Origin of the sequence: Flintibacter faecis, from assembly GCF_014287875.1 — a bacterium.
Lineage (GTDB): Bacteria > Bacillota > Clostridia > Oscillospirales > Oscillospiraceae > Lawsonibacter > Lawsonibacter faecis_A.
In genome coordinates, this window is sequence record NZ_JACOPN010000008.1 from 57,672 (window position 1) to 173,014 (window position 115,343).

The following is a 115,343-nucleotide window of genomic DNA, read 5'->3' on the forward strand; positions in this document are numbered from 1 at the left end:
TCTATTGATACACGACGATATCCAGCTTTTCCGTCCCATACACATACATGAGTTAAGGGCATGTATGATCACCTCAATCCTGCCATCATTCTTTCATATCTATAGCTGTGGAATTACTCTCTTTGATAGAGTCCATTATGTCACCAGCATTATAGTTCATTCTCTGCAATATGCAGTAAACCAGGCAGGTTTACTGTCTGGTTTTTGCCTAACTTTATGAAGGTGGCAGAAGAAAGCTCTGCTTTCTTCCTTAATTCAGCACGGCTTATTTCTTATTCGGCGCACAGTACCCACATCCTTTTATAGATATTTTTTCTGAATATTTCCCCACAGAAATGTGGTACTTACATTATAACCCTTTTTTCAACATTCTCAAGAATGATTTTGCAATTGCGACAGAAGTGCAAGGCGTTAATCGGCTTTTTTTGTGTAAATGAGCAGAACAGAAATTGCTTTTTTAAAATGGATTTTGCTTTATGTTGTACTGTTCTATGATCCAGAGTTGCTACCATCGGCCCGACAATTGCCGCTGGATGGGTCGATGAAGACGATGCCGTGGTGTAATCACGCGCGAAAAAGTCAGTGTTGCATCTGCTCTCTTGCTAAATCATTGCCAGTAGCGACTTGCCGGAAGAGGTTAGCGAGTAGTTATCCATATTGCTGCCATCAGCGTTGCTGCTGAATTCAAATCAGCAGTTGCGCTCCTTCGACCCCACATTGATCTTATCGTTGTCACTGTTGAATTTCTCCATCAGGCTCCAGCTTGTTTTTCCGGCGAGGATCGCGTTTTGACCCACGCCGTGACCCACGAACAGAAAAACCGGGGCGAAAACAACGGAACAAAGCGTATCTGCGGGGGATGAAACCTTGCGGCAAACCCGCTTTATTCTCTCAAAATTCGGCAGAAGGCATCCCTATCGAATCTTCACACGCATGAGGCCACTGGTTCGAGTCCAGTAGTCTCCACCAAAAATCACCGGAATCACTTGATTCCGGTGATTTTCTTTCGTAATCCGCAACTTTTTGCGGCACTTAATTTTTGGCGTTTCTTCAAGACTCACACGCTGACCCACACGGGGAAAGGCGCGGAAAGTACCGGACAGGGCCAGACAGAATTTTTCCTGTCTGGCCCTGTTTTTTTCAGCGCATCTGCTGGCTAATGACCCCACCGATGGCATCGGCAGCGTCCTGTTTCATCTGGGCCGTGGCGTGGGTGTAGGTGTTCAGGGTGAACCCCGCCGAATAGTGGCCCAGCGCGCCGGACAGCGTCTTTACGTCTACCCCGCTTTTCAGCGACAGCGTGGCGAAGGTGTGTCTGAGATCATGGAACCGAATGTGCTCCGCACCGATGGCTTTCAAAATTTTGTCATGGGTTCTCCGGAAGGCATCCGGGTCATACATGGTTCCGGTTTTGGGCGATGGGAACAGATACGGATTGCGAGGGTGCTTTTGATGTTCGGCGATCAGCAGGTCGACTGCCTGCTGAGGGAGAGCCAGCGTTCGCACGGAGTTGCGAGTTTTCGGCGGACTGACCACCAGTTCCCCGTTGATTCGATTTACCTGCTTTGTGATAGAAAGCGTTTTGCTCTCCACATCCAAGTCCGTCCATTGGAGGGCCAGCAGCTCCCCTCTCCGCAGGCCGGTGGTCAGCTCCAAGTAGAAAGCTGCGAGAAGGCCTCGGCGCTCCGCTTCCGCAAGGTACATCCCGATTTTCTCCTGCGGCAGAATTCTCATTTCACGTTTCTCAAGCTGCGGCAGCTTGCAGCCCTGGGCGGGATTGCTGAGGATGAGCCGCTCCGCCACCGCCTGCTCCAGGCAGTTGTGCAGTAGTGTGTGGACGCCGCGAACCACTCTGGGGCTGAGACTTTTGTCCTTGAGTTCAGGAAAATTTTTGCGCTGGACTCGTCCGCTCTTTTGGAGGTTGTTGTAAAACCGCTGGATCTGGATGGTGGTCAGCTTGTCCAGCGGGACGTCCCCAATTCCGGGGATGATGTGGTTCTCGATGTAGTTGGTGTAGTAGGATTTTGTGTTGGGCCGGATGCGGGGTTCGGCGTAGACCTCGTACCACGTCCGCACCCATGACGCAACAGTATAGTTGCCAGCTTTGGATACGTCCAGCCGCTGACTTTCACTGATCGCGGTCTTGAGTTTCTCCTTGACTTCGGCCTGCGTTTTACCCAGCACTCGGAGCGTTCCTCACGTTTCGGAAACCCTGCGTGGCCAGGGGGTAGAACGGCAAACTTTGCCGCTTTTGGGCCTTGGTCGGGGGTGCTCCCGAAGGCGTCTCGGCCCCGCTGGGCTGCGCAACTCTACTTGTTTATACGGTTGCAAAAGACAGCGGAACTATCAAGCTAATATCAATATTACCCCTGCTGACAAAATTGACACTGCTGAAGGAGTGTACAAAACCCGTCCCTTTTCACAGTACCGCCAACTGAGAGTTATTATCAATTTATGTAGAGGGGGAATAATGTATCGAGAATTTATCCTGTAGATCAATCACATAAACTATGATCACGCTGCCCACCGTGCTGCGTTGTCCGCCGGCGGGTATGGGGGTTCAACAGATGAATTTCTGAAAACTATAGCGCATGATCGGCCGGGGGCAAAAAAGCACACCGAGTTATATATATTACGACTAAAGTTGTCTTTTGTGGGATTTTCATTCTATGGATAAAATGTATAATAAGAGCATGGGAATCTAAAAAAGGTTTAGGAGGTTTAACCATGAAAAGGATTCTTGCTCTTGCAACTGCCAGCGCTCTGGCACTTACCCTGCTTGTGGGCTGCGATAAGAAGGGAGAAGGAGGTACGTCCTCCAAGTCGAACAGCCCCTCCAACAACGACACTCTGGTGGTCTACACCGCCCGGAGTGAGAGCCTCAACAATGCGGTGATCGAGAACTTTGAAGCGGACACCGGCATCCATGTGGATGTGGTGACCGGCGGCACCGGCGAGGTCCTCAAGCGCGTCAAGTCTGAGTCTGCCAATCCCCAGGGCGATATCTGCTGGGCGGCGGACGAGTCCATGCTGAAGGACTATGCCGAGTACTTCGAGCCCTACGTCTCCCCCGAGGACGAGAAGATGCTGGACAACTACAAGAACAAGAGCGGCGTGTCCGCTCCTGCCTTCTGTGACCCCACCGTGTTCATCGTCAACACCGATCTGGCCGGGGATATTGAGATCAACGGCTTTGAAGATTTGCTGAATCCCGCTCTGAAGGGCAAGATCGCCGCCGGTGATCCTGTGAACTCTAGCTCTGCCTTCCAGTGCCTCATTGCCGGTCTGTACGGTATGGGACACGGCGACCCCATGTCTGAGGACGCCTGGAAGTGGGCCGAGGGCTTCATCGCCAACCTGGACGGCGTCAGCCTGAGCAGCTCCTCTCAGGTCTACAAGGGCGTTGCCGAGGGCGAGTACTATGTGGGCCTCACCTGGGAAGATCCCGCTGCCGCCTACGTCCGTGACGGTGTTTCCGTTAAGGTCGTGTTCCCCGAGGAGGGCGCCATCATGTCCGGTCAGTGCGTCTCCATCATCAAGGGTGCGCCCCACATGGACAATGCCAAGAAGTTTGTGGACTATATGCTGGGTGAGAAGTGCCAGAGCTACGTGGGTAAGAACCTTACCGTCCGGCCTCTGCGCGCCGATGCCGAGCTGAACGACAGCCTGACCCCCTGGGACAACATCGTTCCTCTGGACAGCTACGATGGTGAGTGGGTTGCCGCCAACAAGGCCTCTATCACCGAGAAATACAGCGAATATCTGGAGAATTTCGGCGGCTGATCTGCACAACAGCAACAACGACAGGCCTGCGGTTGATATCGCAGGCCTGCTTGATTAAATGGAGACCGTTGAAGAGAAGGAGAGATTTCTATGGGTGCAACTATCACCATTGAGCACGCGGTCAAGCGGTATGGAAAGGATACCATTATCAATGACCTGTCGCTGGAGGTCCGGCCGGGGGAATTTTTCACCCTGCTCGGCCCGTCCGGCTGCGGAAAGACCACCCTCCTGCGGATGATTATTGGATTCAACTCCGTGGAGGGAGGCACGTTCAAGATTGATGACCAGGTCATCAATAACATTCCCACCAACAAGCGGAACATCGGCATGGTGTTTCAGAATTACGCGGTTTTTCCCCATATGTCCGTGTTTGACAACGTGGCATTTGGTCTGAAGAACCGGAAAGTCCCGAAAGAGGAGATCCAGCGGCGGGTGGATGAGATCTTGAAGGTGGTCAAGATCGACCATCTGAAAGACCGGATGCCGGCCAAGCTGTCCGGCGGCCAGCAGCAGCGCGTGGCCCTGGCAAGAGCAATCGTGATCGAGCCCGCCATCCTGCTGATGGATGAGCCCCTCTCCAATCTGGACGCCAAGCTGCGCGTGGAGATGCGCAACGCCATCAAGCGCATCCAGCAGCAGATCGGCATTACCACCGTCTACGTCACCCACGACCAGGAGGAGGCCCTGGCGGTCTCCGACCGGATCGCCGTGATGAACGGGGGCATCATTCAGCAGATCGACACCCCCGCCCGGGTATATCAGCGGCCTGCAAACCAGTTTGTGGCCAACTTCATCGGCCTTTCCAACTTCCTGCCCGCCTCTGTGAGCCGGAAGGGGGAGGAGCTGTCCATCCTGTTCCCCGAGGGGGGCTACCGGGTTGGGATGACCAATCTGCGCCCCGATCTGGAGGACGGAACGCAGGTGCTGGTGGCAGTCCGCCCGGAGGAGTTTGAGATGCGCAGTACCGAGCTGGAAGGAATCCCGGCGGTGGTGCGGAGCAGCATTTTCCTGGGAAATACCACCCACTACTTCCTGGAGCTGGGGGACGGCAGTGAGGTCGAGGCCATTCAGGATTCGGATGTGTGGGAGATCATCCCCAACGGAACTGCGGTCAGACTGGGCGTGAAAGAGAAGAAAATCAACGTATTTTCCCGGGATGGCAGTACTCCGCTGGTGGTTCGGGAGGAATTGCTATGAGATATGCCGGAGAAAAACGCTTTAATGTTTGGACCGCTCTCACCCTGATCCTGTTGGCGCTCTTCCTGCTGTTCGTGATTTATCCCATCGGGATGCTGATCGTCAAGAGCCTCTTTGTGGGCGGCAAGGTGGACCTGAGCTACTTTGTGAAGTTTTTTTCCAAAAAGTACTACTGGGTGACCTTAGTGAACAGCTTCAAGGTCACAGTGCTCTCCACCCTGTTGGCCTGCCTCATCGGAGTGCCCATGGCCTACCTGCTGCGGAGCGTCAAGATCCGTGGCTCTGAGTTTTTGAACATCCTCATCGTCATTTCTTACCTCTCGCCCCCCTTTATCGGCGCCTATGCGTGGATTCAGCTGCTGGGCCGAAACGGCTTTATCACCCGAATCTTAAATGCGCTCTTCCATGTGAAGCTCCACGGTATCTATGGCTTTGCCGGTATCGTGCTGGTGTTCTCGCTCCAGTCCTTCCCGCTGATCTATATGTACGTGTCCGGCGCCATGAAGAACCTGGACAACTCTCTGAACGAAGCGGCGGAGAGCTTGGGCTGCAACGCCTTCCAGCGGGTGACCAAGGTTATTTTCCCGCTGGTTCTGCCCTCGCTGCTGGCCGGTATGCTGCTGGTGTTCATGCGGGTCTTCTCCGATTTTGGTACGCCTATGATCATCGGCGAGGGCTACAAGACCTTCCCTGTCATGCTTTATACCCAATTCATGGGCGAGGTGGGCACAAACGACGGCTTTGCAGCCACCATGTGCGTGATCGTCATCGTGATTGCGCTGATGTTCTTCTTCATCCAGAAGCTGCTGGGCCAGAAGTTCACCTACTCCATGACCGCCTTGAAGCCCATGCAGGCCCAGGAGGCGGAGGGCTGGCGGAAGGTCTGCGCCCATCTGGCGGTCTATCTGGTCACGCTGGTGGCCGCGCTGCCCCAGATCACCGTTATCATCACCTCCTTTATCGGGACCATCAACGGCTCCCTGTTCACCGGGGAGTTCACGCTGGACAACTACCGGAACATCTTCTCCAAGGGCAATACCGTTGCCATTCGCAATACCTATCTGTTTGGCCTGGAGGCCATTGTGGTGGTCATCGTCTGCGGCATCCTCATTTCCTACCTGAGCGTGCGGAAAAAGAACACGCTCACTGGAGTGCTGGACGTGCTGACCATGTTCCCGTACATCATCCCCGGTTCGGTTCTGGGTATTTCGTTCCTCTATGCGTTTAACGGCCCTCCCTTCCTGCTGGGCGGCACGGTGATCATTATGATCATTGCGCTTTCGATCCGCCGTATGCCGTACACCATTCGCTCCAGTACGGCCATCATCGGACAGATCAGCCCCAGCATTGAGGAGGCGTCCATTAGCCTGGGAGCCTCCCAGGTCAAGACCTTCCTTCAAATCACCGTGCCCATGATGCTGCCCGGCGTACTGTCCGGCGCCATCATGAGCTGGATTACCCTGATTAGTGAGCTGAGCTCCTCGGTGATCCTGTACACCAGCCGCACCTCTACGCTGACGGTGGCCATCTACTCGGAGGTCATCCGCAGTAACTTCGGAAATGCGGCGGCCTACTCCACCATCCTGACCCTCACCTCCATCGTCTCTCTGTTGATCTTCTTCAAGGTATCGGGGAGCAAGGACCTGAGCGTATAACCGACAAAAGGCGGTGCGTCCACAGGGCGCACCGCCTTTGAAAATGGGTGGGATAGTGTGTTATAATAAAAAGAAAAGCGGCAGTTTTTGTGCAAGAGGGGATTCCTATGAACCGATCTTCGTTCCAGACCCAGCTGCGGCGCTCCTTTATTGGGTATGTGGTGGTCATCATCTCGGTGACGCTGGTCCTTTACCTGGGGGGCTATGCCCTCAATTTTTATACGGGTGTGATTGTGGGAAACCAGGAGAACAACCGCGCCATGGCGGACACCCTCGCCGACCAGTATCGGAACTACGAGGAGGGGAGCGATGCCCTGGCCCGGTGCCCGGAAACGAGGGCCGTGCTGACCCAAAATTCGGTGGGAGCGACGGCAGATCTCAACCGCATCCTCTACCAGTTTGTCAATGAGCAGGACTTTCGAGCTTATTTTGTCCTGATGACCCCGGAACGCCAGGTGGTCTGTTCCAACTTCTGCAAGGAAAACCAGCATTTCTTTGCCGACTCCCCCTTTGTGGGAAGTGTCATTTCCCGGCTCCAGCGCGCTCCGGACAAGACCCTTACCTTCGTCTGCACCGCCCCCCTGACCAGCGCCCAGGAATGTGCGCTCACATTTTGCCGCGCGGTGACGGACGAGGAGGGGGAGGCCATCGGCTATCTGTTTTTTAATCTCCGCAAAGAGTTTTTCCGGGCCTTCGAGCATCAGGCCGGGCGAGCCATCCTGCTCACCGATCCCTACGATAATATCATCTACACCTCACTGGATGCCCAGATGGACCCCATGGATAAGCAGCCCTCGGGAAAGTACGCCGTCGATATCCGGCAGAGCGGGTTCCGCATCCTGAACGGTGCACATTACTACATATTTTTGCAGCAGGTCACAAAAGACGGCTGGAATCTCTATACACTGACCCCGCTGGAGGTCCAGTTCCGGACCTTTTTCTCCGATTTGACCATGTTTGCCATTTTGCTGGTCCTGCTGGCCGGGATCGTGGCGATGCTGACCCGGACCTTTGCCCGGCGCAATGCGCAGGAGATCGACGAGCTGACCCGGGCGGTGGAAGTGATGGAGCCGGACGACATGGCCCCGGCCCTCTCCCTCCAGGCGTCGGAGGAGGCCCAGCAGCTCTATCTCCGCTTCCGGGAGCTGATCCGGCACAACAATGAGCTGCAAAACCGCCGCAGACGGATGGAGATCCGGCATCTGGAGGAGCAGTTCAACCCCCATTTTGTGTTCAACGTGATGGAGACGGTGCGCTATCAGATCGGGGAGGACCCGGAGACCGCATCGGAGATGCTGCTCTCCTTTGCGAACCTCATGCGGTACAGCATCGAACACGCCGACGCGAAGGTGCCCCTGGAAACGGACGTGGAGTATGTCAACGACTATCTGCTCCTGCAAAAGATCCGCTACAACAACTGTCTGCACTATGAATTCCAGATCCCGGACGAGCTGCTCGACTGCCAGATCCCAAAGTTGCTGTTGCAGCCCATCATTGAAAACAGCATCCGCCACGGGTCCCGGCCCGGTAAGGTGCTGGAGCTGTCGGTGGAGGCCCGGCAGGAGGGGGAGGACCTGGTCTTTGTGATCCGGGACAACGGGGCCGGGATCGCTCCGGACCGGCTGGCCGCACTGAACGAGAGCTTTTCCCTGGAGCTGGACTCCGGTATCGTGCGGCACATCGGTCTATACAACATCCATAAAATGCTCTCGCTGCTCTACGGAGCCAGCTATGGGCTGAAAATCGAAAGTGAGCTGGGCGTTGGGACCCGGGTGGAGCTGCGTATGCCCTATGAAATGGAGGAATCATCATGCTGAAAGTGCTTCTGGTAGAGGATGAAAACCTCATTCGACGGGGGCTGGCGTTCCAAATGAATTGGACCGACGTGGGCTGTGTGCTGGTGGGGGAGGCCGCCAGCGGGGAGGAGGGCCTGGAACAGATCGAAGCCCTGCACCCCGACATTGTAATCACCGACATTCGGATGCAGGACATGGACGGATTGGACATGATCCGCAGGGGACAGGAGATCTGCTCCTTCCGCAGTATCATTCTGTCGGGGTACAGTGAATTTGACTACGCACAGAAAGCCATCCGCCTGGGGGTGCTGGAGTACCTGCTCAAGCCGGTGGATATGAATGCCCTGCGCAGCTGTCTTTTAAAGGCCGCCGCACAAAGCGACCCCAAGGAGGCCTCGCCCGTCACCCCCATGACCATGGAGGAGCTGGACGGGAGCGGGATCAAGAACCCATACGCCAAGGAGATGCTCCGCTACATTCAAGAGCACTACAGCGAGCGCATTTCCCTCACCGAGCTCAGCCAGCAGCTCAATATCTCCTGTACCCACCTGAATGCAAAGTTCAAGGCCGAGACCGGCCACACCTTCCACGATTTTCTGAATTACTACCGCATCAGTAAAGCGGTGGAGTTTCAGCAGGAGGGAGATAAAAAGCTCTATGAGATCGCGGAAATGGTTGGCTTCTCCGACTACAAATATTTCAGTAAGGTCTATAAGAAATATGTGGGATATCCTCCCAATAAGCTCTTCGCAGAGGAGAAAAGCGAATGAGCGCACCTCCGTGGGAACCAAAAAGACAAGTCCGGCCGACCGTGCAGCGCACGACCGGCCGGAATGTTTGCTTTTAGGGGAAATCAGCGAGGGGACCTCTCACAGCGCCTGGAAGTCCAGGACCTCTTTGCTGCGGATAAACTCGTCATAGCCCGTAATGTTGTAAGCAATATATTGATAAAAAAAGAAAAAGGTTGCAGGGACGATCCATAGATAATTCCATACAGGGGCGTAGCTCATTTTAGTCCTCCTGTTCCGCTGGATGGCAGATGTGTTCTTCTTCCTCCCGTTCGAAGGAGTAGAGCCCGTCTGCCTCCAACTCTTTTGCCATGCCCCACGCCAGCTTGAAGCCCGCCGTGAAGCTCATCAGCTTGGATTCAACCAGCAATGTGTTTTGTGCGTCCAACAGCCGCAGCAGTTTTCCGCGCCCCGCGGCGTCCATGTCCCGCCGCAGTTCCTCCTGCGCGTATTCGACCTGCTTGTCCAATTCACTGTGTTCCTGACGGTCGAAACGCTTTTGCAGGGCTTTCATGTAGTCATACATTGCGGCACCTCCTTTTTGGCAACCACAACACATACCACAACTGCTGGTAGAAAGCTATTACTTTTTCGAGAAAGGTCTTATTGATTCCAGCGACGCAAAATGTGACATGTGAACAGGAACGGAAATCTCCAGTTGACCCACGCCGTGACCCACGAACAGAAAAACCGGGGCGGAAACAACGGAGAAAAGCGTATCTACGGGCGATGAAATTCTGCGGAAAACCCGCTTTATTCTCCCGAAAGCCCGCGGAAGACGTCCCTATCGAATCTTCAATCCATAGAGGCCAATCTGTGGTATAATTGGAGCAAGAGAACTGGCAAAAAAACAGCAAAAACCTTGTACCTGGAGGGCAACTATGTATCGTTACAGCAATGGCCAGATCAACTTGGCGGATTAATCGAGTATCTAATGCAGCAGGAGACCATCCTCCGGGAATGTGAGGCAGTGCTGGATCTATCGTCCGTGTATGAGAAAATGGTGCAGTTGTGCAGCAAAGAAGATAGTCGTCCGCCCCTCGCCCCAGCGTTCATCGTAAAGTACCTGCTGGTGAGTTTCCTGTACAGCAAACCATCGAACCGGCAGATCGGGCAGCGCACCCCTTCACCTCAAAGCTAACGAAGCTGATGAACTGCACGCTGCCACCAGCCTTCAGTACCTCCATCACAACTGCGACGTGGACGTTCAGTGCCGCCTCCCTGTCCTTTCTTCGTCAGGCCAGGCTTTTTTCGCAATAATGGCAACGAATTCGTTCTTGCTGTTTTTCGTTTGAAAAGAGCCTTATGACCTGGGCACTCTCCGGTCGTGGGTGGCGTAGTAGGCTCGCTTATTTTCGTACATGCAATAGTCGGCCTTGTCCAGCAGCGTTTGCATGACGCAGCCTTCATAATCGGCGGAGATCGCCCAACCGTAGGCGTAGTTGAGAGGAAGCTGATTGCCGTCACGGTTTGCAGCGTCGGCTTCCCTGCGCAGACTGTCCAGTATGCCCTCCACCTCCTGCCGGTCCGTGTGGTAAATGACCGCCATAAATTCGTCACCGCCGTATCTGCCCACGAAATGCTTTTCCGGGATCACCCGGCGTAAAAGCCGTACAAAGCTCAGGATCAGTTGGTCACCCGCCGAATGACCCATCGTATCGTTGACGGTTTTTAGATTGTTCAGGTCAAACATGATGCAGGCCGTAGGCTCCCGGAGAATTTCCCTGTTGTTGAGAAGCTCCTCGCAGGAGCCTTTGTTGGGCAGGCCGGTATGGATGTCGATGTATGCCTTCTGCTCCAGCAGTCGGTTTTTCCGGGCCATTTTCAGTGCCATGGCGGTCTGGAACATGACCAGGATCACCAGGCACAGCATATCCAGCGCCGAGAGGATCTCAATGGTGCGGATCTTCATGGCGATCTTTTCTGAATAGTGTTCCGCGGCAGACACCGTTTCGTCCGCCATTTTAAAATAGGTCTCGCTCATGGCAACGATTTGGGTGTTCTCATATCCACGCTGTCTGGCCACCGCGACCTCCGCCTTGAGCCGCTCCCAGTAGGCACGCTGGATGTCCAGCCTTTCCTGATAGGCCGCGTCCTTGAGCTTTACCAATTCGTAGTGCCCATCCCCGGATGTCAGATCGCTTAAAATATCGTCTAAATACGCGATCAACTCATCGTTTCGGGTGCCTGTGATCTCCAGCTTTACCGCCCGCTGCGTGGCTCCGCGCACCAGCCCGGCATAATTGATGACGCGGGCCGTGCCCTTCAGGTTGCCGATCTCGACCATCATCAGAGTGACAAGGATCACCAAAATCAGCACAAGGCAGCTTTGCAGGATGCTGATGAGATTTTTGTGATCTATTTTTACATTTCCTTTTATCATAACGACCTCGATCACGGAACGACCATGATATTCTTTATTGCGAATCAGTCTTGATGAATACTTTACTCTGTAACGCACATCATGTCAATAACAATGGAAATTTTTCTACTGTCTCCCCAGAATGATCGGCATGATAAAATAATCTATATTTTCCCCCTGCTGCGGGGCTGTTTTTTTGAGCCTTGCTGCAAGCTCAAAGCACGTTTAATGCTCAAAAACAGTAGAATTTCATCTGCACACGAAAGATAGATGAATAGCTGAACAACAAAATGTAACTTTTGTGACCTACGACACCAGTCTCAAGCGGTCGAACTAATATAAAATGAAAAGCACGCACTTTATTGCTTGTTTCGGTTGGATGGCTTAGGCTTGTCAGGAATCGCCTCATCCGCCTTGGGTGGGCGACCCCTGCGAGCCCCAACCAATTTCTCCGCTTTCTGGTTTTCAGTCATAGTCTTTTCTGCTTTCGGCGGACTGCCACGGCACAGCTTTTTCGGCTTCTATAATTGTAAGGAACATGGCTTTTCGCTGAATGGAAAGCGAAGCTGACCCGGGCTGGGGCGGTCTGTGTTAAAGCGATAATTTTTTGGAAATTATCTTGACAAAACTTATCAAGATTGATATGATGGCACTAACAAGCAAGCGAAAAGAGGATGCGGAGCATGATCATCACCAAAGAGACGGACTACGCACTGCGCATTTTGCGGGTGCTGCTGGACGGGGAGAAGCATTCGGTGGCCGAGATGTCGGAAACGGAATTGATCCCCAATCAGTTTGCCTACCAGATCCTGCGCAAGCTCTCCGCCGGCAATTTGGTGCGGGTGAGCCGCGGCGCCCTCGGCGGCGGCGTGCTGTCCTGTGACCTGGACGCGACCTCCCTCTACGATCTCATGGGGGTCATGGGGGAGCGGGGCATCCTGTGCGCCTGCATGGAGCCTGGATATGAATGCCGCTGGCAGGACAAGCATGGGCGGTGCGCCATCCACTGTCAGCTGGCGGCCTTGCAGCGAAAGCAGGACGAGGCGTTCCGTGCCGTGAGCCTGCGCAGGCTGCTGACCGGCGGATCCAATCCCCAAGATACAAGCGAGCTGTAAAATTTTAAGAGGAGGTACCCGTATGCTGTTTCAAACCACGGCGGCGCACGAAGAGCTGCGCGCGAAGATCCGGAGTTTTGCGGAGGAGGAGATCAAGCCCCTCGCATTTTTAATGGATCAGAACAATGAGTTTCCCGAGGAGGCTGTCAAGAAGCTGGGGAAGCTGGGCTGGATGGGCATTCCCTACCCCAAGGAGTACGGCGGTGCCGGTCTGGATGCCCTGAGCTACGCCATCGCGGTGGAGGAGCTGGCTCGTGTGGACGGCGGCGCGGGCGTAATCCTCTCCGCCCACGTCTCCCTCGGCTCATGGCCCATTTTCGCCTATGGCACCGAGGAGCAGAAGAAGAAATATCTGGTTCCGCTGGCCAAGGGCGAGAAGATCGGCGCCTTTGGTCTCACGGAGCCCAACGCTGGATCTGACGCCGGCGGCACGGAGACCACGGCGCTGGACAAGGGGGACTACTACCTCCTCAACGGCGGCAAGATCTTCATTACCAACGCCCCTAAGGCGGACACCTATGTGGTTTTCGCCGTCACCACGCCGGACATCGGCACCCGGGGCATCTCCGCTTTCATCGTGGAGAAGGGCTGGAAGGGCTTTGAGTTCGGCGACCACTATGACAAGATGGGTATTCGCTCCTCCTCCACGGCGGAGCTGATCTTCAACGACGTGAAGGTCCCCAAGGAAAACCTATTGGGCAAGGAGGGCGAGGGCTTCAAGATCGCCATGTCCACGCTGGACGGCGGACGCATCGGCATCGCCGCGCAGGCGCTGGGCATCGCCCAGGGCGCGTTTGAGCACGCGCTGAGCTATTCCAAGGAGCGTATTCAGTTCGGAAAGCCCATCGCGGCCCAGCAGAGCATCGCTTTCAAGCTGGCAGATATGGCCACCAAGCTGCGCTGCGCCCGGTTCCTCATCTACTCCGCGGCGGAGCTGAAGGAGCAGCACGCGCCCTACGGCATGGAGTCTGCCATGGCGAAGATGTACGCCTCGGACATTGCGCTGGAGGTCACCAACGACGCCTTGCAGATCCACGGCGGCAGCGGTTTCCTCAAGGGCATGGAGGTGGAGCGGGCCTACCGTGACGCCAAGATCACCACCATCTACGAGGGTACCAACGAGATCCAGCGGGTGGTCATCGCCTCTCATCTGGTGGGCAGGCTGGGCAAGAGCTCCGGCGGCGAGAGCCGCTCGGCGGCCAAGAAGCCCGCGCCCATCACCGGCATCCGCAAAAAGACCATCTTCCGGGAGGGGGATGCCGCCCAGCAGGTGGCCGACCTTGTGGCAGCGCTGAAGAAGGACGGTCACGACTTCTCCGTGGGCATCCCCATGGATACGCCCATCCCGCAGGCGGAACGGGTGGTCTCCGCAGGCAAGGGCATCGGAGAGAAAAAGAACATGAAGCTGGTAGAGGCGCTGGCCAAGGCCGCCGGCGCGGCCATCGGTTCTTCCCGCCCTGTGGCGGAGACTCTCAAATATCTGCCGCTGAACCGCTATGTGGGTATGTCCGGTCAGAAGTTCACCGGCAATCTGTACATCGCCTGCGGCATCTCCGGCGCATCCCAGCACCTTAAGGGCATCAAGGACGCCTCCACCATCGTGGCCATCAATAAGAACGGTAACGCGCCTATCTTCAAGAACTGCGACTACGGCATCGTGGGCGATGTGGCGGAGATCCTGCCCCTGCTCACCGCTGCGCTGGATAGCGGCGAAAAGCTGCCCGCGCCGCCCATGGTAAAGATGAAGCGGCCCACGCCGCCGAAGCCCGCCCCCATCGGCGACCGCTACGTCTGCAGCGGCTGCGGCTACGAGTATGTGCCGGAGTTGGGCGACGAGGACGGCGAGATCGCGCCGGGTACGCTCTTTGAGCAGCTTCCCGCCGAGTGGGTGTGTCCCGAGTGCGCGGAGACGAAGGATCAATTTGTAAAGGCTTGAGCCGTGAAGGAGGTAAGATAAGATGTATTGCGTGCGTAAAGTAACGAACGACCTCTACTGGGTGGGCGCCAACGACCATCGCCTGGCCCTGTTTGAAAACTGCTTCCCCATTCCCCGGGGCGTAAGCTACAACTCCTACTGCCTGCTGGATGAAAAGACGGTGCTCTTTGACACGGTGGACTGGTCTGCCTGCCGCCAGCTTTTGGAAAATCTGGCGTATGTGCTGGATGGCCGCGAGCTGGACTACCTGCTGGTCAACCATCTGGAGCCGGATCACGCCGCCTGCATCGAGGAGATCCTGCTGCGCCATCCCAAGGTGAAACTGATCTCCAACGAGAAGGCATTCATGCTCATGCGGCAGTTCGGCTTCCATGTGGACGGACATGAGTGCATCGAGGTGAAGGAGGGCGACACCTTCTCCTTCGGCAAGCACACCGTCACCTTTGTGGGCGCGCCTATGGTTCACTGGCCGGAGGCCATGGTGACCCTCGACGTCACCGACGGCGTCCTCTTTTCCGCCGACGCCTTCGGCACCTTCGGCGCGCTGGACGGCAAGCTGTTCGCCGACGAGGTGGACTTCGAGCGGGACTGGCTGGACGACGCCCGCCGCTACCTCACCAACATCGTGGGCAAGTACGGCCCCCACATCCAGCTCCTGCTGAAAAAGGCCGGCGGCGTTTTGGATCAGATCAAGTACATCTGCCCGCTCCACGGCCCCGTGTGGCGCAAGGATCTGGGCTGGTTCATCGAAAAGTACGACACATGGAGCCGCTATGCCCCTGAGACCCAGGGCGTGCTCATCGTCTACGCCTCTATGTACGGCAACACGGAGAACGCGGCGCAGGCGCTGGCGGCGTCGCTCTGCGATAAGGGCATGAGCAAGGTGGCGATGTACGATGTGTCCTCCACTCATGTCTCCCAGCTGATCTCCGAGGCGTTTAAGTACAGTCACATTGTCCTGGCCTCTGTGACCTACAACCTCGGCATCTACCCCGCCATGCATGACTTCCTCATGGATATGAAGGCACTGAATCTGCAAAACCGCACCTTTGCCATCATTGAAAACGGCTCATGGGCGGTGAAGTCCGGCGACCTCATGCAGAAATTCGTCAACGATGAGCTTAAGAACATGACGGTGCTCAACGAGCGGCTCAGCCTCGCCTCGTCCATGGGCACGGACAAGCGCACTGAGCTGGAAGCACTGGCGGACGCCATTCTGGAATCTATGAAGTGATTGGCAGGGAAGCCAAAACCAAGACAACAGACAACAAACAGCCCCGCCGCGTCGGCTGCAGAAAAACCGGCTTTCAAAAACAGAGCGGGCAAGCGTGATACTGCGCTTGCCCGCTCTTTGCCCAAAAGGACATGAGAAGTGACCGGAGAAGATGAGAGGATCGAAATGGAGATCAGAAAACGAAACGGGAAGTCTGTTCCCTTTCAACAGGAGAAAATTTTCAACGCCATGAAAAAAGCGTTTGATGGACAGGAAAGGGAGATTGGGAGCAGAGAGCTGAATGAGATCCTCGCCGCCGTTCTCGACAACCTCGCCGCCGCAGCGCCGCTCACCGTGGAACGTGTGCAGGACGAGGTGGAGCGGACGCTCATGGAGCGCGGATACTATGAGGTGGCAAAGGCGTACATCCTCTATCGTGAAAAGCGGTCTGCGCTGCGCCGCGTACGGCATACCATCGCGCAGACGGTGGGGGATAACTCGCTTGACGAGGTGCTGCGCCGCATCCAGATGGATTTTACCGAGGAAGTCTACTCCCTCGCGGCGCTTCAAATGAAGTTTGAGAGCTTCTGTCGCCCGGGCATGACGGAGGATGAGCGGGCTGAGGCACTGACCAAGGCAGCGGTAGAGCTGACTACGGCAGAGGCACCCAAGTGGGAGTTCATCGCGGCGCGGCTTCTGAACCACTCCTTTCGCTGTCGCAACGCACAGGAATGGGAGAGGCGCGGCGTCGGCGACCTCTATGGCAGGCTTCGCTATCTGACGGATAAGGGACTCTACGGTGACTATATTCTTGCCCACTATACCCACGAGGAGATCGCCATGGCGGAGGACTTTCTCTGCCCGGAACGGGACGAGCTGTTCACCTACTCCGGCCTTGACCTGCTGCTCAAACGCTATGTGATCCAGACACGGAGCCGCGTGCCGCTGGAAACACCGCAGGAGATGTTTTTGGGTATCGCGCTGCATCTTGCTATGAACGAAGGCTCTGACCGCATGGGGTGGGTAAAACGCTTTTACGATATGCTCAGCCGTATGGAGGTCACGATGGCGACACCTACCATGTCCAACGCACGAAAGCCCTACCATCAGCTTTCAAGCTGCTTTGTGGACACTGTGCCGGACAGTCTGGACGGCATCTACCGCTCGCTGGACAACTTTGCAAAGGTCTCTAAATTCGGCGGTGGAATGGGCATGTACTTCGGTAAGGTGCGCGCTGCAGGCAGCACCATCCGCGGCTTTCAAGGGGCGGCGGGCGGTGTTATCCGCTGGATCCGGCTGGTCAACGACACCGCCGTGGCGGTGGATCAGTTGGGGATGCGGCAGGGCGCTGTGGCGGTTTATTTAGACGCATGGCACCGGGATCTGCCGGAATTCCTTCAACTGCGCACTAACAACGGCGACGACCGCATGAAGGCACATGATGTGTTTCCCGCCGTGTGCTATCCGGATCTCTTCTGGCGACTGGCGGAGGAGAACATAGACGCGCCGTGGCATCTCATGTGTCCGCATGAGATCCTCACGGTCAAGGGCTACGCTCTGGAGGATTACTGGGGTACGGAATGGGAGAAGCGGTATCTGGACTGCGTCAATGACCCGCGCATCGAAAAGCGCAGCGTCACCGTCAAGGACATCGTGCGGCTGGTGCTTCGCTCGGCAGTGGAGACCGGCACGCCCTTCGCCTTCAACCGCGACAGCGTAAATCGTATGAACCCAAACGGCCACACGGGAATGATCTATTGCTCCAATCTCTGCACGGAGATCGCGCAGAACATGGCGCCCATCGAGCATATCAGCACTGAGGTGCACACGGAGAACGGCGACACAGTGGTGGTGACGGCCACACGCCCAGGTGAGTTTGTGGTCTGCAACCTGGCGAGTCTGTCTCTCGGTAATCTGCCGGTGGAGGACGAGGCCTATATGGAACGCGCGGTGGAAACGGCCATCCGCGCACTGGATAATGTGATCGACCTCAACTTCTACCCGTTGGAATACGCGCGGCTTACCAATCAGAAGTACCGCAGCATCGGCCTGGGCATCAGCGGCTACCACCACATGCTGGCAAAGCGCGGCATCCGCTGGGAGAGCGAGGAGCACCTTGCCTTCACCGACGCGGTGTTCGAGCACATCAACTACGCCGCCGTCAAGGCGGACACAGCACTGGCACGGGAAAAGGGTCGTTACGCGCTCTTTGAGGGCAGTGACTGGCAGACGGGCGCGTATTTTGAAAAGCGGGGTTATACCTCCGAAAAGTGGCAGGCGCTTGCGAAAACGGTGGCGGTGCATGGAATGCGCAACGCCTATCTGCTGGCGGTCGCACCGACCTCCAGCACATCTATCCTCTCCGGCACGTCGGCGGGCATCGATCCAATTATGAAGAAATTCTTCTTAGAGGAGAAAAAGGGCAGCATGCTGCCCCGCGTTGCGCCGGAGCTTTCTATGGATACATGGTGGTACTATAAGGCGGCGCATCTGATCGACCAAAGCTGGTCGGTACGCGCCGCGGGCCTTCGCCAGAGACATATTGACCAGGCGCAGAGCATGAATCTCTATATCACCAACGACTATTCCATGCGTCAGGTGCTCAGACTGTATTTGGAGGCGTGGAGGGCCGGCGTCAAGACCATTTACTATGTCCGCAGCAAGGCCCTTGAGGTCGAGGACTGCGAAAGCTGCTCGTCATAAGGAGGATAGCATGACGGAACTGAAGAAAAAGCCCCTCTTTAACCCGGAGGGCGACACTGATGTACGCCTGCGGCGCATGATCGGCGGCAATACCACCAACCTCAACGACTTCAACAATATGAAGTACGCTTGGGTCAGCGACTGGTACCGGCAGGCCATGAACAACTTTTGGATCCCTGAGGAGATCAATCTCTCGCAGGATGTGAAGGACTATCCCCGCCTGCTGTCAGCCGAGCGCAGCGCCTACGATAAAATTCTGAGTTTTCTTGTCTTTTTGGATTCCATTCAGACAGCGAACCTGCCCAATATCGGCGCCTACATCACCGCCAACGAGGTCAATCTCTGCCTGTCCATTCAGGCGTTTCAGGAGTGTGTCCACTCACAGAGCTACAGCTATATGCTCGACACCATCTGCTCTCCTGTGGAGCGCAATGACATCCTCTACCAATGGAAAACGGACGAGCATCTGCTGCGCCGCAACACCTTCATTGGGGACTGCTACAACGAGTTTCAGGAGCGGAAGGACGCTCCCACGCTGCTGCGCGTGATGATGGCGAACTATATTTTGGAGGGCATCTATTTTTACAGTGGCTTTATGTTCTTCTACAATCTCTCCCGAAATGGGAAGATGTCCGGTTCGGCGCAGGAGATCCGCTACATCAACCGCGATGAGAACACGCACTTGTGGCTGTTCCGCAATATCATCACGGAGCTGCAAAAGGAGCAGCCGGAGTTGTTCACCGCCGAGAGCGTACAAGCACTGCGTGAGATGATGCGTGAGGGCGTGGAGCAGGAGATCGCATGGGGGCATTATGTGATCGGCGACGACATCCCCGGGCTGACCCGGCAGATGATCAGCGATTACATCCGCTATCTCGGCAATCTTCGCTGGACGAGCCTTGGCTATCCCGCATTGTATCCGGGCTTTGAGAGCGAACCGGAGAGCATGGAATGGGTCAGCCAGTACGCCGACGCCAACATGGTCAAGACCGATTTCTTTGAGGCACGCAGTACCGCCTACGCCAAGAGCACCGCACTGATAGACGATTTATAAGAAAACCAAAGACATCAGAATAGGAGGTGTTTTTTATATGGCTATCCGAACGGTAACAGATGCCATCCGCTATGTAGGGGTGGATGATAACACATTGGCACTCTTTGAAAACCAGTACCCCGTCCAGCCTATGGGAGTGAGCTACAACTCCTATGTCATTCTGGATGAGAAGATCGCCGTGATGGACAGCGTGGACGCACGGGCGGCGGAAGAATGGCTTTCCAATGTGGCGCGGGTGTTGGAGGGGCGCAGCCCCGACTATCTTGTGGTCACACACATGGAGCCGGATCATTCCGGCAGCCTCATGCGGCTGGCACAAAAGTACCCGGAGATGAAGATCGTGGGAAACGCAAAAACATTTACCCTGATCAAGCAGTTCTTCGGCACAGGTGCATTTTCGGAAGACCGTATGCTGGAGGTTGGCGAGGGCAGCACGATCTCTCTGGGCTCACACCGGCTGCGCTTCCTGCTGGCACCGATGGTACACTGGCCGGAGGTGATGGCAGCGTATGAAGAGGAGGAAAAGATCCTGTTCTCGGCGGATGCCTTCGGCCGCTTCGGTTCACTGGAACGGACTGTCCGTGCCCCCTGGGCGCCGCAGGCCCGGCGGTATTATTACAACATCATCGGAAAGTATGGCGCACAGGTGCAGGCGCTGCTGAAAAAAATCTCCGCACTGGAGATCAAAACGATCTGCCCACTCCATGGCCCCATGCTCACAGAAGACTTGGGGGAGTATCTGCGGCTCTATGATCTCTGGGCACAATGGAAACCGGAAGAACCGGAGGGCATCCTGATCGCTCACGCGTCCATCCATGGAAATACCGCATATGCATCGGAGGCCCTCAAGAGCAAGCTGGAGGGAAAAGGTGCGCAAGTCACCATGTGCGATCTGACGACAACAGACCTTTCCTATGCCGTGACCAGCGCATTCTACTGTGGGAAACTGGTGTTGGCCTGCTCCACTTATGACGGAGGACTGTTCCCGCCCATGAAGGCCTTTTTGGATCATTTACAGACAAAGGGATTCCGAAACCGCCGGATCGGCCTCATGGAAAACGGCTCATGGGCCCCTGCCGCTGCGCGGCTGATGCGCGCCAAATTGGAGGAGATGAAGGATATCCACCTTTACGAAACGGTAGTGTCTCTGCGTAGTGCATTGAACCAAACCAGTGAAGCGCAGATGGACGCTCTGGTGGCTGAACTCTGCGCGGAATAAGCTGCAACAAACCGCAGCTATTGCAGCTATTCTCGTACAGATGATGGTCTTACTCATCTGCTTTATGTCCCAAGGGCAGAGTACCGTCATCTCAGGTTGAGGTCACGATGTGGTGTGGGGCGAGACCGGAGTCTTGAGAATACCCAAACAAAGGAAAGGAGCTGGCAGATATGGCAGCTATGAACATGAATCAGGAGCAGTTTGAGCAGGCGATCCGGGAGGAAAAGCCCGTTTTGGTGGATTTCTGGGCGCCCTGGTGCGGCTACTGCCGGAGGATCGGCCCCGCGTATGAGAAGATCGGAGAGGAATACGCGGACAGCCTCGCCGTCGGCAAGATCAACATTGACGAGGAGCCGCGGCTGGCGGGGGCCGAGGGGATCGAGGTGATCCCGACACTGGTGCTGTACCGGAACGGAAAGGCCGTGGATTCCATCACCGCGCCCGGCTCAAAGGCAGAGATCGACCGCTTCATTCAGGGAGCCTTGGCGAAATAACGGAGGGTTCAGATATGAACAACAATCGTGTTTATGATATGCTCGTGGTGGGCGGCGGCCCGGGCGGCTACACCGCCGCCCTGTACGCGGCACGGGCGGGGCTGGACACCGTCGTGCTGGAAAAGCTGTCTGCCGGCGGGCAGATGGCCCTGACCGAGCAGATCGACAACTACCCCGGCTTCGAGGACGGGATCGACGGCTTCTCTCTGGCGGAGAAGATGCAAAAGCAGGCGGAGCGTTTTGGGGCACGCAGCGAATACGCGGAAGTTCTCCGCATGGATCTGACGGCGGTTCCCAAGCTCGTGGAGACCAGCGAGGGGATCTTCCGGGGGAAAACCGTGGTGCTGGCCACCGGTGCGGACCCCAGAACGCTGGGCGTTGCCGGAGAGGCGGAGCTGGTGGGCCGGGGCGTGGCCTACTGCGCCGCCTGCGATGGGATGTTTTACAAGGGCAAAACGGTGGTCGTGGTGGGCGGCGGAAATTCCGCCGCGGCGGACGCCCTCCTTCTCAGCCGCGTGGCGAAAAAAGTGATCCTCGTCCACCGCAGAGACGCCCTGCGGGCCACCAAAATCTATCACGAGCCGCTGGCACAGGCCGAAAACGTGGAATTCCGCTGGAACAGCACCGTTTCCGCGCTGCTTTCCGGGGACAGGCTGACCGGCGTCCGCCTGCGGGACACCATCACCGGTGAGGAAAGCGTGGTGGACTGCGACGGCGTGTTTGTCAGCGTGGGCCGACAGCCCGCCACGGCGCTGGCGGCGGGTCAGCTATCGCTGGACAAGGGCGGCTATATCGTGGCCGGAGAGACCACGGAGACCAGCGTTCCCGGCGTTTACGCCGTGGGCGATGTGCGGACGAAGCCACTCCGGCAGGTGGTCACCGCCGTGGCGGACGGCGCGGTGGCAGTCCACATGGCGGAGGAATATATCGCGGAAAACCGATAAGGGAGATAGATTGAAAAAGCCATGTTTAAGGTCAGGCCGGATACGACCGCAGTGGGGATGCCGACATATCTGCAAGGCAAACTGCCAGAGTGATGGCAGATAAGATAATCCATGTAAGATCGGGAGATATGTTGTCTCTCCATGTCCAGTCCACGCAACAGTGAGCAACTGAACACAAAACACAGCCACAGATGTACTCTGCGGCTGTGCTTTTATGCATAGTATACCGCGTGACAAGCGGTTTTACTGTGACGGCGTCACATAATTTGAGAAAATCGGCGCGGCGCTGCTAATGAATCCCAATACGGTCTGCTGCTCTTACAGCAGTATCTGTATGAGCATACGGATGATCAGCATCCAGCTTCCGTAGCGGATATTCTTGCCTTCTGGCGGGAACATGGCATTCAGGCAGGGCGCAAGAGCGTATATTCCGCTATTGAAGTCTTGCAAAGCAACGGCATGGACATCGTCTGTGTCAAAAGCACCCAGAACCGATACTTCGTAGGAGAACGGTTATTTGAACTGCCGGAGTTAAAATTGCTGGTGGACGCGGTGGAATCCTCCCGCTTCATTACGGCCAAAAAGAGCGAGCGGCTTATTGAAAAGTTGGGTAAGCTCACCAGTGAATCTCATGCCCGCCAGTTGGAGCGGCATATTTATATGGACGGCACCGCCAAACCGGAGAATGAGTGCATCTATTACAGCGTGGATGAGATCCATAACGCCATTCAGGAAAAACGGCAGATCACCTTTCAGTATTACGAATACACCCCGCAGAAAGAAAAGATACTCAAGCATAACGGCTACCGCTATCAGTTCAGCCCGTATGCCCTTATCTGGAGCCGGGATTGTTATTACGCAGTGGGCTGGTCGGAAAAGCACGGGAAGCTGGCACAGTTCCGAGTGGATCGAATGGTGGCTGTGGAATCATCCGATCAGGCAGCTGTTTGTAAGCCGGACTTCGACCCGGCTGAGTATGTGCGGAAAATATTCGGAATGTACCCGGACGATCTGTGTACGGTGGAACTGCTGTGCGATAACGAGGTCATGCGCAGCGTGATAGACCGCTTTAGCGAAGATGTCTCAACGGTGACAGCAGATGACGGCCATTTCAAGGCCATCGTGGAGGTAGCGCCCAGTCCACCATTTTTTGCATGGGTGTTCACCTTCTGCGGCAAGATCCGAATCCTCGGCCCCGAAGAGGTGCTGGACGAAATGCGCGGTATGGCCGCATGGCTGCAATGATCCAGCAGAGGTGTTCCTTGCGGGGGACACCTCTGTTTTCTCATCTTGTAAATCGAACAAATGTTTGCTATACTGACAGTGTTTCCAATCGAGAGAACACACGAGGAGGTGAAACGTGTGGAACAGACCTTTGGCAGCTTCCTTCGGGAGAAGCGTATAGCGCGCGGCCTGACGCTCCGAGGCATGGCGGCAAAGCTGGACCTGTCGCCGGTCTATATGAGCAATATTGAGAATGACCGCCGCGCGGCTCCTTCGCAGGAATATCTGGAACGGATGGCCCTGCTGCTGCAGTTGGACAAGCCAGAACGGGAATGGATGCTTGACCTTGCGGCAAAATCCAAGCAAAATCGGGTATCCGCAGACCTTCCGGACTACATCATGGATCGAGAGATCGTCCGGGCTGCATTGCGCACAGCCAGGGAGGCAGATGCCACCGACCAGGAGTGGCAGGATTTTATCGACCGGATCAACCGGCGCATGAGATCATCAGGAGAGGACAGTGATACCAAGGCATGAGAACACCATATTATAGGGAACAGGCTCTGGAGGGGATCGCCCGCGAAGTCATCACCGCCTATGATCCGAATCTCTACTATGGCGTTCCCAGAATGATCCCTATCGAGGACATCATCGAAGCACAGGGGATCACGCTGGAATATCAGTGCCTGCGGAAAACCGGGTGTGCCTTGGCGAAACGATTTTTGATGATGGCGGCGCCATTATCTATGATTACGATATCCCAGGATATACCGTCATTGCGGTCAAGGGCGGCACCATACTCATCGATAGCTCCCTCTGCAGAGAGGATTCCTCCACAGGCCGACTGCGCTTTACCTGCGCTCATGAGCTGGCACACTGGCTGCTGCATAAGAGACTGTACAGCGGAACCGGCGAGAGTGCAGCCATGATGACAGGAACAAACATCGTCAGAACGCAGAACAGCGCATTGGAAATGCAGGCGAATCTGCTGGGGTCCATCCTTCTGATGCCGCTGCCTCAAGTAAAACGATGCTTTTACCAGCTCCAGTCTGGCAGGGACCGTCAGCAATTAGTCGCGGATATGGCCGGCATTTTTCAAGTCTCCAAGCAAGCCATGCGTATCCGGCTGGAGAATCATCATCTGCTGTGAAAAAATTTTAGGAAGCTGTTCTCAAAAAAGAGAACAGAGAAAGCGAGGCGCCATGGAACAAGAAATACGCAAGATCCTTCGCTGTCCCATCTGCGAGAAGGGACGGATCGCGGATGCCCCAGCGGGGGCGGCCCTTTCCCAATATCGACTGTTTGCCATGGTAGGGGATGAACCAGCTGATATTATCGCAAAGTGTCCAAGGTGCGGTATGCAGGTGGGGATCACCGTGCGGCACAGGACTGAGCCGCCGATCATCGTGCCCACTCTCTGTAGAGATACGGCATGGGCCTGAATTAAGAAAAAACAAAACAATATATAACTTCGTCAAGCGCACCAACTACCCAGCGTCGAATCAGACGTAAGCGGGAAGTATTGAGTTAGGAGCCTTACAAGTAGCTTTTCAGCTATGCGTAAGGCTCTTTTTTTTGCGCCCTTTTCGCATTGTTGAATGGCGGAAAGGACTTGTATGCTCCAGCGTTGGCAGACCTATGTCGCCAAATACCCGTGACCCGATCTCAGAACTTTCAAAAAAATCTGAGATTGGAGTCACGAAAAATGAAAAAATGGCAGGAAGAACGCAATTATAGACGCATTTATAACGAAGCTGGTGAAGTGATCGCCAATACCATCACCGTGGATGGTGTGGATGTGGAAGTGGCGGAGGGTGTGTATCTGGCCTACTCCCAGGCGGACCGCCGGGAGCGGTATGTGCGGGAGGAACAGTTTTCTGGGAAGATCCTCTCGTTGGAGCAGATGGCGGAGGACGACCTGCTTTCGGACTATGTCGGCGCGGAAACAGCCCCAAGCGCGGAGGAAGAAGCACTGGAATGGCAGGCACAGAGCCTTGCGGAACGAAAGGAGATGTTGCTGTTGGCCATGCTGTCTCTGAATGACGCGGATCGGGAGTTGATCAACGCATTGTTCTTCGACGGCGCATCCACCAGAGACTATGCGGCGCGGATCGGAATTACCCAGAGGGCGGTCATCAAACGCCGGGACCGCATTCTGCGGGATCTGAAAAAATATTTTGAGAATTTTTCAAATTAAGGGTATTCACCCGCAGCCTTTTTCGGGAGGACAGTGAGGGACCCCAAAGGAGATCCCTCGCTGTTCCTTGAAAAGTGCATATCAGCAGTACGGGCAACCGCCCGGACAGACGAGCATTCGCGCAGTGTGCGCCATGACCCGGAGGGAATGTATCCGGCGAGCGATAAAACCTGTGACGGGCCGACTTTGGAAAAGTCGGCTGGCATTGACTCTGTTCGGGCTGATAATGAGACACAAAGCACTGGCCAGCATGATGAGGCTGGGCTGCCCTGGGGTTGAAAGCAGTAGAGACCCCAGGAATACGCCCGTGAGAAGGTAGCCGCCTTCTGCCCGTACTGTTCCCTTTATCCACCGGGGCGCGAGCTGCAAATACGGTGAAACGAATGACAAAAATACTTTTTATCATGATTGGGGAAATCCACGGATGAATACAAATGATACAAACAGGCAGAAAGCCCACGCCATGATCGACCATATTTTCAAAGACCTGCTGCCTGCCCAGGGCATGGTGGAGCGTTCCGAGCAGATCAAACTCAGCCACCGAATGTTGGATACCATGCTGAACGGCGGCATCGCCCTGTGCGACGCAGGCACCGGCATCGGCAAGACCTACGCTTATCTGGCAGCTGCCGCAGCGGCCAACCGGTCTGACACGGGGCCGGTGAACAAGCCTGTCATTATCTCCACTTCCAGCATCGCCTTGCAGAACGCTGTGCAGACAGAATACCTTCCGCTGCTGTCCTGCACCTTGCTGGCAGACGGACAGATCGACCGCCCACTACTCTCTGTGATCCGCAAAGGCAAAGGCCATTATGTTTGCGACGAACGCCTGCAAAGGCGGCTTCGTCAGGTGAACTTTCAAAAGAAAGATCCGGCAGCCGCCGACGCCCTTCGCGCGCTGAAGGGAACGCTGGACATGGACAATGTCCCCCATCTCAGCGGTTATGACCGGGAACGTGTCTGCGTTCCGCAGTTCTGCGACTGCGACCATCAGGATTGCAGGTATAAGCGCTTTCTGAAACGCTGCGATGCGGATCGATATGTGTTTCAAATCTGCAACCATAATCTTTTGCTGGCGGACGCCATCCACCGCAGTCAGGGCAAACGACCCATTTTCCCGGAGCATAGCGTCATCATCGTAGATGAAGCCCATAAGCTGCCGGAAGCGGCACGGGAGATGTTCGGCATGACGCTGACTGCCGGTGACATCCAAAGCATGATCCACCAGCTCCGCGCGGAACGCTATCTGCTGGCAGCGGATGTACTGACAGACACGATGGGGCCATTGCTCCGCAAGCTCACGCAGCCCAGAGAGGAAACCGAACCCCTGGATGCGTACCTTCGCTTACTGACGATCCCCAGCCGTTCTCTTCTTGTTATTGAGAAGCAGGTCGGCAGGCTGCTGTCGGCGCAGGGGCGCAGGCAGCTGGAAAAGCTGCGCGGCACGGTGTCTCTCTTGAGCAGCCCGAGAACGAATATGATCCTCTACACAGCGGATGACGGCGATGGCGGAACCATGCTGTGCGCCACCGTTTCAGATTTGACGGAACAGATGCGCCAGGTCCTGTGGAGGCCGGAACACGCTTTTGTGCTGGCCTCTGGGACTTTGGCTGTAGGGGATGACTTTCACCGTTTTCGTTCGCAGACTGGATTGATGGACGGGCGGCGCGTAACGGAGTCGGTTTCTCTTTCTCCCTTTGACTATAAGCGGAATTGCCTGCTGTACTTGCCGCAGCTTCCACCGAGCCAAAGTTCGGAAGCATACTATGATGGATTGACAGATGAAATTGCGGAACTCATCCGTGCGGCCTGGGGCCATGCGCTGGTGCTGTTCACCTCCTACGCCGCCATGTCAGCGGTAAAGGATAGGCTGCGGGAGCGGGAACTCAGCTTCCCGTTATTTACCTTGGGCAGAAACGCCATACACATGACGGAGCGGTTTCGGCAAACACCGGGGGCTGTACTGCTGGCCACAGGCGCGGCATGGGAAGGCTTTGATTTCCCCGGCGACTGCGTATCCCTGCTGGTGATCCCCCGCCTGCCCTTCGCCTATCCGGACGCACTGAAGGAAAAAGAGCGGGAGGAATACGTATCCCTTCGCCAGTTTATTCAGAATGTGGCCGTGCCTGAGATGCAGATTAAGCTGCGTCAGGGCTTTGGACGGGCCATCCGCACAGAGACCGACACCTGCGTCATCTCCATCTTGGACGAGCGCGCAAGCCATGGCCGCCGCTACTACGCAGCCATGCGGGAGGCTCTGCCGGACATGCGCACCACGAGCAGCCTGCGGGCTGTAACGAAGTTCCTGCGGGAGCTGAAGCCAGAAAGCTATTTTGAGGTGTGCGCATGATCGACGCCAAGAAGGAATTGCAGTACCGGCTGGCCATCCGGATGCTGGAGCACTTATCCGAGAAGGGCCTTCTGTCAGCAAAGGAACTGGCTTATGCCAAGGGACTCGCCAGAGAAAAATACGCCCCGCAGACTGTTCGGGAATAGTGCTGGCTATTCCGCGGATAGTGTGGTAGCTTGTGTGTTGCCAAAAAAGATGCAAGGAGGACACAGTGTGGAATACCAGTATTATTTAAAACAAATTTACCGCAAAGACGGTTCTGTTTGGATCGACATCCTTGAAGCGGCACAGGCGGAAAAGCTGGGGTATCGGGACGGTGACAAGTACACGCAGAATGACGGCGTTGTTTACATCAACGGGTTTGACAGCCCGTCTGCCCTGAACACCTTTATCGAAGACCTGCATGGCTGCGTGAACCGCAGCGAAGCGATGGCTGCCCACCAGCGGGAGGAACGCTGATGGCCACGGTGAAAGTGATTGAACCAAACGCGCTTGTGCCGGAGCACCTGCGTGTCGCCGCCTACTGCCGTGTATCCACCGACAGCGAGGAACAGCTCAACAGCTATGAAGCCCAAAAGACCTACTACACCCAGAAGATTCAGGACAACCCTGATTGGGAGATGGCGGGCATTTACGCAGATGAGGGCATCTCCGGAACCAGCCTCAAAAAGAGAGCGGAGTTCAATAAGATGATCACCGCCTGCAAGCGTGGCCGCATCGACTTCATCATCACGAAGTCCCTCTCCCGCTTTGCCCGAAACACGGTGGATTGTCTGGATACGGTCCGACTTCTTAAAGCCAATGGCATCGGCGTGTACTTTGAAAAGGAGAATATCAATACTCTTACGGAATCCAGTGAGTTCCTGGTCACCCTGTTCAGCGGCTTTGCCCAGGCAGAGTCTGAGTCACTCAGCAAAAATGTTGCATGGGGCAAAGAGAAAAGCGCAAAGGCAGGCAATGTCCACTTTCAATACAAGAAAATGTTGGGATACCGCAAGGGTGAGGACGGCCAGCCGGAGATTGTGCCGGAGGAAGCCGCAATCGTCCGCCGCATCTATCGCAGGTATCTGGACGGCTGCACGTTAGGCAAGATCAGGCGAGAGTTGGACGAAGACGGCATTCCCACAGCCCAGGGTGTGGAGTGCTGGTCACCCGCCATCATCCATAACATTCTGACCAACGAAAAGTACATTGGGGATGCTCTGCTGCAGAAAACCTATGTTACGGACTGCCTCTCCAAGAAGGTTCGAAAAAACCGCGGTGAGCGCGTCATGTACTATGTTGAAAACAACCACCCCGCCATCATCTCAAGAGAGGCATTCGATCTGGTGCGGAAAGAAATGACGCGCCGCTCCAGTAAGCGAAAGGTGCTGCAAAAGAGCGGCAAGACGGAACTCGGGAAATATTCCGGCAAATACGCCCTGACGGAACTGCTGGTGTGCGGTGAGTGCGGTTCCCCCTACAAGCGGGTGACATGGGCCAGAGACGGAAAAAAGCGCATCGTCTGGCGGTGTGTCTCCCGGCTGGAGTTCGGTACAAAATACTGCCATGCCTCGCCTACGCTGGATGAAGGCAAGCTCCACAGTGCCATCCTCAACGCCATGAACGAGTATGCGGCCATCCGGCAGGAGGTCTGCCCCGATGTGTTGGCGATGGTGGAGGAAGCCAAGCAGGCGCTGACTGAGGCTGGTACAAAACTGCTGACGCTGAAGCGCCGCCTCGACGAAGTCAGCCATGAGCAGGCTGATCTGCTGGACATGCTGCTGTCCAACATGGCCGACGCTGATCTGAACTCCAGAATGAAAGCCCTGACGGATGAGAAAGCGTCTCTCAAGGAACAAATTTTAGAGGCCCAGCAGGAAGAAGTCGGTCTGGAAGAACAAGTTGCCAAGCGCCAGCAAATGTGGGACAGCCTAATCGAATGCAGCGAGGGCTACACGGAGTTCGACGATGAGTTCATCCGGCAGATCATTCAGAAGATCACGGTCGAGGATGCCGACACGATCCACATCCAGTTTAGAGACTCCAATGTGGTGATCGAGCAAGGATTACAATAAAAAGGAAAGGCGAAAAAAGATGGCAATTTTTATGACCGGTGACACCCACGGTGATTTCAGCAGGCTCCGCCCTGTGGCATTCCGCGAGCAAGGGGGCCTGACCAAAGACGATTACCTCATCATCTGTGGCGACTTTGGCGGCGTCTGGGATGGCAGTGAGATTGAACAACAATGGCTCGACTGGCTGGAAGACAGGTCATTCACCACCCTGTTCGTCAGTGGGAATCACGAAAACTATGATCTGCTCCGCAGCTACCCGACAAGTGTGTGGCACGGCGGACTGGTGCAGCCGATCCGTCCCAGCGTTCTGCACCTGATGCGAGGGCAGCTCTACGAGATCTGCGGAAAGAAAATCTTTACCATGGGCGGGGCCAGCAGTCACGACATTCGGGACGGCATTCTGGAACCAGACGATCCGAACTACGAGGGAAAGCTCCGGCAGCTCAACGCCGCAGGGGCTCTCTACCGAATCAACCACCGCTCCTGGTGGAAAGAGGAACTGCCCGGCGAGGACGAATACCGGACCGCAAGAGAAGCACTGGACAAAACAGGTTGGGACGTGGACTACATCATCACCCACTGCTGCCCCAGCAGCATTCAGGACACATTCAGCGGCGGGCTGTTCCAACGGGATGCCCTGACAGACTTTCTCGATGAGGTTCGAGAGCGATGCCGATTCCAATACTGGTTTTTCGGACACTACCACGAAAACATGGTGGTAGAGAAAGAGTTCGTAATGCTCTATAAGAAGATTATCCGACTGAAATGATGAATGGAGGCGCACTGGCGATTGGCTAATGTGTCTCCACTTTTTATTTAAGTAAGTTTTTCACAAGATCAGGCATAAATCTTTGTCCGGGGTCACGAATAGCTCTCCCGACTGCGTTGTGCCATTCAAGAGGACATACGCCTTGCGTACAGAGTGTGAGCGTTACAATTCCCGGTTCAAATCCACAGGTCAGGAACGGCTGTGGGTGCGCAACGGCACAAGCGCGGCAAACCTCAATACACTGGCCCACATCTCCGCCCTGGCGGTTGCGTTGGCCGCCGTTCTGCACGGCTCTCACTCCTACCGTTCTGCCAAACAGTTTCGGCGTTCCGCCTGATCTGTCTTTTCCATAATTTACTCTTTCACATATATACACAACTTTTGAACTCAAATCTCACACATTTTTTCAAATGTTTTTCTATCCCATAATACCACAATGTTCTACAATTTGGGCATGAAAAGATGCCGAAGTTGCCTTCGGCTCTTTTCGGTATCCAGTACCGGTCAAGTGCGTGATTTAGTGAAATCACCGAAGTTCTACCCTATCACACAAAAGGTAAAAGGGAGCGGAATTTTACAGGATTGACACAGGTCAAGAATGGTGGTATAAGGATTTTAGTAATTGCTTTATTCTATGAGCAATTCAAAATCATAAAATACGGGAGGAAATCCATAATGGACAAAACGGTACATAAGCTGCTGAATCAGCAGATCAACAAGGAGTTCTACTCCGCATATCTCTATCTGGAGTTTTCTAATTATTTCAAATCCAAGGGACTTGATGGCTTCGCCAACTGGTACATGATTCAGGCGCAAGAGGAACGGGATCATGCTATGCTGTTCTATACCTATCTTCAAAATCAAAATCAGACTGTGACATTGGAATCTATTGATAAGCCAGATCCTTCGATTTCCTGCCACATGGATGTCCTGAAAGCCGGGCTGACGCACGAAGAATATGTGACTGGCCTCATCAATAATATTTACAGTGCCGCCTATGATGTGAAAGACTTTCGCACCATGCAGTTCCTTGACTGGTTTGTAAAGGAACAGGGCGAGGAAGAAACGAACGCAAACGATCTTATTTCCAAGATGGAGTTATTCGGCACTGACCCCAAGAGTTTGTATATGCTCAATCAGGAGTTGGCTGCCAGAGTCTATACAGCGCCCTCTTTGGTTCTGTAAAAGGTTCATTATTTTAAGGTCACAAAGGAAAAAACGGCAAGTCTGCCGTCCTTTCCTTTGCGGCCTTATCTTATATAACCCGCATGATCTGTTCCCAGAGCAGAATGTGCTTTTCACCAATGGCTTTGTTGTCTTGGTAGCGGCCGAACAGCCAGTAGTGGTATTTTGCTCTTTTCTGGATCGTAAGCTGGATGCGATCCGCGCCGCAGGCGAAGGTGGCACGGTAGCGCATGTGTTGCCGGAGGATGAACTCCCGATGAATGCCACCGGCTTGGAAACGCTGGGCAACATCTGAGACCTGTTCGAAACGAGCCTGCGCATGGACAGTATGCAAGCCAGAACAAAGATGTTCGAAATGGCAAAGTGTCTGGAGGACAGCCAAAACCTTCTGGACTGGATCGTGCAGGCACCGAAGGAAAAGCAGGCATGGATGGGGCTGACAAACTGAGCTCTCCCTATAACAGAGCCGCCCCGCAGTGGGCGACTCCCATCGTTCCGCCGTGTTTGCCCCTGTGAGCCGACGTGTAGGCTTTTTACAGGCAACCCAAGGAGTCCCCCCACATGGGGATCTGAGCGGGTGTTGAGCCGCTTGTGGGGAAATTAACATCCGGTAAAAAAACAGAAAAAAGGCTCGTAAAATTGGTCTATTGGAATTGACGTTTTATGTATTTTCACGTATACTTAATTTACAGATTCACGCGCACATTTACAGATCATTCATCCGTCATCACAAGATGCTGGGTGTTCGAATTGCAAAACGGACAATCGAGCCTCAAAAGCCTGCAAACCCTTGCGGCACAAAGCTTTGCGCCCGCATCTTTTTTGTCAACACACTCCAATCGGAGTATCTTTCGGGATACTCCGTTTTTTATTTTCCAAATTGTTCTGTGATAGTTGTACGGAAACGTGCAGTTTTTGCTTATTTTCGGTTCTACGTCGATAGTTGGGGTAGAGAAAAAACTCACCTTGTCCGCATCACCCATCCAAGAAGAGATGGAACTGGAGAGGTTTCTTTCATTACCGGTTGGATGGTGGAGCCAGGCGGAAAATTGAGGATGACAACACCCTATGGAGGCAAATCATATGCAAGAAATGGATAACGTAAGAGTCACCGTTGAAAAAGAAACCTATTCACGAGATGGCGTTCATAAAGGTATGTATGGGTTGATTTGCTATCCCAAATGCGTCAAAGGCTATTGGCTGGTCAATTTTCCACAATGCGGCGAGAAGGATGATATTGCTGAGATCAGCATCAAAGAAGAAGATTTGGAAGTCGTGCGAATCCTTGACGCATGCGTGAACGAGCAAATCAAGGCGCAATTTGAAAAAGAAGCCAATCAGACAAAATTATTTGCCGAAATGCCGGATGATCTTTCTGATTATCGCATCTAATGAGATAAAACCTCGTGCTTACGATGCTAAAACCATTGATAAGGCCGGATTTTCCCAAGGCCTAGTATTAAATTCCGACCACACAATGATAATCCGAACTACATGATTCAAGTGGGTGATGTAGTTCGGAGTTATGATTTCTATTGAAAATATTCTATGAATTGAACAAGGGTAGGAATTCATTCCTGCCCTTGTTTTTTTGCCTTTATCTGCTATCATTAAATTGATAAAGGTGGTTTTCATGAAATGCCCATTTTGTGGTGAAGAAATGCAGCAGGGGGGTCTGTATGTTTCGACTCGATATCGACTTTTTCCCGCTCTTGATCCTTGTGCCTGCTATTGTGCAGTTTACCATCTGTTTGCTGGCTGGTAAAAAAATGAGGTTTTGCATCGGGATTCTTCCGTTTGCATTTTTATCTTTTGCGGGATATGGGTACCTTGCAGATCGGGCTTGGAACCTCCCGTATCCTGGGTTATTTGAACCAGACTTTATGATGAGCAGTGCGATGGCCGGTTTTTTAGCATTTGGCGCCATGTTTATAGGAACAATATTAGGTACAATATTATGGGCATTATGGGCCATTTTTCGCAAAATGATAGGAGGTTAAAATATGTGGTTAGTAATGGGTTTTGGTGCCATTGTTTTTGCAATCCTAAATTTGGTTTGGACATCTAAACAGAAAAATTCAAAATGCTTTGGTTTTATAAGTTTATCGTTGACAGCATTAACTGCATGCTCATTTTATTCGGATGCCGCCATGCGAGTTATCAATGAGGATTGGGGCGGTCTTATGGATATATTGCCCTCTATGAGCAAAGCGTTATGGATTTGTGTCATCATATCTATTTTAGCAAATTCTATCATGCTTTTGGGAGATAAGAAGTAAGTCAATTTTAGCTTGTCGAGCCAATGATGAAAGGCGGGAGCATCGGTTGAGATGCTCCCGCCTCTGTTATGCCTGTTTCTGTTGCTCGGTCTGCTGTTTTGCTTTCCGCTCGGCGTATTCCTTGTTCCCATGGTGGTGCCGTCGAGATTTATGCGCAAAATTGTTGCTTCCTGTATTATGGGTACCCAGCATTCCTATGGCGTTTTCGCGATGAGCTTGAAGATGGAACAAGTATAAGGGCATTTTCGAGTCTTACTGCGAGGAGATTTTAAGGCGTAAACGAGAAGAACAGGCATGGTTGCGGAGCGCTCCCGCCGCAAAGAGCAAGCGGCCCGGTATGTGGGAAGATATATAGGGATCGGTTCGCGCGGACGATGCCGCAAGGCTGATAGCCGAGCCTGCCTGCGGCAAGCGACACAGACCGGCGCGCTGGCGATCACGTTGTATATCGTCCTCATGATTTTGCCCCCATATTTCATACAAGACGGGAGTATACAGCGGGAGCGCAATATGGTATAATTAAATGACATGCGCGAATAGAAAAACCTACAAAAAAGATAGGAGAATGACTATGAAGAAAAGGCTCTTAAGCTCCTTCCTCACGTTAGCCCTGCTGCTGACGCTGCTGCCAACGGCGGTGATGGCAGAGGGCGAGAACAAGAATACGATTTATACCCGCTATGTTTCTTCTAATAGTTCAATGGGTAGTGGCACACAGGCAGATCCCTTCAAGTTCTTTGAAGACGCCCTGAACAAGGCAGAAACTGGTGATACCATCGTTATTTTAGGCAAGGCCTATCAAAACGACACGGCGGGCGGAACCTCGGGCCAAAGCGCCCCCCTGATCATCAACAAGCCGGTCACCATTGAGGGCCGCACTGAGCAGAACAGTGAAGGTAACGCCTCTTTCAATATCCGGTCTGGCGGTATCGTCCTTGGCGCGGATGTGACCATGAAGAATGTGGTGTTAGAACTGGCAAACAGATATCATAACGCCATTTTTGTGAACGGTCACAGCTTTACCGCCGAAAATGTCACGCGAGGACATGGCTTCCGCGAGGTACATCTGTTTGCCGGTGGAATTGGTCAGGTTGCTCAATCGGCATCGGTAAACCTTCCCGCATCCGGTAATTCCGCGGTTCTTAATCTGCAAAACAGCACGTTTGGTAATATCTACGCCGGTGGCGTAGCGGCTGGCTATACCGGTGCCGTCTCAGTAACAGTGGAAAAGGGCACGGTAGGCACCATCTACGGCAGCGGCGCTAATGAAAGTGTTCCAGGTGGAAACTGGTTCGACACCACGGAGTCTCCCGCTCCGACAGCCAATTCTAATTATACAGTCTCCGGCCCGGTGAATATTACTGTTGATGGCGCGTCCACGGTGGGCGAGGCATATACCGTTTCCGTAAATGGAAACGGTTCGAGCGACACCTCCTTGACCATTAACACGGCTGTCGAAAGCAAGAAGCTCAGCCTTGCCGATCTGAAAAGCCTGACGATCAACGGCGGCACGGCTGCCGTCGCGGCGATCAATGAAACGGCTGATGTGACGCTCAACAACAATGCCACCATCAGCTTTGCGGGATCAAAAACCGTTAACAGCCTGTCCGGTAACGGCAAGATCGTTCTTGGCAAGGAGGACAAGCTGACCATCACCAGCGCGTTTAATGGCACCCATGTCTTTGAAACCACCGGCGGGACGAATGGACAGTCTGGCCTTGCGAATGCGAATCATACATACATCACAGCGGCGAGTGGTGATGCGACCGTCAATTTTACACCCTATGAATCGCAGAAGGGTTTCCTGACGCTGAATAAGAATACGGAAAACGGCGAGTTTGCGTGGGTAACATCTAAGGCGCCGGAGAGCAAAAAATACGTTGAAAAGCTTGAAATTGATCCCGCCAGCAAGAACATCACCAAAACCGCAGCGGAGATCAATGACGAGATCAACGGCGGCGCAGAGATCAAGGTGCTGATTGGAAATCACGACGCGCTGCAAGATGTTCCGCTTACCTTTACGGTAAACAACCAGCCGGCACAATACGATTCCTTTTATGGATATGTAGCCGGAAACATTGCGCTTACTGTATCCGATACGAATGACCCCGGTGTAGCAGACTTCTATATTGGGAAAAAAGACAATAATTCCACCATTGCCGCAGGCATCTACAACTTCACCGTCACCGCTCCGACTGCCAATAGCACAGTCTCGGACACCTTCACCCTCACCGTCACGGACGGAGAGGAAAACAAGCCCCAGCAGCCCGAAGGCATCCACGATCTTTTCAATCCGAAGGATAGCAGTAAGCAGGAGAAGTTCCTGGCAAGGGTCATGAACCGGATGCTCTATCTGGATACGGAGATCGATGTGTCCGACATTGATATTTCTCCAGAAGATATTAAATACACCACTGCTACCGGCCCAGTGACGGGAGAATACGCGACAAGATGGCTCATCAAGCAAAACCTCTTCCACTCGGACGTTTCAACTCAGTACGGATCGTACCCGAAATTTACTTATAAGAGCAACGGCAAGATCGCGACGGTGAAGGTTCAGTACGGCCCGTCTTGGACACTGGATTTTGTCAAACGCGCCATTGCGGCTTATGATGAGGCTATGAAACTGATTCAGCCGGATGATGGAGACTTCGCGAAAATTCTGAAACTCCATGATTGGATCGTCAAGAATGTGTCTTACGGTATGGGTAAGGGGAACGCGGATTTTGCCGTGGGTGCCCTCGCGAATCGATCCGCAGTTTGCGCGGGATACGCGGATTGCTACAAATTCCTGTTGGAGCAGGTCGGTATCGAAAGCATCCGCGTGAACGCAAAGACCTCGACGGAGCCTCACGCATGGAATCTGGTCTTGTTTGACGGCCACTATTTCCATGTGGATACCACATGGGATCGCGGCCTCGGAGCTAATCCAAGCGTCCATCACGACTATTTTATGCTCAATGACGCGGAATTCAACCAGAATGGCATACACACGGACGACTGGAAGACGAAGGACAAGAACTATCCCCAAGGCAATACCTGCTCTATCGAAAACAAATTCTATCAGAAGAATACTGATATTGCGACCGATAAGCAGATCGCCGAAAATCCGATCCGCATCAAGCATCAGTATCCAGCCGATGCCAAGTTCCAGACCTCTGAGACGCAGCATTGGGCCAACTGCGCGGGCGGAACGGAGATCCGGGAGGCGCATAGTGGTTCCCCCTGTACCGTGTGCGGCTATGGGAATAAGCCCCAGCCCATCGAAAAGACCCTCTCCCACATCACTATCACCGCGCCGCCCACAAAGACGAAATATGTTGCGGGTGAGAACTTTGATCCCGCTGGCATGGAGGTCACGGCCCATTACAGTGATCGTAGCGAGCAGGTCGTGTCCAATTACACCTTCGAGCCTACAAGAGCGCTGACCTCATCTGATACAAGCATTACCGTCAGCTACACCGAGGGCAACCAAACAGCAACCACCACGCAGGCGATCACTGTGAACGCCAAGAACCCGGAACCGAATCCCGAGCCGAAGCCAGAACCGAAGCCCGAGCCTGAAAAGCCCGCGAAGAAAAATCAGGCCGCGCTGGTGCTCAGCGCCAGCAAAACCCGCCTCGTCGTGGGAGAAGTGCTGACGCTGTCGGCTGTGGGCGGCTCCACCAACCACAACGCGGTTTACAAGGTCTCTGGCGATGGGGCTGTCAACATCACTGGCAGCACCCTGACCGCGACGAAAGCGGGAACGGTGACGATCACAGCCAGCAAAGCTGGTGACGAGACGTACAACGAGGTCGTCAGCAATTCGGTCACCATTACCATTACAAATCCCTCTCAGTCCGGTGGCGGATCTTCCTCCGGTGGCGGATCTTCCTCCGGTGGCGGATCTTCCTCCGGCGGCTCCGGCAGCTCCGGCGGCGGTTCTTCCTCTGGCGGCTCCAGCAGCTCCGGCAAGGTGGAGACCACCACCAAGCCCAACGGCACCACCGTCCAGACCGAGACCAAGGCCGACGGCACCAAGGTGGAGACCACCACCGCCAAGGACGGCAGCACTTCCAAGACTACCACCAACCCCAACGGCAGCTCCGTCACCGAGAACAAGGCCGCCGATGGCTCCACCGGCACGGTGAAGACCGACAAGAACGGTCAGACCACGGCGGAGACCGCTCTCAGCAGCAAGGCCGTCGAGACCGCCAAGAAGAACGGTGAGGCGGTGAAGGCCCCTGTGGAGGTGGAGGCCACCCGGAATTCCATTACCGCGCCCGTGGTGAACATCGAAGTACCCAAGAGTGCAGGCGAGACCAAGGTGGAGATCCCGGTCACCAATGTGAAGCCCGGCACTGTGGCCGTCCTCGTCCATCCTGATGGCACCGAGGAGATCATCAAGAACTCCCTGCCCACCGAGGACGGCATCCAGCTCACCGTCAACGGCGGCGCCACGGTGAAAATCGTGGACAATTCCAAGGACTTCATCGACACCCGTGAGCACTGGTCGAGAGATCAGGTGAACTTCGTTGCCGCCCGTGAACTGTTCCAGGGCGTGGGCGACAACCAGTTTGGCGTGGGGCATCCCATGACGCGCGGCATGGTGAATACCGTGCTGGCGCGGCTGGCCGGTGTGGACACCACCTCCGCTGCCGGGCAGAACTGGTACGATAAGGGCGTCGCGTGGGCGCGGGAAAACGGCGTGTCCGATGGAACGAACCCCAACGGCAATGTCACCCGTGAGCAGCTTGCCACCATGCTCTATCGCTATGCCGGGTCTCCCGCCGTGAGCGGCTCTCTGCCGTTCTCCGATGCGGACAGCGTGAGCGATTACGCGCAGAACGCCCTCATTTGGGCAACGCAAAACGGCATCCTCAACGGCTACGGAGACGGGCGCATTGGCCCGAAAGCCAACGCCGAGCGCGCGCAGGTCGCCGCCATGATGGCGCGGTTTATCCAGAACGCACAGTAAACAAACCCTCTTCCCATCAAAGCAGCTTTCACAAGGACGAATCGGAGGGCACTTATGATGGGATATCGGATGAATTCGATTGTCTCCCTCTCCGCCTCTGTGCGCGGTCAAATGGGCCGTAAGGACCGCCCGACGAGATAAATCTCGGTCAGGCAAAGCTGTAAAGCGAGGGCATCTGCATTGCCCGCAAGGGCGGCCGGCTTCTTCTAAACCACGGCAAGATAGCGGGGCGCACAGTCCTGTGGCCGCCCCGCCGCCTTGCCATGTGCAAGTACAATCGCATAGAAAACGAGAGCATCGCTGTTGGTATGTCATACCGCGGCGATGCTCTTTTTCATAGCCATGTCATTCCCCGCTGCCGCGGCCCGCCTCCGGCTTCTGAAATTTGGAACCTTCAAATTTTTCAGAAAATGGAGGAAAGAACATGGGTCCCGTCAAGATTTATGTGCAAAATTGTTTGCAGGTGCGCCGCCTACTTTTCGTTTCCTCTTGTTGAAAAAAGGGATGAGAGGGAGTATAATAAAAAGCAAAATAATGTTTGACCCTGCGCCGCGACAGACACCGCTTTCCGAATGCGGCAGAGAGAAGCGGGAAGCGGGGGAATAAAAGATGCATTTTCGTTACAGGCGGAAATAGCAGGAGGGGATAGCAGCGTGGAACAGCAGACGCTAATGATCGTTGATGATTCAGAGCTCAATCGAATGATGCTGATGGACATTTTGGGAGATCAGTATCATTACATTGAGGCTACCGACGGGCGGCAGGCGATCCGACTGCTGGAAAAGGATCTGACGGTCGATCTGATGCTGCTGGATATCCACATGCCAGAGATGGACGGCTTTCAGGTGCTCGAACAGATGGACCGCTTCCGCTGGATCAAGGAGGTCCCCGTCATCATGATCTCCGCGGAGGAGCGCAAGGAGGCTACCGAGCGGGCATATATGTTAGGGGTCACGGATTTTATCCGCAGACCCTTTGACGCCTTTATCGTGCGCCACCGAGTAGAAAACACGCTCAGGCTCTACGCCAACCAGAAGCGGCTGATGAATCTGGTTTCCGCGCAGATATATGAAAAAGAGGAAAGCAACGATCTGATGATCGAGATCCTCAGCCGCGTGGTGGAATTCCGCAACCACGAGAGCGGAGAGCATGTTCGCAATGTCCGCACCATTACGGAGCTGCTGCTTCATAAGCTGGTGCAGAAGACCGATATTTATCCTCTCTCCGAGGAGAATATCACCATGATCAAGACGGCTGCCGCACTGCATGACATCGGCAAGATCACCACGCCCGAGGAGATTTTGAACAAGCCCGGCAAGCTGACGGCAGAGGAATTTGAGATCATGAAGGATCACGCGGCCGCCGGCGCGCGGATACTGGAGGATATGCCCTATGGGCAGGACAAGCCGCTCTTCCGCTACGCGCTGGAGATCTGCCACTGGCACCATGAGCGCTGGGACGGACACGGCTATCCTGACGGGCTGTGGGGAGAGCAGATCCCCATTTCCGCGCAGGTAGTGTCGCTGGCGGACGTCTACGACGCCCTGACAAACGAGCGGTGCTACAAAAAAGCCATCGAGCAGGATACGGCGATCAAGATGATCCTCAACGGCGAGTGCGGCGCGTTCAACCCGCTGCTGCTGGAATGCCTGACGGAGATCGCACCGCAGCTTCGCACGACCGCGCGTCGTCCTGCGGAGGCGTATCCCTACTGGTCTGAGGCCAGCCGTCTGTCCGACGAGGTCCTCTCTCAGGCCGATATGCCGAAAAACGAGCGGATGCAGCGTCTGCTGGAATCCATGCAGGAGCGCATCGACTTTTTCGCTTCGTGCAACGGCGGGATCGAGTTTGAATATGATGCGATTTCCGGTCTGGTGGATATTACCGACTGGGACAAGCCGCCCCAGTACCGCCGTTCTGTGAAGAATGTTTCTCATTTAGAGGAATTCCAGCTCATGGGCAGAAAGGACATCGGCCGCCTGCAGGAGGCTATGGAGAAAACGACGAAGGAAAACCCGGAGTTCACCATGAGTATGTTCCTGCCCTGCGGAGAGGAGAAGCACTGGTGCGATCTGCGGGTGCGGACATTGTGGTCCGAGCGCCGCCCAGACCACTATGTGGGCGCCGTGGGACAACTGACCGATCCGCAGCTTTCCGCAAAGCAGCCGCTGATGGTGACCGATACAAACGCGGGCGCGGCGGCAGAGGGGGCTTCGCGCATTGCGGAGGAGATTCGGCGGCTGAAAACGATTTTCGATGCCATTCGGCTGGTGGACCCCATCTCCCATTCTGTGCTGGAATTGGACAAGCAGGGCAGGCTCCATCCGACGGGCGGCAGCTGTGCGGCATTTTGGGGCAACTGCGGCATCGGCTGCGCAAACTGCATTTCCAATCGGGCGTTCGCACAAAAGACCACCTTGAATAAGCTCGAATTCACCGACACGGACGTATACTTTGTTATTTCCAAGTATCTGAGCCTGAATGGCGTTCCCTGCGTTCTGGAGATGTTTTCAAAATTGAAGGACGGGCGCTGGATCGACGCCGACGGCAGCCGGCTTCTGCTCGACTGCGGTCGAGGGGAAAACATGGAGCTGTTCATGGACCCCCTTACCAAGGCCTATTCCAGACAGTACTTTGAGACACACCGCTCCGATTTGGAGGGCATGGGCTGTGTGGCTATCGTGGATGTAGACAACTTCAAGCAGGTGAACGACACCTTCGGCCATCAGGCGGGCGACGCCGCGCTGAAGGGGGTCGCTGCGACGATCCATGCCTGCATCCGCAATACGGATATCCTGATTCGGTATAACGACGATGAATTTTTGCTCCTGTTCTCGCAGATGAACAAGCAGGTTTTGGAGAGAAAGAAGACCGAAATTCAAGATGCGGTCAAGCATATTGCGCTTCCGGAGTATCCGGAGCTGCACCTGTCCGTCAGCTTCGGCGGCGTCAGCGGTGTGCATCCCCTGGGGGAGGCCGTCCGGCAGGCGGATTGCCTGATGTATGAGGACAAGGAGAAGCATCGCGCGAGAGCGGGTGCGGGCGCCCTGCGGAGCTAAAAGCGGCTTCAAATGATATGGACGCATCGGAAAATTTGATCCGACCTGAGCGGAGGGAGTAAGGATAAATAAAGATCGGGGGCGGGAAACGAATGAAACGCCGTGTGATATTGGTTTTAGCATGTCTCATAGCCGTGGGAGCGCTTTGCGGCTGCGGCGCGCGGCAGCCGGACACCTCGCTGCCCAAGCTCCTCATCGGCAGCGATACCTATCCGCCCTATGTCTATATGGACGACAACGGCGACATCACCGGCCTTGATGTGGAGCTTGCCCGAGAGGCCTTCCGCCGCATGGGGTATGAGGCGGAATTTACCTCCATCGACTGGGAGCGTAAAAAAGCGTTGGTGGACGCCGGAGAGATCGACTGCATCTGGGGCTGCTTTTCCATGAACGGAAGGGAGGAGGACTACCGATGGGCCGGACCCTACATGGTCAGCCGGCAGGTGGTCGCGGTCAATCGGCACAGCGACATCCAAGCCATCGAGGACCTTGCGGGCAGGAGCATTGCCGTGCAGGCCACCACCAAGCCGGAGGAGCTTTTTCTCACCCGTCCCACCGACGATATTCCAGAGGTGAAGGCGGTATTCAGCCTTGAGGACCGCAGCGTGCAGTACGCCGCGCTGGAGAGCGGCTATGTGGATGCCATCGCCGCCCATGAGGAGGCGATCACACAGTATATGGAGGATTACGGCGCGGATTTCCGCTTTTTGGCTCCGCCGCTGCTGACCGCGGGGATCGGCGTGGCGTTTTCCAACAACGATACCCGCGGGCTGGCGGGGGAGCTGACCAAAACGCTGGCAGAAATGCGGCAGGACGGCACAATGCTTGCGATCGTGAGCAAATACATAGAGCATCCGGAGAGCTATTTGGAGGTGGAGACCCTTGGACGCTGAGAAGAACCAGCCTATTACCAAGGGGGCGTTTTGGCTGATCTGCATTACGGTGGGTGTTCTTCTTTTGACCGCCGTGTACTTCTTTGCCCGTCGGTCGGATCTGGGCAGCTGCGAGCGTCGAATGAGCATGACCGTGGAGTTCGTCAAGGAGCAGGCCGGCAGCTACTCGAAATACAATAAAATCGCCATGGCAAAGGCGCTCGTGTGGGAAGCCAGCGCGCTTACGCGGCTGGCGGGCATCCCCATGGACTGCGATGAGGAGACGCTTCACCGGCGCGCCGAGGATGTGTTGGTCACGGGCATTTCGGTGCTCGACGCACAGTGCGAGCTGCTGTGCGAGTACACCACAGACGGCGTGGGCTACGAGGAGCTTCGCACCGGTATCGCGCCGGAGCGGCTGGCGAATGTGCTGGCCTATCCGCAGAACACCTACATCAAGCGGATCTATCTGGCGGACGGCTCCTATGCCGATACCGCCATCCAACGCTCCTCGGACGAACGCGGCATCGTCGTCGCCTACTGCCACACCAGAGCGGAGTTTGCGGATAAGTCCACGATCTCCGTGCAGACCCTGCTGCGGGGCTATGGGCGCAGGCTGGCGGGGACGGTGGTGCTGGTGGAGGGGAAACGGGTGGTGGCTGCCAATGACCCTCAGCTGCTGAATACGGAGCTGGCGGATGATCCGCTGCTTCTCGCCATTCGGGAGAGCGGAAGGCCGGACGAGCTGGTGGACGCGGGGCTTGATGAGAACGGCACCCGCTGTTACGGAATGTACAGCCACGGGCGGGACTATTATCTCTATGTCTATCTGCCCGTGGACCAGATTTATAAGGTCACGCCCTCCAGTGTGACGGTGACCCTCATTGCCTACCTTGTGGTGCTGGCGATGGTCTATCTGCTGCAATGGCGCTCCGCAAGAAAGTACCAAATGCAGCAGGCAAACGCCGAGCGGGCCTACCGACTGTCTTTGGAGCAAAAGAACGCCGAGCTGGAGCTGGCTGTCCAGCACGAGACGGCGGCAAATCAGGCCAAGCGGGAATTTCTGTTCAATATGTCTCACGACATCCGAACGCCGATGAACGCCATCATCGGCTTTACCTCGCTGGCCGCCGCGCACATCGATAACAAGGAGCAGGTGATGGAGCACCTGAAAAAGATCTCCACCGCCAGCCGGCATCTGCTCTCCCTCATCAACAATGTGCTGGATATGAGCCGCATCGAAAGCGGCCGGACCACGCTGGAAACGAAGACGGTGCATCTGCCGGAGCTGGTACACGATATTCGTGATATCGTGCAGGGAAGTGTGGCCGCCAAGCGGATGTCTCTGTTCATCGACACCGTTGACGTTGTGGACGAGGATGTGATCGCCGATCCTATGCGGCTCAATCAGATCCTGCTGAATCTTTTGTCCAACGCCGTGAAATACACGCCCGCCGGCGGCACCGTCAGCCTGCGGATCGAGCAGAAGCCCGCCTCGCCCAAGGGCTTGGCGGACTATGAGTTCCATATCCGCGACAACGGCATCGGCATGAGCGAGGAATTCCGCCGGCACATTTTCGAGCAGTTTTCCAGAGAGAAATCCACCACCGTCAGCAAAATTCAGGGCAGCGGTCTGGGTATGTCCATTGTAAAGAGCCTTGTGGAGATGATGGGAGGCACCATCTCCGTGGAGAGCGAGCCGGATAAGGGCACGGAATTTGTGGTCGCTCTGCGCTTCCCCATCAGCGGGGAGAAGTGGGAGCCGCGGCAGATCGCGCAGCTGGAGGGCCTTCGCGCGCTGGTGGCGGACGACAGCACCAACACCTGCCTGAATGTCAGCAAAATGCTGCGCTCCATCGGGATGCGGCCCGAATGGACCATCTCCGGCAAGGAGGTGGTCATCCGTGCGAGAGACGCGATGGAGCAGGGCGACGCTTTCAGCGTTTACCTCATCGACTGGCTGCTCCCCGATATGAACGGCGTGGAGGTGGTGCGTCAGGTGCGGCGGGTCGTGGGAGACGATACGCCCATCATCATCCTGACCGCCTACGACTGGACCGATATGGAGGCAGAGGCGAGGGAGGCAGGCGTGACGGCCTTCTGCGCCAAGCCGCTTTTCATGTCCGAGCTGCGGGATGTGCTGGCAAAGCCGTTTGGCACGGAAGAGAAGGACGCCGCACAGCCGAAGCGTGACTTTAGCGGAAAGCGGCTGCTGGTGGTGGAGGACAACGAGCTGAATTTGGAGATCGCCACTACCATTTTGGAGGAGGCGGGCTTTACGGTGGAGACGGCGGAGAACGGCCGCGTCGCCGTTGAGAAGGTGGAGGCCGCCGCCCCCAACTGGTACGATTTGGTTCTGATGGATATTCAGATGCCGGAGATGGACGGCTACGAGGCCACGCGCCGCATCCGCGCGCTTGCGGACAAGGAAAAGGCGGGCGTTCCCATCGTAGCCGTGTCGGCAAACGCCTTTGAGGAGGACAAGAAGAGCGCGATGAGCGCCGGTATGAACGGCCACATCGCCAAGCCGCTTGATGTGAAGCTCCTATTTCGTATCCTGTCGGAGCTGACGAAGTAGCGCGTTGGCCGACGGCGGTTTCGTTACACATACTCCCTTTCGCTCCCTCTTGAAAAAGCGGGCGAAAGGGAGTATAATATGCAGTAAAATAAGCATTTATGTTTTTGCGGCGTAGGAGCGAGCGCTCACGCTGCGTAAAAACAAGCTGATCAGGGGGGTGCTCGGCGCTGGCGGAGCATAATTGGGTGAGTTCGGAGCTGAAGGTCGGTATGCGGCTGGAGATGCTTTCAGAGAACCAAACGCCGCTTTTCAAAGGCGTTATCAGCAAGAAGGACGATGAATGTATTTGGGTCTCCCACGCGGAGGGCAGCGAGGTGCCGCCGGTCGTTTACAACAGCCGCGTGCGGCTGAAGGGGTACAAGAAGGATGATAACATCCTCATACTCTGCGGCACGGTGCTCGGCAGCACGCCGCTGTTCTGGAAGATCGGGCAGATCTCGGAATTCAGTATTTTCAACAAGCGGGAAAATTACCGCCATCCCGTCGCCATCGTGACGACGGCCCGCCGCCTGCCGAATAGGCCGGGGGAGGAGCCGGAGGAGGAGACGGAGGAGGAATGTGTGGCCGTCGGCACGGAGCAGTGCGCGGTGGTGAACATCAGCATCGGCGGCGTGCTGTTCTGCTGCGACCATCGCTTTCCCGTCAATGCCACCGTGCAGCTGGGAGAGATCCGGTTTTATCCGGATCACCTGCCCTTTTTCCTGCGGTGCAAGGTCCTGCGGGCAAGCGAGCAGGACGGCAGATACTTTCACGGCTGCCGCTTCATCGACCTCGGCAGGAAGGAGCAGGAGCGGATGGTGCGGGAGATTTTTCTGATGCAGCGCGACGAGATCCGCCGCAGGAACGGCCGATAACAGCGCCGTTCTCTGAAACAAAAAGCAAACGGGTGGGAGCAAGGAATTCCTTGCTCCCACCCGCTTTATTTCCGTTGGGCCGGTCGAGGGGCTCAGCGCCGTCTGCGATCGATGCCGCTCTTTTTGTAATATTCCGCCTTGTCCGCATACATCAGCTGTTCCGCCTCCGTCACGGCGCGGAACAGGTCGTCACCCAGTGTCTCCATCCGGACTGAGCCAATCGCCAAATTCACGGAATGCTTCCTCGTGACCTCCCGCAGCTGTGCCGCCAGCGCATCGGTGTCTGCCTGAGTAACGTTCGGGCAAACTGCCAGCAGCTCGTCGCCGCCGATGCGGAACAGGCAACTGCTATCGAATACCTGTTTGAGACATTCGCAGGCATCGAGGATCAGCGCGTCGCCCGCCTCATGCCCCTGCGTGTCGTTCATCTGCTTGAGGCCCGTAACGTCACAGTACACAACGGCAACGCTCTGCGTCGGATCCAGCTGATTGACAAAGTCGGTCAGGGCGAAGCGGTTGCCGAGCTTGGTGAGCGCGTCCTTATAGCTCAGCTCCAGCAGCTTATTCAGCAGCTTTCTCCGCTTGAGACAGGAGAGCAGGAAGGCTGCCGCGATCTGGAGCATATCGTGGGAGTATTCCAAAAATTTCGGCGGCGGATTGTCCACGCCGCAGAAGCCAATGACCTTTCCCTTGTCGTACAGGGGGACGATCACAGTAGAATGGATGCCCTGCCGCTTGAGGTTTTCGTATTGCAGCGGGTCAGTCTCCTTTGTCTCCTCCAGATCGGGGATCATGATGGCCTTTCCGTCCTCAAAGTTGCTGTACCAGTTGGCGCAGACATCCGGCGGTAGGTTTTGCAGGTTATCCTTCTCGGGATGGATGCCCGGCGCGCACCATTCGTAGGTGTTGTCGTCGCCGCCGTTTTCGTTTTTCTCGAAAATGTAGGTCCGCTCGCCGCTGAGCGCCTTTCCCAGATGCTCTAAGATGATATTGATGCTCTCGTCCGGCGACTCTGCGGCGATGGCCTTTTTCAGACCCTCGTTGGCCAAGGCCTCAATATCCCGATAGAGCTGGATGACCTGATCCTGCACACGCTCCTTCGTAATATCGACTGCGATCTCGATCCGGTACTTCCGCTTCGTTTCCGAGTCCTCGATCAGCGTGTCCTTCAGGATAAAGTATTTTTCGATGACAGGGTTATAGTAACGCCACTCCTCGAACTGCCCGACACATAGCCTGTCGTTGTTGCAGACCCCGCAGGGGATGGCGCTGTTTTGCAGCACCTCGTAGCAATTTTTACCCTTGATCTCGTCCAGCGACTTCAGCCCGAAGGCATCCAGTGCCTTTTGATTCAGGTAGACAAGCTCGTGGGTCTCGATATCCGCCGCGTACACAAGCTCATCTAAATTTTGGAAAAATTGACAGACATTTCTTGATTTGGCCATTTCCGTTCGGTCTCCTCCTCCGGCCTCTAAAAACGACAGCCCTGTCGTATCGTTCGGCATCAAGCGAGCCGTCCGCCTTCGCCGTAAAAAAGGGCAAAAAAATGGGCAGCGTTGGTCACTGCACATTACGTTATATATATATCAGCGTGTCAATAAACCCATTTCTGTCATTCCGAGGAGCGCAGCACCCGCAAGGGGTACGCCGCATCCCCATCCAGCAGCCTCCCTTGTGAAAGGGAGGTGGCACGGGCGCAGCCCGTGACGGAAGGATTCCGACCACAAGAAAGCTGTCCTAAGAACGGAATCCCTCAGTCAGCTTCGCTGACAGCTAGCCCTATCCCTTTTGTCCCTTCGGGACATTTCCCCTTGACAAGGGGAATCGGCCTCGCAATGACAGGCTTTTTTGACAGTCTCATATATATATATATATATATCAGTGAAGCGGATATGTCAAGGGTTTTTCCTCAAATTTGTGTAAATATCGCCAATCTGTCCAATCGTATATTGGACAGATTGACGAATAAAATTTCTTGACTTTTCGATTATTTTCTTGCATAATATGAGCTTTAAATAGTAGTATTCTGTCTATATTTAGAAAAAGTGCTGCCGTTCAAGCCTTGAATTTTGGTAAAACTGCCGAGCGGTCGCGCTTCCCGGAGGAACGTTTTTTGTGCCCCGACGCGGGAGGACAGAGCGGCGCCGATTTGGAGTGATACCCAGAGGGGTTGAAGATCGGGAACGACTTTTCGATAGCGTTCAAGGACAATATCTTTACGGTCAGCTTCCAGATCATAAATCGGGAGGGCACGGCGATGACCTCCGCGGATTTTCAGGGAAAACGCATCAATCAGGAAGTGAAATAAACAGCATTGTAACCACCAGTCATTCCGGTGGTTACAATGCTGTCAGCTTGTCGAAAAAGTGGCTTCGCCGGACTTACTTGTTCAAGAAAGCGCCCAGCCGCTTGTCTTCGGATTTGATATGGTTCACCAAAACGGCAATATGGCCGTTCAGCGCGCCCAAGTCCGCGATGCTGGGGCCGGCAGCCGGAATCTTGTTGGCAATTTCACGCAGCTTCGTCTTATAAGCCGCGTGAAACTGTTTATGTGCGGTAATGCCAGGATAATTGCTCTTAGCCTGGAGCTGCTCCTCATGGGCGAAATGCTTGTCCACATAGTCCAGCAGAAATTTAATGGTAGGATCCAGAGCGGCGCGCCCCTGCCCTTTTCCGCAGGCATCCATCAAGTTATTGACGGCGCGAAACAGTTCCCGATGCTCTCCGTCGATGATTGAGTTTCCGGTTTCCAATTCTTTTGTCAATTCGTATTTCATAGTACACAGTTCCTTTCTCTGTTGTTAATCGGTCAAACAGCTTGCAGATATGCACCCTTGCGCGCGGGGCAACCGCAAGCAGACGCAACGCTAGATTCGCTGTTCCACAAGACCGAGTCTATCACCGTCCATGAAAAATGTCAATATACAGCGAAGCCTTTTTGGCGTTCACTCCGGCATCCCGTTAGCGGAGGCTGGATCTGTAAAGGAAGGTGACGATCTGCGCACGGGTACACGGCGCATTGGGGGAGAAGGTGGTGGCGCTGGTTCCGCTGGTGATGCCGCGGGAGAGCGCCCAGCGGATCGCGGGAGCGTAGTAGGCATCGTTGCTCACGTCGGAAAAAGACATAGAATAGCTGGAGGAAACGAGGCCGGCGCTGCGGTGCAGGTAGGTCATGGCCTGCGCCCGGCTGACGGTCATCTCGGGAGAGAAGGTATTGGCACCGGTGCCGCTTGTGATCCCACGCTCGAACGCCCAGAGCACAGCTTGATAGTATTGGCTGCCCGGGAGCACGTCCACAAAGGGACTGCCTGTACTGCGCGGCGTCGGACTGCCGGCGGCGCGCCAAAGGTAGGTCACGATCTGCCCCCGTGAGCATGGCTCGTTTACGCCGAAGCGCGTTTGGCTCACGCCCTCGGCAATGCCGTTATAGACGGCCCAACGAATGGGCTCGTAGTAATAGTCTGTCGGGCTGACATCGCTGAAGGTGAGGGGGAAGCCCGGTGCTGAGGCACTGGTGCCGACGGTGATCTCCACCGTTCCGGTATAGGTCCTGCCGTTTGTGCTGCGGCCGGTATAGTCGATGGTGACCGTTCCGGAAAAGCCGGTGGCTGCGGCAAAGGTCACATCGTCGATCAGGCGGCCGCTTCCGCTGCGATAGCAGTTTACCGAGGAGGAGAGCTCGACATTGCCTTTGCCGTAGGCGCTGTATTGGGAGTACAGCGTGCCGCGGCGCGCGGAGGGCTGCTCAAAGCGGACATAGTTCAGGCGTTCACCGACGATAGAACGGCAGGCATCGTTGAAGTCGTCCGCGTCAAAGCGAATATAGCCGTCCCGCGAGATCGAATAGCGCACGACCTCCGCACCGTAAGCGCTGTCCACCGCAATGCGTACTGTGCCGGACCAACGGGAGCCGCCGTCGTCATAGCCGCGGAAGGGGATGGACACCACGCCGGTAAAGCCGCTGGCAGGGACAAAGCACACATCGGAGACACCGGGACTGTCGCTGCGGTAATAGTTGGTCGATGCAGAGACCTTTGAACTGCTGTAAGCGCTATCGTAATTATAATACAGCGTGCCCTGCGAGGAGGAGGGTAGGTCAAAGCGGATGCGGCTGAAGCTGCGCCCACGATCGCGGCGGCAGAGATCGTTGAAGTCCGCGGCTTCAAAGTATACTGTCTTGCCCCGCGTGGTGGTGTAGCTGACAACGCCGTCGTCGCCGGAAACGCGGATGACTACGCGGCCGGTAAAGCTGCCGGAGTCTTGATAACCGGTATAGGGGATGGTCACGGTGCCGGAGAAGCCGGCAGCGGGAACAAAGGTGATGCCCGAAATGCGCGGGGAGGAACCGCTGCGGTAATAGCGCGTAGTGCTGCCCACGCGGCTGGAGTAGCTGCCGGAGTCCGTGTAGTTATAATAGAGGACACCCTCTGAGGCGGCGGGCAGATCGAATTTGACATAATCCAGGCTTGTGCCGTTATAGTCAATACTGGCGGCATTAAAGTCCTTGGGCTTGAAGGAGACGCTGCGGCCAACGGAGGTAGTGTAGCTCACATCGGTGCTGCCGGTGGAGCCGTTGGCGGCGGAGACCCGAATGGTCACCCTGCCGTTGTAGGTGCCGCCGGAGCTGTCTGTGCAGCGGTAGGGTACCGTCACGGTGCCGGTAAACCCGTCGGCAGGGACGAAGCTGATGCGGTCCAGAGAGGGGCTGCTGGTGACATAGTAGCGGGTGTCGCTGCTCACCTGCTGAGAGAAGGGCGCGGCCGTGCTGTAATCGTAATACAGCGCACCCTGATAGGATCTGGGCTGGTCAAAGGTGAGATAGCTGATGCTGCGGCCCGTCCGGGACTGGCACACGGCGATAAATTCCTCGCTGGTGAAGGTCAGCGCCCGACCTGCGGAGGCGGTGTAGGTCACATCGCTGTCGCCGCTGACGTTCACGAGGACCGTGCCGTGGAAGGAGCCGCCGTTGGAGGCGTAGCCGGTGTAGGCGATCTCCGCCGTGCCGTTGAAATCCGATGCGGCCACAAAGGAAATGTCGGAAATGCCCTCCTGCCCGCTGCCTGGGGCGTAATAGTACTTCTCCGAGCCGCCTACGCCGTGGCCCGGTGCGTCGGCGGAGACATAGCCATAGTACAAAACGCCCTGCTTGGGGGAGACGGAAATGCTGCTGAGATAGCTGAGCGAGCCGCCGGTCTTTTCGGTGCAGCGGCTGCGCAGGGTGGAGAGGAAGGAGGAGAAGGCAAGGGGTTCGGTGCCGTCCACAGAGGAGCGGATGGCCTCGGCCTCGTCCTTTTTCACGGTGACGCTGCACTCGGCGGTGTAGCCGGTGCCATTGGCGGTGGCGGTGATGGTGGCGGTGCCCTCATAGTGGGCGGAAATGCTGCCGCCGAACACCTCCGCCACGGAGGGGTTGCTGGTCGTCCACACGATGCCCTTGTCTGCGGCGGTGCCGAAGGCGGAGTAGGTCAGGCTCTCGGTGCGGCCCACCAGCAGCGTGAGGCTGGTTTTGCTGAGGGTGATGCCGGAGACCGTCACCTCGCACTGGGCAGACTTTTCCTTGTTCGCGTTTGAGACAGCGGTGATTTTGGCCTTACCCGGCGCGACGGCGGAGACGACGCCCTTGTCGTCTACTGTGGCGATGGAGGGGCTGGCGCTCGTCCAGGTGACAGTGCGATCCAGCGTGGTATTATAGGGACCGGTGGTGTCTGTATCGTAGGTCACGGATGCCGTGAGCGTCAGGTTCTTGCCCACATCCAGCGCAGCGGGCGTGGACGGGTCGATCGTCACGGCGGAGACCGTGGGCGTGGGCGTGGGTGTAGGCGTGGGTGTAGGCGTGGGAGAAACGGGGTCCTCGGCATACACCGGCAGGGTCAGGGCGCAAAGCAGCGCCAGCGCGAGAACAAGGGCGCGCAGACGCATGAGCGTGGTTCGTCTCATGGGGAGAAAAGCACTCCTTTCAGAAATAAAGCATGGGGGCGGGCGGTGACGCCCGCCCCCGTTGGGGAAAATCATTTGGGGAAAATCATTTTTTGGGATCGTAGGTCAGCTTCCCGCCGGTGGCGTCCCACTCGGTAGCACCGTTGGCGATCAGGAATTTAGCGGTGTAGAAGCCGTTATCCTCAACGATATTTAGGCGAATGATTAGGGTACCCATTCCTTTGCCGCTGTTGCTGGACTTGTCCGCAATACCGGAATTGAAGGTGATGGAGGTTTCGCGTTTGATGTCGGTAAAATCAAAGGTCAGTGAACTGCATGGAGCAGTGTCGCTGCTGCCTAAATACCTCTGCGTCAGCGCTCTTGGGTCAAGAGCGCCAATGATCGTGGTGCTGCTGGTGTAGCTGCCGAATTTATCCACATCAGCCAACGGCTTATCAACGACCTGCAATAGCTTATCACTGTCCTCTGTGAGGAAATACAGATTCTCGTCAAAGTCGATTTTAAGCGTTCCGCTGTATTTGGCGTTTGCAGCTTCATCCCAAGTCTTATATACGCTGGTGGTGGTGATGGTGGTGCTGATGGCCCGCACTCTGGGGGGCTGGTTATCCACCGCGTAGAGGGGGGCGTTGGCGCTGAATGCGTAGCCGGAGCCTAAGGGACTCTTGCCAACGGCCACGACCCAATAGCGACCGCCTGGCAGCATATACTTTGAGAAGTCGATGGGCTTCGATGTTAGGCTGCCGGCTTTCAGAGTAAGATCGCCGCTGGCAACGCTATAGCTGATGGTTTGACCGGAGGCGATGATGCCGGCAATTTGATCCTTGGTAGACTGATCCGCAAAGAAATCAAACACGGAGCCAAGGGAAACGCTTCCGTTCATGACGTTCTCGCGCATGGCCTCAAGAAGTGTGAGATTCTTATAAGTGGGTGACCATTTATCGTGCTTTTCCGCATCGCCTATCAAATGAGTTTCCAACTTATCTGTGAAGGGCGTTCCGGCCTTGGCCGCAGTAAAGGCCATATAGTTTACATTCGCGTCCCGATCCGCCTTGATGGTGGCAGTGGTTGTGGCCACGCTGATAGAGAGAATGGGCCGCACCACCTCAGCAGTCTCAAAGCGGAAAGCGTAAACGCCGGAGGTAGACTCCTCAGATTCGCCTTGCAGGACAAAGTAGGCAATGTATTTCGTGCTGGCTGCCAGTCCGGAGATCTTGACAGTTTGCAGACTACCATCGTAGCGGCCGATGCCGGCGATATAGGTGGGCGCCTTGTTCAGATAGGTGCCGCTGGTGATCGCATCGGCGCGGGGGAGCTCCACGTTGCCTGCCGTCAACCCTTCGCCGTTTTTCGGCAGCTTGTCCCAGTTGCCGTTGTCGGCGGTGATGACGGTCTTATCATTCAGAGTGGTGGAGATTTTTCCTACCTGGGTGACCACATAATAGAACCGCGTGTTGGGACGGTTGAGCTGAATGTCAATACTGGCGCTGGAATCGCCGACGGTAAAGATGGGAGTGCCGTTGTCGAAGGTGGGGGCATTCTGATCCCGGAAGCTGCAGGAGACCGTATATTTCGCGGGGACGCCGATCTCCTTGACGGCATAAATGCTGTTTTGGAACTCCTTGTAGCTGTCCGGTGTCAGGAAGGGGGTGTTGGACAGATTCCGCAGGGATTCCGCGGTGCCGGTCACCGGCGTGATGGACAGGGATACGCTGCCACTCCAGTTATCACGCACTTCGGAGGATTCCAGCTTGGTGATCTTGATGGCAAATTCCCGGTCTTCGGTGAACGCCTTGAGCTTCTGCCAATCAAGACCGAGAGAGCCGGCGAGGGTGACGCCCACCTGCGGGTTGAAGGTGTTGGTTTTGATCTCTACCGTATTCTTGGTTCCGCTGACCTGCTCCCAATTAGTCGTGCCGACTTTGCGCGAATAGAGCTCAAAGGAGAGACTCTTGTTCGACCAGATCACCATGTCCCACAGGACATTTTCGTTGACGCTGGCGGCAGTGACGGGGGAGAGACGGAAGGTCATATCCGGGTCACCCTTGGTATCCGGGAGCTGTCCGCTGTTTTGCACGGCGGAGAACACCAGCTGCGCGTCGATGGTGGTGAATTCCGGCAGCTTGGTCACGCCCCGGCTGCCCGCCATGGCGTTTTCCGCCACGGAGGTATCCACGATGCCGCTGAGCTCGAAGTAGTACGTCACGCCGCTGGAGAGGTTGATGGCACTCTCCTTGGGCTTATCCTTGTTGTAAGGGAAGGTGACGATCATCTCGCCGCTGTCCGCGTCCAGCGTGACGGTGGCGTAGCGGTAGTCGATGACCCAGTTGGTGTTGTCGGCGGCAGTGGTGGTCTTTTCTGCCACCAGGGCAGGCTGGCCGCTGACGGGCCGGTAGTAGAGCTTGATGTGAGATCTCAGGGCGTTCGCCAGCGCCTCCCGGGCGGCGGCCTTTTTATCCGCGGGGGCCGAGAGCGTATCATCATAGAGCTTTTTGAAATCGTTGTAGACGGGCTTGCCGCTGCCGTCCTGGGTCTTGCCCTTCACGCTTTCGGAGAACACAAGGCGGATGGAGGTGTCGGGATAGGGGGTGGGGAGCTTGCCGCTGTCCGTGCCGTCGTGGGTGAACTCCTGCTTGACGGTGGGCGGCTCGTTGTCCAGCGTGTTCAGGAGCAGGGGGAATCCAAATTCCCCGGTGTAGACGTTGTAGTTGCCCGCCTTGTCCTTGACCACATAGTAGAGGTCGTAGGAGGTCTGCCCCTCCAAACCGCTGACGGTGAATTTTACATCGGCAGCGGCCTTGGAGGCGTTGGCACTGCCCTTTTTCAGGGCCCCCAGACCGGTTTCGATCTGGATCTTCGCAGCCAGAGTCTCCTTGTCTGTGATGCCGTTGGCAAAGAAGTCCGCGCCGTGCTTGACCACCGCCCAATAGAGGGTGGCAGGCTCGTTCACCGAGAAGGTCACGGAGGCGGAGCGGGCCGCCACGTCGGACACCCGGATGCTCTGAAGGACGGGGGGCGTCGTATCCAGTGTGGTGACGGAGAGCTTCTTCACCGCGGAGCTCTTGCCGTTGTCGGCATCGTTGAGCCAGAGGTAGAGGTCGTAGGTGGTCTCCTCCGCCAGATAGGCGGTGTTCACCCGGGGGATCAGCAGCGGCGTGTTCTTCTTCACGTCCATCACGCCGTAGCCCAGATTGCCGGTGATGGAGCCGGTCTTGAAGTTGGCCGCCGTAGGCGCGGCAGAACCCTTGGGCAGCAGCGCGTAATAGAGGCGGCAGTCCTTGGTGGGCATGACCATGGCCTGTACGATCTGCTCCTTGCCGGCGGTGTCCGTTTTGGAGAAGGTCATGTTGGTGTAGGGATAGCCGGCGGCGAAGGCGGGGACCGTGTCATCCGGGGTGGTGAAGGCCGTGACCTTCACGGGACTGTGCCGTCCGCGGGCGTCCACCAGCATGGCGGAAATGTAGTAGGAGCCGTCCTTGGTGAGACCGGAGAGCTTGGCGGTCAGCTCCGTCTTGGAGGCCGCGACCTTGATATTGCCGCTCTTGACCACGGAATGAGAGGTGGCGGGGTTCAGCAGGACGGTCTCATTCACGGAGCCGTCCGTCAGGGCGGTGACGGCCCAGTAGATCGTGCCGCTCTTGTTGGCGCTGAACACGGTGTCCGCCGAGGTGGGGGCCACGTTCCGCGCCGCAGGATAGCCCGCCAGCAGGCGGGGGTCCTCGGAGGATTCGATGGCGGCGGCGGAGTCCATCACCGCGCCGCCGATGTTGCCGGTCACGCCGGGGCGCACCACAATGGTATCGGGCAGCATGGGGATGGTGGAGCCGCTGGCGTTGACCGTGGCGCTGGTGATGTCGCCCTTGCCGGTCACGGTGGCGGCAGTGTCCAGATTCAGATCCCGGACGGTGCCGTTGATGCCGATGTTCAGGGTGGAGCCGGTGGCCCGCTCGTCCACCGTCACCTTATTGGCCACGCCGCCGCCGATGCCCAGGAAGGAGGCGGGGGAGCGGTTGATGACCTCCTTGATGTTGCCGGCCAGCTGGAATTGAGCGCCCTCCGCGCCGTCCAGCTTGATGAGGGCAAGGCCTTTGCCGTCCGTCGTCCGATCCTCGATATAGCCGGAGGTGCGGACGGTGGTATCCTTGATGCTGGTGAGGCCCTCGGCCCGAACGCTGAGGAACTGGTTGGTCATGCTGTCGATCTCCAGACCGTTTGCCGTCACGTTCCGCAGGATCACGCTGCTCTCGCCCTTCTGGCTGGAGCCGGTGCCGCAGACCACGATCTTGCCGCCCACGGTGACGTTGTTGAGCACCACATCGTCAAGGCCGATGCCGCCGGTGAGGTAGAGGTTGCCGGTGACAATGGTGTTGCTCAAGGTGACACCGGGAACGGTGATGGTGAGGTTGCCGTAAACGTTACCAACCTTATGATCGCCGGAGCGGTTTACCAGCGTTCCGATGGCGTTTGAGAGAACGGTCGCGGCCTGCCCGCGGGAAATCGGCGCCTGCGGGCGGAAGGTACCGTCCGGATAGCCGTTGATGATGCCCATGTCGGTCGCCTGACGGATGACGCCGCGGCCCCATGTGCTGATGCGATTTTCGTCTCGATAATTCTGCGTGGAGCCGGGCGTGTTTTTCAGACGCAGACTGCGTCCGACAAGGGCAACGGCCTGCTCACGGGTCACAGGGGCATTCGGGGAGGCGGTGGTAGCGGAGGTACCCTGCAAACAGCCCGCCTTATAGGAAATGCGGATGTCATCGGCGTACCATGCGTCGTCCGGCACGTCGGTGAAAGGATTTGCGCCCATCTCCTGATAGCCAAAGGCGCGGTTGAGCATGACGACAAATTCCGCCCGGGTGATCGCTCGCTCACCGTGCAGATTGCCGTTGGCATCGCCCTTCATCACGCCCCATTCCTTCATCTGGTTGAGGTAGGGGTCCATCCATGAGGCGGCCTTCGCCGTTTGGGTGAGCGTTAGTGAAACGCCAAAGAGAACGGCGAGGCACAGCCAAAGGCTTGCCGCGCGCCGTGCGGCGTTGGTGATGCGGGTGAGGATATGGGGTCTTTTCATACCTGTTCTCCCTTCGTGTTTTCGTTGGCGCTGTCCTTGCGGGGACGGCTTCTGAGCTGCACGCGAAAGACGGCCTCCCGCACGAAGGTCTCCTCCGCGTGGCACATTTCGATGAATTTCGCGGCGTAGAGACAGCGCTCTCCGCTCAGATCGTTTCTGCGTAGGATCTGGCATTTAAGGATAACGGGCTGGACCGTTACGGGAATGACGATCTCGCAGCAGTCTCCCACCTGAAGCGTCGGGGCGCAGTAAAAGGCCACGCCGCCGCAGCTGAGGTCGATGGAGCTGATGGCCCGGCGGCCCTGCCACTGGGCACCGGGAAGGGGATAGATAAAGCTGGCGAAGCGGATGGGCACCCGCAGGTTGCGCCAGTAGGACTTGTCCAGCAGGGCGATGCGCTCCAGCACGAAGCGGTCCCCGGACCGGCGCAGCAGGCGGCACTGGAGGGAGAGCTGGCTGCCCGCCACCTCCACGAGGTTAAAAACCTCGTGCTTGGCCACCTCGTCTTCCTTTCCGCCCAGCACTTGGATCTCAAGCGTCTCGCCGCTTGAGGGCGTCAGCAGATTTGCGCTGCCCAGCGTTTCGTTTACGCTGTCCAGCAAAAGCACGTTGTTGTTTTTCAGAAAATTTTCCATGAATCGCGGCCCTCCCGGCTCAAGTCTGCGGCGGCGCGCCGTCCCCGTCCGGCTTCTCCGGGTCGAACTGGAGGAAGTAGACGTAGATCTCGACGATCACCTGATATAAGCTCTCTGGGATCTCCTGCCCCAGCTGAAGCTGGGAGAGGATGGTGGCAAGAGAATTGTCCTCGTAAATGGGTACGCCGCTGTCGGCGGCGGCCTCCACGATCTTTTCGGCAAGATAGCCCATGCCGGAGGCCACAATGACCGGCGCGGTGTCGCTCTCGCCGTAATGCAGGGCGACGGCCCGCTTGGCCGGTCTGGAGGCAGGATCACGCTCTGACATTCACACCGCTCCTTTTCTCAAAGATCTTGGGGAATACCTCCGTCAGCGTGACGGGCTTATCCATGCGTCGCACCGTAACCTTGGCGGGGGTCAGGTCGTTGCGGCGGACGATGTCGGTCAGGGACTGCTCGATGCGCTGGGCAAAGGGGAGCGCCCGGGCGGGACAGCCCACCTGCACCTCCACCTCGCTGCCCCGAGTGGTGAGGATCACGTCGAAAAAGCCGAGAGACTGCACATCGATCTTAAAGAGCAGCTTCATGCCGCGCTCCTTCCGGCCGGAGCCGTCTCCGCGGTCGTTTTCCGCGTCGGGGTCCACCCACAGCTCGGAAAAGAGCATCCGCCCGTTCCATTCCAAGGGGAGCAGGTAGTGGTTGATGGGCATATACACGCTCTCGTTGACCAGCATGGCGCTGACGAGGTTGCGGAAGATCTGCTGCACGTCGGCGCTGCCCTCGCCCCGGAGGGCGGCAGCCGCGGCGGCGGAGAGGTGATCCGCGAACTGCACGGCCCGGGCGTCCCGGCCCGCGCCGCCCTTCAGCAGCATGAGAAGGGACTGGTCGTCGATGCCTTCAAGCTGGCCCTTCAGCGTACCGTAGCCGCCCAACTGGTGGAACAGCTCCAGAAGATTTTCCACAGAGCCGTTCTGGTAGCGGGCCACATTCAGCGTCAGCATGGTCAAAAGCTCACGGGGCGTTCCCATATCGTGGGTGCGCTCTACATATTCCGACATATAGGGGATCACGCCCTTTTGCAGCAGCGCCAAATTCCCCTCGCGGTCGCCTGCGGCGATGCCGTTTTCCAGCTGGGCCAGCAGCTCGTGGAGCTTGGCTCCCCAACTGGCGGGCATGGTGTCGGCCATGCCCCGCAGTTCCCGCAGGAGGTTGCCCTCGATATGGGCGGTGGAGGAAAAGTCGGCGTAGCTTTTGAGAAACTTGAGGATGTCGGTCTGCACGGCATCAGACGAGGCGCGGGCGTAGGCCCCCCGCAGCAGCGCGAACAGCGCGCCGCCGAAGCGGGTGCCCGCGCGCATCTGCCCCTTGAGAAACTCAAGAAGCTGCCCCTCATCCATCTCCAGCAGCTCAAAGGCTTTGGACATCTCGGCGGCCACGCCCTCGCTCATGCCGGAGAGCACCACCGTCCGCTCACCGGCGAACAGGCGGGAGAGACTTTCGGACATGGAGGGAGCGGCGCGAAGCCGCTGGAGGAAGGTCTGGAAATTCGAGTCGTAGCGAATGGGACCGTCGCCCTGCAAATTGCTGTCCTGCCGGTCAGTCCGCCGATCGGCGCGGTTGACCTTGCTCAGGTCCGGCGCGTTTTGAATATGGGGGTTTTCCGGCGCTGTTTGGGGTATACGGTTGTTGTTTAGGGATTTATCATAACCGGGCACGGGGTTGGTCGCGCCCAAGAGATCGGGCATTTTTCTTCACCTCGCAAAAAAAGTTGACGACGGCACTTATCTTTTTGCCTTTTCTAGTCGATATAAATAAGAAAGTTAAAAAAGTTAAAAAGGCGGTGCTATATAGACCATGGGTAGTGGAAACGACATCCTTGATACTTATATCTACGAAACCAATACGCTGCTTGAGCAGCTCGAAAGCATTGTTCTCGAAGCGGAAAAGGCGGACACCTTTTCTCAAGACAATGTGAACGAGATCTTCCGCATCATGCACACCATCAAGGGCTCCTCAGCCATGATGGAGTTTGATACGCTCACGACGATCTCTCACCGCATCGAGGATCTTTTCTTTATCATAAGAGAGAACACGATGTCCGTCGTGTCGGAGGAAAACCGTCCCGCGCTGTTCGACTTGATGTTCCAGTCCATCGACTACTTCCGGGCGGAGATCGATAAGATCGAGGCGGGACAGCCCCTTGATAAAAATATCGACAGCTTCCTTGCAAATATTAATAGTCTGATCGCCAAAATTAAGGGCGAGCCGGAGGGGGCCGAACAGTCGCCCGCTCCTGCGGCCGCCGCGCCTGCCGAAAAGAAGGGCGAGGCTGTGCCGGCGGGCTCGACGGAGGACGGGAATGCGGACTTCCCCTATGCCCTGCGCGTCTTTTTCGACGAGGGCTGCGGCATGGAAAACCTCCGCGCCTTCATGCTCGTCACCGCGATTCGAGACTTCTGCGCGGAATCCGACTTCCTCTTTGTGCCCGCGGGCATTGAAAATGACGCCTCCACCGCTGAGCAGGTGATCGAAAACGGTTTCCTGCTCATGTTCAAGCACGCGGAGGATCGTGAGAAGGCGATCCCGGCCGTGCGCTCGTCCGGCTCCGTGCGCTCATATCAGCCGCACGACTATGAGCCGCCGAAGCAGGTGGAGGAGAAAGAAGAGCCTCGAACCGCCGCTCCTGCCGCCTCGGCGGCGCCTGCTCCCGGCGCGTCCGCGCCTGTGGCCGCAGCGGCAGCACAGCAGCACCAGAAGGAGAGCCTCATCAGCGTCAACCTCAGCAAGCTGGACCAGCTCTCCGCTATTGTGGGCGAGATCGTCATTACCGAGTCGATGGTCACGTCCTCTCCGGATCTGAAGGGGTTGCATCTGGACGCGTTCTCCAAGAACGCCCGCCAGCTCCGCAAGCTGACGGATGAATTGCAGGACATCTCCATGTCCCTGCGAATGATCCCCGTGTCCAGCACCTTCCAGAAGATGAACCGCATCGTCCGCGACATGAGCAAAAAGCTCAACAAGCAGGCGAAGCTCACCCTGATCGGTGAGGACACCGAGGTGGACAAGACCATCGTGGACAGCATCGGCGATCCCATCATGCACATGATCCGCAACTCCATGGATCACGGCATCGAGGACACCGAGGAGGAGCGTATTGCCGCCGGAAAGCCCGCGGTGGGCGAGATCATCCTCTCCGCCCAGGACACTGGCAGCGAGGTCATCATCGTCATTCAGGACGACGGTCAGGGCGTGAACGATGAAAAGGTGCTCAAGAAGGCCATCAAAAGCGGCATTGCCTCTCCCGATGTGGAGTATTCCCACCGGGACATCCTGAACTTCTTGATGATGCCCGGCTTCTCCACCAACACCGAGGTGACGGAGTTCTCCGGCCGCGGCGTGGGCATGGACGTGGTGAAAAAGGGCATCGAGGATCTGGGCGGCAACGTGTCCATCACCAGCGAACTGGGCAAGGGCATGACCACCACCATCCACATTCCGCTGACCATGGCCATCATGGACGGCATGGAGGTCTCCGTGGGCGAGACCATCTTCACCATTCCCATCAAGAACATCAACCAGAGCTTTAAGGTTTCCGAGGCGGATATCCTGCACGATTCCGTCGAGGGCGAGATGATCAAGGTGATGGACAACTATTATCCCGTCATCCGTGCGCGGCGCTTTTACCAGATCGAGGGCGGAACGGACAATATCGACGAGGGCATCCTGCTCTGGCTGGAGTCCGGCGGCAATTCCTATTGCCTGTTTGTCGACGAGCTGCTTGGCGAGCAGCAGATCGTGGTCAAGCCTCTGCCGGCTTATGTGAATAACTTTGACATGAAAAAATACGGCATTGCCGGATGCAGCATTCGCGGCGACGGAAACATCAGTCTGATCCTCGACGTGGGCAACCTGTACTCCGCGATGCAAAACCGATACTAAGTAAATGGGGTGAAGAACTTGAACACCGAAAAAGAGACCGCCGTTATGGCCGGCCCCGAGGGCGAGGCGGGCGATACCTCCACGCAGGAAATGGAGGACAAGGGAAGACGGTATCTCATCTTCGTCATTGACGATCTCAAGCTGGGCGTGGACGCCGAATTTGTGGTGGAGATCCTCAGCAGCCATACCGCTACGGCGCTGCCGCTGGTGCCGAGCTACGTCTGCGGCATCTTTAATATGCGCGGACAGATCATCCCCGTGCTGAATATCCGCCGCCGCCTCGGCAAGAGCGACAACGAGGGAGAGAATCTGCTCATCGTGCTCAATTACGACAATATGCAGATCGGCGTTTTGGTGGATGCGGTCGATCAAATGGTTGAGATCGACGATGAGAGCATTCTTCCGATGCCGGCACAGAGTATGCAGCGCTTCGTGTCCGGAATGTGCACCATTCCGGACGGCTCCGGCACCATGCTGGTGCTGGATTGCGGACAGCTCTTGCGGAACGAGTGAAGCGGCGTATGATCGAACTGAACAAGAATAAAGACAAAGTGCTTGAGGAAACGGGCGTGAGCGCGGCGTTCGGCCCCATGTCGATCTCCGACGGGGATTTCCGACGGATGGTGGATTTCATCAAATCCTCTTACGGCATCGACCTGTCGCAGAAAAAACAGCTCATCACGGGACGGCTTTCCCCCACCATCCGCAAGCTTGGCTATAAGAGCTTTTCCGAATTTGTCAATCATCTGCTGGAAAAGCGGGACGAATCCGAGGTCACGCTGGTCATCAACAAGCTGACCACCAACTATACGTTTTTCATGCGCGAGCAGGAACATCTGGACTATTTCTATAAGAGCATCATTCCAGCGCTGGTCCGCCGCCATCAGCGGGACAAGGTGCTCTCTATCTGGTCCGCAGGCTGTTCGAGCGGCGAGGAGCCGTACAACATCTCCATGCTGCTGTTCGACTACCTCGGCAATCAGGCTAAGGACTGGGACACGAGGATTTTGGCCACGGATATTTCCGCTCAGGCTCTCTCTAAGGCGCAGAAGGGCGTTTACGACCTGCCCGACACGATCCCTTCGGATTGGAAGAAGAAGTATTTTACCGCCAACAAGGACGGCAGCTACACCGTTGCCCCCGCCGTGCGGAACAATGTGATCTTCCGGCCCTTTAACCTGATGGACCCCATCGCATTCCGCCGGAAGTTCGACCTGATCTTCTGCCGAAATGTGATGATCTACTTCGACCAGCCGACCAAGGACGCTTTGGTTCGCCGTTTTTACGACGCTACGGTACCCGGGGGCTATCTGCTCATCAGCTACTCGGAGAACCTGAGCCCCAATATGCCCTATCGCAGACTGGCTACGGCAACATTCCAGAAATAGCCAAAGGAGACTGGAGGCAAGTTATGCCTATTATCAATCAAAAGATCCGCGTGCTGGTGGTGGATGATTCCATGGTGGCTCGCAGCATGATCATGCAGGGCCTTTCAACCCATCCCCGCATTGAGATCATCGGCTGCGCCATCAACACCATGGATGCCAAGGCGAAGATCGCGGCCCTCAAGCCGGATGTCGTCACTATGGATGTGGAGATGCCGGGCAAGAGCGGCCCGGAGTTTTTGCGGGAATACATCCCCCAGCACCCGGTCCCCGTGATTTTGGTTTCCTCTTTGAACCTTCGGGTGTTCGACGCGCTGGACGCCGGCGCGGTGGACTTTATCCAAAAACCACAGAACCATGGAGATCGGGATGCCTTCATCACGGCGCTGGCCCAGAAGGTGCTCGTTGCCGCCACCGCCAAGGTGCGGATGGCACGGCCCGCCGCGCCGACTGCTGTGGACGCAGCCGGCGCGAAGCCCTTTCCGCCCTTGGGTGCCAACCCCGCGCTGAACAATGTCCTGATCGGACTGGGCGCCTCCACCGGCGGTACCGAGGCCACGCTGGAGGTGATGAAGCGTCTGCCGGAGGACATCCCCGGTATGGTCATCGTGCAGCACATGCCGCCGGGCTTTACGAAGATGTATGCCGAGCGCTTGAACCGCCTTTGCAAAATGGAGGTGCGGGAGGCGCGAAACGGCGACGAGATCCACCGCGGTCTTGCACTGGTGGCTCCCGCGGACTTACAGGCGCGGGTGGTGCGGATCGGAAATCGGTACACGCTCTCCTGCGTGCCGGGGGAGAAGGTCAGCGGACACCGCCCGTCGGTGGATGCCATGTTCCAATCTATGTCGGAGACCGTGCGGTGCAAAATGGTGGGCATTATCATGACCGGCATGGGGCAGGACGGCGCCGCCGGACTGCTGGCCATGCGGAAAAAGGGTGCCTACACCATTGGTCAGGACAAGGCCTCCAGCGTAGTCTACGGGATGCCCATGGTGGCTCACGACATCGGTGCGGTCTGTACGCAGGCCTCCTGCGAAGACATCGCAGGTGTTCTCATCCGACATTTGAAGGGGCTTGCGTGAGAACGGATGACCACATGGATAAAGCTGCTGCCACGAGACGCGAAAAGCCTCGTGGCAGCGTTTTTTCTTTTTTGTAAGAAAAGTGCGGAGAAAGTTCTTATTTTTAATAGGTGGACTGCCGATATAAATAATGTAGTATCGTAGAAAACATATGGATTGTTTTCTGATTTCCAAGTAGAGAAGGATGTGAGGCTTCATGCTGACTTTTTTGACCGGCGGCGTTTCTTCTGCGAGGGCACCGGGTTCCTATTATGTAGAGGTAAAGCACGGCGCACCAGCCAGGGAAACGGATGGACGCAGCTATGACAGCGCAGAATTTACCACCGAGGGCGGTGAAAGCGATTTTCGCCGCTGCCTTGTCAGCCGACTGGCAAACGAGGTTCGCACAGCCAACTCGACCGGTGACATTCAGGCGCTGCGGGCACAGGTGAGCGCGGGCACCTATACGCCCGACTGCATGGCCATTGCCGGACGGCTCCTTTACATGGCCGGGGAATAAGCGCCCGTAAGGAGCAAACGAGTATGAAAGACCAATTTGAAGAATATATCGCCCTTCTGGAGACGCTGAAGGAGGAGCTGGACCGCCTCGCCGCCCTTGCGCGGAAGAAAAACGAGGCCGTGTGCGGCGATGACCTGATGGCTCTGGACGGCGTCATGCGGCAGGAACAGGCTATCGCCCTCCAATTCCGAGGCTTGGAGCAGAAGCGGGGCCAGCTTCTTGCCGCTCTGGGACTGACCGCCGTGCCCCTGTCCGACCTTCCGGCGCATTTCCCGTCTGAGCGGCGGGAGGCTGCCCAAAGGGCCGTGGACGGCGTGAAGGACAGCTACCGCGTCTATCAGGCCAACAGCGCCGTGGCGCGGAACGCGCTGGAGAGCAACCTGCGGGAGGTCGAGCACGTGCTCGATATGCTGGGCGGCGGGCCCGAGGGCATTTCCGGGCCGGGCTATGCCCCGCCGGAGGCCGAGCCGCCCCAGACGATGAAAACAGATTTCCGCGCCTGAGAGACAAAGGAGATACGATATGGGTTCCATCGGTACATTCGGTTCGTTCACACAGGCACGCCTGGCGATCTACGCGGCGCATAAGGGCCTGAGCGTGACGGGCAACAATATCGCAAACGTCAATACCACCGGCTACACCCGCCAGCGGCTGGAGCAGTCCAGCTTTGGCGCCAGCGGCGCGGATCGGTATTATTCCAGCTTTGATTCGCGGGTGGGCAACGGTGTTCTGTGCACCGGCCTCACGCAGCTCCGCGACCCCTATTTGGACATCCGCTATCGGGGTGAGATGGCCAACGTGGGCAGCATGGATGCCAAATTAGGCGGCTTGGAGAATATTCAGGCGGTGCTGGACGAGGTGGGCAAGGGCGATGACGCCTTCGGCATCATCGAGGCACAGCTCTCCGACATGGTGGCCAAGCTGCGTCAGCTTTCCGACCAGACCGGCCACAGCCTGTACGACATTCAGGTGCGGGCCTCGGCGGACACCCTGACCAAGCAGCTCAACGCCTACGCCAGCCGCCTGCAGGAGGTCTATAAGAACAACATGGCGTCCTATCAGCAGGACGTTTCCAAGGTCAACGGCATCCTCACCAACATCCGGGACCTGAACGCCACCATCCGCAAGAACGAGATCCACGGCGACAACTCCCTGGAGCTGCGGGACGAGCGGAACGTGCTCATCGACCAGCTCTCCCAGTACATGAAGGTGGACGTGACCTACACCACCGAGGACATCGGCGGGGGACAGTGGGTGGAAAAGCTGGTCATCAAGCTGGGAGATGCCAACCCCGACGGCAAGGCCGGCGGAACGGACACCACCACGCTGATCGACGGCGTGTACGGCGCACAGCTCTCCACCACGCAGCTGCTCACTATGAACCCTGCCGCAGACTTGAATCAACCGAACGGCCCAACAAATCAGTGGTATCTTGACGCAAAGGGCAATGCCACAGAGAAGGAAGAGGATGCCGCGAAGTACGACGACCCCAACCTCGGTCTGACTGTCTCCGCCCTGACTGACCGCAAGGGCGCGGTGATGAAGGATAAGGACGGCAAAGAATCCAAGGCGGTGGATCTGGCGGACAACGACCTCTACGGCGCGCTCCAGTCCCAGCGTGAGCTGCTGACCAGATCCGGCGAGTTCTCCACGCAGGAGGACATCGACCGCGACCCCAATGCCGCCAGTCAGCGAGGCATCCCCTACTACCAGAAGTCTTTGGATCTGCTGGCGCGGCAGTTTGCCCAGACGCTGAATGATGCCAATCAGGGCTATGTTTACGACGAGAAGGGCAATTATGTCAAGGGCACGATGGATGCCGACGGCAAGATCACAAGAGACAACCCCAGTTCTTTTACATTTGTAAATCCCCAAAATAATGCCGAGACGCACACCCTCAACCGAAACGACACATGGGACAAGCTCCCTGATTGGGCAAAGAAGCAGATGGGCGGCGCCAATTCCGTAGAGGACTATCTCAAGGGCAACAAGGGCATTTCGATGGGCGCGCCCCTGTTCAGCAACCGGGGCGACCGGAACGATACGGACGGCATTACCGCCGCCAACATCTCCATCTCTGCGAAGTGGGCCGAAGGCCCGCAGATCGTGCGCTCCTTCCAGCTGCCCAGCGCCATGGACAAGATCCCCTCCACGGAGAGCAGCAACATCGACCACATGATCTACCTCTTTGAAAAGAAGCAGGACTACAAGCCCGGCACGATTCAAGACGACGCCAAGGGCAAGGATGTCACCATGTTCACCGGTTCCTTCCAGGAGATGTGGTCCAACATCGGCTCCGTGCTGGGCAACGATATGAAGGTGACCTCCACGCTGCTGGATGCCTACTACGCCTCCTCCGTCTCGCTGGACACCAGCCGGGATTCCGTTTCCAGCGTGGACTTCAACGACGAGGCCATGAACCTGATGCAATATTCCAAATCCTATAGCGCTGCCTGCCGCCTGATGACCACCATCGATTCGGTGCTGGATAAGCTCATCAACGGCACGGGCGCTTGATAAAGAAGGAGGAACGCTCCCATGATCCGTTCAACCACAAACGGCACTCTGAAAACCTATCGCTACAGTTTACAGCGCTCAAGCTACACCATGAATAAGGCCCGGGAGACCGTGCAGACCCAGCGGCAGTTCAACTCCTTCGCCGAGGACCCCGCCGCCGCGGCCAAGGCATTCCAGCTGCGCCGCTCCCTCCAGCGCACCGACAGCCAGTACAATGTGGGCGATTCCGTCAAGCACAAGTACGAGGTGGCCTGGAATACGCTGGAATCCGTGGTGCAGGATGTGAACAACCGCAAGAGCGACTCCGCCTTCGCCATGATCCTACAGGGCAAGAGCGACACCATCGGCTCCGGCGCGGTGGCGCTGGGCCAGTCTATGCGAACTCTGGCCACAGGCATCGTCCAGAGCATGAACTGCCGGTACGGCGAGAACTTCGTCTTTGCCGGGGCGGACGGCCTGAACGTCCCCTTTGAATGGCAGGGCGAGGGCGATGACCGCAAGCTCTGCTACCGGGGTATCCCCGTGGATACACAGGACCCGAAGGAGCTGGAAGCTCTGGAATACATGGCAAATGAGCGCAAGAACGCCGACCTGGGCTTTGGTATGCAGGAGGACGAGAATGGCAACATCATCGGCTCCAGCGTGGCCAACGTGGGCCTTCAGGGCATCACATTCCTCGGCTATGGCAAGGATGCAGACGGCGACCCCAAGAACATCGTCTCCATCGCCGACCGGATGGGCACGCTGCTCCGCCGCTGCGACCCCGACAGCGGCAATTGGGCCAGCGCGGCTGACAAAGAGGAGTTTTCCCGTCTGGCCAAAAAATTCGAGGATGCCGCCTCGCAGCTGACCGACAAGCACACGGAGATGGACACCCAGGCCGCCTTTATCAAGAGCAATCAGGATCAGCTCAAGGCCAACACCGACACCTTGCAGGAGCAGATCCTGGGCATCGAGCAAGTGGACCTGGCGGATGCCATCACCTCCTTCTCTTGGGCGCAGTACTGCTATAATGCTTCGCTCAAGGTGGGCAACAGCATCCTCTCCCAGAGTCTGATGGATTATATGAACACTTGATTTCCCTGGCTTTGACTTCTTTTTCCGGCGAAACGCCGGAGTGAAGGATAAATATTTTTGACGATCGGAAGGAGATGCGTGACGGCTATGATGCCCCTGATCGAGATACAGAGCGTACCCATCGAGATCGAAATGAAGGTCTCTCACGCTCGGCTGGAATATACCCGGGCCACGGCGGATTTGGAAATTTCCCGCGCCAAGGGCGGACTGAGCATCAAGAGCAGACCCATTCATTTGAACATCGACACCTTTGAGGCCCGCAATTCCATCGTACCATCACCCATGCGGGCCACCAAGCAAAACGCTCAGCTGGGACAGGAGGCGGCCTATCAGGCCACGGCTACCTACGCCCAGCAGGGCCAGCTCTTGCTGAAGGCCCAGGTGGGCGAGGAGCTGGTGACGCAGTTCGCCCAGGACGCGATGAACAAGGATCTGAAGACCAACGTGGGGATTCAGTTTCTGCCCACCGTCGGCCCGGAGATCACCTGCGATCCCGGCGAGATGAACATTCGCTTTGAGATGGATAAGCTGAATTTTGACTGGAGACAGTCCAAGGGGAACTTCGAGTTCGTCCCCGGCGACATTGAGATCTCCGTGAAGCAGCGTCCCGACGTGATCATCAAGTACATCGGCGGGCCGATCTACGTTCCGCCGTCCTCCGACCCGGATTATGAGCCGGTGGACGTACACGCCTGATTGAGAAGAGGAGCAACATGAAGCTTCAGACCAAGTATTTCGGCGAGATCGACTATGAGCCGTCCCAGGCTCTGACCTTCCCCAACGGGCTGTTCGGCTTTGAGGAGGAGCGGAGCTTTTTGCTCCTTCCCTTCGAGGGGAGCGGCGGGACGATGCTCTGCCTGCAAAGCACCGCCACCGGCCCGCTGGCCTTTGTGCTGCTGGACCCCTTCTCTTTGGACGGAGAGTACAGCCCGGAGCTGAGCGCGGCGGAGCTGGAGCAGTTCGGCGCGGAGGACATCTCAAAGCTGTGCTTTTATGTGCTTTGCGCGGTGAAGAACCCCGTCTCCGCCAGCACGGTCAATCTCAAGTGCCCAGTGGTGGTGGATCCCCGGAGCGGCGAGGCCCGTCAGATCATTCTGGAAACGGATCGTTACGGGATGCGCCACCCGCTCTCAGAGTTTAAACGCGAGGGGGCGGAGAAATGCTGATCCTGCAACGCAAGCGCGGAGAAACGCTGCTCATCGGCGAGGACATTTCTATCACGGTGGCGTCGGTGGACGGCGAGCGCGTGCGGCTGGCCATCTCGGCCCCGCCGGAGGTGTCCATTCTGAGAAGCGAGCTGGTGGCCGCCAGAGCGGCCAATCGGGATTCCGCCAAGGAGGAATCTGATCCCAAGGCGCTGCTGGCGCTGCTGGACGGCATGACGGAGCACGGAGCGCTTTTTATGAAACCAAACGGTGAGACAGAAAAGGAGGGATCGGTATGATGGAAGCGATCGCCGGCGCTGCCATGGATATGAAGTCCGCGCAGCTTGCCGCGGAATATTCGATTGCAGTGACCAAAAAGGTCATGGATACCCAGGAACTTGCTGCACAGGAGCTGCTCAATATGCTGCCGGCCACACCACCGGTCGTCCAAAAGGGACAGCTCATTGATACCTACGCTTGAAAAGAAGGAGCCGAAAGGCTCCTCTTTTCTTTTTTAGGGAGAAAAATATGGCGGGGGAAGAAAATGCTGGATGAGACAAAATTTCCCTAAAATTAAGAATTTTTTGCCGCAATTTTGAAACAAGGGAGGCTGAAAGACGATGTGAAGAGAAATTCTACTTGAAATCCCCGCGATCGCAATGTATAATATAAGATATTTTGGCGAATTTGTCGAACTGTGTAGACTTCTGAGATATTTTGGGGAAAATACAGGGAAAAAGTACCAAAAACGGAGGGGAAACGGATGGAACTTTTGTCAAGCAACTCGTTCCTGATGATGGAGAAGTCCATGGAATTCCTGTGGGCCAAGCAGGCGGCCATTTTAGACAATATCAGCAACGCAGAGACCCCCAACTATAAGCCCAAGGTGGTCACCTTTGAGGAGATCCTGCGGGAAAGGCTTCAGCGGGCGCAGGAAAAGGATTGTCCCCGAAAGGAGACCCGCGCGGCGATCCGCTCCGCGGAATATTCCGTGAAGGAGAAGCCGGTGTCCACCCGTATGGACGACAACGGCGTGAATGTTACCGAGCAGAGCGTGGAAATGATCCGCAACGCTTATCAGTTACAATATGTGATGAAATCCATCAACAGCGACCTGACCGTACTCAAAGCCGCGATCCAGGGATGACCGGCGCGTAACGGAGAATAAAAGGAGAGAGACACAATGGCCTTTTTAAGCTCGATCAATGTCATCGGTTCCGGACTGACCGCCCAGCAGCTTCGGCTGGACGTGGTGTCCGAGAATATTACCAATTCCACCACCACCCGCACGGAAAACGATGGCGGGGCCTACCGCCGCAAGATGGTGGTGTTTGAGGCCCAGTCCGGGCGGGAGGACTTCCGCAGCGCCATGGCGAAGGCGGCGGGCAAGGCGGTGGCGAACCGGGACAACGGCGCCAACGCCGGCGGCGTTCGGGTGACGCAGATCATGGACGACCCGTCCCCCCTGAAGCTGGTCTACGACCCGACCCACCCCGACGCCAACGAGGAGGGCTATGTGGAAATGCCCAATGTGGACACGGTCAAGGAGATCACGGACGCCATGGCGGCAACGCAGGCGTATTCGGCCAACGTCACGGCGTTCAACACGCTGAAAAGCGTGATCGCCAAGGGCCTTGAGATCGGCGGCTGATGCCGGAACAGGAGGAATTAGCATATGATCACGCCTATTGAACAGATCACGAGTATTGTCCCTGAGGCGCGGAGCGCGGAAAAGGTCGACGCTTCGGGAGCGCAGGGCGCTTTCGGCAACATCTTCCGTTCTGCCATTGAAAATGTCCGCCAGACGGACGCGGAAAAAACACAGGCGCAATATCTCCTTGCCACCGGTCAGCTGGACAATCCCGCCGCGCTGACCATCGCCTCGACTAAGAACGAGATCGCGGTGAGCCTGCTGGTACAGTTGCGCAATAAGGCGCTGGACGCCTATTCTGAGTTGACGAGGATCAGCCTGTAACGGGATATAACGGACGCGGCGAATTTCGCCGCGTCCGTCGTGAGCATTGATGGAGGAGGCAACCCCGGTTGAGCGAGAAGATAAAGAAGCTTTGGGAAACGACGAAGGAACGCCTGAAAAAGGTGTCGAAAAAAGCGTACATTATCATCGGCATCGTTGTGGTCGTGCTGGCCGCCGCACTGGCCTTCGCGTTGAACAATAAGCCCTACAGCGTGTTGTTTACGGGCGTGAGTTCCAGCGAGGCGTCGTCCATTCTGTCCTTCCTGGAGGGACAGGGGATCACGGATTATAAAGTTGAGAATAACGATACCATTCTGGTCCCCAAGGGGAAGGAAGACGCGCTGAAGGCACGGCTGGTGATGGAGGGCTACCCCCAGTCCGGCTATGCCTATTCGACCTATTATGACCATGTTGGCTCTCTCTCCACGGAGTCGGAGCGCAACAACGCCTATCTCCTGTTTTTACAGGAGAGCATCAGCAACGTCATTCGCAATTTCGACAATGTGAAGGACGCCAAGGTGTTCATCACCCGGGGCGAGGACCGTGGCTACGTGCTGGACAGCGGAAACGTGGTGGATGCCACGGCCGCGGTGCAGGTGACCATGAACGGCGCGGCGAAGCTGTCGAGCCAGCAGGCCGAGGCCATCCGAAATCTGGTCGCCCACGCCGTGCAGGGGCTGAAGATCGGCTCTGTGGTCATCACCGACACGATGGGCAACACCTACACCGCCACCGACGGATATTCCAACAGCGATTCCTCCGCCCTCAAGCTGCAGCTGGAGGAGGAATACCAGAATAAGATCCGTACTGACGTCTTGCAGGCGCTCACGCCGTTTTTCGGCGAGGACAATGTCCGAGTGAGCGTGAACTGTCAAGTGGAGGTCAGCCAGCGCACGGTGAACTCCCGGGACGTGCAGCTCCCGGAGTGGGCGCAGGACGGCAGCACCGGCGGCAAGGGCATCATTGGTTCAAGAATATATGAATATTATGTGGGCCGTCCCGGAAACGAGACCGCTGGCGGCGTGGTGGGCTCCACCACCAACAGCGACCTGCCGGAATATGTGGAGAAAAAGACCGATACCGACGGTACGGAGGTAGAGATCAGCGGCAGCGGCCAGACCGACTACGATAACCCGTGGACGGAGACCTCCGTCATCTACACGGCGGGCTATTTGAAGGACTGCACGGTGGCCGTCAGCGTCAACGCGGATGCCGCCGGCGACATGGACGCGGACACCATCCGCACCCATGTGGCCCGGGCCGCCGGCATTGTCGGCACCGTGGACCCCGCCACTGGCGAGGAATATCTTGCCGACAAGATCTCTGTTGTTACGAACAAATTCTACTCGCCGGAGGTCATCCTGCCGAATACCGGTATCCCGGTGCCGGCGTGGATGCTCTACGCGGCGGCGGGTGGACTGCTGCTGTTCCTGATCCTGCTGATCGTGATCCTGCGGCTCCGCAAGAAGCGGAAAAATAAGGCCGAGAAGGAAAGGGAGCTCGACGAGCTGCTTGCCTCTGCCGGCTTGCCGCAGGCAGCGGCACCGACTGAGGGCGCCGACGTGATGACCCTCCAGACCGAAAAGAGCATGGAGCTGCGTAAGGAGGTACGGCAGTTCGCGAACGACAATCCCGAGCTTGCCGCGCAGCTGATCCGCGGTTGGATGAGAGGGGGCGATGACAATGAGTGAGGCAGCGGCACCCGCGCAGGCGGTACAACAGAAGAGTCCCAAGAAGCCCCTGCCGGAGCTGACCGGTCCGCAGAAGGCGGCGGCGGTGATCATCGCACTGGGTGCGGAAAAGGCATCCAACCTCTATAAGTACATGGACCCGGAGGACGTGGAGCAGCTCACGCTTGAGGTCGCGCGGCTCGGCTATCTGAACGCTGAGCAGACCGAGGATGTACTCACTGAGTTTACCCAAATGTGCATGACCAATAAGGCCGTCACAGAGGGAGGGCTGGAGTATGCGCGTTCCGTTTTGGAAAAGGCCTACGGTGAGCAGGCGGCCGACGACCTCTTGAACAAGGTGACAAGGACGCTCAAAAACCGTGAATTTGCCTTCATGAACAAGGCCGATGTCAAGTCCCTCTATTCCGCGCTGCAAAACGAGCGGCCCCAGACGATTGCGCTGGTGCTCTCCTATGTGGAGGCGGAAAAGGCTGCCGGCGTGGTGGCCCAGCTTGAAGAGAGCAAGCAGGTTCAGGTGGTTGAGAATATTGCGAGGATCGAAAGCGTCTCGCCTGCCGCGATCAAAATCGTTGAGGCAGAGATGAGCAAGAAGTTCTCCAGCATCATCACCAGTGCCAATGTCAAGGTCGGCGGCATCGACTATGTGGCCGCCATTATGAACAACATCGACCGCGCCAGCGAGAAGAACATCTTCGACGGCCTCTCTGATCGCGATCAGGTTCTCGCGGACGAGATCCGCAAGCGGATGTTCGTGTTCGAGGACATCATCACCATGGACGACCGCTCCGTGCAGCGCTTCCTGCGGGATTGCGACCCGAGAGACGTGGTGCTCTCCCTCAAGGCCGCCAATTCCGATGTGGCCAACAAGCTGTTCAGCAATATGTCTACCCGTATGGTGCAGAACATCAAGGACGATCTGGAGATCACCACCAATGTCCGTATGCGCGACGTGGAGGAGGCGCAGCAGAGGATCGTGGATGTTATCCGCGACCTGGAGGAAAAGGGTGTTATTGTCATCATGAAGGGCGGAAAGGACGATATCATTGCCTAACCTATGGAAATACATTGCCCATCCGAAGGCGGAGCCGTATCAGTTCACTGAGGCGGCGGAGCTTTTGACCGACGAGCCGCAGATGCCTTCCTCCGAGACTGCTGAGGACGCGGAGCCTCTGCCGGAGGAGGAAGCGGCGCTGTCGGAGGAGCCGTCTGAAAGCACGGATACCCTCCGTTACGCCGAGGTACAGGCCGACCGGCTCCTGCGGGACGCCAAGCGTCAGGCGGAGGCCATTCGGGAGCAGGCGAAGCGGGAGGCGGAGCAGCAGCTCGCGGAGCTGCGGGAGCAGGCCCGCAAGGAGGGCTACGACGCAGGCTTCTCCGAAGGGGAGAAGGACGGCGCGGCCAAGGCCGAGGCAGAGGGCCGCCAGCGCTATCAGGAGCGCTGCGACGCCCTGTCCGCCGAGGTCAGCCGGTTTTTGGAGCGCGCCAGCGACGCGCTGGAGCAGCAACTGGAGCGGAATGTGGGCGAGATGCGGGACCTTGCCATCGCGGTGGCGGAAAAGGTGGTCAGCGTCAGCCTGAAAAGCAGCTCCGAGGTCATTGGAAAGATGATCCACACGGCCATCGACAAGCGCAAGCGCCGGGAATGGGTGCGTATCTATCTGGCAGAATGTGACGCCAAGCGGCTCCAGCCCATCTCGCCGCCCCTGGCGGCGGCGCTGGCATCCCTTTCCGATCAGGTGCGGATCGTGCCGGTGGCGGACGACGAGTCGGGCACCTGCATCATCGAAATGCCCGACGAGATCATTGATGCCAGCGCGTCTACCCAGTTAAGCAATATCCGCGGCATAGTCGCCGACGTTCCCGCGGACGCGCCGCGGCAGAAGTTTGAAATCGGAGGAGGCGGGCCGGGGCGTGTTCCGCAATATGATTCGACAGGTTTATAACGCGCAGACTTACAGCCTCACCGGCAAGATCGAAAACATCGTGGGTATGTCCATCGAGGCCTCCGGCGGCCACGCCGCCGTGGGCGACATCTGCCGCATTTACAACGGCGAGACCGGCAAGCAGATCAACGCCGAGGTGGTGGGCTTTAAGAACGACCGCATCCTGCTGATGCCCTACGCCGACATGAGCGGCATTTCCGCCGGCAATTTCGTGCGCAACACCGGCCGCCAGCTGACGCTGAAAATGGGCGAGTTCCTGCGGGGCCGGATCATCAACGCCCTGGGCCAGCCCATCGATGGCCGGGGGGACTTTTCCGACGGAGAGCTTTTCTGCGTCAGTGGCAAGCAGATCAACCCCCTTGACCGCCCCCCCATCCGGGAGCGGATGGACTTCGGTGTGAAGGCCATCGACGGGATGCTGACCATCGGCAAGGGTCAGCGTATCGGCATCTTCGCCGGTTCCGGCGTGGGCAAGAGCACCCTCATGGGCATGATCGCCAAGAACGTGCAGGCGGACATCAACGTCATCGCGCTGGTAGGCGAGCGAGGCCGGGAGGTGCTGGAATTTGTGCAGAAGGATCTGGGCGAGGAGGGTATGCGCCGCTCCGTTCTGGTGGTGGCCACCTCGGATCAGCCCGCCATGCTGCGAATGAAGTGCCCCGGCGTGGCCACCGGCATCGCGGAATATTTCCGGGATCAGGGCTGCCATGTTTTGCTGATGATGGATTCCCTGACCCGTTTCGCCATGGCCCAGCGAGAGATCGGTCTGGCGGTGGGAGAGCCGCCGGTGGCGCGAGGCTACACGCCCTCCATCTACGCGGAGCTGCCCAAGCTCCTTGAACGCAGCGGCAACTTTGAGCGTGGCTCCATCACCGGCGTTTATACCGTGCTGGTGGAGGGCGACGATACCAACGAGCCCATCGCCGACACCGTGCGCGGCATTTTGGACGGCCACATCGTCCTCTCCCGGGCCTTGGCCAACAGCAACCATTATCCCGCTATCGACGTGAGCGCCAGTATTTCCCGTCTGATGAACGAAATCGTTTCGCCGGAGCACCGGCAGCTGGCCTCCCGCATCCGGGATATTTTGAGCGTTTATGAAAAAAACGCGGACTTGATCGCCATCGGCGCTTACAAGCCGGGCAGCAACCGAAAGCTGGACTTCGCCCTCTCTAAAATCGACGCGGTCAACGGCTTTCTCACCCAGGAGGTGGACGAGTCGTTCACCTATGACCAGTGCATCGAGCAGATGCGCGCCATCCTTGCCTGAGAGACTGAATAGGAAGGAAAGCTATGCAGAAATTCCGATTTCCCCTGAATACCGTGCTGGCCTACAAGCAGCAGATCGAGGATTCCCTGCAAAGTGAATACAGCGCGGCGCTGGCCCGTGTGCGGGAGCAGGAGGAGACCCTTGAGGCGCTCCGGCAGGCGTACCGGGACTGCGGCGCGGAGTACACCGCGGCCTGCGGGGCGGGCCTTGCCATCCTTGAGGCGCTGGCCTATCAGGGCCGCCTGCGGGCTTTCGAGCGGGAGATCGAGGAGGGCGAGAAGCAGCTCAAGCAGCTTCAGGAGCAGGCGGAGGAAAAGCGTCAGGCAGTGGTGGAGGCCCGGAAGGAAACGGCCTCCCTTGAGAAGCTGAAGGAGAAAAAGCTGGGCGAGTACAACAAGGCGTTCTCCAAAAGCGAGGAGCTTGCGGTGGAGGAATTCATCAGCGCCGTCCGGGCGCGGCAGCAGGCGTAATAAAAAAGAGTCCGATCCGGCGGGTGACCGCCGTTTTGGAATATACATGCTCAAATAGAAAGGAGGAAAACGAACATGGAACAGATGAATCAGGCGGTGCTCAGCATGATGCAGATGGTCACGGCGGGGAGATCCCAGCGAGCCGAATCCGGGAATCGAACCGGGAAGGACGAAAACGCCAAGGACTTCGGCACCATGCTGCGTGACCGCCAGACGGCGGACAAAACCGCCGGAACGGCGCAGAACACGGTGAAGGCCGCCGACACGGCGGAGGCCGAGCCAACCGTCGATCTGGACGGACTGGAGCAGCAGATGCTGCTGGCAGCAATGGCGCTGGCCCAGAATCCTGTCGTGATCGTGCAGGACGTCCAGCCGGAGGTTCAGAAGAGCGGCGCGGCGATGGAGCTTGTGCCCATTCAGACGGAGCAGGCGCCCCAGCAGAGCGTGGCCCCAACCCTTGATGTGGAAACAGAGGCCCCGGCAGCGCAGGAGACCCCGCAGCTGCAGGCCGTGGAACTGACGCAGGACGCGCCCCAGACCGAAACGGGCAAGGCTGACAGCGGCGAGAGCCGTGGCAGCGAGCTGCCGATGGAGGAGCTACACGCGGAGACCCGCACCGAGCAGGCCGACGTGGAGCCCCATCCGGTATTCCGGGACATCAAGGCCGTACCCGTCAAGGTAGGCGAGGTGTACCAGGCAGAGCCGACCGTGGAGAACGGGGTGGAGCTCAAGGATCTTGGCGACACGCTGACCCAGGCCATCGACCGGGGCGAGAACCGGCTGGAGCTGCAATTACAGCCCGCTGAGTTGGGCCGCATCCGGGTGGAAATGCGCTGGAGCGACGATGGCGCGCTGCACGTGATCCTTCACGCCGAAAGCGCCCGCACCCAGAGCCTTCTGGAAAAGGACATGGCCAGCTTGCAGACACTTCTTGGCCGCGAGACCCAGCAGGAGGTCAAGGTCGAGCTGCCTCGTGAACAGGAGGCCCCCCGTCAGAGCTTTGACGATGGCCGTCAGAACGGCGGACAGCAGCATCACCAGCAGGAGCAGCGGCAGAGCAGCCGCCACAGCGGACAGGATTTCCTGCATCAGCTTCGGCTGGGACTGATCCCGGCGGAAGAAGTCTCCTAAGAGAAAGGAAGTGAAACAATGGGCAGCTATATGGGCGATATTTCCAACCTCGGCTCCATCGGCTCCGGAAATCAGCTTCCCGCGGACCTGAAGGTGAAGTCGAAAAGCGACAGCATAGGGCTGGATATGACCTCCTTCCTCAAGCTGATGGTAGCGGAGCTGACCAACCAGAGCATCGACCAGACGGCGGACACCTCGGATATGCTCAACCAGATGGTGCAGATGCAGATGGTGCAGGCGCTGGTGAACATGACGGACGCCTCCGTGATGAGCTATGCCGCGTCTCTTGTGGGCAAGCAGGTCACCGTGGGCCAGTACGACAGCGACGGCAAGCTCCAGGAGGTCGTTGGCACCGTCACCGGCACCGGCACCTACAACGGCAGCCAGGTGGTGTTCGTGGGCGACAAGTACTACCCCCTCAGCGAAATTCTGGCGGTAGGCACCCTGCCTCCCAAGGTGGAAAAGCCGGAGGAGACCAAACCGGGCGAGACGCCGCCGAAGGTGGACAAGCCGGACGAGACCCAGCCGGAGGAACCCAAAACGGAGGAACCGGAACTGTAAGAAAGGAAGGAACCTATGGTCAACCGGATATATGGCGGCGTGATCGCCCCACAGGAGCCGGTACGGTCCGGGCAGCAAACGCGGCAGGGCGGCGATTTCCACGCGGCGCTGCAACAGGAGCTGCAACGGAGCGAGCAGACGAGGGAGGTCGCATTCTCCAAGCACGCGATCTCGCGGGCTGAGCAGCGGGGCATTGAGATCACCCCCAACCTGATCGACCAGCTCAAGGGCAGTATGATCCGGGCACAGGCCAAGGGCGCGACCAACATTTTGGCCATGGACGCGGAAAAGGCGTTTATCATCAATGTGCCCAATGCCAAGGTCATCACCGCCATTACACAGGAAGAAATGAGAGAAAGCGTATTCACAAATATTGACGGCGCCGTGTTCCTGTAATATTATGATAACAGACAGCAGGACCGGTTTACGGAGGCTGTCGCGCACCGTCCGATTGATGGCGCGCGGCGCGGCGTCAGAACCGAAAGGAGATCAGCAGAAGATATGACCGGAGCAATGTATGCGGCGATCGCGGGCCTGAAAACCCACATGAGCAAGCTGAATGTGGTGGGCAACAACATCGCCAACGTCAATACAAACGGCTATAAATCCCAGCGCACGGTTTTCCGTGACGCGCTGTACACCATGTACAGCGGCGGCTCGAATGGTACCACCACCACCGGCAGTAAGAACCCCTCTCAGATCGGCTACGGCTCTCAGGTGTCCAGCATCGATCTGAACATGACCACGGGCAACTATTCTCCCGGCAACACCATGGACTGTATGCTCTATGGCGACGGCTTCTTCCTGGTGGGCAACAAGACCACTGCTGCGTCCATCACCGGCACGAACCCCGCCACTTTTAAGGCCCTCAAGCTCACCCGGGTGGGCGACTTCCGCTTCGGCGCAGACGGCTATCTGGTGGACGGCAAGGGCAACCCCGTCTACGGCTTTATGAACACCGGCGTGGACAAGGATGGCAACCCGCAGATCAGCGACCAGCTGGTGCCCATCCGCCTGCCCAAGGTGGACGGCAAGACGATCAAGTACGCGGTGGAAAAGGATAAGGATGGCAAGTACATCGCGCTGAAGGACGCCGTGGGACACGAGAAGCCGGACGATGATACATCAGCAGAGGTGGAGCTGCCCTTCGCCTCTTTGGACAGCATCAGCATCGACACCAAGAGCGGCCGCATTTCCGGAACCGTGAAGGATACGGACACGGTTGTCACCATCGGCTATCTGGCCGTGGGCAACCCCACCAACCCCGACGGCGTGACCCACGAGGGCGAGTCCTATTACTCTTGCAGCGACGGCGCCGGCGATCTGAAGGTCACCATGCTGGGCGGCGTGGCCGCGGATCTGGGCATCACCCATGTCAATGGTCATCTGGACAAGGGGGATAAGGCGGACGCGGACTTTACCCCCAACGCCAAGGCCGCCATCGGCTCCGCCGGCTCCACCACTCTCTACACCGGCGGTCTGGAGGGCTCCAACGTGGATCTCGCCACCGAGATCTCTGAAATGATCACCACCCAGCGGGGCTATCAGGCCAACACCCGCATCATCACCGTGACGGACTCCATGCTCGAAGAACTGGTGAACATGAAGCGGTAAGCAGCGAACCTAATTTATAACGATACGCGGGCGACGGGACGTGCAGCCGTCCCGCCGCCCCGCGGGAAAGCGAGAATGCCATGATCCTTTTAACGAAAAGAAGTCAAGAGAAATTTCTGCTGAACCACACGCAGATCGAGTGCATCGAGAGCATTCCCGAGGTGAAGATCACCATGATGAACCACGATTTCTTCCTTGTGCGCGAGAGCGTGGAGGAGATCATTGATAAAATTGCGAATTACAACGCCAAGGTCCAGGACATTCACCGTGAGATCACGGTGACGGACAAGCGTTGAACAGATAAAAAGAAAAGAACAACAGGAGGGAAGAGTGCTCCGCCAAGGGGAGCGAGAGAATATGAACCTAAATTATATTATCGGTCTGGTTGGCGCCGCTTTGGTCTGTATCTTCGGTATGGTCACCAGCGTCAAGCTGGGCGCCACACCGCCGATCACCATCAATTTTGCGAATATCATAAACTTCTTTGACCCGGCCAGTATCCTCATCGTCATCGGATGTACGATCTTCATCGTTGTGGCCAGCTTCCCGGGGAAGATGCTCAAGGCGATGCCCAAGCACTTTAAGATCATCCTGAACAACAAGCTCTACGACCCCGGCAAGTACATCGACCAGCTGGTGGATCTCGCCCAGATCGCCCGTAAAAACGGTCTGCTGGCGCTGGAGGAGAAGGCCAACAGTCAAGAAGACCCCTTCTTCAAGCAGGCCATCATGCTCATCGTGGATGCCTATGATCAGGACAAGGTGCGGAGCATTTTGGAAAACGACATCGAGTGTATGTCCGCCCGCCACGAGGACGCGGCGGCCATGTACGATAAAGCCTCTTCCGTGGCCCCGGCCTTCGGTATGGTGGGTACGCTGGTGGGCCTTATCAATATGCTCAAGGGCATGAGTCTGGATGGCGACGGTGCCTCCAACATCGGCTCGGACATGGGTACGGCGCTGATCACCACGCTCTACGGCTGTATCCTCGCGCACATGGTATTCGGCCCCATCGCCACGCTGCTGCGCAACCGCGACGAGGAGGAGGTCCTCTGCAAGATGATCATTGTGGAGGGCATCATGTCCATTCAGGCGGGCGAGAACCCCAAGTTCCTGCGTGACCGTCTGCTGACCTATATGGCGCAGAAGCAGCGGGAGGGCTCCGGAAAGGGCAAGGGCGCCGACAAGGGCGGCGAAGAGGAATAACACATACCCGAGGCGTGCCTCGGGGAATGGAGGAAGTAGCTTGAAAAAAAAGTCAAAGGGCGGCGGCGGTGCAAACTGGATGGACACCTATGGCGACATGGTGACGCTCCTGCTTTGCTTTTTCGTGCTGCTCTATTCCATGTCCACCATCAGCGAGGAAAAATATAAGGCCATCGTGCTGAGCTTCAACCCCAACGCGGTGGAAACGCCCACGGCAACGTTGGGCGGAGACGGTCCCAGCGCCGACCCCGAGCAGGGCGAGGGTATGCTGGAGATGGATCAGGCGCAGGTGGACGCGCAGATCGACGACCTTTACGAGAAGCTGAAGGAATATGTCTCCTCGCAGCAGGGGACGCAGGGTGAGATCTCCGTCACCCGCGGCGACGGCAAGGTGTTCGTCGCCTTTAACCAGTCCGTGTTTTTCGATGGAGACAGCCCCGTGCTGCGGGAGGAGAGCCTCCCAGTGCTGGACGCGGTGAGCGAAATGCTCAGTGCGGCGTCCGATGCCATCGACGAGGTGCGGGTGCTGGGCCACACGGCGCAAGCCAGCCCCAACGCCATCAACAACCCGAAAACGGATCGCACCCTTTCCAGCCAGCGTGCCACCAACGTTGTCATTTATGTGCAGGAGCACTCCACCCTTGACCCCGCGCGGCTCGTGAGCGAGGGCATTGGCCAGTGGCGGCCCATTGCGGACAACAGCACCAGCGAGGGACGGGCGAAAAACCGCCGCGTAGAGATGATCGTCAGCGGGCGGAACATTGAAGAGGAGCTGAAAAACGGCATCCAGCAGTTTGAAACCTGAGGATACGGCCACACAATGGCACTTTGAAGCTGTTGGGAGGGTGTGGGTATATCCTCTCGGCAGAGTATGAGGGATTTGCATGGCAGAAGTATTATCACAAAGTCAGATCGACGCCTTGCTCCACGCGGTGCAAAGCGGAGAGAAGGATCTGAACGAGCCTGCGGTGGAGCAGGAAAAGAAATACCGAAAATATGACTTCAGCAGCCCGAGGAAATTCACCAAGGACCGCATCAAAATGCTCAACGGCATTTTCGACAATTATTCGCGCATCATCAACTCGCGCCTCAACGCGCGGCTGCGCGCCAACTGCGAGATCACCGTGGAGAGCATCGAGGAGCAGCGATACTACGAATTTTCCAACGCCTTGACGGAGAGCGACGTGCTGGCGCTGGTGAATGTGACAGTGAAGAACAAGGAGCAGGACGTTCCGCTCCTGTTCTACCTCTCCACGCCGACGGCCCTGAGTATGATGGACCGGCTGATGGGCGGCGAGGGTTCCTCGGACGAGTCGCTTCCGGTGGATTATACCTACACAAATCTGGAGCTTCAGCTTTACGAGGACCTCGTGAGCGATATGGTCTCCGTGATGGGCGGCAGCTGGGAGAATTACATTCCCATTGAATTTGCATACAGCAAAACAGACGTCAACCCAACGCTCAGCCAGATCATCGGTTTGGACGAGATCGTTGTTATCGTGGACATGAAAATGCAGTTCCCCAATATGGCGGGGCGCATGAGTATTTGTCTGCCGGGTGAGATGCTGACGAATATCTTTGCGGAGATCAGCCGGGAGAATCCCGTCCGCAAGCTGACCACGGAGGACAAATCAGAGGAGATCTTTGATAAGCTCCGCGATTCCAGCCTTGAGATCGTCTCGATCCTCGGAGAGACGAGGCTCTCGCTCAATGACGTATACCACCTCAATGTCGGAGATGTGATCGACCTCGGCTGCACGAAGGATTCGTCGATCTACCTCGATATCGGCGGTTATCACTGGTTTACCGGAAAAATCGGAACACATAAGAAAAATATGGCTGTGAAGATAGACAACGTGTGCTATCAGGCCGAACAAAGGAGTGAATAGGCGAATGGAGAAAGAACTGTTTAACCCAATGGAAATAGATGCCATTGGGGAAATGATGAACATCAGCCTTGGCTCCTCGGCAACGGCCGTATCGAATATGCTCGATCACCGTGTGGACATCACGACACCTACGGTTTCCGTCGTGGCAGTCAAGGATTTCACCATCGGCAAGCTCGAACCCGCGATGGGCGTGGAGATCAAGTATGTAGAGGGGCTTGAGGGCAGCAACATCATGCTGCTGCGCAAGAGCGACATCAAGGTCATCGTTGATATCCTTATGGGCACCGAGACGCCGGAGGAAGAGTTTGAGCTTGATGATCTGACCATCAGCGCCGTGTGCGAGGTGATGAATCAGATGATGGGCGCGGCGGCGACCGCCCTGTCGGACTTCCTCGGCTATCCGGTCAATATCTCCACGCCCGAGCCCTTCGAGCTGGAGGATCTTGATGAATTCAAGAGGACGCATCTGCCGCAGGGTGTGGAAGATGTTGTGGTCGTGCGCTTCGCGCTCAAGATCGAGAACGCCCTTGAGAGCGAGTTTATGAACGTGATGAGCGTATCGCTTGCCAAGGAGCTGCTGCACGGACTGGGCCTGGGAGACGAGGACGAGGAGGAAGCGCCCCCCCCGCCGGCTCCCGAACCCGCGCCTGCCCCCGCGCCCGACGAGGGCAGCGGCGGCGGACGGAAGCTCTCACAGGCGGAGATCGAGGCGCTGATGGCGGGGAACGCGGGCGGTGGAGACGCCGCACCCGCTCCCGCACCGGAGCCCGCACCCGCTGCGGAAAGCGGCGGCGGCAGACAGCTTTCACAGGCGGAGATCGAAGCGCTGATGGCGGGAAACGCCGGAGGCGCGCCCGCTGCGGAGCCGGCTCCTGCCCCTGCTGCCGCACCGGCTCCGGCCGCCGCGCCGCAGCCGCAGGCACAGCCTGCCGCGGCGGCGATGCCGCAGCAGCCTCCCGTGGCGGCGCCCACGCCGGAGGGGATGCCAGCAGGCGGCTATATGGGGTATCCACCGCCCATGTATTATCCCAATTACCCCTATCCCTACGGCTATCCGCCACAGGGGATGCCTACGCCGCCTGAGCCGAAGGTCATCAATACCAAGCCCGTGTCGCTGCAGGAGATGGACCCTGTCAATGCTCTGGGTAAGGAGCAGGCACAGAACCTCGAACTTATTTTGGGCGTGCCGCTGCAGGTGACGGTCGAGATCGGCCGCACGCAGCGCAAGGTACAGGAGATCCTTGAGTTCTCCAAGGGTTCGCTGCTGGTGCTGGACAAGCTGGCAGGCGATCAGGTGGATCTGTTCGTCAACGGCAAGTGCATTGCCAAGGGCGATGTGGTGGTCATCGACGATAACTTCGGTGTCCGCATTACCGAGATCGTGCAAAAGCCTGGTCTGGAGGAACAGACCGGCGAGTGATCCACAGGCTCTCCCAGCGAGAGACGGATCCATAAATGAAAAAACTGCAATCATCAATAACAGTATGAAAAGGATGGAAAACGATTATGGCTAAGAAGATTTTACTGGTTGACGACGCCGCGTTCATGCGAAAGATGCTCAAGGATACCCTGAGTAAAAACGGCTACACCGATCTTTATGAGGCGGTGGACGGTGCCGATGCCGTAGAGAAGTACGACGAGCTGAAGCCCGATCTGGTCATCATGGACATCACCATGCCCAACATGGACGGGCTGGAGGCCCTCAAGGCCATCCGCGGCAAGGACGGCAGCGCCAATGTGGTCATGTGCTCCGCCATGGGTCAGGAGAGCATGGTCATGGACGCGGTGCGCTCCGGTGCCAAGGACTTCATCGTCAAGCCCTTTAAGCCCGACCGCGTGCTCAAGACCGTCACCACGATCCTCGGCGGTTAAGCAAGGATGCCGGGAGAAGAGATCCTCTCCGTGCTGTGGGTGCTGGTGTGCACCGTGGCGGTGCTGGCGCTGTGCTACTATGTGACGCGGCGGCTCAACTGTCTGCCGGCGTTCAGCCGCTATGCCGGGGGGATTCCCCGTGAGGGGCGGCTTGAGGTGCTATCCCGCGTCCTGCTGGGCAAGGACCAATCCTTAGTGGTGGCCGCGGTGGGAAAGCGCTGCTTTCTTCTCGGCTGCGCGGCGGGGAGCGTTTCCCTGCTGACGGAGCTGACGGAGGAGGAAGCGGCGGCGTGGATGACACGCCGGGAGGAGAAGAGCTCCACAGAGCAAAGGCCCTTTCGGGACGCTATGAGCGAGCTTTTAAAGCAGAAGGTACAGAGGGGAGAGCATCGTGACTGAAAGTCTGATCAATGTCAACGGCGAAAATGTGCAGGCGCTGGAGATCTTATTCCTCACCACCATGATCACCCTCCTGCCCTCGCTGCTGGTGATGATGACCTCCTTTACCCGCTACATCATCTCCTTTTCCTTTCTCCGCTCCGCCATCGGCACCCAGCAGACCCCGCCCAACATGGTTTTGGTGGGCATGGCGCTGTTTCTGACGCTGTTTACCATGGCACCTGTGGTGACACAGATCCAAACGGAGGCCTACGAGCCGTATAAGCAGGAGGAGATCTCGCAGGAGGAATTTCTGGACCGGGCGCAGGTTCCCCTCAAGGAATTCATGCTCCGCAACACGAAAACCAGTACGCTGAATATGTTCTGCGATCTGGCGAAGGTGGAGCTGCCGGAGAATGTGAACATGAAGGAGGCCGTGAAGCTGCCCTTGCGGGTGGTGGTGCCCTCGTTTATGACCTGCGAGCTGCAACGGGCCTTTGAGATCGGTCTGCTGCTCTACATTCCCTTCATGCTGATCGACATTGTGGTATCCTCCACGCTGATGTCGATGGGTATGATCATGCTGCCGCCGTCGATGATCTCCATGCCATTCAAGCTGCTGCTGTTCGTCACGGTAAACGGCTGGGAACTGCTGTTTTCCAGCCTTGTGCAGAGCTTCAAGTGACAGGGGGGCTGTGAGAAATGGACACAACGACTGTGATCGACGTTCTGCGGGAGGCGGTAAGCGTTGCGCTGGAGCTGGGCGGCCCCATGCTGATCTTAAGTATGCTGGTGGGCGTGGTGATCGCCATTTTTCAGGCGGTCACCCAGATCCACGAGCAGACGATCTCCTTTATGCTCAAGCTGATCGTGGTCATCCTGGTCCTGCTCATCGGCGGGTCGTGGATGCTGACGACCTTGCAGGATTACACAAAAGAGATCTTCGCGCTGATCGCGGCGTAACGGAGAGCGGCTATGATCGATTGGCAGGCTTTGACGCTTTTCCTCTATATCACGGCCCGCATGAGCGGTTTCGTGCTGTTCGACCCCATTTTCGGCCGGCGCAGCATCCCGGGCATCTTCCGGGCGGGTCTGGCGCTGGTGCTGGCGGTTTTTGTCTTTGAAATGAGCGGACAGCGCGCCCCCGTCCCGGTGGGGACGGCGGAGCTGGCCGTGCGGCTGCTGCTGGAGCTGTCGGTGGGGTTCCTGCTGGGCATGGCGGTGAGCTGCTTTCTCTACATCCCGCAGCTGGCGGGCCTTGTGGTGGATACCCAGATGGGTATGACCATGAACCAGATCTACGACGCGGGGGCCCAGGCCAACCTGTCGGTGACGGGCGGCGTGCTGAACGTGCTGCTGCTGCTGCTCTTTTTCGCGGGAAATGGCCACCATACGCTGCTGCGGATCGTGATGACCTCCGGCGAGGTGGTTCCCTTCGGGGAGGCCGCGTTGAGCAGCGCCGCGGCCAACGCCATGCTGTCCCTGTTCGTGGAATGTACGGTGCTGGGGATCAAGCTGTGTATGCCGATTCTTGCCGCCGAGCTGCTGGGGCAGGTGGGCATGGGCGTTTTGATGAAGGCTATCCCGCAGATCAACGTTTTTTCCATCAACATCGAATTGAAGGTGCTGATCGGACTGATTTTACTGCTGTTGCTGATCTCCCCGTTCAGCGAGTTTCTGCTGCAAGCGGAGCTGACCATGTTTGACCGCCTGCGGGAGCTTCTAGCACTGACCGTGTAATACGCCGCGCCTCGCGGCTGCCAAAAGGGGGGATGAAGCGTGGCGGACGGATCGAAAACCGAAAAAGCAACCCCAAAAAAGCGACGGGACGAGCGAAAGAAGGGTAACGTTTTCCTCAGTCAGGACGCTGTTTCCGTAGCGACGCTGCTGACCTCCGCCTGTTTGCTCATCGCCATGGCGGACGGCATCGCGGCGCGGCTTGGGGAGTTCATCGTATTTTGCGTCCGCTCCTGCGCGCGTCCAGTCGGCACAGCCGCCGACGCGTGGATGGAGATCGGACGGCAGGCCGGCGTTGTGCTGGTGAAAACAGCCCTTCCGCTGCTGGCGGTGACGGCGCTGTGCGCCATCGCCGTGACCTTCGCCCAGACAAGGCTCCTTGTCAGCGGTGAGCTGCTCAAGCCGAAATTCAGCCGCATCAACCCCCTTCAGGGCGTCAAGCGGCTCTTTTCCCTCAAGAGCGTGGTGGACGCGTTCAAGGGGATCCTCAAGATCACGCTGCTGATGATCATTATCTTCAGCTGTCTGTGTGATCGGTTTCTGGAAAGCTCCAAGTATCTCTACACAGACCTTGATATGGCCAGCCGCCACATTTTTGAGAGCGGAAAGAACATGGTGCTGTGTATCGTGCTGGCCTTCGCCGTGGTGGCCGCGCTGGACTACTTCTACCAGTGGTGGGACTACGAGCGTCAGCTGCGCATGAGCAAGCAGGAGATCAAGGAGGAATACAAGCAGACTGAGGGCGACCCTCAGATCAAGGGCAAGATCAAGGAGAACCAGCGGAAGATGGCACAGCGGCGCATGATGCAGCAGGTGCCCAAGGCCGACGTGGTCATCCGAAACCCGACCCACTTCGCCGTAGCCCTGCGCTACGACCCCGACCGCGACAACGCGCCCATCGTTCTGGCCAAGGGGCAGGACGAGCTGGCGCTGCGGATCGTCCGGGTGGCGGAGGAAAACAAGGTGGAGGTCGTAGAGAACGTGCCGCTGGCCCGGGCGCTCTACGCCCAGGCGGAACTGGATCGGGAGATCCCGCCGGAGTTGTACGGCGCGGTGGCGGAGGTTCTCGTCTACATTTTCAAATTGTCAAAAAAGCAGCTTTGAGCCGCCTGTGACGGCGGCCCGGAGCGTTCAGGATACAGAGCGGAGAAGGAGAAACAGGCGTGAAGAAGGTTTTCGGCAAGGCCATCGACAATGCAATATCGCTGGGCGTTGTGATCATCGTCCTCTTTCTCATTATCCCCATCAGGACGGAACTGCTGGACTTCCTGCTCATCATCAACATCGGCCTTTCCATCATGATCCTGATGATCACGATGAACATTTCCGAAACGCTGGAGTTTTCCATTTTCCCTTCGCTTTTGTTGGTCACGACGTTGTTCCGGCTGGGTCTGAACGTATCGAGTACCCGGGCGATCCTCTACAAGGGCTACGCCGGTGAGGTCATTCAGAACTTCGGCAACCTCATCACCGGCGGCAACATCGTCGTCGGCGTGGTGATCTTCCTCATCATCGTGCTGGTGCAGTTCATCGTCATCACCAAGGGTGCCGAGCGCGTGGCCGAGGTGGCCGCCCGCTTTACGCTGGACGCCATGCCCGGCAAGCAGATGGCCATTGACGCGGATCTCTCCTCAGGACTGATCGACGAGCAGACGGCCCGCCTCCGCCGGGGTAAGATCCAGAAAGAGGCCGACTTCTACGGCGCTATGGACGGTGCCACGAAGATCGTCAAGGGCGACGCGGTGATGTCCCTGCTCATTACGCTCATCAACTTCGTGGGCGGCGTCATCATCGGCATGGTCATGGGCGGGGGAGACTTCTCCACCGTGCTTCAGAAGTATTCCATCGTCACCATCGGTGACGGCCTTGTTTCCCAGCTCCCCGCGCTGATGATCTCCACCGCTACGGGCATGATCGTCACCCGCTCCGTCTCCGAGGGGAGCCTCAATAAGGATGTGGTGGCCCAGTTCAAGGCCCAGCCGAGAGCGATCCTGACCACCGGCATCATCCTCATTTTCCTCGCGCTGATCCCCAACACGCCGCATCTTGCGCTCTTTATGGGCGGTAGCGTGCTCATCGGCGGCGGCTATCTTATTGAGCGCCACATGAAAAGCGAGGCTGCGGCGGCCGCCGTGGCGGAGGAGCAAAAGCCTGCCGAGGAGACCGCGCCGAACGAAAGCGATTACTACAAGGACATCAACAATGTGTACTCTCTCCTAACGGTCGAACCGATCGAAATGGAGTTTGGATACAGCCTCATTCCGCTGGTGGACGAGAACCGCGGCGGCAAGCTGATCAATCGCATCGTCATTTTCCGCCGCCAGTACGCGCAGGATATGGGCTTCGTCATCCCGTCCATCCGCCTGCACGATGCGTCCTCTCTGGGGACAAATCAGTATGTGATCCGCATTCGCGGAGAGGAGGTCGCCCGCGGCGAGATCCTTGTGGACTATTACCTTGCGCTGGAGCCCAGCAACCCGCTGGGTGAGATCGACGGCATCGAGACCGTGGAGCCGGCCTATGGCATCCCCTCCCGCTGGATTTTGCCGGAAAACAAGGAAATGGCGGAGATCTACGGCTACAATGTCATCGACCCTCTGTCGGTGATGCTGACGCATCTCTCCGAAACCGTCAAGCGCTACGCTTACGAGCTGCTCAACCGCGCCGAGACCATGCGGCTGGTGGAGAACCTCAAGCGCACCTCCCCTGAACTGGTGGAGGAGGTGGTGCCAAACGTGGTCAGCTACGCTACGCTGGAAAAGGTGCTGCGAAGCCTTCTGAAGGAGGGAGTCCCCATTCGGGACCTTGGCATCATCCTCGAAACGCTGGCCGACGCGCTTGGCCAGAACCGGGACATCGACGCCGCTACCGAGCAGGTGCGCGGGGCGCTGGCCCGAACCATCACCCGTCGTTTCTGCGAGGACGGACAGCTTCGTGTCGTCACGCTGGACGCGGAGGTGGAGCGGAAGATCATCTCGTCCCTCACCCGCAGCGAGCAGGGCGTGTATCTGGCCCTTGGCTCAGACCTGATGCAGCAGATCATCACGCAGGTCGCGGACTACGTCCGTAAGTTCAACGAGCTTTCCCAGCCCCCCATTCTTCTGGTCAGTCAGGTCATCCGCGGCTATTTCAGCCGCATGATCACGCAGTTCTATCCCAATGTGTATGTGCTCTCCTTCAATGAGGTTACAAGCTCCGTGCAGATTCAGGCCATCGGCAACATTACGCAGGAGGCACCCGTGCGAAAGGCGGTAGGGACATGAGCACAGCGGCAGAGCTAAGCGACCTCGGCTTGGGAGAGGACATTCAGAGCCTCAGCACACAGGAGCTTTTGGAGCGTTATAAAAAAGATGGGGACGAGGCGCTCAAGTGGGCGATCGTCCTGCGTTACGAGGGACTGATCAAAAGTGTGGCACTGCAGGTCCGCGGCGTTTACAGCGGCTTTGCTCAAGTGGATGACATCGTCAACGAGGGCATTTTGACGCTGCTCAAGGCCATCGACCGCTTTGATCCTGATAAGGGCGTAAAGTTCGATACATATATTTCCAAGCGTATCCGCGGCATGGTGGTCGATCTGGCGCGCAAGCAGGACTGGATCCCCCGCAATCTCCGCCAGCGCGCGAAGGAGATCGACAATACGGTGGTCGAACTGTCCACCGATCTCGGGCGCTACCCGACGGATGACGAGGTCATTGAGCGCATGGGCGTGAGCAGGGAGCGGTATCAAAAGGATATGGCGAGCATCGCGCTGAGCGACCTGCTCTCGCTGGATATGCTCATGGATGTGCGGGAATCGGACGATTGCCGCATCGAGGTGCCGTCGAGCGACATGAGCACACAGCCGGAGGCCACGCTGGAGCGGCAGGAGCTACAAAAAACGCTGGCGGACGGGATCGCCTCACTGCAAAAAAACGAGCAGATCGTTCTCTCGCTCTACTATGAGAAGAATTTGCACATGAAGGAGATCGCACAGGTCATGAACCTCAGCGGCCCGCGCATCTCGCAGATCCACGCGCGCGCGATCCAAAAGCTGAAAAACCATATGGAGCAGTATTATCGGGGGGATATCCCCCCTGCCAATAGAAAGAAGGGGTGAGGAGTCATGTTCAAGGGCTTTTACAATCTGACGTCTGCTATGCTGACGCACCAGCAGAATCTGAATGTTATAGCGAACAATATGATAAATGTTTCCACAGCGGGCTACAAGCAGGATCGATATACGGCCAGCACCTTTGACGAGGTGATGTACAGCCGCGTGGGCAACAAATACAACAGAGGCGAGGAGATCGGCCGCCAGAGCTACATCCGGGCCGCCAGCGACATTGATACGGATTACACCCAGGGAACGCTTGAGCCGACGGGACTTCCACTGGATTTTGCCATCAACGGCGACGGCTTCTTTGCCGTGCAGCTTGCAGACGGAACCACTGGCTATACCCGCGAGGGCAATTTCTCCCTCGACGACGAGGGATACCTCTGTCTGCCCGGCTTCGGACAGGTGCTCGACAGCCAAAACCGGCCCATTCAGCTTGGCACGGACAAGATCACCGGCGATGAGGCGGGTATCCTCTATTACGGCGGCACGCCCTTGGCCCGACTGGGCGTCTTCTCCTTTGCGGATCTGGAGGCGTTGGAGCGGAACGACCGCGGCCTGTTTACAGGCGGTCAGCCTACGCTGATGGATACGCCCAAGGTGCTCAACGGCTATGTGGAGCGCTCCAACACGGATATTATCAAGCAAATGACGGAAATGATCACCTATCAGCGGGCGCTGCAAAGCGCAGCCCAGACCTCAAAGATGTACGATCAGCTGATGACCAAGGCCACCACGGACATCGGCAGGATGTAAGGGGGAGGGAGAAACAGGATGAACCAGTCCTTTTTTATCGGCGCGGTTGGCGCGCACCAGCAGATGAAGAACCTGAACGTGCAGGGCAACAACATCGCCAATGTCAACACCTACGGCTTCAAGGCCGAGCGTGGGCGCTTTGCATCCCTGATGCATGCGGACATCCGCGCCATCGGGGATCGGCAGCTCCCCGTGGGCACGGGGGCGGCCATGTGGACGACGGATACAGATTTCGCCTCCGCTGCCACGGCGCAGACGGGTCGGGTGCAGGACTACGCCATCTCGGGCGAGGGCTTTTTCGCGCTGGCCGATCTGAAGACCGGAGAGATCTCCCTCACCCGCAACGGCGCGTTTCAGGTTTCTGAATTGCAGCGGCCCACGGAGAAAGTGGACGAGAACGGCCAGCCCATCATGGAGACGGTGATGTACCTGTCGGACGGTCAGGGCCGTTTCGTGCTGAGCACCACCGGCGGCATGATCGAGGTCACAGACCGCAATGTACAGCAGCCTGTGGGCGTATTCGACCACATCAGCTATAACGGCATGGAGCATGTGGAAGGCACCCGCTTTCTCGCCGTGGAGAAAAACGGAGATCTTCGTCTGGGCACAGGCACCGCGATGAGCGGTATGCTGGAAATGTCCAATGTGGACCTGGCGGAGGAAATGACCAAGGTGATCGAGTCTCAGCGGGCCTACGGCATGGCGCTTAAAATGGTGCAGACTTCAGATGAGATCGAGACCACCATCAATAATCTGAGAGGATGAAGGGGAGGATAGCGAGCAATGAGGATCAAGAATTATAACGAACTGAACTCCCTGGAGCTGGACACGCTTCGGGAGGTTGGCAGCATCGGCACCGGCAACGCAGCCACAGCGCTCTCCGCTTTGATCGGGGAGGAGGTGCGCATCGAGCTGCCGGAGGTCCGCATCATGGAATATAACGAGGCGATCGAGTGGATCGGCGGCCCAGAGGAGATCACGGCCGGCGTGCTGGTGAAGATGAGCGGTCAGATCGACGGCATCATGCTCTCCGTGCAGCAGCTCGATTTTGTGAATCTTATTCTCAATAGTATGCTTGGCAAAACGGTCGAGGACTATATGGGGCTGCACGAGATGGAGTGCTCCGCCCTCATCGAGGTCGGCAACATTATGATCTCCACCTTCATCAACGCCCTCAGCGGCCTAGCGGACATCAAGGTCGACTTGACGGTCCCTGCCTTCACCGTGGATATGCAGGGTGCCATTATGGCGGTGCCGATGGCGGCCTACGGCGGTCAGTCGGACTACATCATGACCATCGGCGGCAACTTTGTCCACGACGGGAAGGCGGTTCCCTGCCGGTTGCTGCTCTCCCCGGACATCCGCTCTTTGAATACGCTGCTGAGAAAGCTGGGGGTCAGCAGTGGAGACTAAACTGACCATCGGCATCGCAGATATGAAAATGGCCAAGGGCAGCGGAATGCTCATCACCTACGCGCTTGGCTCCTGTATCGGTATCTGCCTGTACGATCCCTTGATCAAGCTGGCAGCAATGATTCACATTATGCTCCCGCTGAATATGGAGGCCGGCCGGCAGAACACCATGAAGTACGCCGACACCGGCATCCGTGAGACGCTCAAGCAGATGGAGGCAAAGGGTGCCTCCCGTGCCCGCATCGTGGCGAAGATCGCCGGCGGCGCAAAGATGTTCGAGGTCAATGGCGGCTCGCTGGGCAACATCGGCCAGCGGAACATTGACAGCGTTCACTTGAACTTGAAAAAAGAGGGCATCCGCCTTTTGAAGGAGGATGTGGGCGGCTCGGTGGCCCGCACGCTGCTGTTTGACCCTTCAAACGGGATGGCCTGCGTCCGCTGCTACGGCAGGCCCGAGCTGATTATTTGATAATTTGATTTTGAATGAAGGGAAGGAGACCCTGAGTTATGTTGGAGGAAGATAAGCGCGGGATCTTGCTGGAATCCGGCACAAATGAGATCGAGGTCATGGAATTCACGATCTTCGACAGCCTTTACGGCATCAATGTGGCAAAGGTCAAGGAAATTCTGGTTTCTGAGCCGGTCAAGCCCATGCCCCATGCCCACCCGTCCGTGGAGGGTATTTTCAAGCCCCGTGATACGGTCATCACCGTGGTAGACCTGCCCAAATACCTGTTTGGCCAGTCCGGGGAGAAGGGGCCGAAGGACCTTTTCATCATCACCAGCTTCAATAAAATGAACATCGCCTTCCGTGTTCACACGGTGGTCGGCATCAGCCGCATCTCCTGGGGGGCCATTCAGAAGCCTGACAAGACCGTTTCCAGCGGCGACGAGGGCATTGCCACGGGCATTGCCCAGTGCGGCGACGATCTGGTCACGATTCTTGACTTTGAGAAGATCGTGGCGGAGATCGCCCCCGAGACGTCCATTCAGATGTCCGAGATCGACCGTCTGGGCAAGCGGGAGCGCAACGAGTCGGTCATCGTCGTGGCGGAGGACTCTGTGCTCCTAAGCAAGATGATCGAGGAGGCCCTCCACAAGTCAGGCTATGTGAACACGAAAATGTTCCCCAACGGACAGGAGCTTTGGAACTATCTTTCTGGTCTGCGGGGGAGCGACGACCTGCGCAGCAAGGTGGCGCTGGTCATCACGGATATTGAGATGCCCCAGATGGATGGCCACCGCTTGACCAAGCTCATCAAGGACGATAAGGAACTCAAGCAGCTGCCCGTCATCATCTTCTCGTCCCTTATTACCGAGGAAATGCGCCGCAAGGGCAAGGAGCTGGGCGCGGACGAGCAGATGAGCAAGCCGGAGATCGGCCATCTCGTGAAGGTGATCGACCATCTGCTCGGGCAGGAAAACGGATAAATACGGAACGGAGGAGAGTATGAGCAATAAATATATCGTGCGCCAGCCGATTAAGGATGCGCAGGGAAAAATTTGGGGCCATGAGATCCTCTACCACGGTGAGAATCAGGCCTTCACCGGCGACGTGGCCTCTCAGAACGAATACGCCGCCGCGGACACGATTTACAGCTTCCTGACACAGAACAGCACCAAGGCGCTGCGCGGGTCTCTGAATTTCATGACCTTCACCACGATTTTGCTGATGAAAAAGACACCCCGCCTGTTTGACCGCTCGGAGCTGGTCATCCAGATCGACGACAGCGTCATCATCCACCCACTTTCCATGCACTTCGTTCAGCAGTATGTGAAGGAGGGCTATCGGATCGCCGTCAATGAGTTCCAGTTCGCCCCCCGCTATCTGGCCCTGCTGGATACCATTGATTACATCAAGCTGAACATCAAGACTACGGCGGATACCGCCATGAAGAATACCATCGAAATTGGTCACAGCATGAATAAAAAGTGCATCATCACCAACATCGACAGCGAGGCGGACTATCAGAAAGCGATATCGCTGGGTGCCGACGCGATGGAGGGAACCTTTGTAGCGGAGCGTCTGATGACGAAGGCCCATTCCGGCGCCTATCTCCAGAGCAACTTCTTCCGCTTGATGGTGGCTGTGACGCAGGACGATCCGGACATCGACGAGATCGAGCGGCTGATCTCCATGGACGCCAGCCTGAGCTACGGTGTGCTGAAAATGGCCAACTCCGTCTATTTTGCCCTGCGCCACCGCGCCACGACGATCCATCAGGCCATCGTGACCCTTGGCCTCGGCCAGCTCAAGCAGTGGATCTACCTGCTCAGCGCCAGCAATGCGGGACAGGAGATGGATGCCAGCACGGAGGAATTCCTCAAGCTTTCCTTCATGCGGGCCAACTTCTGCAGCGAGCTGATGAAGTATGCCAAGGATATGCCCATCTCCAAGTCCGAGGCATACCTGATGGGTATGTTCTCCACGCTGAATCATCTGATCGATGCGCCGCTGGAGGAAATTTTGGAGGAAGTCCCCGTTTCCGACGAGATCAAGGCGGCGCTGCTGCGCAAGGAAGGCCGCTGCGGTCAGCTTTACGAGCTGGTGCTCAGCTACGAGGCGGGCAACTGGAACGAGATCACCCGTCTGGCGGAGGAGCTGGGGATTCCCAACCAGATCCTCACCAGCGTGTACTTCATCTGTATGGAGAATGTCAATGTGCTCTGGGAGCAGTTGACCAACGCTTACAGCGAACAGGACGCGTCTGCCCCCGCTCCCGCGGAGAATGGCGAAGCCAGCGAGGAAAGCAAATAAATGTATAAAAAACAGAAAGCATGGCATAAAACGCCATGCTTTCTGTGCAAAACGGGATCATAACGGAAATAGCTTGTGACGGGGCTCCGCTAAAACCACCTTACACGCCCGCAGGATCTGGGCGGTGACGGCGGTATTCATCCTGCCTTCATAAAGGGAGAGACGCAGCGGCAGCTCATTTTTTGCCATGACGACATATTTGGCGGGAAGCTCCGTCAGGGCGAGGGCCTGCACATCCATCTTGCAGCGGTCGCAGCAGCACAGGCCGAAGAGCTCCATGTAGGTCTCGGCCTTGCGCTCCACAAGGATCTCCATGATGTTGGCGCAGATGACCTCCTCCTCGTCGGGCTTCTCAGCGGCGGAGTCCACCGCGACAGGGGCGGGGGGTGTTTCCACCACGGGTTCCGGCTGGGGAACTTCCTCAATAACCGGTGCGGCGGGTTCTTCCGCCACGGACTTGGGTTGGGGGACTTCCTCGACCACGGGTGCGGGGGGCGTTTCCACCACGGGTTCCGGCTGGGGAACTTCCTCAATAACCGGTGCGGCGGGTTCTTCCGCCACGGACTTGGGTTGGGGGACTTCCTCAACGACAGGGGCGGGGGGCGTTTCCGCTGCCGGTTCCGATCCCGCAAGCTCCTCCAAAGAGGATGCCAGAGCGTCCTTGATCTGGGAGGAAATGGCGTGGTCGCTGCTGAGAGAGGCGATGATCGGCGAGGTGGGCGGCGTGGACTGGGGAGCACTCTCTGCCGGCGCGGGCACCGGGGCGGGAGCAGCCGCTGCCGGTGTCGGCGGAACGGCAGCCGCTGTCGGTGTCGGCGGAACGGCAGCCTCCGCCGGTTGGACGGCTTTTTCCTGCGCCGCCGCTTCCGCCGCCGGGTTGGCGCGGGTCCGGCTGAGCAGGTTCATTACATGGGCAGTTTTACTGGAATTGGACTCTTTGGATGCGGACATAAAAAATCTCCTTACCTGTCTTGAACAAGGCGCTGCGCCTTATGCTTGCTTGGGGAGGGGAAAGCGGTCGCCTGCCACGATGCTGACAATGTCTTGAAGATCGAGCGCGGGCTTGGAGGACGGACTGTATGTCAGCACACTCTGCCCGTGGGCCGGGGCCATGGCCACACTGACGCTGCGGCGGATCTTGGTGGGGAAAACATGACTGTTAAGCTGCTCGGCGATCTGTTCGGCAAGATCCAGAATATCTTTTGAGAGGGTCAAACGAGGATTAAACTTGTTGAGCAGGATGCCGAGAACCTTCAGCTCCGCGTTGAACGAATTGCGCACGGTGTCTATCGTATCCTGAATTTGGGAAATGCCGACGAGACTGAGCACTTCCGCCTCCATCGGGATGATCAGGCCCGTTGAGGCGACGTAGGCGTTGATGGTCAGCAGGTTGAGAGAGGGCGGCGTGTCGATGATGATGAAATCATAGCGGTCGCCCAGAAAGCTCAGCTGGTGGGCCAGCATGAATTCCCGCTGAGGGGCGGTAAATTCCACATCAGCGATAGAGAGCATAATGTCCGACGGCAGCACGTCCCCGTATTCCGTAGGAACAATGGCCGACTCGATGGAGCATGCGCCCTTGAGCACATCATAAACGGTGTGGCCGCTGCCAATGTCAAGACCCAGTGTAAAGCCGAGGTTGCCTTGGGGGTCAATGTCCACACCAAGCACGCGGGCACCGCGCCGGTGCAGCCCGCAGACCAGAGCGGCGGCTACCGTGGTTTTTCCAACACCGCCCTTTTGATTTGTGACGGTAATGATCTGTGACAAAAAAATTCCTCCTCCGGCAAAAATGAGAAAGTGACCTCTTATTTTTATTATACTATATGTCGATAAAAAAAGATAGAGGAATGAATATTTTTTCTGCGGAATTTGACGCCCCGACAGGTTTTGCCCGTCGGAAGAGCAATTACCTGTGAAAGGAGTAATCAATTATGGCATCTGTCAGCAGTGTGAGGAGCAGCTCCAGCAGCATTTACGGCAATAGGAATGTGATCAGCGGTCTTGCCAGCGGCATGGACACCGAGTCCATGATCGAAAACGCGGTATCCGGCTACAAGACCAAGATCTCCACGCTTCAGCAAAAGCGCACCAAGGTGGAGTGGCAGCAGGAGGTCTACCGCAGCATCATCGGCAAAATGTCGTCCTTTTCGGACAAATATACCTCCTACGCATCCTCCACGAACCTGCTCTCCAGCGGCTTTTTCAATCAGGCCGTGAAGGTCACCGCCACGGGCAAGTACGCCGATATGGTCAGCGCCAGCGGCAAGACCAGCAGCAGCGTGCAGATCCTCGGTGTCAAGCAGCTGGCGAGGGCGGCCACCTACACCGTCTCCGGCATCGGCGGCAAGACCGCGGACAAGCCGGAATTTACCGGCAGCGCGGTGGATCTGAGCGTGAAGAAGGAGCTGAGCAACGTCTCCGGCTCCCTGACCATCAAATACGGTGGCGACCGATCCTTTACGCTCGACTTTGGCGAGTTGGATATTTATGAGAATGCCGATAAGCTGGCTGAGGCCATCCGAAGCAAGCTGGGCGAGCAGACCATGACCCTCAGCGACGGCACCTCCGTAAAGGCCAGCGAAAAGATCGACGTGAAGGTGAACGACGAGGGAAACATCGAGTTTTCCGAAAAGGGCGGCGCCGGCAACGCCGTGACCATCAGCGGCGCCACCGGGAAGATCAAGGATACCCTCAAGATCACCGCTGACGGGACGGAGTCCACGCTCAATACCAAGGACGTTGAGTTGGTGGATAAATCCTCCACTCTGGGCGACTACCTCTCCGGAAAGGAGCTTACGCTGACCCTTGACGGCGTGACCAAGAAGATCAAGCTGCCGGAGTACAAGAAAGACGGCACCGCCTTGAGTAATGACGCATATACAACGGCCCTCCAGACCAAGATCAACGAGGCCTTCGGCGCGGGCAAGGTCGCGCTGGAAAAGGTCGGCGCTGCCGATGGAAAGAGTTTCTCCCTGAAGTTCTCCACCACCCAGGCCGGCTCCACCCTGTCCGTCTCCGGCGACGCCGCCAAGGCGCTGGGGCTGGATAAGGCGGCCACCTATGTGAACACCTCCAAGACCCTGGGCGAGCTGCTGGGGGATAAAGCGGATGTTTGGAACGCCTTCGACAAGGTGGAGGCAGAGGGCGATGTCAAGCCTGTGAACAAGAAAGGCAGCAGCGACGTTGACTATTACATCGACTCCAAGGGCAACCGAGTGAAATCGGAAGACGGTGGCAAGACGTATTACCGGGTGGATGACAAGGGCGAGTTTCTGCGTGAGTTCAAGATCAACGGTAAGCTCGTGGGCGCTTTCAATAAGGATACCGCGCTGGAGACCGTGCTGACCTCCATCAACGGCAACGCCGACGTGGGCGTGAAGGTGAGCTACTCCAAGACCACCAACCAGTTCCAATTCACCGCCAGGGAAACCGGCGCGGGCAGCCTCGACATGGGCGACGGCCTCGCCAAGGCCCTGTTCGGCGGCGGCACCAAAGAGGATGGACTGGACGCCATCTTCTCCATGAAAGTCAACGGCCAGGAGCTGGACGGTATTTCCCGCAGCAGCAATACCTTTGACGTGGACGGCATGAGCGTCAGCCTGAAGGGCACTTTCACGGCCACAGAGGCCGATGCCGTCAGCTTTACCTCCAGCTCCGACGCGGACAAGATCGTAGACACCATCAAGTCCATGGTGGAGGATTACAACGCCATGGTCACGGAGATCAAGAACGCCTACTCCACCATGCCTCAGCAGAAGTCCAACGGCAAGTACTACGAGCCGCTGACTGAGGAGGACAAGGCGGATATGTCCGAGAGCAGCATCAAGGCCTATGAGGAAAAGGCCAAGCAGGGCCTCCTGTTCGCGGACCGGGACCTCTCGGCCCTTTACACCCAGCTCACCAGCGCCATTTCCATGAGCGGAAAGGACGGCGCGGATCTCAAGGCCATCGGCATCACCAGCAATTACAGCAACGGCCTGACTACCCTGAGCCTGAACGAGGAAAAGCTCCGCGCCGCGCTGGAGACCGACCCGGACAAGGTGCGGGACGTGTTCTCCAAGAGCGTGGCCAGCGGTTCCTCTTCCAACGGACTGATGCAGGCCCTCAAGAGCCCGCTGGATATGTACAGCAAGACGCAGGGCACCAAGGGTATTCTGGTGCAGAAGGCCGGTTCGACCCTGGCTCCCAGCACGCTTTACAAAAATACTTTGCAAAATAAGCTAGATGATATTGACACACAGATCGAAAAGTGGCAGGATAAAATGGCGGATCAGGTCGACCGCTATACCTCTAAGTTCACGGCGCTGGAAAAGCTGATCTCGCAGATGAACTCTCAGAGCTCTGCCCTTGCCAGCTTCTTAGGCTCCAACGGCTAAAAGGCGGTGACGGAAAACAATGGATATGCGCGGCTTTCAGCAGTATAAGGAGCAAAGCGTCAACACCATGACCCAAGGGGAATTGCTGCTGTTGCTTTACGATGAGCTCGTCAAGCGTCTCACGCAGGCGGAGCTGGCGCTGAATAAGCAAAGCTACGAGTTGTTTGAAGACTCCGTTCAGCGGGGCATCGACATCACGCAGTACCTCAGCGACACCCTTGACCCGCAATACGAGATCAGTCACGAGCTTGACCGGCTCTATGAGTACATGATCTACGAGCTTGGTCGGGCGAAGATCGGACGGCATCTGGAGCCGCTGGCCCATGTTAAGACCATGGCCGGCGAGCTGCGGGAATCCTTCCGTGAGGCGCAGAAAACCAGCGGCGCGGGAAAGCAGGCGGCCGAATGACCGGGGCGCAGCTTTTGGATGCGCAGGTGCAGGAAAAACGGCGCTATGCGCTGCTCAGCGAGCTGTTTGACCTCACAAAGCAGTTAGCCGAGGCTGTGGATCGGAACGACGAGGTCACGATACAAATGCTGCTCTCCATGCGGGAGGGCCCGCTGGCCCAAATGCGGCAGGTGGAGAAAAACCTGACCCGGCAGCGCTCGTCCCTCTCTGAGGAGGATGGCCGGCGGCTGGCGGAGTTGCTCTCCGGTGCGCAGGCCCAGCGGCAGGAGGAAAACGCTCTGAGCGGACAGGTGGGGACCAACCGCCGCTTACTCGGTCAGCTTGTGGAGCTGGACAAGCGCGTCAACAAAAAGGTGACACGGGAGAAGTCGGTTTACCAATAAGGAACATGGGTGCGCCCCTTGCGGAGCGCACCCATGCAAAGCCTTTTATTTTTCCGTCGGCGGCGAGATCACCCATAGGGGCGCGCCGTTGTTCCGACTGGCGGACAGCTCATCAAGGATGAGCTGAGGGTCCCATTCCATGAGACTGCGCTCATCACTGACGGGGTCGGCGACGAGGAGCTTGCCCGTCAGCGTAACGCCTCGGAGCACGATGAAGTGTCCGCCGCCGGTGAAGTGACCGGGACCGACAAGCGCTACGAGCATATTGCCCGCGAGCAGCGTGTCATAGACTGCATCGACCGTCAGCGCACCGATCGCCTTGGACTCAAGGCCGTAAGCGCGCGCGATGCCGTTGACGATGGAGAGATACGAGCCGTGCCCCTTGGCGCAGTAGCCCTGCTTGGCGGCGAGGGCCGCCATCTCGGAGGGGGTGACGGGCTCGTCGCACAGACTGGAGACGACCATTGCCATGGCAGTCGGCCCGCAGCCGTAGCGGCCGATGTTGTCGCTGCCGTAGGGCTTATCCGCCCATTCGGGGTCGCTTTGGTTGAAGTAAACGAGCGGGATCGTGCCGCCAGTGAGGATCTCCTCGCCGTTGACCGACCGGAGCTCTGTGAGCGAGGGGTCGATGAGCATATCCCTGTCAGAGAGCATCGGCTCGCCGGCTGTCTGCTCGTCTGCGCTGGAAAGCTCCTCCGCCTTGGCGGTCAGTGCCGACCATTGCTCGGCAGTGCGGTCAAACCAGTCCGCGGCCGCCCTTGCCCCACTGCGAAGCGGGGCTGTGACACGAGCGAACAGCTCGGGCGCGAGAAAATAGCTGGCAGTGAGCTCGGCAGCGCCGATGCAAAGAACTGCGAGCATGGAAAGCAGAAAAACCATGCGCCCCCTATGAGTAGAGATTTTTTGCTTTTTCACCGTTTCACCTCTTGTAAAAACGCAGAAATGAGATATGATTATTATAGCATATCCTGTCGGCATTGCAAGCGGTGGGAAAGTGAGAGGAACAGGAACGCAGCCTATGTCCACGATCACATTGGAAAATGTATCAAAATACTACAAAAACAAACGGCGCAGCGGCGCCGGAAATCGTTATGAGGTCGGTGTTGAGAATATAAATCTCACCATCGGGCAGGGCGAGTTCGTTTTCATCACCGGCAGCAGCGGAGCGGGGAAGAGCACCCTGCTCGGCCTGATATCGGGGCGGCTCAAGCCCGACCGCGGCAGAGTGCTGCTCGACGGCGTAAACACGGCGCGTATTTTGCCGTGGCACCGTGAGCGCATCGCGCCGCTGTTCGGAAATGTGGCGCAGGAGCACACGCTGATCCGAAAGATGACGGTGGAGGAAAACCTGCTGTTGGCGGCTCGCGTGGGGCGCAGGCGCTTTGAGAGCGAGAAGGAGATGAAGGAGCGCCTAAAAAAGGTGCTCGGTCTTGTGGGTTTTTCCGGCATGGAAAGGCGCTACCCCGTGGAAATGTCCGTCGGGGAATACCGCTGCGTCGAGCTGGCGCGGGCGTTGATCAACAGCCCGCCGATCCTTGTGCTTGACGAGATCACCGCCAATCTGGATGACGACAGTATATGGGACATTTTTCACCTGCTGACCGAGATCAACCGGAGGGGGACCACCGTTATCATGGCAACGCATGCGAGCCGATATGTCAACATCATGCGCCGCCGCGTTGTGACGCTCGTGGATGGGCAGATCCTTGGCGACGTGCAGAAGGGAAAGTACGGAGATGTGATATAGTAAAACACATCGCCGATAAAGATAGATAGAAAATCCATTCATTACATACCACAAGGAGAGAATATCAGATGAAAGACATGAAGATCAAGAAAAGACTGATCAGCGGATTTCTGTTCGTCATCGTTATTTCTGTGGCGATCATCATTGCAGCACTGATGCAAATGAACGCGCAGAGAGCAAACTACAATGACATTCTGAAGTATGAGGTCGCCGCCAATGACCTCCTCACAGAAATCCGATTGAACGCCAACATTGCCGCCCGGAACGTCCGCGATATGGCTCTGAAACCCGGCGACAGCAGCAATTCCGAGCTGGAGAGCCGGGTCAACGAGCTCCTTTCGGATATGGATGCCCAGCTCAAGGAGCTGGAGGATATCTATCCGCTGGATCAGGCCCAGCTGCAGGACTATATCACCACTGTCAACAAGTGGGGCGATGAGCTGCCCGCCATTCTTAACGCCATCAACCGCGGCGACGGTGCGACTGCGGTCAGCCTAATCAAGAATAGCTGCACCCCTCAGCTCAATGCTATGGCGACCAAGGCCGAAGCGATCAACGATCTGCTCTCGCAGGCACAGGACGATGCTGTGAAGGCTCAGGAGCGCAGCAGCCTGATCTCCCTCGGTGTGATCCTCGCGGTGATGGCCGTAGCTATCATCCTGGTTCTGGGCACCGCCTTCAAGCTGGTCAAGGGCATCATGGAGCCGACCGAGGAGGTCCGCAAGGCCCTCATGGGCTTCAGCAAGGGCGAGCTGGACATCCCCGTGAATTACGAGAGCAAGAACGAGCTGGGCGATATGTGCAATGCGCTGCGCAGCAGCCAGGATACGCTCTCCGCTGTGATTGAAGACATCTGCTACCTGTTGGGCGAGATGGCCAACGGCAACTTCGATGTCCGCAGCCGCGCTACCGACAAGTATGTGGGTGCTCTGGGCGCTGTTCTGGAGTCCATCCGCAAGATCAACAGCAACCTGAGCGACACCCTGGCTCAGATCGACATGAGCGCCGAGCAGGTGTCCTCCGGCTCCGAGCAGGTGTCCACCGGCGCCCAGGCTCTGGCTCAGGGTGCCACCGAGCAGGCCAGCGCCGTGGAGGAGCTGTCCGCTACCATCACCGAGATCTCCGACAACGCCAAGAAGAACGCCGAAAATGGCGAGATGGCCATGCGCCAGTCTCAGGAGGCCGGCAGCCTGGTTTCCGAGAGCTCCAAGTACATGGAGGAAATGGTGGAGGCCATGGGCAACATTTCCCAGTCCTCTCAGGAGATCGGCCGCATCATTTCCACCATCGAGAACATCGCCTTCCAGACCAACATTCTGGCGCTGAACGCAGCCGTCGAGGCCGCACGCGCCGGCAGCGCGGGCAAGGGCTTTGCCGTGGTCGCCGACGAGGTCCGTAACCTGGCCACCAAGTCCGATCAGGCTGCCAAGGCCACCAAGGAGCTGATCGACCACTCCATCGAGTCCGTTCAGGGCGGCAACGAGATCGTCAAGAAGGTCTCCGAGGCGCTGTCTAAGACCGTGGAGGCCTCCAACCTCTCCATGAACTCCCTGCAGGAGATCACCAAGGCTGTGGAGGCCGAGGCCGAGTCCATCGCTCAGGTGACCGAGGGCATCGACCAGATCTCCGCCGTCGTCCAGACCAACTCCGCCACGAGCGAGGAGTCTGCCGCTGCCAGCGAGGAGCTGTCCAGCCAGGCGAGCTTGATGAAGGAGCTGATGATGAAGTTCACGCTCCGCAGCGACAAGAGCTACGGCACCACGAGCTCTCGTGCCGATGCTCCCGCCGATGCTTCGACCGAGAGCTATGCTGCGGACAGCGCTTCGGGGCACCGCGCTGCTGCCAATTCGTTCAGCAAGTATTAAGGTCGTGGAGGGGCGCAATCGACCGCCCCAACCCAAAGGGGATCTTAGGGCATAGCGCTTTCCGCTCTGAGGCGGAGCGCTATGCCCCCCTGCGATATAGCAATGGGCTGTCTGAAACTGGTAAATTTTTCTTTTTGCGTGCCAGAGGGCGGCTGAATATCCGCCCTCTGGCACGCTTTTTTTAGGCTTCGCGGAGGGTGGAGCGATACAGGCGGTAAGCCGCTTGGGAGAGCAGCGGGTTTGGAGGGATAGCACATGGTGAAAAAATGGAAGGTAGGAGCGCTGATCAAGAACCTGATCACGGAGGAAGGCTCGGCTCCGCGGGGCGATGCGGATGCTCCGGGGGAAGCGGATCCTGCGCCCGCGCCCGCCGTCGCGGAGGAGAAGCCCGCGCCGGAGCTGACGCAAACGCAGTACCTTGAGATGCATGGCTCGCTGCTGGAGCTTTGGAAGGAGTTCAGCGACGGTGAGTTGACGCCGCCGCGTGTGCGGCTGCTGGACGAGGAAAAGGCAGAGATGCTTCATCTGACAGGAAAGAAGCTGGAGTTTGAGCGAGTCCGCCTTACCGCGCAGCTTGAGAAGGACGCGAAGAAGCGGCTCGAAGAGCTTCGCCGCGCACGGGAGGGCGAGAACGGAGAGAGACCGCTGGACGCGGTCTGCCATGTCTACGTGTCTAAGGATAAGCTTGTGGCATGGTGCTTTGCCTTTCCGCCCTATGCAGGCGGCGAGGAGATGAACAGTGCGATGCTTGCCTGCGCGCTGGAGAAGGCGGGCGTCAATACGGGGATCGATCCACAGAGCATGGTGGAGATTTTTCGGCAGGTGCGTTATCTGCGCTTGATCCCCGTGGCATTCGGCCAGCCGGAGACCGAGGGCAAGGACGGCTATGTGACCGAGAAGTATCCCCGCGAGCTGTCGCGCGAGGTCGTGATCGACGAGCACGGTGTCGCGGACTATCGGGCGATGAACTATGTGCAGCTCATCAAGAAGGACAGCGTGATCTGTGAGATCACGCCGCCTGTCGAGGGAACGCCGGGAATGCGGTTGGACGGAAAGCCCATCATGCCGCGCACTGTGCAGGCGGCAAAGGTGCCGTGCGGTCTGAACACCACGCTGACGGAGGATGGCCTCCGGCTCATCGCCACGATGGACGGACACCTTGAGTATTCCAACGGTGCGTTTTATGTGCGGCCGGTGCTGGAGATCCGCGGCGATGTGGACTACTCCACGGGAAATATAGATTTCATCGGCGACGTGCAGATCGCCGGCGATGTGCGCGAGAACTTCTCCGTGCGCGCGACCGGATCGATCACCGTGGACGGGATCGTGGAGGCGGCGAGCGTGGAATCGGGCGGCGATATGACCATCACGCGCGGCGTGGTGGGTGACAATCGGGCCGTGCTCAAGTGCGGCGGCGTTTTCCGCGTGAAATATTTGGAGAATAGCCGGGTCTATGCCGGTGGCAGCGTCTATGCCGACTGCATTATGACCTCGGAGGTATATAGCGACCAATCCATTGAGGTCGTTGAGGGGCGAGGGAGCATCATCGGCGGAACGCTTACAGCCGGAGAGCTGATCCGCGCCAATATGATCGGCGCACAGTCCGGCCGCAAGACGGAGCTGACGCTCGGCGTTCTGCCCTACACGGAATATGCGCGTGAAAGGCTCCGCAAGAGCGTCAATGAGATAGAACGGGAAATCGAGATGATCGAGGGAGAGCGCAGACGCATGGAGATCATGGGAGACAAGGCGAAGGCGGAGGAGAGACGTGCGCGTCTGCCGCTGCTGCAGCTCAAGGCGAGCCGTCTTGCGAAAAAGGCCGAGGACCTAAAGGAGCAGGTCGATCCTGCGAAATGCCGGCTTGAATGTGTCACGGTATATCCCGTGACAGTGGTACAGCTCGGCTCTCTCAAGTGGGTCGCGGATCAGGTCCACAGACAGTGCAAGCTCATATACGACGCACAGAGCAGAACGCTGCGTGAGCTTTCCCTGAGAGGATAAGAGGAAAGAGGGAAATGCGTTTGGAGAAGGAATATCCGATGGACTGGGTAGAGCAAATGGCGGAGTCGCTGGTCTACGAGATCGTGGAGCAGATGTCCGGCATTGTGCTGCGGCGGAGCGAGCCGTGGGAGCGGCTGAGCGAGGGCATGGAGATCGACATGATCACCGGGCATGTTTCCGGTGACTTTCAGATCGAACTGCATTTTTTTGCACAGCGGGCGCTGCTCATGCGCCTGACAAAGAACATGGTGGGCTATGAGCCGGACGAGGAGGAGGCGCAGGAGTACGCCATGGAGTTTTTCAACATCCTTTGCGGCCGCTTCATTTCTGAGCTGTATAAGGCGTCCAAGACCTCGGCGCGCTTTTTCCCCACGGAGTATGACCGCACACCGGAGCGCGGGATGCCGAGGCAGAATGCGGAGGATAAAACGGTTTATCTGATCAGTGAACAACAGGAGCTGGCGGCGTTTTCATGGACGGCGGCACCGGTGGACACGATTTTGAGGAGGAATACTGATGACTAAGCGTATTATGGTAGTGGATGATTCCCGCGTGATTCTCGCGGAGATGAAGAAAATGCTGGAAGGCAGCGATATGGAGATCTGCGAATTCTGCCGCAGCGGCGAGGAGGCCCTTGAAAAATTTGGGGAGGCCAAGCCGGACCTTGTCACGATGGACATTGTGATGCCGGGAATGGATGGAATGGAGACCTGCGAAAAGCTCCGCCAGCGCTATCCTGAGGCGAATGTGTACATGGTTTCCTCCATGGCCTACGACGATATGATCGACAGGGCGGTGGAGCTGGGCGCAAAGGGCTTTTTGTTCAAGCCCTTTACCAAGGATGCACTGCTTGAGGGGCTTCAGGGAGCCTTTAAGGCCATCGAGAGCGAAAGAGAGAAAGCGTAAAGAGGAGCGGGGATCGCATGAGTGAATACAAAGCACAGGAAAACGATCTGATTTATGCGCTTGACATTGGCACTCGCAGCGTGATCGGTATGGTCGGACAGACCGACGGTGACCGCTTCAAGGTACTCGACGTGGAGGCGGCGGAGCACAAAAAGCGCGCCATGATAGACGGTCAGATCGATAATATCCGCCAAGTAGCGGAGGTGGTGCGGCAGGTGACGCAGCGGCTGGAGGAGCGGCTCAATGTTTCTCTGGAGCGCGTGTGCGTTGCGGCGGCGGGACGCGCGCTGCAAACGAAAGCGGGCACCTTTTCACTTTCCCTGCCGGAGAATAACGTGATCACGGTCGAGCAGGTCAGCCAGCTCGAAACGGGAGCGGTGTCGGCGGCGGAGGAGACGCTGCAGACGGAGGACGATGAGCGCCGTCGGCTTTTTCTGGTGGGCTACACGGTCACGCAGTACCGCCTTGACCATTACCCCATGGTGACGCTGCTCGATCATAGCGGCATCGAGGTCGAGGCTGATGTGGTGGCGACCTTTTTGCCCGGTGAGGTGGTCGAGAGCCTGTATGCCGTGATGCGCACGGCGGGGCTTCAGGTTTCCAGCATGACGCTGGAGCCCATTGCGGCGATGAATGCCGCCATTCCGGCGGAGCTGCGGCTTTTGAACCTCGCGCTGGTGGACATTGGCGCAGGCACCACGGATATTGCCGTCTGCCGCGACGGCAGCATTACAGGCTATACCATGGCGACGATCGCGGGCGACGAGATCACCGAGGCGCTGATGCGCGCGTTTCTGATCGACTTCCAGACAGCGGAGGAGGTCAAGCGCACGCTGCGTGAGGGAGAGTCCGTTCGCTACACCGACATCATGGGACTGGAAAATGAGGTCTCCTATGAATCGGCGATGGCGGTGATCGACGAGCCGATGGATAAGCTGGCCACGGCCATTGCCGAGCAGGTGCTCGAAACCAACGGCGCGGCGCCCTCGGCGCTGTTTCTTGCCGGCGGCGGCAGTAAGCTGAACGGGCTGAAGGAAAAGGTGTCTGAGAAGCTGAATATGGACGAAAAGCGGGTGGCCATCGCGGGCAACAACTTTGCCAAGAGCGTCTATGCCGACCGCATCAAGCTGGATGACCCCGAGTACGCCACGCCGCTGGGCATCGCAGTCTCGGCGGGGCTTGGGCTGCTGAACGACAGCTATGTCGTCCTGCTCAACGGGAAACCCGCGAAGCTGTTCCGTAGCGGCGTGCTGACGCTGCGCGACATTCTGCTGATGAACGGCTACACCTATTCCGACATACTCGGCAGGAACGGGAAGAGCCTTGCCGTCACGCTGAACGGACGGCGTATCATTCTGCGCGGCGAGCCGTCTGTTCCTGCGGCGCTGACCGTGAACGAGCAGGAGGCGGCGCTGAGCGCCATCGTTCACGCGGGAGACAGCGTGAGCTTCGTCCCCGCACGATCCGGCGCGGACGCGCAGCGGACGCTGGGAGAGCTGCTGCCCGAATTTACCGGCCGTGTGCTGGTGAACAATCAGGACGCGTCGCCGGATACCGTCCTTCACAGCGGAGATGTGATCCTCACGCTCGAACACGCGGCGGAGAGCCGCGGGGATGACCAAGCTGCGGCGGAGAGCCGCGCGGATGACCAAGCTGCGGTGAGGGTGGCACCGGGACTCACGGACGACCAAGACGCGGTGAGGGTGATGCCGAGCAGCGGGGCGATCGAAGTGGAGCTCAACGGCGAGCCGCTGTCCCTGCCTGGCAAGGGTAACGGCCTGCCCTATTACATGATGGACCTGCTGCAATTTTCCGGTCTGGATCTGGATCATCTGGACAGGCCGGTGCGCTTGGAGGTCAACGGAGAGGAGTGCGGGTTCCGCTATGTTATCAAGCCGCGGGACCGGGTGATGATCTGCTATGCGTAAAAAGAAAGAGCGTAAACAGAAGGAGCGCAAACAGAAAAGCGCACCCGTAAAGGGGAAAAAGAAAATTATCATCATCGCAGCGGCGGTCCTGCTGGTGGCAGTCGCGGCGCTGATCGTCTTCAAGCCGTTTGGCAGCAAGGGCAAAGAAGGCGGAAAGGAGGAGGAAGTCGTCCAGCCGGAGACCATTGAGGCCCCCATGCTCTATGAGCTGGGCGACTTGAAGCTCACGGCGCTGCCGGTGCTGAACGCGGACATCGTCGTGACGCGCGAGGAGGTCCCCGGCATGGTCCCGGAGGAGGAAGAACAGCCCGTGGTGCTGGAGACCGCCGACCCGGAGAAGCCGGACGAAAAATCCGACGAAAAATCGGACGAGGAACCGGAGGAAAAGCCGGAGGAAAAACCCGCCGAGTCGGCACCCCCCGTGGCGAACGCCTTCCACTACGAGGGCCTGGGGAACGCGGCGGCCGTCGCCTCGGCGTACACCACGCTGCTGACGGATTCGGCGGTGGGCTTCTACCCGGTGGACAGCACGCTGCAGCCCGCGAAGCAGCCGGAATTTGACACCGACGCGGGCAGCGTCCAGCTGGTGATGGAGGCGGCGGAGGAGGACAGCTTCTTCTACGCCTTCCGGGTAGAGTGGTCAGAGGACATCGTCACCGTCGTTCCCGAAAAGGTGGAGGGCGCTCTGCCCGATCCGCCGCAGCCGGTGGAAATGACCCTCTCCGAGGCCACCAGCTATATGCGCTACTGCATCCCCAGCCTGCTGGGTGTCAGCACGGACGAGGTCAAGAACTACCGCATCTATGTGGAGGACGGCAAGGTGCTCATCAACGGCACGCCCTGCCTCCGCTTCAAGATCTGCCGCGAGAACCCGCAGACCGGCGGCAACGAGAACAGCGGCGACTACTACCTCTCCTCCGACCGGCGGCACATCTACCGGCTGAACGTGGAGACCAACGAGGTGGAGGAGGCCGATCTCTCCGCGCCCTGAACCGGCGTGAGCCCCAGGGCATCGGGACGGCCCGAGAGCCAAAGCGCGGCCCCGGAGCCCGCCCACTGAGATAACAGCGGGGCCAGCAGGCCCTCCAAAACCGCCACCGACGAGCGGACGGACAGCCCCCCGGCCTCTGGTGTCAGGGCGGCGACGGTGTCCGGGTCGGCATCGGCGATCACCACGCCGTATTCCCGCCCAAGGGCGCGGAGCTGCTTGCGGGTGATGTCCCGCCGGGCCGCGAGCGTGAGGGGCTGAAAGCCGATCAGCCCTGTGAAGCGCCCCGCGATCTCCGACAAGACCCCCTGCCGCACCATGGCGCGGCGGGCGGATTCGTTTTCCTGATACAGCCGCTCCGCCAGCGTGGCCGGGGCGGCTGTTTCCTGCTTTGGGCCGTCTGCGGAAAAGCCCATGCGCCGCCCGCCGCGGCCGGTGAGGTCGGCGTTGCTGGTAAAGACAAAGATGCACTGCCGGAAATCCAGCTCCCGCTGGCCGTCCTTGCCGGGGCGGCAGGCGGTGATGCGCCCCTCGTCCAAAACCGACAGGAACATCTTCAACACCTCCGGGTGGGCCTTATCCAGCTCGTCAAAGAGGAACACCGTCCGGGCATTTTCCCGCACCGCCTCGAAAATGGGCGGATCGTCGTAGCCCACATACCCCGGCGGCGCGCCGATGAGCCGGTGGACGGAATGGGGCTGTGTAAAGGTGTTCAGCTCCGTCCAGACCGTTTGATAGCGGGGCCCGCCGCACCGTTCCAACGCCGGGGCCACCGCCTTCGCCAATTCCGATTTTCCCACGCCTGTCGGCCCGTAGAGAATGAGGGACAGGGGCCGGGCCGGGGCGCTTTTGCCGACGTGGGCGCAGAGACGGAACGCCGCCGCCTCCACCGCCCGCTCCTGCCCCAGGACCCGCGCCCCCAGCTCGCGGACAAGGCGGGGGAACAGCGCCCCCATCGGCTGGGGAGCGGGGGAGGGCTGCGCCCTCGGGGCAGGGGACGGCTCCGGTGCCGGAAGCACCGCCGCGGACAGCTCCCCCGCGGGGCGGAGCGTCCGCAGGCGGGCGGACAGCAGCTCGTAGGAATCAAAGCGCCACACGCTGCGGGCAAAGAGCGCGCGGAGCACGCCGTCCGCGCCGCCGTAGCGCACGGCGGGCCGCCAGTAGAGAAGATACGCCCCGTCCTCCCGGCGGGCAAAGCCCAGGGCCGCGTACCGGGGCGCACAGCCTGTCGGCAGCTCGCAGGGCGAAAACTCGTAGCTGCGGCCCGACTGACCGCAGAGGTCCACGCGGCGGCGAAGCGCCTGGTAAAAGGCAGGCTCCGCCCCGCAGAATTGAGCAAATTTCGTTTCCATCGCGCACCCCCTGTGGCTAATCATACCCGCCGGGGAGCGGCTTTAGAAAAAAATTTTGCGAAAAATCGGAAAAGCGGTTAATTTCCCGGAAACCGGGCCGATATAAGAAATGTAAGGCAAATCACCCGGGGCAAAGCGGCCGGCCGGCGCGGCGCTGCGGGGAAAAACCGAAACAGACGGGCAAAAGGAATTGCCCGGCAAACTGAAAAGGAGTTTTTTATCATGCGTATTCAGCACAACATTATGGCGATGAACGCCTACCGCAACTACAACAACAACACCTCCGCCCTGAGCAAGAACCTGGAGAAGCTGTCCTCCGGCTACAAGATCAACCGCGCCGGTGACGATGCCGCCGGTCTGGCCATTTCCGAGAAGATGCGCGCCCAGATCACCGGTCTGAAGGCCGCCAGCAAGAACGTCAAGGACGGCGTCTCCCTGGTGAAGACCGCTGAGGGCGCTCTGCAGGAAGTCCACGACATGCTCAACCGCATGGACTACCTGGCTACCCAGTCCGCCAACGGCACCTACGACAACGAGGTGGACCGCCTGAACCTGCAGAAGGAGGTCAACTCCCTCCGCAGCGAGATCGACCGCATCGCCGACAGCTCCAACTTCAACGGCAAGAAGCTGCTGGACGGCAGCATGGACGGCCTCAAGACCACGAACTTTAAGGCTGCGGCTGATACTAATGGCAATAAGGCTGCCATTGATCTTTCCATCGCCCACGACAAGCAGATCAGCGTTGGGGGAGCCAAAGTAGACCTCACTGTCAAGTTTGGTGCCGTTGGTGCTGATGCCGCGTCGGCGACTCTTAAAGCTAACGGTGAGCTGGAAATTAAGTTGCAGCAGAATAAGACTTACACTGCCGCTGACATTCAGGATCTCATTGCTCACGCGAACATTGATGCCGTTAAGGATAAGCTGAGCGCCGATGAATCGGCTGATCTGAATCAAGTGCTGGCCGATGTGAAGGTCAGCGGTAAAGACACTACCACCAGTGCTACTGACACTGCCGTTAATGATGCCACCGGCACCGTCGACCAGAACAGAAAGACCGGTGAGAAGCTCACCCTGCAGATCGGCGACACCGCTGACCGCTTCAACAAGATGAAGGTCAACGTGGGCGATATGCACGCCAAGGCGCTGGGCATTGACACCCTGACCATCGCCGATCAGGAGGGCGCTGCCAAGGCCATCCAGTCCATCAAGGATGCCATCAACACCGTGTCCTCCACCCGCGGCGACCTGGGCGCTATCCAGAACCGTCTGGAGCACACCCAGAACAACCTGTCCGTCATGACCGAGAACATTCAGGATGCCGAGTCCACCATCCGCGACACCGACGTGGCCGACGAGATGATGGCTTACACCAAGAACAACATCCTGGTGCAGTCCGCTCAGGCCATGCTGGCCCAGGCCAACCAGGTGCCCCAGGGCGTGCTGCAGCTGCTGCAGTAATCCGCCGAACGGGCAAAAGCGATTTTGTTCTCCCCTCGGACGACCGACGCCATACGGCGCGTCCGAACGACCCAAAAAAAGCGGAAGGAGCGCACAAGCGCTCCTTCCGCTTTTTCAGCGTGTCGATAAACCCTTTTCTGTCATTCCGAGGAGCGCAGCACCCGCAAGGGGTACGCCGCATCCGTAAGGCAGCAAAGCTGCCAACGGCTGCGCAGCACCCGCAAGGGGTACGCCGCATCCGTAAGGCAGCAAAGCTGCCAACGGCTGCGCAGCACCCGCAAGGGGTACGCCCCCCTCGTTCCCTTGGCTCCCCCTGTGGGGGAGCTGGCACGGCGTGAGCCGTGACTGAGAGGGCGGGCGGCTGATAGCCGCCCCTACAAGAGACCAGTGAAGCAGGTGTAGGGGCGGATATCATCCGCCCGCCGTCGGCGTACAAGGCAAGCATTGCGGGCGGATGGGGACATCCGCCCCTACGGAATGTGACGAACCTTGTCCGTAGGGGCCGCTGTCCTCAGCGGCCCGCCGAGGGCGTATGCACCCACAGTATCCCCGTCCAGCAGCCTCCCTTGTCAAAGGGAGGTGGCACGGCGAAGCACCCGCAAGGGGTACGCCGCATCCGTAAGGCAGCAAAGCTGCCAACGGCTGCGCAGCCGTGACGGAAGGATTCCGACCCCAGGAAAGCTGTCCTAAAAACGGAATCCCTCAGTCAGCTTCGCTGACAGCTAGCCCTATCCCTTTTGTCCCTTTGGGACATTTCCCCTTGATAAGGGGAATCGGCCTCGCAATGACAGGCTTTTTCGACAGTCTCTTTGCACGCCCTTATTTTTCGCAACGGATAATCAAGGATATGCGACCGGTATGAGTCCTTTTTGACAAGGGGATGCAAGTAGGTCACAGGGAGTAAAAAAGCGTACCGTTTGACCGGGCCGGTCAGACGGTACGCTTGTTTTTGAGATCAGTGTAGCTTTATGTTGTCCGGGTCATTTCGCCGGGACAGGGTCCTGTGCAGAGCCCTGTGTGTCGCCCTCTTTCAGGCGGTTTAGAACCAGTTGATAGCCGCCGGAGCCATAGCGCAGTTCAGTGTTGATGCGGGTGATGGTAGAGCTGCTCACCGGGACCTGATTGCGGACCATCTCATAGGTATTGCCGTCCAGCAGTAGCCCGGCCACCTGAAAGCGCTGGGCAAAGGCGGTGAGTTCTTGAATGGTAAACAGATCGCTGAAAAAGGTGTAACACTCGT

General features: G+C 57.5%; 105 protein-coding genes (2 of these 105 cut by a window edge). 87 read left to right on the forward strand and 18 right to left on the reverse strand.

All coding sequences use genetic code 11. The annotated features are described in order from the left end of the window. Both H8S55_RS11320 and H8S55_RS11325 read right to left on the reverse strand, forming a co-directional pair. A protein-coding gene (locus H8S55_RS11320) for a hypothetical protein (RefSeq protein ID WP_186879046.1) crosses the window boundary here: on the reverse strand, positions 1–62 show its 5' portion. Its footprint begins 1,504 nt before the window's first position; only the first 62 of its 1,566 coding nucleotides appear in the window; its start codon is at positions 60–62; its stop codon lies beyond the left edge, outside the window. A gap of 1,078 nt (positions 63–1,140) precedes the next feature. After that, positions 1,141–2,184, reverse strand: a complete 1,044-nt coding sequence (locus H8S55_RS11325) for a tyrosine-type recombinase/integrase (RefSeq protein ID WP_186879047.1) — start codon at positions 2,182–2,184, stop codon at positions 1,141–1,143. 543 nt (positions 2,185–2,727) lie between these two features. On the opposite strand from H8S55_RS11325, the gene H8S55_RS11330 reads away from it, so the two are divergent. From H8S55_RS11330 to H8S55_RS11350, 5 genes are all read left to right on the forward strand, one after another. Then, positions 2,728–3,783 (forward strand): extracellular solute-binding protein, encoded by a 1,056-nt coding sequence (locus tag H8S55_RS11330; RefSeq protein WP_186879048.1) that lies wholly within the window; start codon positions 2,728–2,730, stop codon positions 3,781–3,783. A 90-nt stretch (positions 3,784–3,873) separates the two neighbouring features. Beyond that, positions 3,874–4,980: an ABC transporter ATP-binding protein gene (locus H8S55_RS11335; RefSeq protein WP_186879049.1), complete on the forward strand. Its 1,107-nt coding sequence runs from the start codon at positions 3,874–3,876 to the stop codon at positions 4,978–4,980. Further along, positions 4,977–6,635 (forward strand): ABC transporter permease, encoded by a 1,659-nt coding sequence (locus H8S55_RS11340; protein WP_147562446.1) that lies wholly within the window; start codon positions 4,977–4,979, stop codon positions 6,633–6,635. Before H8S55_RS11335 ends, H8S55_RS11340 begins: the two co-directional genes overlap by 4 nt. A 107-nt stretch (positions 6,636–6,742) precedes the next feature. Next, entirely contained in the window at positions 6,743–8,452 is a 1,710-nt protein-coding gene (locus H8S55_RS11345) for a cache domain-containing sensor histidine kinase (protein WP_186879050.1), read from the forward strand. Next, on the forward strand, positions 8,446–9,201 hold the full coding sequence (locus H8S55_RS11350) for a response regulator transcription factor (RefSeq protein ID WP_186879051.1): 756 nt from the start codon (positions 8,446–8,448) through the stop codon (positions 9,199–9,201). The genes H8S55_RS11345 and H8S55_RS11350 overlap by 7 nt, the downstream gene beginning before the upstream one ends. A gap of 99 nt (positions 9,202–9,300) precedes the next feature. On the opposite strand, the gene H8S55_RS11355 is transcribed toward H8S55_RS11350, so the two are convergent. Next, positions 9,301–9,441 carry a hypothetical protein gene (locus H8S55_RS11355; RefSeq protein WP_186879052.1) on the reverse strand — a complete coding sequence of 47 codons (141 nt, stop codon included), beginning with the start codon at positions 9,439–9,441 and terminating at the stop codon, positions 9,301–9,303. A 1-nt stretch (position 9,442) separates the two neighbouring features. Further along, positions 9,443–9,745 (reverse strand): hypothetical protein, encoded by a 303-nt coding sequence (locus H8S55_RS11360; RefSeq protein ID WP_186879053.1) that lies wholly within the window; start codon positions 9,743–9,745, stop codon positions 9,443–9,445. 408 nt (positions 9,746–10,153) lie between these two features. On the opposite strand from H8S55_RS11360, the gene H8S55_RS14630 reads away from it, so the two are divergent. After that, the gene (locus H8S55_RS14630; protein WP_238043742.1) at positions 10,154–10,360 is read left to right on the forward strand and encodes a transposase; all 207 of its coding nucleotides are present in this window, start codon (positions 10,154–10,156) and stop codon (positions 10,358–10,360) included. 162 nt (positions 10,361–10,522) lie between these two features. Here the strand turns inward: H8S55_RS14630 and H8S55_RS11370 are convergent, their stop codons facing one another. Further along, positions 10,523–11,602: a GGDEF domain-containing protein gene (locus H8S55_RS11370; RefSeq protein ID WP_186879055.1), complete on the reverse strand. Its 1,080-nt coding sequence runs from the start codon at positions 11,600–11,602 to the stop codon at positions 10,523–10,525. A 662-nt stretch (positions 11,603–12,264) separates the two neighbouring features. On the opposite strand from H8S55_RS11370, the gene H8S55_RS11375 reads away from it, so the two are divergent. From H8S55_RS11375 to H8S55_RS11465, 19 genes are all read left to right on the forward strand, one after another. Beyond that, entirely contained in the window at positions 12,265–12,696 is a 432-nt protein-coding gene (locus H8S55_RS11375) for an RrF2 family transcriptional regulator (RefSeq protein WP_243200585.1), read from the forward strand. 22 nt (positions 12,697–12,718) lie between these two features. Further along, a complete protein-coding gene (locus H8S55_RS11380; RefSeq protein WP_186879057.1) occupies positions 12,719–14,632 on the forward strand; it encodes an acyl-CoA dehydrogenase family protein in 1,914 nt (637 codons plus the stop codon). A gap of 22 nt (positions 14,633–14,654) precedes the next feature. Then, positions 14,655–15,866, forward strand: a complete 1,212-nt coding sequence (locus H8S55_RS11385) for an FprA family A-type flavoprotein (protein ID WP_186879058.1) — start codon at positions 14,655–14,657, stop codon at positions 15,864–15,866. 165 nt (positions 15,867–16,031) lie between these two features. After that, the gene (locus tag H8S55_RS11390) at positions 16,032–18,548 is read left to right on the forward strand and encodes a ribonucleoside-diphosphate reductase subunit alpha (protein WP_186879059.1); all 2,517 of its coding nucleotides are present in this window, start codon (positions 16,032–16,034) and stop codon (positions 18,546–18,548) included. A 10-nt stretch (positions 18,549–18,558) separates the two neighbouring features. Continuing rightward, positions 18,559–19,602 (forward strand): ribonucleotide-diphosphate reductase subunit beta, encoded by a 1,044-nt coding sequence (locus H8S55_RS11395; RefSeq protein ID WP_186879060.1) that lies wholly within the window; start codon positions 18,559–18,561, stop codon positions 19,600–19,602. 37 nt (positions 19,603–19,639) lie between these two features. Then, positions 19,640–20,821, forward strand: a complete 1,182-nt coding sequence (locus H8S55_RS11400) for an FprA family A-type flavoprotein (RefSeq protein ID WP_186879061.1) — start codon at positions 19,640–19,642, stop codon at positions 20,819–20,821. Positions 20,822–20,991: 170 nt separating this feature from the next. Next, positions 20,992–21,315, forward strand: coding sequence for a thioredoxin (gene trxA / locus H8S55_RS11405; protein ID WP_147562457.1), 324 nt, complete (start codon positions 20,992–20,994; stop codon positions 21,313–21,315). A 14-nt stretch (positions 21,316–21,329) separates the two neighbouring features. Beyond that, the gene (trxB, locus tag H8S55_RS11410; RefSeq protein WP_186879062.1) at positions 21,330–22,259 is read left to right on the forward strand and encodes a thioredoxin-disulfide reductase; all 930 of its coding nucleotides are present in this window, start codon (positions 21,330–21,332) and stop codon (positions 22,257–22,259) included. A gap of 459 nt (positions 22,260–22,718) precedes the next feature. Then, positions 22,719–23,504, forward strand: coding sequence for a helix-turn-helix transcriptional regulator (locus tag H8S55_RS11415; protein WP_243200586.1), 786 nt, complete (start codon positions 22,719–22,721; stop codon positions 23,502–23,504). A gap of 117 nt (positions 23,505–23,621) precedes the next feature. After that, complete coding sequence (locus H8S55_RS11420; protein WP_147562460.1) at positions 23,622–24,020, forward strand: helix-turn-helix domain-containing protein; 399 nt, start codon at positions 23,622–23,624, stop codon at positions 24,018–24,020. 145 nt (positions 24,021–24,165) lie between these two features. Beyond that, positions 24,166–24,633, forward strand: a complete 468-nt coding sequence (locus H8S55_RS11425) for an ImmA/IrrE family metallo-endopeptidase (RefSeq protein ID WP_436233159.1) — start codon at positions 24,166–24,168, stop codon at positions 24,631–24,633. Positions 24,634–25,188: 555 nt separating this feature from the next. Beyond that, entirely contained in the window at positions 25,189–25,680 is a 492-nt protein-coding gene (locus H8S55_RS11430; protein ID WP_186879064.1) for a sigma-70 RNA polymerase sigma factor region 4 domain-containing protein, read from the forward strand. Between the two features lie 424 nt (positions 25,681–26,104). Beyond that, a complete protein-coding gene (locus tag H8S55_RS11435; protein WP_186879065.1) occupies positions 26,105–28,030 on the forward strand; it encodes an ATP-dependent DNA helicase in 1,926 nt (641 codons plus the stop codon). Continuing rightward, positions 28,027–28,176: an SHOCT domain-containing protein gene (locus H8S55_RS11440; RefSeq protein ID WP_177612312.1), complete on the forward strand. Its 150-nt coding sequence runs from the start codon at positions 28,027–28,029 to the stop codon at positions 28,174–28,176. The genes H8S55_RS11435 and H8S55_RS11440 overlap by 4 nt, the downstream gene beginning before the upstream one ends. Positions 28,177–28,243: 67 nt before the next feature. After that, entirely contained in the window at positions 28,244–28,489 is a 246-nt protein-coding gene (locus tag H8S55_RS11445; RefSeq protein ID WP_147562464.1) for a hypothetical protein, read from the forward strand. Beyond that, the gene (locus H8S55_RS11450; protein WP_186879066.1) at positions 28,489–30,087 is read left to right on the forward strand and encodes a recombinase family protein; all 1,599 of its coding nucleotides are present in this window, start codon (positions 28,489–28,491) and stop codon (positions 30,085–30,087) included. Before H8S55_RS11445 ends, H8S55_RS11450 begins: the two co-directional genes overlap by 1 nt. Positions 30,088–30,106: 19 nt before the next feature. Continuing rightward, the gene (locus H8S55_RS11455) at positions 30,107–30,856 is read left to right on the forward strand and encodes a metallophosphoesterase family protein (protein ID WP_186879067.1); all 750 of its coding nucleotides are present in this window, start codon (positions 30,107–30,109) and stop codon (positions 30,854–30,856) included. Between the two features lie 142 nt (positions 30,857–30,998). Further along, positions 30,999–31,193, forward strand: a complete 195-nt coding sequence (locus H8S55_RS11460; protein WP_243200587.1) for a hypothetical protein — start codon at positions 30,999–31,001, stop codon at positions 31,191–31,193. A 338-nt stretch (positions 31,194–31,531) separates the two neighbouring features. Beyond that, complete coding sequence (locus H8S55_RS11465; RefSeq protein WP_207721844.1) at positions 31,532–32,041, forward strand: ferritin; 510 nt, start codon at positions 31,532–31,534, stop codon at positions 32,039–32,041. Positions 32,042–32,111: 70 nt separating this feature from the next. On the opposite strand, the gene H8S55_RS11470 is transcribed toward H8S55_RS11465, so the two are convergent. Then, entirely contained in the window at positions 32,112–32,423 is a 312-nt protein-coding gene (locus tag H8S55_RS11470) for a hypothetical protein (protein WP_207721845.1), read from the reverse strand. A gap of 701 nt (positions 32,424–33,124) precedes the next feature. Here H8S55_RS11470 and H8S55_RS11475 point away from each other — a divergent pair. From H8S55_RS11475 to H8S55_RS11515, 8 genes are all read left to right on the forward strand, one after another. Beyond that, positions 33,125–33,433, forward strand: coding sequence for a hypothetical protein (locus H8S55_RS11475; protein ID WP_186879136.1), 309 nt, complete (start codon positions 33,125–33,127; stop codon positions 33,431–33,433). Positions 33,434–33,720: 287 nt separating this feature from the next. Further along, positions 33,721–34,041, forward strand: a complete 321-nt coding sequence (locus H8S55_RS11485) for a hypothetical protein (protein ID WP_186879071.1) — start codon at positions 33,721–33,723, stop codon at positions 34,039–34,041. A 3-nt stretch (positions 34,042–34,044) separates the two neighbouring features. Further along, a complete protein-coding gene (locus tag H8S55_RS11490; RefSeq protein ID WP_186879072.1) occupies positions 34,045–34,320 on the forward strand; it encodes a hypothetical protein in 276 nt (91 codons plus the stop codon). 571 nt (positions 34,321–34,891) lie between these two features. After that, entirely contained in the window at positions 34,892–39,280 is a 4,389-nt protein-coding gene (locus tag H8S55_RS11495) for an S-layer homology domain-containing protein (RefSeq protein WP_186879073.1), read from the forward strand. A gap of 653 nt (positions 39,281–39,933) precedes the next feature. Further along, complete coding sequence (locus H8S55_RS11500; RefSeq protein WP_366467903.1) at positions 39,934–42,339, forward strand: HD domain-containing phosphohydrolase; 2,406 nt, start codon at positions 39,934–39,936, stop codon at positions 42,337–42,339. A 92-nt stretch (positions 42,340–42,431) separates the two neighbouring features. Beyond that, entirely contained in the window at positions 42,432–43,232 is an 801-nt protein-coding gene (locus tag H8S55_RS11505) for a substrate-binding periplasmic protein (RefSeq protein WP_186879075.1), read from the forward strand. Continuing rightward, on the forward strand, positions 43,222–45,789 hold the full coding sequence (locus H8S55_RS11510; RefSeq protein ID WP_243200588.1) for a response regulator: 2,568 nt from the start codon (positions 43,222–43,224) through the stop codon (positions 45,787–45,789). The genes H8S55_RS11505 and H8S55_RS11510 overlap by 11 nt, the downstream gene beginning before the upstream one ends. Positions 45,790–45,974: 185 nt before the next feature. Then, complete coding sequence (locus tag H8S55_RS11515; protein WP_186879076.1) at positions 45,975–46,643, forward strand: PilZ domain-containing protein; 669 nt, start codon at positions 45,975–45,977, stop codon at positions 46,641–46,643. Positions 46,644–46,735: 92 nt separating this feature from the next. Here the strand turns inward: H8S55_RS11515 and H8S55_RS11520 are convergent, their stop codons facing one another. The 7 genes from H8S55_RS11520 to H8S55_RS11550 all read right to left on the reverse strand — a co-directional run bounded on the left by H8S55_RS11520 (position 46,736) and on the right by H8S55_RS11550 (position 60,028). After that, entirely contained in the window at positions 46,736–48,088 is a 1,353-nt protein-coding gene (locus H8S55_RS11520; RefSeq protein WP_186879077.1) for a sensor domain-containing diguanylate cyclase, read from the reverse strand. A 936-nt stretch (positions 48,089–49,024) separates the two neighbouring features. After that, the gene (locus H8S55_RS11525; protein WP_186879078.1) at positions 49,025–49,420 is read right to left on the reverse strand and encodes a bacteriohemerythrin; all 396 of its coding nucleotides are present in this window, start codon (positions 49,418–49,420) and stop codon (positions 49,025–49,027) included. A gap of 184 nt (positions 49,421–49,604) precedes the next feature. Beyond that, positions 49,605–52,580 carry an S-layer homology domain-containing protein gene (locus H8S55_RS11530; protein ID WP_186879079.1) on the reverse strand — a complete coding sequence of 992 codons (2,976 nt, stop codon included), beginning with the start codon at positions 52,578–52,580 and terminating at the stop codon, positions 49,605–49,607. Positions 52,581–52,665: 85 nt separating this feature from the next. Then, positions 52,666–57,648, reverse strand: a complete 4,983-nt coding sequence (locus H8S55_RS11535) for an S-layer homology domain-containing protein (RefSeq protein ID WP_186879080.1) — start codon at positions 57,646–57,648, stop codon at positions 52,666–52,668. Beyond that, positions 57,645–58,283 carry a PilZ domain-containing protein gene (locus H8S55_RS11540; RefSeq protein WP_147561969.1) on the reverse strand — a complete coding sequence of 213 codons (639 nt, stop codon included), beginning with the start codon at positions 58,281–58,283 and terminating at the stop codon, positions 57,645–57,647. Before H8S55_RS11540 ends, H8S55_RS11535 begins: the two co-directional genes overlap by 4 nt. Before the next feature lie 19 nt (positions 58,284–58,302). Continuing rightward, positions 58,303–58,611: an EscU/YscU/HrcU family type III secretion system export apparatus switch protein gene (locus H8S55_RS11545; RefSeq protein WP_186879081.1), complete on the reverse strand. Its 309-nt coding sequence runs from the start codon at positions 58,609–58,611 to the stop codon at positions 58,303–58,305. Next, on the reverse strand, positions 58,598–60,028 hold the full coding sequence (locus tag H8S55_RS11550) for a hypothetical protein (RefSeq protein ID WP_186879082.1): 1,431 nt from the start codon (positions 60,026–60,028) through the stop codon (positions 58,598–58,600). Before H8S55_RS11550 ends, H8S55_RS11545 begins: the two co-directional genes overlap by 14 nt. A gap of 109 nt (positions 60,029–60,137) precedes the next feature. Here H8S55_RS11550 and H8S55_RS11555 point away from each other — a divergent pair, with 109 nt between their 5' ends. The 43 genes from H8S55_RS11555 (at position 60,138) to H8S55_RS11765 (ending at position 96,687) form a co-directional block, all read left to right on the forward strand. After that, a complete protein-coding gene (locus H8S55_RS11555; RefSeq protein WP_186879083.1) occupies positions 60,138–62,222 on the forward strand; it encodes a chemotaxis protein CheA in 2,085 nt (694 codons plus the stop codon). Between the two features lie 18 nt (positions 62,223–62,240). Then, entirely contained in the window at positions 62,241–62,735 is a 495-nt protein-coding gene (locus tag H8S55_RS11560) for a chemotaxis protein CheW (RefSeq protein WP_243200589.1), read from the forward strand. Between the two features lie 8 nt (positions 62,736–62,743). Continuing rightward, positions 62,744–63,610, forward strand: a complete 867-nt coding sequence (locus tag H8S55_RS11565) for a CheR family methyltransferase (protein ID WP_366467909.1) — start codon at positions 62,744–62,746, stop codon at positions 63,608–63,610. 23 nt (positions 63,611–63,633) lie between these two features. Continuing rightward, positions 63,634–64,692 (forward strand): protein-glutamate methylesterase/protein-glutamine glutaminase, encoded by a 1,059-nt coding sequence (locus H8S55_RS11570; RefSeq protein ID WP_147561977.1) that lies wholly within the window; start codon positions 63,634–63,636, stop codon positions 64,690–64,692. Between the two features lie 196 nt (positions 64,693–64,888). Then, positions 64,889–65,191 carry a flagellar biosynthesis anti-sigma factor FlgM gene (locus tag H8S55_RS11575; RefSeq protein WP_147561979.1) on the forward strand — a complete coding sequence of 101 codons (303 nt, stop codon included), beginning with the start codon at positions 64,889–64,891 and terminating at the stop codon, positions 65,189–65,191. Between the two features lie 23 nt (positions 65,192–65,214). After that, complete coding sequence (gene flgN / locus H8S55_RS11580) at positions 65,215–65,694, forward strand: flagellar export chaperone FlgN (protein ID WP_186879084.1); 480 nt, start codon at positions 65,215–65,217, stop codon at positions 65,692–65,694. Between the two features lie 19 nt (positions 65,695–65,713). Then, positions 65,714–67,708, forward strand: coding sequence for a flagellar hook-associated protein FlgK (locus tag H8S55_RS11585; RefSeq protein ID WP_186879085.1), 1,995 nt, complete (start codon positions 65,714–65,716; stop codon positions 67,706–67,708). Between the two features lie 21 nt (positions 67,709–67,729). Continuing rightward, positions 67,730–68,785, forward strand: a complete 1,056-nt coding sequence (locus H8S55_RS11590) for a flagellin family protein (protein WP_186879086.1) — start codon at positions 67,730–67,732, stop codon at positions 68,783–68,785. A gap of 87 nt (positions 68,786–68,872) precedes the next feature. After that, positions 68,873–69,481 (forward strand): DUF6470 family protein, encoded by a 609-nt coding sequence (locus H8S55_RS11595; protein ID WP_147561985.1) that lies wholly within the window; start codon positions 68,873–68,875, stop codon positions 69,479–69,481. Between the two features lie 17 nt (positions 69,482–69,498). After that, complete coding sequence (fliW, locus tag H8S55_RS11600; protein WP_147561987.1) at positions 69,499–69,951, forward strand: flagellar assembly protein FliW; 453 nt, start codon at positions 69,499–69,501, stop codon at positions 69,949–69,951. After that, a complete protein-coding gene (locus tag H8S55_RS14390) occupies positions 69,945–70,229 on the forward strand; it encodes a carbon storage regulator (RefSeq protein WP_186879087.1) in 285 nt (94 codons plus the stop codon). The genes fliW and H8S55_RS14390 overlap by 7 nt, the downstream gene beginning before the upstream one ends. Next, positions 70,226–70,411, forward strand: coding sequence for a YjfB family protein (locus tag H8S55_RS11610; RefSeq protein WP_186879088.1), 186 nt, complete (start codon positions 70,226–70,228; stop codon positions 70,409–70,411). Before H8S55_RS14390 ends, H8S55_RS11610 begins: the two co-directional genes overlap by 4 nt. A gap of 282 nt (positions 70,412–70,693) precedes the next feature. Beyond that, positions 70,694–71,077, forward strand: coding sequence for a flagellar basal body rod protein FlgB (gene flgB / locus H8S55_RS11615; protein ID WP_186879089.1), 384 nt, complete (start codon positions 70,694–70,696; stop codon positions 71,075–71,077). Between the two features lie 36 nt (positions 71,078–71,113). Continuing rightward, a complete protein-coding gene (gene flgC / locus H8S55_RS11620) occupies positions 71,114–71,581 on the forward strand; it encodes a flagellar basal body rod protein FlgC (protein ID WP_186879090.1) in 468 nt (155 codons plus the stop codon). 24 nt (positions 71,582–71,605) lie between these two features. Next, positions 71,606–71,905, forward strand: a complete 300-nt coding sequence (fliE, locus tag H8S55_RS11625; RefSeq protein WP_186879091.1) for a flagellar hook-basal body complex protein FliE — start codon at positions 71,606–71,608, stop codon at positions 71,903–71,905. 68 nt (positions 71,906–71,973) lie between these two features. After that, on the forward strand, positions 71,974–73,596 hold the full coding sequence (gene fliF, locus H8S55_RS11630; RefSeq protein ID WP_186879092.1) for a flagellar basal-body MS-ring/collar protein FliF: 1,623 nt from the start codon (positions 71,974–71,976) through the stop codon (positions 73,594–73,596). Beyond that, positions 73,589–74,647 (forward strand): flagellar motor switch protein FliG, encoded by a 1,059-nt coding sequence (gene fliG / locus H8S55_RS11635; protein WP_186879093.1) that lies wholly within the window; start codon positions 73,589–73,591, stop codon positions 74,645–74,647. Before fliF ends, fliG begins: the two co-directional genes overlap by 8 nt. Next, the gene (locus H8S55_RS11640) at positions 74,640–75,539 is read left to right on the forward strand and encodes a FliH/SctL family protein (protein WP_186879094.1); all 900 of its coding nucleotides are present in this window, start codon (positions 74,640–74,642) and stop codon (positions 75,537–75,539) included. The genes fliG and H8S55_RS11640 overlap by 8 nt, the downstream gene beginning before the upstream one ends. Then, entirely contained in the window at positions 75,508–76,809 is a 1,302-nt protein-coding gene (fliI, locus tag H8S55_RS11645; RefSeq protein ID WP_366467917.1) for a flagellar protein export ATPase FliI, read from the forward strand. Before H8S55_RS11640 ends, fliI begins: the two co-directional genes overlap by 32 nt. Before the next feature lie 23 nt (positions 76,810–76,832). Further along, positions 76,833–77,279 carry a flagellar export protein FliJ gene (gene fliJ, locus H8S55_RS11650; protein WP_186879095.1) on the forward strand — a complete coding sequence of 149 codons (447 nt, stop codon included), beginning with the start codon at positions 76,833–76,835 and terminating at the stop codon, positions 77,277–77,279. A gap of 75 nt (positions 77,280–77,354) precedes the next feature. Next, positions 77,355–78,410, forward strand: coding sequence for a flagellar hook-length control protein FliK (locus tag H8S55_RS11655; protein ID WP_186879096.1), 1,056 nt, complete (start codon positions 77,355–77,357; stop codon positions 78,408–78,410). Positions 78,411–78,428: 18 nt separating this feature from the next. Further along, complete coding sequence (locus tag H8S55_RS11660; protein WP_186879097.1) at positions 78,429–78,971, forward strand: flagellar hook capping FlgD N-terminal domain-containing protein; 543 nt, start codon at positions 78,429–78,431, stop codon at positions 78,969–78,971. Between the two features lie 15 nt (positions 78,972–78,986). Next, positions 78,987–79,367, forward strand: coding sequence for a TIGR02530 family flagellar biosynthesis protein (locus H8S55_RS11665; protein WP_147562011.1), 381 nt, complete (start codon positions 78,987–78,989; stop codon positions 79,365–79,367). A gap of 105 nt (positions 79,368–79,472) precedes the next feature. Next, entirely contained in the window at positions 79,473–80,585 is a 1,113-nt protein-coding gene (locus H8S55_RS11670) for a flagellar hook-basal body protein (protein ID WP_243200590.1), read from the forward strand. A gap of 80 nt (positions 80,586–80,665) precedes the next feature. Beyond that, on the forward strand, positions 80,666–80,881 hold the full coding sequence (locus H8S55_RS11675) for a flagellar FlbD family protein (RefSeq protein WP_147562013.1): 216 nt from the start codon (positions 80,666–80,668) through the stop codon (positions 80,879–80,881). A gap of 61 nt (positions 80,882–80,942) precedes the next feature. Continuing rightward, entirely contained in the window at positions 80,943–81,791 is an 849-nt protein-coding gene (locus H8S55_RS11680; RefSeq protein WP_186879098.1) for a motility protein A, read from the forward strand. A 40-nt stretch (positions 81,792–81,831) separates the two neighbouring features. Then, a complete protein-coding gene (locus H8S55_RS11685) occupies positions 81,832–82,596 on the forward strand; it encodes a flagellar motor protein MotB (protein WP_186879099.1) in 765 nt (254 codons plus the stop codon). Positions 82,597–82,675: 79 nt separating this feature from the next. Then, complete coding sequence (locus H8S55_RS11690) at positions 82,676–83,680, forward strand: flagellar motor switch protein FliM (protein WP_186879100.1); 1,005 nt, start codon at positions 82,676–82,678, stop codon at positions 83,678–83,680. A 4-nt stretch (positions 83,681–83,684) separates the two neighbouring features. Beyond that, the gene (fliN, locus tag H8S55_RS11695; protein WP_186879101.1) at positions 83,685–85,100 is read left to right on the forward strand and encodes a flagellar motor switch protein FliN; all 1,416 of its coding nucleotides are present in this window, start codon (positions 83,685–83,687) and stop codon (positions 85,098–85,100) included. An 86-nt stretch (positions 85,101–85,186) separates the two neighbouring features. After that, the gene (locus H8S55_RS11700; RefSeq protein ID WP_186879102.1) at positions 85,187–85,552 is read left to right on the forward strand and encodes a response regulator; all 366 of its coding nucleotides are present in this window, start codon (positions 85,187–85,189) and stop codon (positions 85,550–85,552) included. A gap of 6 nt (positions 85,553–85,558) precedes the next feature. Further along, positions 85,559–85,951 carry a FliO/MopB family protein gene (locus H8S55_RS11705; RefSeq protein ID WP_186879103.1) on the forward strand — a complete coding sequence of 131 codons (393 nt, stop codon included), beginning with the start codon at positions 85,559–85,561 and terminating at the stop codon, positions 85,949–85,951. Beyond that, positions 85,944–86,615 (forward strand): flagellar type III secretion system pore protein FliP, encoded by a 672-nt coding sequence (gene fliP, locus H8S55_RS11710; RefSeq protein ID WP_147562033.1) that lies wholly within the window; start codon positions 85,944–85,946, stop codon positions 86,613–86,615. Before H8S55_RS11705 ends, fliP begins: the two co-directional genes overlap by 8 nt. 17 nt (positions 86,616–86,632) lie before the next feature. Next, positions 86,633–86,893 carry a flagellar biosynthesis protein FliQ gene (gene fliQ / locus H8S55_RS11715; protein ID WP_186879104.1) on the forward strand — a complete coding sequence of 87 codons (261 nt, stop codon included), beginning with the start codon at positions 86,633–86,635 and terminating at the stop codon, positions 86,891–86,893. A 12-nt stretch (positions 86,894–86,905) separates the two neighbouring features. Beyond that, complete coding sequence (locus H8S55_RS11720; protein ID WP_147562038.1) at positions 86,906–87,670, forward strand: flagellar biosynthetic protein FliR; 765 nt, start codon at positions 86,906–86,908, stop codon at positions 87,668–87,670. Positions 87,671–87,709: 39 nt separating this feature from the next. Further along, positions 87,710–88,771 carry a flagellar biosynthesis protein FlhB gene (flhB, locus tag H8S55_RS11725; protein WP_186879105.1) on the forward strand — a complete coding sequence of 354 codons (1,062 nt, stop codon included), beginning with the start codon at positions 87,710–87,712 and terminating at the stop codon, positions 88,769–88,771. Between the two features lie 59 nt (positions 88,772–88,830). Continuing rightward, positions 88,831–90,930 (forward strand): flagellar biosynthesis protein FlhA, encoded by a 2,100-nt coding sequence (flhA, locus tag H8S55_RS11730; RefSeq protein ID WP_186879106.1) that lies wholly within the window; start codon positions 88,831–88,833, stop codon positions 90,928–90,930. Next, entirely contained in the window at positions 90,927–91,763 is an 837-nt protein-coding gene (locus tag H8S55_RS11735; protein WP_186879107.1) for a sigma-70 family RNA polymerase sigma factor, read from the forward strand. The genes flhA and H8S55_RS11735 overlap by 4 nt, the downstream gene beginning before the upstream one ends. A 6-nt stretch (positions 91,764–91,769) precedes the next feature. Further along, a complete protein-coding gene (locus H8S55_RS11740) occupies positions 91,770–92,516 on the forward strand; it encodes a flagellar hook-basal body protein (protein WP_186879108.1) in 747 nt (248 codons plus the stop codon). A gap of 18 nt (positions 92,517–92,534) precedes the next feature. After that, a complete protein-coding gene (locus H8S55_RS11745) occupies positions 92,535–93,281 on the forward strand; it encodes a flagellar hook-basal body protein (protein ID WP_186879109.1) in 747 nt (248 codons plus the stop codon). An 18-nt stretch (positions 93,282–93,299) separates the two neighbouring features. After that, entirely contained in the window at positions 93,300–93,929 is a 630-nt protein-coding gene (locus tag H8S55_RS11750; RefSeq protein ID WP_186879110.1) for a chemotaxis protein CheC, read from the forward strand. After that, positions 93,919–94,398, forward strand: coding sequence for a chemotaxis protein CheD (locus tag H8S55_RS11755; RefSeq protein WP_147562050.1), 480 nt, complete (start codon positions 93,919–93,921; stop codon positions 94,396–94,398). Before H8S55_RS11750 ends, H8S55_RS11755 begins: the two co-directional genes overlap by 11 nt. Positions 94,399–94,436: 38 nt before the next feature. Next, positions 94,437–95,360, forward strand: coding sequence for a chemotaxis protein (locus H8S55_RS11760; RefSeq protein ID WP_186879111.1), 924 nt, complete (start codon positions 94,437–94,439; stop codon positions 95,358–95,360). A gap of 19 nt (positions 95,361–95,379) precedes the next feature. Continuing rightward, complete coding sequence (locus H8S55_RS11765) at positions 95,380–96,687, forward strand: EAL and HDOD domain-containing protein (RefSeq protein ID WP_186879112.1); 1,308 nt, start codon at positions 95,380–95,382, stop codon at positions 96,685–96,687. 57 nt (positions 96,688–96,744) lie between these two features. Here the strand turns inward: H8S55_RS11765 and H8S55_RS11770 are convergent, their stop codons facing one another. Together H8S55_RS11770 and H8S55_RS11775 are read right to left on the reverse strand one after the other, a co-directional pair. Further along, positions 96,745–97,638, reverse strand: coding sequence for a late competence development ComFB family protein (locus H8S55_RS11770; RefSeq protein WP_186879113.1), 894 nt, complete (start codon positions 97,636–97,638; stop codon positions 96,745–96,747). Positions 97,639–97,677: 39 nt separating this feature from the next. Next, positions 97,678–98,457: a ParA family protein gene (locus H8S55_RS11775; protein WP_147562056.1), complete on the reverse strand. Its 780-nt coding sequence runs from the start codon at positions 98,455–98,457 to the stop codon at positions 97,678–97,680. Between the two features lie 164 nt (positions 98,458–98,621). Here H8S55_RS11775 and fliD point away from each other — a divergent pair, with 164 nt between their 5' ends. Genes fliD through H8S55_RS11790 form a run of 3 tightly spaced genes read left to right on the forward strand, consistent with a single transcriptional unit; the run spans position 98,622 to position 101,858 of the window. Further along, the gene (gene fliD / locus H8S55_RS11780) at positions 98,622–101,066 is read left to right on the forward strand and encodes a flagellar filament capping protein FliD (RefSeq protein ID WP_186879114.1); all 2,445 of its coding nucleotides are present in this window, start codon (positions 98,622–98,624) and stop codon (positions 101,064–101,066) included. A gap of 19 nt (positions 101,067–101,085) precedes the next feature. After that, positions 101,086–101,475: a flagellar export chaperone FliS gene (fliS, locus tag H8S55_RS11785; RefSeq protein WP_147562060.1), complete on the forward strand. Its 390-nt coding sequence runs from the start codon at positions 101,086–101,088 to the stop codon at positions 101,473–101,475. Continuing rightward, positions 101,472–101,858, forward strand: a complete 387-nt coding sequence (locus H8S55_RS11790) for a hypothetical protein (RefSeq protein WP_186879115.1) — start codon at positions 101,472–101,474, stop codon at positions 101,856–101,858. Before fliS ends, H8S55_RS11790 begins: the two co-directional genes overlap by 4 nt. A gap of 45 nt (positions 101,859–101,903) precedes the next feature. Here H8S55_RS11790 and H8S55_RS11795 read toward each other — a convergent pair whose 3' ends face one another. Beyond that, complete coding sequence (locus tag H8S55_RS11795; RefSeq protein WP_366467928.1) at positions 101,904–102,773, reverse strand: C39 family peptidase; 870 nt, start codon at positions 102,771–102,773, stop codon at positions 101,904–101,906. 103 nt (positions 102,774–102,876) lie between these two features. Between H8S55_RS11795 and H8S55_RS11800 the strand changes: the two genes are divergently transcribed. The 7 genes from H8S55_RS11800 (at position 102,877) to H8S55_RS11830 (ending at position 111,296) form a co-directional block, all read left to right on the forward strand. Beyond that, a complete protein-coding gene (locus H8S55_RS11800; protein WP_186879116.1) occupies positions 102,877–103,605 on the forward strand; it encodes a cell division ATP-binding protein FtsE in 729 nt (242 codons plus the stop codon). 68 nt (positions 103,606–103,673) lie between these two features. Then, complete coding sequence (locus H8S55_RS11805; RefSeq protein WP_186879117.1) at positions 103,674–105,470, forward strand: methyl-accepting chemotaxis protein; 1,797 nt, start codon at positions 103,674–103,676, stop codon at positions 105,468–105,470. Positions 105,471–105,725: 255 nt separating this feature from the next. Further along, positions 105,726–107,471: a flagellar assembly protein A gene (locus H8S55_RS11810; RefSeq protein WP_186879118.1), complete on the forward strand. Its 1,746-nt coding sequence runs from the start codon at positions 105,726–105,728 to the stop codon at positions 107,469–107,471. Positions 107,472–107,491: 20 nt separating this feature from the next. Further along, positions 107,492–107,995 carry a chemotaxis protein CheX gene (locus H8S55_RS11815; protein WP_186879119.1) on the forward strand — a complete coding sequence of 168 codons (504 nt, stop codon included), beginning with the start codon at positions 107,492–107,494 and terminating at the stop codon, positions 107,993–107,995. Beyond that, positions 107,988–108,377 (forward strand): response regulator transcription factor, encoded by a 390-nt coding sequence (locus tag H8S55_RS11820; protein WP_243200591.1) that lies wholly within the window; start codon positions 107,988–107,990, stop codon positions 108,375–108,377. Before H8S55_RS11815 ends, H8S55_RS11820 begins: the two co-directional genes overlap by 8 nt. A gap of 17 nt (positions 108,378–108,394) precedes the next feature. Continuing rightward, positions 108,395–110,305 carry a cell division protein FtsA gene (locus H8S55_RS11825; protein ID WP_186879120.1) on the forward strand — a complete coding sequence of 637 codons (1,911 nt, stop codon included), beginning with the start codon at positions 108,395–108,397 and terminating at the stop codon, positions 110,303–110,305. Continuing rightward, positions 110,298–111,296: a hypothetical protein gene (locus H8S55_RS11830; RefSeq protein WP_186879121.1), complete on the forward strand. Its 999-nt coding sequence runs from the start codon at positions 110,298–110,300 to the stop codon at positions 111,294–111,296. The genes H8S55_RS11825 and H8S55_RS11830 overlap by 8 nt, the downstream gene beginning before the upstream one ends. Here the strand turns inward: H8S55_RS11830 and H8S55_RS11835 are convergent. Further along, a complete protein-coding gene (locus tag H8S55_RS11835; RefSeq protein ID WP_186879122.1) occupies positions 111,239–112,645 on the reverse strand; it encodes an AAA family ATPase in 1,407 nt (468 codons plus the stop codon). The two genes, H8S55_RS11830 and H8S55_RS11835, sit on opposite strands and share 58 nt — an antisense overlap. A gap of 222 nt (positions 112,646–112,867) precedes the next feature. On the opposite strand from H8S55_RS11835, the gene H8S55_RS11840 reads away from it, so the two are divergent. After that, on the forward strand, positions 112,868–114,103 hold the full coding sequence (locus tag H8S55_RS11840; RefSeq protein WP_186879123.1) for a flagellin N-terminal helical domain-containing protein: 1,236 nt from the start codon (positions 112,868–112,870) through the stop codon (positions 114,101–114,103). A gap of 980 nt (positions 114,104–115,083) precedes the next feature. On the opposite strand, the gene H8S55_RS11845 is transcribed toward H8S55_RS11840, so the two are convergent. Continuing rightward, a protein-coding gene (locus H8S55_RS11845) for a YerC/YecD family TrpR-related protein (RefSeq protein ID WP_147562083.1) crosses the window boundary here: on the reverse strand, positions 115,084–115,343 show its 3' portion. The gene runs 76 nt beyond the window's last position; the window shows 260 of its 336 coding nt (coding positions 77–336); its start codon lies off the right edge, out of view — the gene reads right to left on this strand; it ends in the stop codon at positions 115,084–115,086.

Bases quoted from the DNA above. Each gene is read 5' to 3' on its own strand.
- H8S55_RS11330 (WP_186879048.1), top strand. From the start codon at position 2,728: ATGAAAAGGATTCTTGCTCTTGCAACTGCCAGCGCTCTGGCACTTACC.
- H8S55_RS11335 (WP_186879049.1), top strand. From the start codon at position 3,874: ATGGGTGCAACTATCACCATTGAGCACGCGGTCAAGCGGTATGGAAAG.
- H8S55_RS11340 (WP_147562446.1), top strand. From the start codon at position 4,977: ATGAGATATGCCGGAGAAAAACGCTTTAATGTTTGGACCGCTCTCACC.
- H8S55_RS11345 (WP_186879050.1), top strand. From the start codon at position 6,743: ATGAACCGATCTTCGTTCCAGACCCAGCTGCGGCGCTCCTTTATTGGG.
- H8S55_RS11350 (WP_186879051.1), top strand. From the start codon at position 8,446: ATGCTGAAAGTGCTTCTGGTAGAGGATGAAAACCTCATTCGACGGGGG.
- H8S55_RS11355 (WP_186879052.1), bottom strand. From the start codon at position 9,441: ATGAGCTACGCCCCTGTATGGAATTATCTATGGATCGTCCCTGCAACC.
- H8S55_RS11360 (WP_186879053.1), bottom strand. From the start codon at position 9,745: ATGTATGACTACATGAAAGCCCTGCAAAAGCGTTTCGACCGTCAGGAA.
- H8S55_RS14630 (WP_238043742.1), top strand. From the start codon at position 10,154: ATGCAGCAGGAGACCATCCTCCGGGAATGTGAGGCAGTGCTGGATCTA.
- H8S55_RS11370 (WP_186879055.1), bottom strand. From the start codon at position 11,602: ATGATAAAAGGAAATGTAAAAATAGATCACAAAAATCTCATCAGCATC.
- H8S55_RS11375 (WP_243200585.1), top strand. From the start codon at position 12,265: ATGATCATCACCAAAGAGACGGACTACGCACTGCGCATTTTGCGGGTG.
- H8S55_RS11380 (WP_186879057.1), top strand. From the start codon at position 12,719: ATGCTGTTTCAAACCACGGCGGCGCACGAAGAGCTGCGCGCGAAGATC.
- H8S55_RS11385 (WP_186879058.1), top strand. From the start codon at position 14,655: ATGTATTGCGTGCGTAAAGTAACGAACGACCTCTACTGGGTGGGCGCC.
- H8S55_RS11390 (WP_186879059.1), top strand. From the start codon at position 16,032: ATGGAGATCAGAAAACGAAACGGGAAGTCTGTTCCCTTTCAACAGGAG.
- H8S55_RS11395 (WP_186879060.1), top strand. From the start codon at position 18,559: ATGACGGAACTGAAGAAAAAGCCCCTCTTTAACCCGGAGGGCGACACT.
- H8S55_RS11400 (WP_186879061.1), top strand. From the start codon at position 19,640: ATGGCTATCCGAACGGTAACAGATGCCATCCGCTATGTAGGGGTGGAT.
- trxA (WP_147562457.1), top strand. From the start codon at position 20,992: ATGGCAGCTATGAACATGAATCAGGAGCAGTTTGAGCAGGCGATCCGG.
- trxB (WP_186879062.1), top strand. From the start codon at position 21,330: ATGAACAACAATCGTGTTTATGATATGCTCGTGGTGGGCGGCGGCCCG.
- H8S55_RS11415 (WP_243200586.1), top strand. From the start codon at position 22,719: ATGGACATCGTCTGTGTCAAAAGCACCCAGAACCGATACTTCGTAGGA.
- H8S55_RS11430 (WP_186879064.1), top strand. From the start codon at position 25,189: ATGAAAAAATGGCAGGAAGAACGCAATTATAGACGCATTTATAACGAA.
- H8S55_RS11435 (WP_186879065.1), top strand. From the start codon at position 26,105: ATGAATACAAATGATACAAACAGGCAGAAAGCCCACGCCATGATCGAC.
- H8S55_RS11440 (WP_177612312.1), top strand. From the start codon at position 28,027: ATGATCGACGCCAAGAAGGAATTGCAGTACCGGCTGGCCATCCGGATG.
- H8S55_RS11450 (WP_186879066.1), top strand. From the start codon at position 28,489: ATGGCCACGGTGAAAGTGATTGAACCAAACGCGCTTGTGCCGGAGCAC.
- H8S55_RS11455 (WP_186879067.1), top strand. From the start codon at position 30,107: ATGGCAATTTTTATGACCGGTGACACCCACGGTGATTTCAGCAGGCTC.
- H8S55_RS11465 (WP_207721844.1), top strand. From the start codon at position 31,532: ATGGACAAAACGGTACATAAGCTGCTGAATCAGCAGATCAACAAGGAG.
- H8S55_RS11475 (WP_186879136.1), top strand. From the start codon at position 33,125: ATGCAAGAAATGGATAACGTAAGAGTCACCGTTGAAAAAGAAACCTAT.
- H8S55_RS11485 (WP_186879071.1), top strand. From the start codon at position 33,721: ATGTTTCGACTCGATATCGACTTTTTCCCGCTCTTGATCCTTGTGCCT.
- H8S55_RS11490 (WP_186879072.1), top strand. From the start codon at position 34,045: ATGTGGTTAGTAATGGGTTTTGGTGCCATTGTTTTTGCAATCCTAAAT.
- H8S55_RS11495 (WP_186879073.1), top strand. From the start codon at position 34,892: ATGAAGAAAAGGCTCTTAAGCTCCTTCCTCACGTTAGCCCTGCTGCTG.
- H8S55_RS11505 (WP_186879075.1), top strand. From the start codon at position 42,432: ATGAAACGCCGTGTGATATTGGTTTTAGCATGTCTCATAGCCGTGGGA.
- H8S55_RS11520 (WP_186879077.1), bottom strand. From the start codon at position 48,088: ATGGCCAAATCAAGAAATGTCTGTCAATTTTTCCAAAATTTAGATGAG.
- H8S55_RS11525 (WP_186879078.1), bottom strand. From the start codon at position 49,420: ATGAAATACGAATTGACAAAAGAATTGGAAACCGGAAACTCAATCATC.
- H8S55_RS11530 (WP_186879079.1), bottom strand. From the start codon at position 52,580: ATGAGACGAACCACGCTCATGCGTCTGCGCGCCCTTGTTCTCGCGCTG.
- H8S55_RS11535 (WP_186879080.1), bottom strand. From the start codon at position 57,648: ATGAAAAGACCCCATATCCTCACCCGCATCACCAACGCCGCACGGCGC.
- H8S55_RS11540 (WP_147561969.1), bottom strand. From the start codon at position 58,283: ATGGAAAATTTTCTGAAAAACAACAACGTGCTTTTGCTGGACAGCGTA.
- H8S55_RS11545 (WP_186879081.1), bottom strand. From the start codon at position 58,611: ATGTCAGAGCGTGATCCTGCCTCCAGACCGGCCAAGCGGGCCGTCGCC.
- H8S55_RS11550 (WP_186879082.1), bottom strand. From the start codon at position 60,028: ATGCCCGATCTCTTGGGCGCGACCAACCCCGTGCCCGGTTATGATAAA.
- H8S55_RS11555 (WP_186879083.1), top strand. From the start codon at position 60,138: ATGGGTAGTGGAAACGACATCCTTGATACTTATATCTACGAAACCAAT.
- H8S55_RS11565 (WP_366467909.1), top strand. From the start codon at position 62,744: ATGATCGAACTGAACAAGAATAAAGACAAAGTGCTTGAGGAAACGGGC.
- H8S55_RS11570 (WP_147561977.1), top strand. From the start codon at position 63,634: ATGCCTATTATCAATCAAAAGATCCGCGTGCTGGTGGTGGATGATTCC.
- H8S55_RS11575 (WP_147561979.1), top strand. From the start codon at position 64,889: ATGCTGACTTTTTTGACCGGCGGCGTTTCTTCTGCGAGGGCACCGGGT.
- flgN (WP_186879084.1), top strand. From the start codon at position 65,215: ATGAAAGACCAATTTGAAGAATATATCGCCCTTCTGGAGACGCTGAAG.
- H8S55_RS11585 (WP_186879085.1), top strand. From the start codon at position 65,714: ATGGGTTCCATCGGTACATTCGGTTCGTTCACACAGGCACGCCTGGCG.
- H8S55_RS11590 (WP_186879086.1), top strand. From the start codon at position 67,730: ATGATCCGTTCAACCACAAACGGCACTCTGAAAACCTATCGCTACAGT.
- H8S55_RS11595 (WP_147561985.1), top strand. From the start codon at position 68,873: ATGATGCCCCTGATCGAGATACAGAGCGTACCCATCGAGATCGAAATG.
- fliW (WP_147561987.1), top strand. From the start codon at position 69,499: ATGAAGCTTCAGACCAAGTATTTCGGCGAGATCGACTATGAGCCGTCC.
- H8S55_RS14390 (WP_186879087.1), top strand. From the start codon at position 69,945: ATGCTGATCCTGCAACGCAAGCGCGGAGAAACGCTGCTCATCGGCGAG.
- H8S55_RS11610 (WP_186879088.1), top strand. From the start codon at position 70,226: ATGATGGAAGCGATCGCCGGCGCTGCCATGGATATGAAGTCCGCGCAG.
- flgB (WP_186879089.1), top strand. From the start codon at position 70,694: ATGGAACTTTTGTCAAGCAACTCGTTCCTGATGATGGAGAAGTCCATG.
- flgC (WP_186879090.1), top strand. From the start codon at position 71,114: ATGGCCTTTTTAAGCTCGATCAATGTCATCGGTTCCGGACTGACCGCC.
- fliE (WP_186879091.1), top strand. From the start codon at position 71,606: ATGATCACGCCTATTGAACAGATCACGAGTATTGTCCCTGAGGCGCGG.
- fliG (WP_186879093.1), top strand. From the start codon at position 73,589: ATGAGTGAGGCAGCGGCACCCGCGCAGGCGGTACAACAGAAGAGTCCC.
- fliJ (WP_186879095.1), top strand. From the start codon at position 76,833: ATGCAGAAATTCCGATTTCCCCTGAATACCGTGCTGGCCTACAAGCAG.
- H8S55_RS11655 (WP_186879096.1), top strand. From the start codon at position 77,355: ATGGAACAGATGAATCAGGCGGTGCTCAGCATGATGCAGATGGTCACG.
- H8S55_RS11660 (WP_186879097.1), top strand. From the start codon at position 78,429: ATGGGCAGCTATATGGGCGATATTTCCAACCTCGGCTCCATCGGCTCC.
- H8S55_RS11665 (WP_147562011.1), top strand. From the start codon at position 78,987: ATGGTCAACCGGATATATGGCGGCGTGATCGCCCCACAGGAGCCGGTA.
- H8S55_RS11670 (WP_243200590.1), top strand. From the start codon at position 79,473: ATGACCGGAGCAATGTATGCGGCGATCGCGGGCCTGAAAACCCACATG.
- H8S55_RS11675 (WP_147562013.1), top strand. From the start codon at position 80,666: ATGATCCTTTTAACGAAAAGAAGTCAAGAGAAATTTCTGCTGAACCAC.
- H8S55_RS11680 (WP_186879098.1), top strand. From the start codon at position 80,943: ATGAACCTAAATTATATTATCGGTCTGGTTGGCGCCGCTTTGGTCTGT.
- H8S55_RS11690 (WP_186879100.1), top strand. From the start codon at position 82,676: ATGGCAGAAGTATTATCACAAAGTCAGATCGACGCCTTGCTCCACGCG.
- fliN (WP_186879101.1), top strand. From the start codon at position 83,685: ATGGAGAAAGAACTGTTTAACCCAATGGAAATAGATGCCATTGGGGAA.
- H8S55_RS11700 (WP_186879102.1), top strand. From the start codon at position 85,187: ATGGCTAAGAAGATTTTACTGGTTGACGACGCCGCGTTCATGCGAAAG.
- H8S55_RS11705 (WP_186879103.1), top strand. From the start codon at position 85,559: ATGCCGGGAGAAGAGATCCTCTCCGTGCTGTGGGTGCTGGTGTGCACC.
- fliQ (WP_186879104.1), top strand. From the start codon at position 86,633: ATGGACACAACGACTGTGATCGACGTTCTGCGGGAGGCGGTAAGCGTT.
- H8S55_RS11720 (WP_147562038.1), top strand. From the start codon at position 86,906: ATGATCGATTGGCAGGCTTTGACGCTTTTCCTCTATATCACGGCCCGC.
- H8S55_RS11735 (WP_186879107.1), top strand. From the start codon at position 90,927: ATGAGCACAGCGGCAGAGCTAAGCGACCTCGGCTTGGGAGAGGACATT.
- H8S55_RS11740 (WP_186879108.1), top strand. From the start codon at position 91,770: ATGTTCAAGGGCTTTTACAATCTGACGTCTGCTATGCTGACGCACCAG.
- H8S55_RS11745 (WP_186879109.1), top strand. From the start codon at position 92,535: ATGAACCAGTCCTTTTTTATCGGCGCGGTTGGCGCGCACCAGCAGATG.
- H8S55_RS11750 (WP_186879110.1), top strand. From the start codon at position 93,300: ATGAGGATCAAGAATTATAACGAACTGAACTCCCTGGAGCTGGACACG.
- H8S55_RS11760 (WP_186879111.1), top strand. From the start codon at position 94,437: ATGTTGGAGGAAGATAAGCGCGGGATCTTGCTGGAATCCGGCACAAAT.
- H8S55_RS11765 (WP_186879112.1), top strand. From the start codon at position 95,380: ATGAGCAATAAATATATCGTGCGCCAGCCGATTAAGGATGCGCAGGGA.
- H8S55_RS11770 (WP_186879113.1), bottom strand. From the start codon at position 97,638: ATGTCCGCATCCAAAGAGTCCAATTCCAGTAAAACTGCCCATGTAATG.
- fliD (WP_186879114.1), top strand. From the start codon at position 98,622: ATGGCATCTGTCAGCAGTGTGAGGAGCAGCTCCAGCAGCATTTACGGC.
- fliS (WP_147562060.1), top strand. From the start codon at position 101,086: ATGGATATGCGCGGCTTTCAGCAGTATAAGGAGCAAAGCGTCAACACC.
- H8S55_RS11790 (WP_186879115.1), top strand. From the start codon at position 101,472: ATGACCGGGGCGCAGCTTTTGGATGCGCAGGTGCAGGAAAAACGGCGC.
- H8S55_RS11800 (WP_186879116.1), top strand. From the start codon at position 102,877: ATGTCCACGATCACATTGGAAAATGTATCAAAATACTACAAAAACAAA.
- H8S55_RS11805 (WP_186879117.1), top strand. From the start codon at position 103,674: ATGAAAGACATGAAGATCAAGAAAAGACTGATCAGCGGATTTCTGTTC.
- H8S55_RS11810 (WP_186879118.1), top strand. From the start codon at position 105,726: ATGGTGAAAAAATGGAAGGTAGGAGCGCTGATCAAGAACCTGATCACG.
- H8S55_RS11820 (WP_243200591.1), top strand. From the start codon at position 107,988: ATGACTAAGCGTATTATGGTAGTGGATGATTCCCGCGTGATTCTCGCG.
- H8S55_RS11825 (WP_186879120.1), top strand. From the start codon at position 108,395: ATGAGTGAATACAAAGCACAGGAAAACGATCTGATTTATGCGCTTGAC.
- H8S55_RS11830 (WP_186879121.1), top strand. From the start codon at position 110,298: ATGCGTAAAAAGAAAGAGCGTAAACAGAAGGAGCGCAAACAGAAAAGC.
- H8S55_RS11835 (WP_186879122.1), bottom strand. From the start codon at position 112,645: ATGGAAACGAAATTTGCTCAATTCTGCGGGGCGGAGCCTGCCTTTTAC.
- H8S55_RS11840 (WP_186879123.1), top strand. From the start codon at position 112,868: ATGCGTATTCAGCACAACATTATGGCGATGAACGCCTACCGCAACTAC.